This window comes from Pontibaca salina (assembly GCF_016307205.1).
Classification (GTDB): Bacteria; Pseudomonadota; Alphaproteobacteria; order Rhodobacterales; family Rhodobacteraceae; genus Pontibaca; species Pontibaca salina.
Window position 1 is genome coordinate 1 of sequence record NZ_JAEIJD010000006.1, and the last position, 113,757, is coordinate 113,757.

The 113,757-nt window shown below is 57.6% G+C and carries 112 protein-coding genes and 1 riboswitch (1 of these 113 only partly in view); of the genes, 70 read left to right on the forward strand and 42 right to left on the reverse strand.

The window, feature by feature from the left end; all coding sequences use genetic code 11:
• The first annotated feature begins 547 nt into the window (after nt 1-547).
• Nucleotides 548-961, forward strand: a complete 414-nt coding sequence (gene nikR / locus JAO82_RS08585; protein ID WP_198685971.1) for a nickel-responsive transcriptional regulator NikR — start codon at nt 548-550, stop codon at nt 959-961.
• Nucleotides 962-1,092: 131 nt separating this feature from the next.
• On the opposite strand, the gene JAO82_RS08590 is transcribed toward nikR, so the two are convergent.
• From JAO82_RS08590 to JAO82_RS08610, 5 genes are read right to left on the reverse strand one after another with little or no spacing between them, the layout of a single operon-like run.
• Nucleotides 1,093-1,716: an ATP-binding cassette domain-containing protein gene (locus JAO82_RS08590; protein ID WP_332872509.1), complete on the reverse strand. Its 624-nt coding sequence runs from the start codon at nt 1,714-1,716 to the stop codon at nt 1,093-1,095.
• Nucleotides 1,713-2,462: an ATP-binding cassette domain-containing protein gene (locus JAO82_RS08595; protein ID WP_198685972.1), complete on the reverse strand. Its 750-nt coding sequence runs from the start codon at nt 2,460-2,462 to the stop codon at nt 1,713-1,715. The genes JAO82_RS08590 and JAO82_RS08595 overlap by 4 nt, the downstream gene beginning before the upstream one ends.
• Entirely contained in the window at nt 2,459-3,313 is an 855-nt protein-coding gene (locus JAO82_RS08600; RefSeq protein ID WP_198685973.1) for an ABC transporter permease, read from the reverse strand. The genes JAO82_RS08595 and JAO82_RS08600 overlap by 4 nt, the downstream gene beginning before the upstream one ends.
• Nucleotides 3,310-4,299: an ABC transporter permease gene (locus tag JAO82_RS08605; protein ID WP_198685974.1), complete on the reverse strand. Its 990-nt coding sequence runs from the start codon at nt 4,297-4,299 to the stop codon at nt 3,310-3,312. The genes JAO82_RS08600 and JAO82_RS08605 overlap by 4 nt, the downstream gene beginning before the upstream one ends.
• Nucleotides 4,296-5,855 (reverse strand): ABC transporter substrate-binding protein, encoded by a 1,560-nt coding sequence (locus JAO82_RS08610; protein ID WP_198685975.1) that lies wholly within the window; start codon nt 5,853-5,855, stop codon nt 4,296-4,298. Before JAO82_RS08610 ends, JAO82_RS08605 begins: the two co-directional genes overlap by 4 nt.
• A gap of 358 nt (nt 5,856-6,213) precedes the next feature.
• On the opposite strand from JAO82_RS08610, the gene JAO82_RS08615 reads away from it, so the two are divergent.
• The 15 genes from JAO82_RS08615 to JAO82_RS08685 all read left to right on the forward strand — a co-directional run bounded on the left by JAO82_RS08615 (nt 6,214) and on the right by JAO82_RS08685 (nt 19,254).
• Entirely contained in the window at nt 6,214-7,500 is a 1,287-nt protein-coding gene (locus JAO82_RS08615; RefSeq protein ID WP_198685976.1) for a transporter substrate-binding protein, read from the forward strand.
• Nucleotides 7,501-7,595: 95 nt separating this feature from the next.
• Nucleotides 7,596-8,489, forward strand: coding sequence for an urea ABC transporter permease subunit UrtB (gene urtB, locus JAO82_RS08620; protein ID WP_198685977.1), 894 nt, complete (start codon nt 7,596-7,598; stop codon nt 8,487-8,489).
• Nucleotides 8,489-9,643 (forward strand): urea ABC transporter permease subunit UrtC, encoded by a 1,155-nt coding sequence (urtC, locus tag JAO82_RS08625; protein WP_198685978.1) that lies wholly within the window; start codon nt 8,489-8,491, stop codon nt 9,641-9,643. Before urtB ends, urtC begins: the two co-directional genes overlap by 1 nt.
• A gap of 17 nt (nt 9,644-9,660) precedes the next feature.
• Nucleotides 9,661-10,422 carry an urea ABC transporter ATP-binding protein UrtD gene (gene urtD, locus JAO82_RS08630; protein ID WP_198685979.1) on the forward strand — a complete coding sequence of 254 codons (762 nt, stop codon included), beginning with the start codon at nt 9,661-9,663 and terminating at the stop codon, nt 10,420-10,422.
• Nucleotides 10,415-11,110, forward strand: coding sequence for an urea ABC transporter ATP-binding subunit UrtE (gene urtE / locus JAO82_RS08635; protein WP_198685980.1), 696 nt, complete (start codon nt 10,415-10,417; stop codon nt 11,108-11,110). The genes urtD and urtE overlap by 8 nt, the downstream gene beginning before the upstream one ends.
• A gap of 11 nt (nt 11,111-11,121) precedes the next feature.
• Entirely contained in the window at nt 11,122-11,574 is a 453-nt protein-coding gene (ureE, locus tag JAO82_RS08640) for an urease accessory protein UreE (protein ID WP_198685981.1), read from the forward strand.
• Nucleotides 11,567-12,250 (forward strand): urease accessory protein UreF, encoded by a 684-nt coding sequence (locus JAO82_RS08645; RefSeq protein WP_198685982.1) that lies wholly within the window; start codon nt 11,567-11,569, stop codon nt 12,248-12,250. Before ureE ends, JAO82_RS08645 begins: the two co-directional genes overlap by 8 nt.
• A gap of 20 nt (nt 12,251-12,270) precedes the next feature.
• Nucleotides 12,271-12,963 carry an urease subunit beta gene (gene ureB, locus JAO82_RS08650; RefSeq protein ID WP_198685983.1) on the forward strand — a complete coding sequence of 231 codons (693 nt, stop codon included), beginning with the start codon at nt 12,271-12,273 and terminating at the stop codon, nt 12,961-12,963.
• Nucleotides 12,964-12,968: 5 nt separating this feature from the next.
• Entirely contained in the window at nt 12,969-14,681 is a 1,713-nt protein-coding gene (ureC, locus tag JAO82_RS08655) for an urease subunit alpha (RefSeq protein WP_198685984.1), read from the forward strand.
• 9 nt (nt 14,682-14,690) lie between these two features.
• Nucleotides 14,691-15,347: an urease accessory protein UreG gene (ureG, locus tag JAO82_RS08660; protein WP_232897307.1), complete on the forward strand. Its 657-nt coding sequence runs from the start codon at nt 14,691-14,693 to the stop codon at nt 15,345-15,347.
• 148 nt (nt 15,348-15,495) lie between these two features.
• Nucleotides 15,496-16,218 (forward strand): urease accessory protein UreD, encoded by a 723-nt coding sequence (locus JAO82_RS08665; protein ID WP_198685985.1) that lies wholly within the window; start codon nt 15,496-15,498, stop codon nt 16,216-16,218.
• Nucleotides 16,219-16,313: 95 nt separating this feature from the next.
• Entirely contained in the window at nt 16,314-16,721 is a 408-nt protein-coding gene (locus JAO82_RS08670) for a nuclear transport factor 2 family protein (protein WP_198685986.1), read from the forward strand.
• 139 nt (nt 16,722-16,860) lie between these two features.
• Nucleotides 16,861-17,229: a BRO-N domain-containing protein gene (locus JAO82_RS14460; RefSeq protein ID WP_198685987.1), complete on the forward strand. Its 369-nt coding sequence runs from the start codon at nt 16,861-16,863 to the stop codon at nt 17,227-17,229.
• A gap of 190 nt (nt 17,230-17,419) precedes the next feature.
• On the forward strand, nt 17,420-18,604 hold the full coding sequence (locus JAO82_RS08680; RefSeq protein ID WP_198685988.1) for a transporter substrate-binding domain-containing protein: 1,185 nt from the start codon (nt 17,420-17,422) through the stop codon (nt 18,602-18,604).
• 5 nt (nt 18,605-18,609) lie between these two features.
• Entirely contained in the window at nt 18,610-19,254 is a 645-nt protein-coding gene (locus JAO82_RS08685; protein WP_332872510.1) for an ANTAR domain-containing response regulator, read from the forward strand.
• A gap of 125 nt (nt 19,255-19,379) precedes the next feature.
• Here the strand turns inward: JAO82_RS08685 and phaZ are convergent, their stop codons facing one another.
• Nucleotides 19,380-20,666 (reverse strand): polyhydroxyalkanoate depolymerase, encoded by a 1,287-nt coding sequence (gene phaZ / locus JAO82_RS08690; protein ID WP_198685990.1) that lies wholly within the window; start codon nt 20,664-20,666, stop codon nt 19,380-19,382.
• Nucleotides 20,667-20,775: 109 nt separating this feature from the next.
• On the opposite strand from phaZ, the gene phaC reads away from it, so the two are divergent.
• The 3 genes from phaC (at nt 20,776) to phaR (ending at nt 23,859) form a co-directional block, all read left to right on the forward strand.
• A complete protein-coding gene (gene phaC, locus JAO82_RS08695; protein ID WP_198685991.1) occupies nt 20,776-22,581 on the forward strand; it encodes a class I poly(R)-hydroxyalkanoic acid synthase in 1,806 nt (601 codons plus the stop codon).
• 135 nt (nt 22,582-22,716) lie between these two features.
• Complete coding sequence (locus JAO82_RS08700; protein WP_198685992.1) at nt 22,717-23,163, forward strand: phasin, PhaP; 447 nt, start codon at nt 22,717-22,719, stop codon at nt 23,161-23,163.
• Between the two features lie 135 nt (nt 23,164-23,298).
• Nucleotides 23,299-23,859 (forward strand): polyhydroxyalkanoate synthesis repressor PhaR, encoded by a 561-nt coding sequence (gene phaR, locus JAO82_RS08705; protein WP_198685993.1) that lies wholly within the window; start codon nt 23,299-23,301, stop codon nt 23,857-23,859.
• 20 nt (nt 23,860-23,879) lie between these two features.
• Here the strand turns inward: phaR and JAO82_RS08710 are convergent, their stop codons facing one another.
• The 10 genes from JAO82_RS08710 to secG form a co-directional block, all read right to left on the reverse strand.
• A complete protein-coding gene (locus tag JAO82_RS08710) occupies nt 23,880-25,094 on the reverse strand; it encodes a DegT/DnrJ/EryC1/StrS family aminotransferase (RefSeq protein ID WP_198685994.1) in 1,215 nt (404 codons plus the stop codon).
• A 218-nt stretch (nt 25,095-25,312) separates the two neighbouring features.
• Complete coding sequence (locus JAO82_RS08715; protein ID WP_198685995.1) at nt 25,313-25,984, reverse strand: type 1 glutamine amidotransferase; 672 nt, start codon at nt 25,982-25,984, stop codon at nt 25,313-25,315.
• A 44-nt stretch (nt 25,985-26,028) separates the two neighbouring features.
• Nucleotides 26,029-26,838 (reverse strand): ABC transporter permease, encoded by an 810-nt coding sequence (locus tag JAO82_RS08720; RefSeq protein ID WP_198685996.1) that lies wholly within the window; start codon nt 26,836-26,838, stop codon nt 26,029-26,031.
• Nucleotides 26,835-27,722, reverse strand: coding sequence for an ABC transporter permease (locus JAO82_RS08725; protein WP_198685997.1), 888 nt, complete (start codon nt 27,720-27,722; stop codon nt 26,835-26,837). Before JAO82_RS08725 ends, JAO82_RS08720 begins: the two co-directional genes overlap by 4 nt.
• Nucleotides 27,723-27,811: 89 nt before the next feature.
• Nucleotides 27,812-28,540, reverse strand: a complete 729-nt coding sequence (locus tag JAO82_RS08730; RefSeq protein WP_198685998.1) for a transporter substrate-binding domain-containing protein — start codon at nt 28,538-28,540, stop codon at nt 27,812-27,814.
• 26 nt (nt 28,541-28,566) lie between these two features.
• Nucleotides 28,567-29,343 (reverse strand): ABC transporter ATP-binding protein, encoded by a 777-nt coding sequence (locus tag JAO82_RS08735; protein ID WP_198685999.1) that lies wholly within the window; start codon nt 29,341-29,343, stop codon nt 28,567-28,569.
• 102 nt (nt 29,344-29,445) lie between these two features.
• Complete coding sequence (locus tag JAO82_RS08740) at nt 29,446-29,883, reverse strand: tellurite resistance TerB family protein (protein WP_198686000.1); 438 nt, start codon at nt 29,881-29,883, stop codon at nt 29,446-29,448.
• A gap of 40 nt (nt 29,884-29,923) precedes the next feature.
• On the reverse strand, nt 29,924-30,367 hold the full coding sequence (locus JAO82_RS08745; protein ID WP_198686001.1) for a tellurite resistance TerB family protein: 444 nt from the start codon (nt 30,365-30,367) through the stop codon (nt 29,924-29,926).
• 68 nt (nt 30,368-30,435) lie between these two features.
• Entirely contained in the window at nt 30,436-32,079 is a 1,644-nt protein-coding gene (locus JAO82_RS08750) for a CTP synthase (RefSeq protein ID WP_198686002.1), read from the reverse strand.
• 160 nt (nt 32,080-32,239) lie between these two features.
• Entirely contained in the window at nt 32,240-32,623 is a 384-nt protein-coding gene (secG, locus tag JAO82_RS08755) for a preprotein translocase subunit SecG (RefSeq protein ID WP_198686003.1), read from the reverse strand.
• A gap of 154 nt (nt 32,624-32,777) precedes the next feature.
• On the opposite strand from secG, the gene JAO82_RS08760 reads away from it, so the two are divergent.
• From JAO82_RS08760 to JAO82_RS08770, 3 genes are all read left to right on the forward strand, one after another.
• A complete protein-coding gene (locus JAO82_RS08760; protein WP_198686004.1) occupies nt 32,778-34,073 on the forward strand; it encodes an adenylosuccinate synthase in 1,296 nt (431 codons plus the stop codon).
• On the forward strand, nt 34,073-34,309 hold the full coding sequence (locus tag JAO82_RS08765; RefSeq protein WP_198686005.1) for a DUF2842 domain-containing protein: 237 nt from the start codon (nt 34,073-34,075) through the stop codon (nt 34,307-34,309). The genes JAO82_RS08760 and JAO82_RS08765 overlap by 1 nt, the downstream gene beginning before the upstream one ends.
• 300 nt (nt 34,310-34,609) lie before the next feature.
• Nucleotides 34,610-35,215, forward strand: coding sequence for a thiamine diphosphokinase (locus tag JAO82_RS08770; protein ID WP_232897309.1), 606 nt, complete (start codon nt 34,610-34,612; stop codon nt 35,213-35,215).
• 3 nt (nt 35,216-35,218) lie between these two features.
• On the opposite strand, the gene JAO82_RS08775 is transcribed toward JAO82_RS08770, so the two are convergent.
• Nucleotides 35,219-36,604, reverse strand: a complete 1,386-nt coding sequence (locus JAO82_RS08775) for a dipeptidase (protein ID WP_198686007.1) — start codon at nt 36,602-36,604, stop codon at nt 35,219-35,221.
• Nucleotides 36,605-36,885: 281 nt separating this feature from the next.
• Between JAO82_RS08775 and hemA the strand changes: the two genes are divergently transcribed.
• From hemA to ispG, 3 genes are all read left to right on the forward strand, one after another.
• Nucleotides 36,886-38,109: a 5-aminolevulinate synthase gene (hemA, locus tag JAO82_RS08780; protein ID WP_198686008.1), complete on the forward strand. Its 1,224-nt coding sequence runs from the start codon at nt 36,886-36,888 to the stop codon at nt 38,107-38,109.
• Nucleotides 38,110-38,235: 126 nt separating this feature from the next.
• On the forward strand, nt 38,236-39,441 hold the full coding sequence (locus JAO82_RS08785; protein ID WP_198686009.1) for a helix-turn-helix domain-containing protein: 1,206 nt from the start codon (nt 38,236-38,238) through the stop codon (nt 39,439-39,441).
• Between the two features lie 76 nt (nt 39,442-39,517).
• On the forward strand, nt 39,518-40,639 hold the full coding sequence (gene ispG / locus JAO82_RS08790) for a flavodoxin-dependent (E)-4-hydroxy-3-methylbut-2-enyl-diphosphate synthase (RefSeq protein WP_198686010.1): 1,122 nt from the start codon (nt 39,518-39,520) through the stop codon (nt 40,637-40,639).
• Nucleotides 40,640-40,676: 37 nt separating this feature from the next.
• Here ispG and JAO82_RS08795 read toward each other — a convergent pair whose 3' ends face one another.
• Nucleotides 40,677-41,426 carry a DsbA family protein gene (locus tag JAO82_RS08795; protein ID WP_198686011.1) on the reverse strand — a complete coding sequence of 250 codons (750 nt, stop codon included), beginning with the start codon at nt 41,424-41,426 and terminating at the stop codon, nt 40,677-40,679.
• Nucleotides 41,427-41,582: 156 nt separating this feature from the next.
• On the opposite strand from JAO82_RS08795, the gene JAO82_RS08800 reads away from it, so the two are divergent.
• The 6 genes from JAO82_RS08800 (at nt 41,583) to JAO82_RS08825 (ending at nt 49,330) form a co-directional block, all read left to right on the forward strand.
• Nucleotides 41,583-42,728, forward strand: coding sequence for a pyridoxal phosphate-dependent aminotransferase (locus tag JAO82_RS08800; RefSeq protein WP_198686012.1), 1,146 nt, complete (start codon nt 41,583-41,585; stop codon nt 42,726-42,728).
• On the forward strand, nt 42,725-43,945 hold the full coding sequence (locus JAO82_RS08805; protein ID WP_198686013.1) for an N-acetylmuramoyl-L-alanine amidase: 1,221 nt from the start codon (nt 42,725-42,727) through the stop codon (nt 43,943-43,945). Before JAO82_RS08800 ends, JAO82_RS08805 begins: the two co-directional genes overlap by 4 nt.
• A gap of 91 nt (nt 43,946-44,036) precedes the next feature.
• Nucleotides 44,037-46,577, forward strand: a complete 2,541-nt coding sequence (locus tag JAO82_RS08810) for a penicillin-binding protein 1A (RefSeq protein WP_198686014.1) — start codon at nt 44,037-44,039, stop codon at nt 46,575-46,577.
• 110 nt (nt 46,578-46,687) lie between these two features.
• Complete coding sequence (gene prfB / locus JAO82_RS08815) at nt 46,688-47,812, forward strand: peptide chain release factor 2 (protein ID WP_198686015.1); 1,125 nt, start codon at nt 46,688-46,690, stop codon at nt 47,810-47,812.
• 119 nt (nt 47,813-47,931) lie between these two features.
• Nucleotides 47,932-48,735, forward strand: coding sequence for a DUF2189 domain-containing protein (locus JAO82_RS08820; protein WP_198686016.1), 804 nt, complete (start codon nt 47,932-47,934; stop codon nt 48,733-48,735).
• A 271-nt stretch (nt 48,736-49,006) separates the two neighbouring features.
• Nucleotides 49,007-49,330, forward strand: a complete 324-nt coding sequence (locus JAO82_RS08825) for a hypothetical protein (RefSeq protein WP_198686017.1) — start codon at nt 49,007-49,009, stop codon at nt 49,328-49,330.
• Nucleotides 49,331-49,352: 22 nt separating this feature from the next.
• Here JAO82_RS08825 and ilvN read toward each other — a convergent pair whose 3' ends face one another.
• From ilvN to JAO82_RS08850, 5 genes are all read right to left on the reverse strand, one after another.
• A complete protein-coding gene (ilvN, locus tag JAO82_RS08830) occupies nt 49,353-49,913 on the reverse strand; it encodes an acetolactate synthase small subunit (RefSeq protein ID WP_198686018.1) in 561 nt (186 codons plus the stop codon).
• Nucleotides 49,914-49,968: 55 nt separating this feature from the next.
• Nucleotides 49,969-51,720 (reverse strand): acetolactate synthase 3 large subunit, encoded by a 1,752-nt coding sequence (locus tag JAO82_RS08835; protein ID WP_198686019.1) that lies wholly within the window; start codon nt 51,718-51,720, stop codon nt 49,969-49,971.
• A 305-nt stretch (nt 51,721-52,025) separates the two neighbouring features.
• Nucleotides 52,026-52,847, reverse strand: a complete 822-nt coding sequence (locus tag JAO82_RS08840) for an arginyltransferase (RefSeq protein ID WP_198686020.1) — start codon at nt 52,845-52,847, stop codon at nt 52,026-52,028.
• Nucleotides 52,848-52,926: 79 nt separating this feature from the next.
• Nucleotides 52,927-53,370, reverse strand: coding sequence for an RDD family protein (locus JAO82_RS08845; protein WP_198686021.1), 444 nt, complete (start codon nt 53,368-53,370; stop codon nt 52,927-52,929).
• A gap of 63 nt (nt 53,371-53,433) precedes the next feature.
• Nucleotides 53,434-53,853: a DUF2852 domain-containing protein gene (locus JAO82_RS08850; RefSeq protein ID WP_198686022.1), complete on the reverse strand. Its 420-nt coding sequence runs from the start codon at nt 53,851-53,853 to the stop codon at nt 53,434-53,436.
• A gap of 718 nt (nt 53,854-54,571) precedes the next feature.
• Between JAO82_RS08850 and JAO82_RS08855 the strand changes: the two genes are divergently transcribed.
• Together JAO82_RS08855 and JAO82_RS08860 are read left to right on the forward strand one after the other, a co-directional pair.
• The gene (locus tag JAO82_RS08855; protein WP_198686023.1) at nt 54,572-54,931 is read left to right on the forward strand and encodes a MaoC family dehydratase; all 360 of its coding nucleotides are present in this window, start codon (nt 54,572-54,574) and stop codon (nt 54,929-54,931) included.
• Nucleotides 54,925-55,287 (forward strand): hotdog family protein, encoded by a 363-nt coding sequence (locus JAO82_RS08860; protein WP_198686024.1) that lies wholly within the window; start codon nt 54,925-54,927, stop codon nt 55,285-55,287. The genes JAO82_RS08855 and JAO82_RS08860 overlap by 7 nt, the downstream gene beginning before the upstream one ends.
• Nucleotides 55,288-55,318: 31 nt before the next feature.
• Here the strand turns inward: JAO82_RS08860 and metG are convergent, their stop codons facing one another.
• Nucleotides 55,319-57,037 (reverse strand): methionine--tRNA ligase, encoded by a 1,719-nt coding sequence (metG, locus tag JAO82_RS08865; RefSeq protein ID WP_198686025.1) that lies wholly within the window; start codon nt 57,035-57,037, stop codon nt 55,319-55,321.
• Nucleotides 57,038-57,106: 69 nt separating this feature from the next.
• Entirely contained in the window at nt 57,107-58,333 is a 1,227-nt protein-coding gene (locus JAO82_RS08870) for an MFS transporter (RefSeq protein ID WP_198686026.1), read from the reverse strand.
• A gap of 192 nt (nt 58,334-58,525) precedes the next feature.
• Between JAO82_RS08870 and JAO82_RS08875 the strand changes: the two genes are divergently transcribed.
• Together JAO82_RS08875 and JAO82_RS08880 are read left to right on the forward strand one after the other, a co-directional pair.
• Entirely contained in the window at nt 58,526-59,443 is a 918-nt protein-coding gene (locus JAO82_RS08875) for a BKACE family enzyme (RefSeq protein WP_198686027.1), read from the forward strand.
• 156 nt (nt 59,444-59,599) lie between these two features.
• The gene (locus JAO82_RS08880) at nt 59,600-61,069 is read left to right on the forward strand and encodes a carnitine 3-dehydrogenase (protein ID WP_198686028.1); all 1,470 of its coding nucleotides are present in this window, start codon (nt 59,600-59,602) and stop codon (nt 61,067-61,069) included.
• Between the two features lie 52 nt (nt 61,070-61,121).
• Here the strand turns inward: JAO82_RS08880 and JAO82_RS08885 are convergent, their stop codons facing one another.
• Together JAO82_RS08885 and JAO82_RS08890 are read right to left on the reverse strand one after the other, a co-directional pair.
• Complete coding sequence (locus tag JAO82_RS08885; RefSeq protein WP_198686029.1) at nt 61,122-61,823, reverse strand: NUDIX hydrolase; 702 nt, start codon at nt 61,821-61,823, stop codon at nt 61,122-61,124.
• A 27-nt stretch (nt 61,824-61,850) separates the two neighbouring features.
• Nucleotides 61,851-62,258: a DUF983 domain-containing protein gene (locus JAO82_RS08890; RefSeq protein ID WP_198686030.1), complete on the reverse strand. Its 408-nt coding sequence runs from the start codon at nt 62,256-62,258 to the stop codon at nt 61,851-61,853.
• Nucleotides 62,259-62,453: 195 nt separating this feature from the next.
• On the opposite strand from JAO82_RS08890, the gene JAO82_RS08895 reads away from it, so the two are divergent.
• Entirely contained in the window at nt 62,454-62,954 is a 501-nt protein-coding gene (locus JAO82_RS08895; protein WP_198686031.1) for an EF-hand domain-containing protein, read from the forward strand.
• Between the two features lie 460 nt (nt 62,955-63,414).
• On the opposite strand, the gene JAO82_RS08900 is transcribed toward JAO82_RS08895, so the two are convergent.
• On the reverse strand, nt 63,415-64,848 hold the full coding sequence (locus JAO82_RS08900) for a diguanylate cyclase domain-containing protein (RefSeq protein WP_232897311.1): 1,434 nt from the start codon (nt 64,846-64,848) through the stop codon (nt 63,415-63,417).
• Nucleotides 64,849-64,917: 69 nt separating this feature from the next.
• Here JAO82_RS08900 and JAO82_RS08905 point away from each other — a divergent pair, with 69 nt between their 5' ends.
• The 4 genes from JAO82_RS08905 to JAO82_RS08920 all read left to right on the forward strand — a co-directional run bounded on the left by JAO82_RS08905 (nt 64,918) and on the right by JAO82_RS08920 (nt 69,470).
• Complete coding sequence (locus JAO82_RS08905) at nt 64,918-65,202, forward strand: DUF3572 domain-containing protein (RefSeq protein WP_198686032.1); 285 nt, start codon at nt 64,918-64,920, stop codon at nt 65,200-65,202.
• 15 nt (nt 65,203-65,217) lie between these two features.
• Nucleotides 65,218-65,901: an HAD family hydrolase gene (locus tag JAO82_RS08910; protein WP_198686033.1), complete on the forward strand. Its 684-nt coding sequence runs from the start codon at nt 65,218-65,220 to the stop codon at nt 65,899-65,901.
• Between the two features lie 117 nt (nt 65,902-66,018).
• The gene (locus JAO82_RS08915; RefSeq protein ID WP_198686034.1) at nt 66,019-67,806 is read left to right on the forward strand and encodes a DUF4153 domain-containing protein; all 1,788 of its coding nucleotides are present in this window, start codon (nt 66,019-66,021) and stop codon (nt 67,804-67,806) included.
• 350 nt (nt 67,807-68,156) lie between these two features.
• Entirely contained in the window at nt 68,157-69,470 is a 1,314-nt protein-coding gene (locus JAO82_RS08920; RefSeq protein WP_198686035.1) for a peptidoglycan-binding domain-containing protein, read from the forward strand.
• 106 nt (nt 69,471-69,576) lie between these two features.
• On the opposite strand, the gene JAO82_RS08925 is transcribed toward JAO82_RS08920, so the two are convergent.
• A complete protein-coding gene (locus JAO82_RS08925; RefSeq protein WP_198686036.1) occupies nt 69,577-70,005 on the reverse strand; it encodes a VOC family protein in 429 nt (142 codons plus the stop codon).
• Nucleotides 70,006-70,420: 415 nt separating this feature from the next.
• Here JAO82_RS08925 and JAO82_RS08930 point away from each other — a divergent pair, with 415 nt between their 5' ends.
• Nucleotides 70,421-70,696, forward strand: a complete 276-nt coding sequence (locus JAO82_RS08930; RefSeq protein WP_198686037.1) for a hypothetical protein — start codon at nt 70,421-70,423, stop codon at nt 70,694-70,696.
• A 255-nt stretch (nt 70,697-70,951) separates the two neighbouring features.
• Here the strand turns inward: JAO82_RS08930 and JAO82_RS08935 are convergent, their stop codons facing one another.
• The 5 genes from JAO82_RS08935 to thiC all read right to left on the reverse strand — a co-directional run bounded on the left by JAO82_RS08935 (nt 70,952) and on the right by thiC (nt 76,687).
• On the reverse strand, nt 70,952-71,458 hold the full coding sequence (locus JAO82_RS08935; RefSeq protein ID WP_198686038.1) for a RidA family protein: 507 nt from the start codon (nt 71,456-71,458) through the stop codon (nt 70,952-70,954).
• A complete protein-coding gene (locus tag JAO82_RS08940; protein ID WP_198686039.1) occupies nt 71,455-71,943 on the reverse strand; it encodes a c-type cytochrome in 489 nt (162 codons plus the stop codon). The genes JAO82_RS08935 and JAO82_RS08940 overlap by 4 nt, the downstream gene beginning before the upstream one ends.
• A 4-nt stretch (nt 71,944-71,947) precedes the next feature.
• The gene (locus tag JAO82_RS08945) at nt 71,948-73,519 is read right to left on the reverse strand and encodes an NAD(P)/FAD-dependent oxidoreductase (protein ID WP_232897312.1); all 1,572 of its coding nucleotides are present in this window, start codon (nt 73,517-73,519) and stop codon (nt 71,948-71,950) included.
• 739 nt (nt 73,520-74,258) lie between these two features.
• Complete coding sequence (locus tag JAO82_RS08950; RefSeq protein ID WP_232897313.1) at nt 74,259-74,873, reverse strand: thiamine phosphate synthase; 615 nt, start codon at nt 74,871-74,873, stop codon at nt 74,259-74,261.
• Between the two features lie 26 nt (nt 74,874-74,899).
• Nucleotides 74,900-76,687, reverse strand: a complete 1,788-nt coding sequence (gene thiC, locus JAO82_RS08955) for a phosphomethylpyrimidine synthase ThiC (protein WP_198686040.1) — start codon at nt 76,685-76,687, stop codon at nt 74,900-74,902.
• A 132-nt stretch (nt 76,688-76,819) separates the two neighbouring features.
• Nucleotides 76,820-76,949: riboswitch (TPP riboswitch) on the reverse strand.
• Nucleotides 76,950-77,523: 574 nt separating this feature from the next.
• Between thiC and JAO82_RS08960 the strand changes: the two genes are divergently transcribed.
• From JAO82_RS08960 to JAO82_RS08970, 3 genes are read left to right on the forward strand one after another with little or no spacing between them, the layout of a single operon-like run.
• Complete coding sequence (locus JAO82_RS08960) at nt 77,524-78,210, forward strand: phosphatidylserine decarboxylase (RefSeq protein ID WP_198686041.1); 687 nt, start codon at nt 77,524-77,526, stop codon at nt 78,208-78,210.
• Nucleotides 78,207-78,968: a CDP-diacylglycerol--serine O-phosphatidyltransferase gene (pssA, locus tag JAO82_RS08965; RefSeq protein ID WP_198686042.1), complete on the forward strand. Its 762-nt coding sequence runs from the start codon at nt 78,207-78,209 to the stop codon at nt 78,966-78,968. The genes JAO82_RS08960 and pssA overlap by 4 nt, the downstream gene beginning before the upstream one ends.
• Nucleotide 78,969: 1 nt before the next feature.
• Nucleotides 78,970-79,599, forward strand: coding sequence for a class I SAM-dependent methyltransferase (locus tag JAO82_RS08970; protein ID WP_198686043.1), 630 nt, complete (start codon nt 78,970-78,972; stop codon nt 79,597-79,599).
• 520 nt (nt 79,600-80,119) lie between these two features.
• On the opposite strand, the gene JAO82_RS08975 is transcribed toward JAO82_RS08970, so the two are convergent.
• Both JAO82_RS08975 and JAO82_RS08980 read right to left on the reverse strand, forming a co-directional pair.
• Nucleotides 80,120-80,638 (reverse strand): DsrE family protein, encoded by a 519-nt coding sequence (locus JAO82_RS08975; RefSeq protein WP_198686044.1) that lies wholly within the window; start codon nt 80,636-80,638, stop codon nt 80,120-80,122.
• A 43-nt stretch (nt 80,639-80,681) separates the two neighbouring features.
• A complete protein-coding gene (locus JAO82_RS08980) occupies nt 80,682-81,059 on the reverse strand; it encodes a hypothetical protein (protein WP_198686045.1) in 378 nt (125 codons plus the stop codon).
• Between the two features lie 184 nt (nt 81,060-81,243).
• On the opposite strand from JAO82_RS08980, the gene JAO82_RS08985 reads away from it, so the two are divergent.
• From JAO82_RS08985 to JAO82_RS09015, 7 genes are all read left to right on the forward strand, one after another.
• Nucleotides 81,244-82,116, forward strand: a complete 873-nt coding sequence (locus JAO82_RS08985) for a DUF2059 domain-containing protein (protein ID WP_198686046.1) — start codon at nt 81,244-81,246, stop codon at nt 82,114-82,116.
• A gap of 199 nt (nt 82,117-82,315) precedes the next feature.
• The gene (locus JAO82_RS08990) at nt 82,316-82,948 is read left to right on the forward strand and encodes a 50S ribosomal protein L21 (RefSeq protein ID WP_198686047.1); all 633 of its coding nucleotides are present in this window, start codon (nt 82,316-82,318) and stop codon (nt 82,946-82,948) included.
• A gap of 11 nt (nt 82,949-82,959) precedes the next feature.
• Nucleotides 82,960-83,229, forward strand: a complete 270-nt coding sequence (rpmA, locus tag JAO82_RS08995; RefSeq protein ID WP_198686048.1) for a 50S ribosomal protein L27 — start codon at nt 82,960-82,962, stop codon at nt 83,227-83,229.
• Between the two features lie 175 nt (nt 83,230-83,404).
• Nucleotides 83,405-83,941, forward strand: a complete 537-nt coding sequence (locus tag JAO82_RS09000; RefSeq protein WP_198686049.1) for a GNAT family N-acetyltransferase — start codon at nt 83,405-83,407, stop codon at nt 83,939-83,941.
• Between the two features lie 34 nt (nt 83,942-83,975).
• Nucleotides 83,976-85,010, forward strand: a complete 1,035-nt coding sequence (gene obgE, locus JAO82_RS09005) for a GTPase ObgE (RefSeq protein ID WP_198686050.1) — start codon at nt 83,976-83,978, stop codon at nt 85,008-85,010.
• Nucleotides 84,998-86,104 (forward strand): glutamate 5-kinase, encoded by a 1,107-nt coding sequence (gene proB / locus JAO82_RS09010; protein WP_198686051.1) that lies wholly within the window; start codon nt 84,998-85,000, stop codon nt 86,102-86,104. The genes obgE and proB overlap by 13 nt, the downstream gene beginning before the upstream one ends.
• A gap of 81 nt (nt 86,105-86,185) precedes the next feature.
• Nucleotides 86,186-87,451 (forward strand): glutamate-5-semialdehyde dehydrogenase, encoded by a 1,266-nt coding sequence (locus JAO82_RS09015; RefSeq protein WP_198686052.1) that lies wholly within the window; start codon nt 86,186-86,188, stop codon nt 87,449-87,451.
• 9 nt (nt 87,452-87,460) lie between these two features.
• On the opposite strand, the gene JAO82_RS09020 is transcribed toward JAO82_RS09015, so the two are convergent.
• The gene (locus JAO82_RS09020; protein WP_198686053.1) at nt 87,461-88,051 is read right to left on the reverse strand and encodes a histidine phosphotransferase family protein; all 591 of its coding nucleotides are present in this window, start codon (nt 88,049-88,051) and stop codon (nt 87,461-87,463) included.
• Between the two features lie 281 nt (nt 88,052-88,332).
• On the opposite strand from JAO82_RS09020, the gene JAO82_RS09025 reads away from it, so the two are divergent.
• The 4 genes from JAO82_RS09025 to tsf all read left to right on the forward strand — a co-directional run bounded on the left by JAO82_RS09025 (nt 88,333) and on the right by tsf (nt 91,925).
• A complete protein-coding gene (locus tag JAO82_RS09025) occupies nt 88,333-89,097 on the forward strand; it encodes a GNAT family N-acetyltransferase (RefSeq protein WP_408635526.1) in 765 nt (254 codons plus the stop codon).
• The gene (locus JAO82_RS09030; RefSeq protein WP_198686055.1) at nt 89,094-89,924 is read left to right on the forward strand and encodes a lysophospholipid acyltransferase family protein; all 831 of its coding nucleotides are present in this window, start codon (nt 89,094-89,096) and stop codon (nt 89,922-89,924) included. The genes JAO82_RS09025 and JAO82_RS09030 overlap by 4 nt, the downstream gene beginning before the upstream one ends.
• 165 nt (nt 89,925-90,089) lie before the next feature.
• Entirely contained in the window at nt 90,090-90,971 is an 882-nt protein-coding gene (gene rpsB / locus JAO82_RS09035; RefSeq protein ID WP_198686056.1) for a 30S ribosomal protein S2, read from the forward strand.
• A gap of 78 nt (nt 90,972-91,049) precedes the next feature.
• Nucleotides 91,050-91,925 carry a translation elongation factor Ts gene (gene tsf / locus JAO82_RS09040; RefSeq protein ID WP_198686057.1) on the forward strand — a complete coding sequence of 292 codons (876 nt, stop codon included), beginning with the start codon at nt 91,050-91,052 and terminating at the stop codon, nt 91,923-91,925.
• A gap of 387 nt (nt 91,926-92,312) precedes the next feature.
• Here the strand turns inward: tsf and JAO82_RS09045 are convergent, their stop codons facing one another.
• Complete coding sequence (locus JAO82_RS09045) at nt 92,313-93,317, reverse strand: GlxA family transcriptional regulator (protein WP_198686058.1); 1,005 nt, start codon at nt 93,315-93,317, stop codon at nt 92,313-92,315.
• Between the two features lie 173 nt (nt 93,318-93,490).
• On the opposite strand from JAO82_RS09045, the gene JAO82_RS09050 reads away from it, so the two are divergent.
• The 11 genes from JAO82_RS09050 to JAO82_RS09100 all read left to right on the forward strand — a co-directional run bounded on the left by JAO82_RS09050 (nt 93,491) and on the right by JAO82_RS09100 (nt 105,218).
• On the forward strand, nt 93,491-94,861 hold the full coding sequence (locus tag JAO82_RS09050) for a class II 3-deoxy-7-phosphoheptulonate synthase (protein ID WP_198686059.1): 1,371 nt from the start codon (nt 93,491-93,493) through the stop codon (nt 94,859-94,861).
• Nucleotides 94,862-95,043: 182 nt separating this feature from the next.
• Entirely contained in the window at nt 95,044-95,940 is an 897-nt protein-coding gene (locus tag JAO82_RS09055; protein ID WP_198686060.1) for a YicC/YloC family endoribonuclease, read from the forward strand.
• 12 nt (nt 95,941-95,952) lie between these two features.
• Complete coding sequence (gene gmk / locus JAO82_RS09060; RefSeq protein WP_198686061.1) at nt 95,953-96,597, forward strand: guanylate kinase; 645 nt, start codon at nt 95,953-95,955, stop codon at nt 96,595-96,597.
• Complete coding sequence (locus JAO82_RS09065) at nt 96,594-97,118, forward strand: gamma carbonic anhydrase family protein (RefSeq protein ID WP_198686062.1); 525 nt, start codon at nt 96,594-96,596, stop codon at nt 97,116-97,118. Before gmk ends, JAO82_RS09065 begins: the two co-directional genes overlap by 4 nt.
• 29 nt (nt 97,119-97,147) lie before the next feature.
• Nucleotides 97,148-98,377, forward strand: coding sequence for an acyl-CoA dehydrogenase (locus JAO82_RS09070; protein ID WP_198686063.1), 1,230 nt, complete (start codon nt 97,148-97,150; stop codon nt 98,375-98,377).
• 161 nt (nt 98,378-98,538) lie between these two features.
• Nucleotides 98,539-100,128 carry an ABC transporter substrate-binding protein gene (locus tag JAO82_RS09075; protein ID WP_198686064.1) on the forward strand — a complete coding sequence of 530 codons (1,590 nt, stop codon included), beginning with the start codon at nt 98,539-98,541 and terminating at the stop codon, nt 100,126-100,128.
• Between the two features lie 20 nt (nt 100,129-100,148).
• A complete protein-coding gene (locus JAO82_RS09080) occupies nt 100,149-101,306 on the forward strand; it encodes a M24 family metallopeptidase (RefSeq protein WP_198686065.1) in 1,158 nt (385 codons plus the stop codon).
• Complete coding sequence (locus JAO82_RS09085; RefSeq protein ID WP_198686066.1) at nt 101,300-102,307, forward strand: ABC transporter permease subunit; 1,008 nt, start codon at nt 101,300-101,302, stop codon at nt 102,305-102,307. Before JAO82_RS09080 ends, JAO82_RS09085 begins: the two co-directional genes overlap by 7 nt.
• A gap of 1 nt (nt 102,308) precedes the next feature.
• Nucleotides 102,309-103,214 carry an ABC transporter permease subunit gene (locus tag JAO82_RS09090; RefSeq protein WP_198686067.1) on the forward strand — a complete coding sequence of 302 codons (906 nt, stop codon included), beginning with the start codon at nt 102,309-102,311 and terminating at the stop codon, nt 103,212-103,214.
• A 1-nt stretch (nt 103,215) separates the two neighbouring features.
• Nucleotides 103,216-104,193, forward strand: a complete 978-nt coding sequence (locus tag JAO82_RS09095) for an ABC transporter ATP-binding protein (protein WP_198686068.1) — start codon at nt 103,216-103,218, stop codon at nt 104,191-104,193.
• On the forward strand, nt 104,190-105,218 hold the full coding sequence (locus tag JAO82_RS09100) for an ABC transporter ATP-binding protein (protein WP_198686069.1): 1,029 nt from the start codon (nt 104,190-104,192) through the stop codon (nt 105,216-105,218). Before JAO82_RS09095 ends, JAO82_RS09100 begins: the two co-directional genes overlap by 4 nt.
• Before the next feature lie 42 nt (nt 105,219-105,260).
• Here JAO82_RS09100 and aroQ read toward each other — a convergent pair whose 3' ends face one another.
• Nucleotides 105,261-105,707, reverse strand: coding sequence for a type II 3-dehydroquinate dehydratase (gene aroQ / locus JAO82_RS09105; RefSeq protein WP_198686070.1), 447 nt, complete (start codon nt 105,705-105,707; stop codon nt 105,261-105,263).
• A 206-nt stretch (nt 105,708-105,913) separates the two neighbouring features.
• On the opposite strand from aroQ, the gene JAO82_RS09110 reads away from it, so the two are divergent.
• From JAO82_RS09110 to JAO82_RS09125, 4 genes are all read left to right on the forward strand, one after another.
• Nucleotides 105,914-106,900 carry an NAD(P)H-dependent flavin oxidoreductase gene (locus tag JAO82_RS09110; RefSeq protein WP_198686071.1) on the forward strand — a complete coding sequence of 329 codons (987 nt, stop codon included), beginning with the start codon at nt 105,914-105,916 and terminating at the stop codon, nt 106,898-106,900.
• A gap of 135 nt (nt 106,901-107,035) precedes the next feature.
• Entirely contained in the window at nt 107,036-108,274 is a 1,239-nt protein-coding gene (locus JAO82_RS09115; RefSeq protein ID WP_232897314.1) for a serine hydrolase domain-containing protein, read from the forward strand.
• Nucleotides 108,271-110,259, forward strand: coding sequence for an acetoacetate--CoA ligase (locus JAO82_RS09120; RefSeq protein ID WP_198686072.1), 1,989 nt, complete (start codon nt 108,271-108,273; stop codon nt 110,257-110,259). Before JAO82_RS09115 ends, JAO82_RS09120 begins: the two co-directional genes overlap by 4 nt.
• On the forward strand, nt 110,252-111,136 hold the full coding sequence (locus JAO82_RS09125; RefSeq protein ID WP_198686073.1) for an acyl-CoA thioesterase: 885 nt from the start codon (nt 110,252-110,254) through the stop codon (nt 111,134-111,136). Before JAO82_RS09120 ends, JAO82_RS09125 begins: the two co-directional genes overlap by 8 nt.
• A 139-nt stretch (nt 111,137-111,275) precedes the next feature.
• Here JAO82_RS09125 and JAO82_RS09130 read toward each other — a convergent pair whose 3' ends face one another.
• The 3 genes from JAO82_RS09130 to JAO82_RS09140 form a co-directional block, all read right to left on the reverse strand.
• Nucleotides 111,276-112,034: a class I SAM-dependent methyltransferase gene (locus JAO82_RS09130; RefSeq protein ID WP_198686074.1), complete on the reverse strand. Its 759-nt coding sequence runs from the start codon at nt 112,032-112,034 to the stop codon at nt 111,276-111,278.
• Between the two features lie 229 nt (nt 112,035-112,263).
• A complete protein-coding gene (locus JAO82_RS09135) occupies nt 112,264-113,079 on the reverse strand; it encodes an ion transporter (protein ID WP_198686075.1) in 816 nt (271 codons plus the stop codon).
• 128 nt (nt 113,080-113,207) lie between these two features.
• Nucleotides 113,208-113,757, reverse strand: the 3' portion of a protein-coding gene (locus tag JAO82_RS09140) for a glycosyltransferase family protein (protein ID WP_198686076.1). The gene runs 317 nt beyond the window's last position; only the last 550 of its 867 coding nucleotides appear in the window; the start codon falls outside the window, past its right edge; it ends in the stop codon at nt 113,208-113,210.

Sequence of the window (113,757 nt, forward strand, 5' to 3'; positions counted from 1 at the left end):
CCCACACAGCGGCCTGAAATGGAAATCGCCTCGCGAGTTCATAAGGGCCGAAACTGAAACCGCTTAGGTGTCCGGTGAAACGGGGGCTGGACCACCGGTCGAAACGGGGGCCAGTTCACAATCAAGCATAGAGTAGGCCACCACATGATGACCGCCCGAACACCAGATTTGACGATAGCTCTGTCATGCCACTGTAGCGCGGATGCGCGTTTGGCATATTGTACGTTCCGTTAGTTCTGTGCCCGTTTATACTCCCGTATTTAAAAGTTACGCATTACTGCGGTATCCCTGCGTAATAATGGAAAGCTAATCATTGGATAGTATTTGCTGCATAACAGTCAAATCGTGATGACCGTCACGCTGCCGGGGTTTTCAAGAATGATCAGAGGAACGGTGATTTCTTGAGATAGGGGAGGTCTTAAGCCAGTCCAAATGTCGGGGTCGTGCTGTGCTGTTATTGGATTAAGCTTTAATAATAACATGCTGCCCTGTCTTGCCCGAGCGCCAAAGTTTGGTAATCTCGAGCGAAACATGAAAGGTATCCACGATGCAGCGCATCACAATTAGCCTTGAAGAGGATCTACTGAATGCAGTGGATGCCATGTGTGAGGACGAAGGCTATACTAGCCGCTCTGAAGCGATGCGCGATATCCTACGTGCCGCGATCCAAGCAACCACGGCACCCAAAAGAAAGGTCCCGCAAGATGGTCAGACCTGCTTTGCTGCGCTTAGCTATGTTTATGATCATCAAACCCGAGATTTGGCGCGAAAGCTAACTGATAATCAACATAATCACCACACGCTAACGGTCGCGACTATGCATATTCACGTCGATCTAGAAAGCTGTCTGGAAGTTGCCATCCTTAAGGGGATGCAGGCGGAGGTGGAGCATTTCGCGCAGGGAATTATGACACAACGAGGTGTGCGGCACGGACAATTGAATATAATTCCGCAGTCCTGAACGATTGTCACCATTTCTTAGGCTCAGGTTGACCGGACATGAGTTTTAAGTTTTCGAAGCTATTATCGCATCAAGTCTTTGCAAAACATAGTTATTTCAGATTGGGCGAGCAACCTAATTACACGCTCAAATTATGCTGAATTGTCCAGGCGCCCTCTCGCAAGGGTCAGCGTTTTTTGGGCGAGACGATGACGCAACGTGATGTCGTGGCTGATGACCAGCAGTCCGATCTCGCGAAGACGGCATATTTCCGTCAGTCTGTCCCACAGCTCCTTCTGAGATAACGCATCAAGCTGCGCAGTGATTTCATCACAGATCAGATATTTTGTTTCTGGTCGAAGCAATCGCGCAAGGGAGACGCGCTGCAATTGGCCGCCTGACAGCTCTGCCGGAAGCCGGGGAACCCATGAGGTCTGTACTCCAAGCGCGTCCAAAATCTCTGGTTGCGGCAAACCCCCGTTCGCAAGGATGCGTCCAACGGTCCAACGTGGATCAGTGGAGAGTTCAGGCGACTGCGGCGCATACTGAACTGCCCTGGGTCGCCCTTTGCGCAACACGCTTTGCCGATCAACCTCAACCGTCCCTGCGCTCGGCGCCGTGTGCCCTGATAGAATGCGCGCAAGCGTCGACTTGCCGGCGCCAGACGGTCCGCCAACAGCCAAGATCGAAGCCTTGGGTAGGGTGATGGACACGCCGTCGAGAATTGTTGTTCCTTCCGGTGACGTATACCGGATATCCGCGCCTATCAGACTCACGCCGAGACTGCGACAGGCTGGGCTTGCCAAAGCGCCTGCGTGAAGGGGTGGACCAGGCGTTCGCCTATGCCGCGAAAGTGCTCTGAAGGGCAGACTTCAACCATCCGACCGTCCTTTAGAACCGTAAGGCGTGCGGCAATGCCAAGTAAACGCGGGAGGTCGTGGGAAATCACGAGGACCGCGCGCTCAGGACCAGCCAATCCACCTAAACAGTTCATAATCTGGTCGGCCGTAGCAGGGTCGACACCAAGGGTCGGCTCGTCCGCAATCAGAATCCGTGCCCGGCCGATCAGTGCTGTCGCCAGAAGCACACGTTTCGCCATTCCGCCCGATAGCATGTGCGGATAGAGCGTTAGCACGGGGGCGGGCAGTTGCACTTGCTGCATGATATTCTCAATTCGGCGACGACCCGCATCGGCGGACAGCCCCGCCAGCCGCGCAAACCGCGTAAGCTGTCGCCCCACTGGTGCCATCGGGTCGAGGGCATCAATGCCTTGCGGAGCAAGGGCGACATCTCCCTTCGTTATTGGCGCACCGTCTATCTGGACACTGCCAGTTGCTTCCGCATTGCGAGGCAGAAGACCCATGATCGCCGCAGCGACCAAGCTTTTGCCTGCTCCCGAGCTGCCAACGATGCCCACAACTTCTCCAGCGTCCAGCGTCAGGTTCACGCCGGATAGCGGCTCAAGCCGACGTCCATTGTGTTGCCGGAACGACAGGCCCAGCCCCCGAATCTCCAAGCTCATGCCACCCCCTCCGTTGGATTACTGACCTGTCGCAGGCTCTCGCCCAAAAACTCAAAGCTCAGGGCGACGATCACCAGCCCAAGCCCGGGGAACACTGCCACCCACCATAAGCCTGACATCACCGCGCGCAGACTTTCTGCTAACATCACGCCAATCGACGGGATGTGCGGTTCGATGCCAAGCCCGATGAAGCTCAGGCCCGCTTCGTGCAGGATCGCATGCGGAAAAATCAGCACAAAACCTGCAATGATCTGTGGCACCAGATGTGGTGCGAGATGGTGTTGGGCAATCCAGAGCCTTGACCGGCCCAGTGCCGCCGAGATTGCCACATAATCGGATTGTGCCACCGTTTGTGCCTCAAGGCGCAGAACACGCGACAGCCGGGGCCAGTGCGTGAAAGCGACACCGATAACCACGCCTGTCCAACCGCCACCGAACGCATAGGCAATCATGAGGATCAACACGAAATGCGGCAACCCAAGCGTCAACTCGGTCAGGATTCCGACCAGCCGATCCAGCCAAGGGTTCAAGGTTGCCGCCAGGCTGAGAGCAACCGCTACTGTTGTTGATGCCAGCGCCGCCATGATCCCGATTGAGATACTATTGGAGAGCGCGGTAAGCGTCCGCGCCGCCACGTCCCGACCCAGCAGATCCGTTCCAAACGGATGCAACAGTCCGGGGGCGAGACGCCGGGCAAAGGGATCAACCGACAACCAGGATTCGGGAAGGGCCGCCGCTGCGACCACAATCGACAAAAGTAGACTGAAGGCGAAGGTGGCACGACGCCGTGCAGTTCGGCGTGGATTGGTGCGAGCAGAAGCTGTCTCGAGCAGGAGCGTGGCGTCGGTCATCGGCTCTTATCCCATCTCAGACGTGGATCAACCAAGCGCGCTGCAATATCGGCCAGCATATTGCCGACAAACACGAACAACAGTGTCGCGAGCGCGATTCCCATGAGTAGCGGGGCATCGCCTCCGGTCGCCGCCCGGACTGTCGCTTGGCCGAGGCCGGGCCAGGCGAATACGGTCTCGGCCAGAATAGAGCCTCCGAACAACTCGCCGGCGCCGGCCAGATGCACGGTCAATGCGGGGCCGAGCGCATGGCGTAGACCAGCTCCGAAGGCGATTGCGCGCTGCGATGCTCCGTGGGCAGTCAGGTGCTGCGCGGGCGGGCTTTCCAAAAAGCCGATCATCCGTGCCCGGGTGTGTAACACCAGAGGCGCAATCCCCGTGACCGAAAGCGCGACGACCGGCAGAATAAGATGGCGGCCTTGCGCCCAAAAAGTGGCTTCTGCAGTTGTTGTGCCCGGCGGCAACGCACAGCAACTCGGAAGCATTTTGAGGCCGACAGCAAAAATTGAGATCAAAATTATGGCGACCCAAAATCCCGGGCTGGATGTCAAGACGACCGCATAAGCCCGAATTGCCCGATCCACGCGACTGCCCGGTGTCATCGCTGCGACGATGCCCAATCCTGTACCGATCACAAATGACAACAGCCAAGCCAAGGATACGAGGAGAAGCGAGGCTGGAAAGCGATCCATGATCACGGTCACCACCGGCGCGTTGTACAGAATAGAATCCCCGAAATCACCAGAAGCGACATTCCGAACCCATAAAACAAAGCGTGTGGTTGCCGGCTGATCCAGGCCCCAAGCCGCTGCAATCGCTTCACGTTGTTCAGGACCGATCAGTGCCGTGCGCGCGCCCACATAGGCTTCGATTGGGTCAACAGGCGCATTGGAGACAAGGATGAACAGGCCCACAGCGGCCAAGGGGGCGAGCCAGCAGAGCCGGATCGCTCGTTCAACCAGAAGCGGACCGAGCCAGCCAGTCATTCGCAAGTCCACTTCCAATCAGTGATGCTCGACGTGATCGGGAAGCCATGCCCATGAGGATGCACTTGGACACGGCCAATATCCAAGCAGTCTGCAACGAAATAGTCATGTTCCAGATTGACCATCCAGGCCCAGGCAGCATCTCCCTTAGAACCGAAACCTGTCGTGCCGTCCCATTGTGCGGCCTTCCAATGTGGCAGCGATGCCTCAAACCCGTCGGCCGCCTCTGCTTTGGCGAAGGCGGCGTCAACAGCCGCATTCGCATAGAACCCCGGATTGAAGGTTGCTACTCCGGCCTTATTGCTGCTGTACAGGTTGAACATTTCGGACGGGTCATGGGCGCCCCATCCAAATACGACGACGTTGGAGTGCATCAGCCGCGGGATCTCATCCCAGCTTCTGCCAGATGGCTGCGCGTCTATACCAAGCGCTTTCAGTTGTTTAGAAGCGCCCAATGCTAGCGCTTGACGTACACTATCCGCCGCCGGGTAGACAATTTTAAACTGGGCGGGAATACCGTCTTTTTTGCGGAGGCCGCTGCCGTTGTTGTCCAGCCAACCGGCGCGTTCAAGCGTCTCTATGGCTGCCGCAATGTCATTTCCCGGGATATGGGCGTCTGGGTTGTCCCACGGCAAATCATCGGCAGGCCCAAATGCCGGTTTGCCATGACCATTAAGCGCGAGGGCCACAAGAGCCTCCCGGTCAAGCCCCTGGTTGACCGCAACACGGATCGCGCGATCAGATGTTACATCATTCCCGATCGGCGCACCTTCCTGTGTGGTTTCGCCGGTTGCTGGAACCATCGGAAACATCAGTCCCCGATTATCGACGCTTTCGACCTCAATCAGATACATCCCATCTGGGACATCATCGGCCTGCGAGGGCGGCACCGCGACCAGTTGGGCTTCGCCTGATCGCGCCATCGCTACTGCGGCATCCTCATCGCCGAAGATGAAACTGATGCGGTCAAACCCAACCTCTCCACCAAACCAGTATGGGTTGGGCTCGACAATCAATGTCTCACCCTCCCGCCATTCGACCATTTGGAATGGTCCGGAGCCCACGGGCGCGCGACCATAATCCTTTGCATAGCTGGATTGTGGAACGATGCCTAAAGTTGTGAGGCGTCGAATAAAAGTGATGCGAGGTTCAGTCAGTTCAATTTCAACAGACAAAGGGCCTGTGGCGCGCGCTTCGCGCAGCACTGTCATATCTACAAGCCCGCCCGCATCGCGCGCGGTATTGTAGGTGAAGGCGACGTCCTCTGCCGTGACCGGTGTTCCGTTAGAGAATCTTGCATCCTCCCGGAGCCTGATTACCCATGTTTTCTTATCTTCCGACAGGGTCCATTCGGTCGCCAAGTCGCCAACAATATTAAGGTCTGCATCAAGTTTCAGCAGCGATGATTGAAAAAGCGGGGAGCCATAATCACCCCAACCTTGAACCGGATCAAAACCCGTATCCGGTTCACCCCCGATCGCAACAACAATATCCCTCGCGGAAACGGCTGTCGTTAGGCCGATAATAATCGTTAATACCCAGACACATATAGGCATCGATTGACCTCCCTGAGTTGGAGGGGTGCAAGTTCTCGCCCTCAACCAACAACCTTCGAGCATCGATTAAACCTCATACGAATTCAATGATTTTTCTTAACGCAAAGATTAATTCCCTTAACGGCCAACATCCGCATGAGGATTTGATGCGCTCGCAACTAAAGTGTTGACGCAGCAAACTTGGTATGTAAGCCTGATGAGGCAACCAAAGCGCAACGATGCGCTATAGCAGCAATGCAGCTGCCTGTGGCAACAGGGCGAATTAGCTCTGTAGACCTAATTGCAAATTATCAAAATATAGAAAACCGCCGGGGTGCGTGCCGCTTCGGACGTGTTCAGTCCAATACGGGAGACAAATATGTCTACGAAATTAACGCGTCGAAAGTTTTTGGGCACATCCGCTTTGGCTGGTGTGGCTGCGACCGGATTGCCCCACATCTGGCTAAAAGATGAAAGTCTTTATGCGAATGCCGCAACCGGCAGCGAAATTGATGTTGGCGTACTTTCTTCACTTACAGGTCCACTGGAAGTTCCTGAGCGCTCCCTCTCGGATGCCGTTCGCATGGCGATTCAAGAAATCAACGCGAATGGCGGGGTAGCAGGTAGAATGATAAATGCGATCGTTGAGGACGCCGCCTCCGATCCTAAAACCTTCAATGAGAAAGCAGGTAAGCTGGTAATTCGCGACCGCACCATAACTACGTTCGGCGGTTATACGACCGCTAGTCGTCTAGCGGTTCGGCCGATCTATGAAAAACGCAAAAATCTGTTTTTCTTTCCAACCTTCTATGAAGGATCTGAATGCTCTTCCAATATCGTTTATACCGGAGCAGTGCCAAATCAGCAGCTTTACAACTTGGTGCCGTGGATGGTTAACACACTGGGCAAGAAGAAAATATTTATCGTCGGGTCTAACTATGCATTTCCCAAGGGAATGGCACAGGTAGCCAAAACCCTACTAGAAGAAAACGACGCCGAATGGGTTGCTGATGAGTATCTTGAGCTCGGTGAGACCGAGTGGGGGGCAATGGTCAACAAGATCAAGAATTCAGGTTGCGATGCGGTTTTATCCAATGTGGTCTCTGGGCCATCAATCGCCGCCTTCTATCGAGAGTTCAAGAACCAAGGGATAACCCAAACAGAAATTCCGATCTGCGCCACCGTCGCTACGGAAATTGAAATTTCTTCGATGGGTAATGAATTCGCGGCTGGGAGCTATTCATCCTTGCCCTATTTTCAAGCGATAACCCGACCAGAAAACAAAAAATTCGTGGCTGACTGGAAAGAGTTTAATAATGATGAAAACGCTGTCACCCACGACCCACAACACTCCTCCTATTTTGGAGTCTATCTTTGGAAGCAGGCTTCTGAGAAGGTGTTGAATGCAGGCGAGAAGCTTACGCCAATGGCAATTCACGAAGCTTTGAGGGACATAGAGTTCGATGCGCCTGGTGGATTAGTCAAGACTCACGCTGAGAACATGCATACTTACTTTACACCTAGGATCGCCCAGTGGGGTGCCGATGGACAAGGCATAATCGTCGATGAAGGTGAGACCTTAGCTCCTTTGCCCTATGCAATTTCCGGTGAGGCAGAGGGCAATTTGTACTGTACAGCAAGCGGCTTAGACAGCTCAAAACTCTGATCGCCACTTCGGCGACTTTGTCGTGTCGGATTCTGCCGGCACGGCGGCGTTCGGTATTAATGCTGAAAACGACGTGCAATTGGGAATCCTGAAAAATGATTGAGTCCGTATTTCTAGGATTGAGCGTTGCCTCGATTCTACTTCTGATCGCCCTTGGGCTGGCAATAACCTACGGTGCCATGGGCATCATAAATATGGCGCACGGCGAGTTATTGATGATTGGCGCTTATTGCGCTGTTCTGACGCGTATCCATTTGGGCTTCGATATGTTCATGGCCTTGCCTGTGGCTTTTGTTATGGCCGGAGCTACCGGAGCGCTGATTGAAGTTTTTATAGTGCGACGACTTTATAATAGGTTGCTGGACACATTGCTGGCGACATGGGGTGTCGCCATTGTTTTGCAGCAAGCAATCCGTTTGGAGTTCGGCCTAGTATTCTTTGGAATCCATATTCCGGGTCTCGGCTCCGGCTTGCAAAACACTGGAATACCGCAAGTTCTTCAGGGAAGCTGGCAAGTTGCGGGGACGAACCTTCCAATTTTTCGTACTTTTGTAATTGGTATAGCACTGATCATGTTCGCCGTGACTTGGTGGATATATTATCGCACATCCTTAGGTACTCAACTTCGGGCGATAGCGCGTAATGCGAAGATGGCGGCCGCGTGTGGCGTGAACGTGAAACGCATCAACACTATCGCCTTTTCATACGGCGCTGGACTAGCCGGAATGGCGGGAGTGCTATTGTCGGGCTTTGAATCTGTTAAGCCGGACATGGGTTCCTCTTTCGTGATTAACGGCTTTCTCGTGGTCGTAACCGGTGGCGTCAGTAGCCTGTTTGGCACGCTTTTCGCGTCGGGACTTCTGGGCGAAGCTCGGGCTGTTTTGGCTATCATTTATAACGATGTCCTTGCCCAGGCTGCGGTTTTTGCGGGCGTCATTCTTATCATTTTGGTGCGCCCTAGCGGACTCTTTTCTCCAAAGCAGAGGTGATGACTGATATGCTTAGTCAACAGAACTTCGAACGTTTAGCCTATGTCGCCTTCATCGCCTTTATATTTTCCATGCCGTTGTTTTTGGATGAATTTGGGCTGAATCGTTTCTCCAAGTATCTGGTTTATGGGATGCTAGGCATCGCTATCAGCCTCGCATGGGGTTACGCGGGTATTCTCAACCTAGGGCAGGGGCTGTTCTTTGGTATCGGGGCTTACGCAATGGCGTTTTCGCTAAAGCTTGCGGCGTCAAGCACCGCTGGCGGCAAAACACCGATCCCGGACTTTATGGTCGTGAACGCTGAACCTAATGCGATACCTGAGCTATCCTCAATTACAACTGGATCATGGATATGGGTCCCATTCCAATCACAGTGGTTTGGTGTTGCGATGGCGCTCGCGGTGCCGGCGATTCTGGCAGGACTGATTGCCTATACACTCGGGCGCAGTCGCGTGTCAGGCGTATATGTAGCGATCATTACGCTGGCATTGGTGCTATTAGTTAGGCTTATCGTCATTGATCAACAGCAAGTCACCAGCGGATTCAACGGGCTCACCGATCTGGCATGGTTCAACCTTTTTGGTTTGGAGTTGGATCCATACGCAAAGTCAACCTACCTGATAATAGCGTTCGCATTGACCATCGTATTATTGATTGCGCGCTGGCTGGTATCAACTAGAGCCGGATTAGTTCTGCAAGGCATCCGTGACAATGAAGTACGGGCGCGTTACCTCGGCTACTCAGTGGTTAGCTATCAAATATTCTTCTTCGTCGTATCGGCGATGATTGCCGGTCTAGCTGGCGTACTTTATGTGGTCGCGGCTGAATTTGCATCACCCACCTTCCTTGATATTGCGTTTTCGATCACAATGGTCGTTTGGGCTGCAGTGGGAGGGCGCGCTTCTCTTCTCGGTGCCTGTATCGGCGCGATTGGTTTGAATTTCATTGGCGCTACGCTGAGCGAGACTGAATCTCTTATGAACGCTTGGCAGTTGATTATTGGACTCATCTTTATTGTTGTCGTGTTATGGTTGCCACGTGGTCTGGCTGGATTAGCTTCCGACCTCGCTGATCGATTTGTTACGCGCGCCGACGATTCAAAGTGGAATCGATTTAAATCTGTGAAACATACACAATCACCTGCTAACCGGTAGGAAGCGAGGAACGTAAAATGGACGAGAGACGTATCAGCTTTGCTGTCAAAGATCTGTCGGTGGATTTTAATGGCTTCAAGGCGGTGAATGGAATGAACCTAAGCGTCTATAAAGGGGAGCTTCGCGTTCTGTTAGGGGCAAATGGCGCAGGTAAGACCACTCTAATGGATTTGATAAGCGGGCGCACAAAGTCCACTGGCGGTAAGGTTTTGTTGAACGACAAAGAAATTACAAACTGGGAAGAGCATCTGATTTCTCGTGCGGGAATAGGGCGTAAGTTTCAGATACCTAACGTGTTCAAGGAGCTTACTGTTCGGCAGAATTTTTTGATTGCAGATTGCAAAGAAACCCGTGTTTTGCCGAATATTGTTCGGGGCTCACACAGGGAACTGCCAGATCATATTGCACGTGTCGTAGAGTTGACCGAGTTGTATGATTTTCTCGGTACTGAAGCGGCGACACTATCTCACGGACAGACGCAATGGCTCGAGATCGGCATGTTGTTGGTGCAAAACCCAGATATTATTCTGTTGGATGAACCCACTGCCGGCATGACGGCCCATGAAACCCGAAAAACCGCAGAAATTATCACCCGACTAAAGGGGAGGCACACGATTTTGGTGGTTGAGCACGATATGGCTTTTGTCAGATCAATATGCGAAACGATTACGGTTATGCATCACGGTCAAAACCTAGCCGAAGGTACAGTCACTGAAATAGAGAACAGTGCAGAAGTGCAAGCGGCATACTTGGGTAGTGCAGGTATTGGCCATGCTTGATTTGTCAAATGTCAATACATTTTACGGTAAAAGCCACATTCTTCATAACTTTGAGCTCTCAATCGAGCCGGGCACGATTCATGCGATTTTAGGCCGCAATGGCGTGGGGAAAACCACACTATTAAGCTGCATTCTGGGTCTGACAGATCGATCTGACGGTACTATGAGCTTTAATGGGCGTGATATCATCAGCACGGCCACCCATGAGCGGGCGCGGGCGGGTATCTCGATAGTGCCACAAGGGCGACAGATTTTCCCAGATTTCAGTATCAAGGAAAATATTCTGATGGGTGGTTTCGCGCATCCTGATGGTAAACGTCAAGTTCCAGATATCGTGTCGGAGTTATTTCCCTATTTGATAGATAATATGTCCCGCCCTGGTGGATTGCTGTCGGGAGGTCAGCAGCAGCAGTTGGCGATTGCCAGAGCGCTTGCAGCAGCACCAAAAGTTTTGCTGATGGATGAACCCACAGAAGGCATCCAACCTAACATTGTCGAGCAAATCGAGAATACTATCATTCGCCTAAACAGCGAGTTTGGCTTGACTATACTATTGGTCGAGCAGAATATTAAATTTGCACGTAGGGCGGCTAAAAACTACACCATTATTGAAAAGGGGTGCCCGGTAGATGGTGGGCTATGCAGAGATTTGACGGATAATACCATTCATAAATATTTGTCTGTCTGAGGGTAATTACGTTGGAAGTTCTTGACACTGTTATTGGCTTCGCGTCTGACGCACCTTTCGACGCGGAGATTCATTTGCTGAGCCATGCTGGAAAGGTGGAATACCTAGATATTTCTCCTAATGACGTTTCGCGGCGACGCATCCGTCTAAGTACTGATAAGGGTACTGACTGTGCTATAGCGCTGGCGCGAGAGCAAAGGTTGGCAGATGGCGCTGTTCTGAAACTGGAGTCAGATCGCGCCATCGTGGTGCGTTTGAGTGAGCAGGAATGGCTGGCGGTATCTGCCTGCGATCAGGCTGCCGCGCTAGAGTTGGGGTATTTTGCAGGAAACCTGCATTGGAAGGTGCGGTTTGACGGTACAATTCTTCTTATTGCTCTAGAAGGGCCAATGCAGACATATTTGGACCGTCTTGAGGTAATTCTTGCGCAAGGCAAGGTTAAGGTGGTCGGCCCGAATGACTGATCGCTACCTATCCGACTTGGCTATGCTCCAGCATGGCGATAGCGCATTTCCCAGCGGTGCGGTTAGTTTTTCTTGGGGATTGGAGGCATTGGTTAACCGAAATTCGGTTAATGATGCGCGCGGCGTCGAGGACTTTCTACGTGCCCAACTGGAAGGTCGGTGGGCCAGTATCGACCGGTCGATATTGGTTCATGCTCATGCCGCATGGGATAATTTAAATCGCCTGGTCACGCTTGATGGGTTAATGGATTCACAGTCGCTTGCGACCGAATTACGAATGGGGTCACGCCGTATTGGTCGGGCCTTTCTGAGCGTACATATCCGACTTGGCACCTTGGGAGCGGCAGCCCTTAATGAAAATGTTGCGAATGGTATGTTGTATGGGCATGCCCCGGTCGTGCAGGGTGCAATCTGGCGGGAGATGGGATTCACTGCCGAACAAGCGCAGTTGATGGCAGCACACGGGCTATGTTCAAGCCTATTGGGGGCTGCAGTTCGTCTTTCAGTTATTGGTCATTTTGATGCACAGGTGATTCGCACGGAAATCACCTCTTGCATTGCGGAGATTATAACAACTCCGCCGTGCAAACCAGAAGAGGCACACGGCTTCACCCCGCAAATCGAAATTGCATCCATGCTACACGAGACGGATCAATCGCGTCTATTCGTTAATTAAAAATTTACTTGGAGGATTAAATGCTCCTGACACCGACAGAGATGGAACGACTAATTGTGTTCACCGCGGCTGAAATATCGCGGCGCCGCAGGGGAAAAGGGTTGAAACTAAATCATCCCGAAACCATCGCCTATATCACTGACGAAATCTTGGAAGGTGCTCGTGAAGGCCGGACTGTGGCTGAGCTAATTTCATTCGGTTCGACCTTGCTGAATTCCGATGATGTTATGCCCGGCGTTGCAGAGTTGATCCCGATGATTCAGCTAGAAGCCACCTTTCCGGACGGAACTAAGCTGGTGACGATACATGACCCAATTCGACCCGGTAAGGAAAAGAGCGAGCGCCTTTTCCCCGGCGAACTGGATGTACAGGAAGGCGAGATCGAGATCAACGCAGGTCGCCGAACTGCAACAGTAGAGGTAACCAACACGGGCGACAGACCCGTTCAGATCGGGAGTCATTATCATTTCTTTGAAACTAACAAGGCCCTCGATTTCGACCGCGCGGCTGCCTATGGACTGCGCCTCGACATTCCGGCTGGAACAGCCGTGCGGTTCGAGCCGGGGGAAGCTAAGAACGTCACTTTAACTGAATTCGGTGGCTCGCAAGAGTTGTACGGTTTGAATGGTTTAACCAACGGGTCGGCAACAAGCGAGGCGGATAAGAATCAGGCACTGCGTCGCGCTCGTGAGCGCGGGTTCAAGGGAGCATAAAGAAAATGGCTTGGATGAATCGAAAGCATTATGCACAAATGTATGGCCCTACGACGGGAGATGCCGTTCGCCTCGGCGATACCAATCTATTTGCCGAGATCGAGCATGATTTCACCACCTACGGCGATGAGTGCCTGCATGGAGGGGGGAAGACTCTGCGCGACGGGTTGGGCCTCACCCCAGGTTACGACAGCGCAATGGGTGCGCTTGACATGCTTCTGTGTAACGCGACGGTAATTGATCCGGTTATCGGGATCGTAAAGGGAGATATAGGAATCAAGGATGGCAAAATTGTCGGTATCGGTAAGGCCGGCAATCCAGAAACTATGGCGGGAGTGGATCATAACTTGATCTGTGGTGCGGCCACGACCGTGCGCGATGCCGAAGGATTGATCGCCACTCCTGGCGGTATCGACGTTCATGTCCATTTCGATAGCGCGCAGCTTTGCGATCATGCCATGGCTTCGGGCTTAACCACTTTGATGGGCGGGTCGCTAGGGCCGATAACTGTTGGTATTGACTGCGGGGGTGCTTTCAATGTCGGCAAGATGATTCAGGCCTCCGAAAGCTTTCCACTAAATTTCGGGTTTCTTGGGCGTGGAAATACATCAAAGCCACTTTCGATCTATGATCAGATATTGGGAGGTGTCGTAGGCGTTAAGATCCATGAGGATTGGGGGGCAATGCCAGCGGTAATTGACACCTGCCTCGGAGTCGCTGACGAGTTAGACTTCCAAGTTCAAATTCATACAGACACATTAAACGAAAGCGGATTTCTAGAAGATACCCTAGCCGCTATTAATGGGCGCACAATTCATATGTACCACACCGAAGGTGCAGGTGGTGGGCATGCTCCGGATGTCATACGTGTCGCTGGTGAGATGAACTGCTTGCCATCTTCCACTAACCCGACAAACCCGTATACTATTAACACGTTTGACGAACATCTCGACATGACAATGGTTTGCCACCATTTGAGCCCGTCGATTGCCGAGGATGTAGCCTTCGCGGAAAGTCGTATACGCCCTCAGACTATTGCCGCAGAGGATATCCTGCACGACATTGGTGCGATTTCGATGTTAGGGTCGGACAGTCAAGGGATGGGGCGGATTAATGAGGTTATCGCCCGTACTTGGCAGCTCGCCTCTAAGATGAAAGATCAACGCGGTCGCCTGGCGGAGGAGAGCTCGCGCCGCGGTGATAATGTGCGGATCAAGCGTTATATTGCAAAATATACGATCAATGCCGCCCGTAGCTTCGGCATCGACGCGCATGTCGGCTCGTTAGAGCCAGGCAAGATGGCCGATGTGGTGTTGTGGAAGCCTGGTTTCTTCGGAATTAAGCCCGAAATTATCGTCAAGGGTGGCTTCATTGCCTATGGAGCTATGGGTGACAGCGCGGCCTCTTTGATGACCTGTGAGCCCGTTCTGATGCGCCCTCAATGGGGGGCTTTTGGGCAGGCCAAAAACGCGACATCTGCCTGTTTCGTGCATCCGATGGCCATCGCGGACGGGCTAGCAGATAAACTCGGCATCACAAAGAACCTCTTGCCAGCGCAGGGGACGCGGAAGCTTCAAAAGAGTGACATGCTGCACAATGACGCGTGTCCCGAAATTCGCGTTGACCCGCAAACATTCGATGTCTTTGTCGATGGTGATTTGGCAACCTGCGAACCAGCAGAGAAGCTTCCGTTAACCCAACTCTATATGTTCCGCTGAGGTGAAATCATGCCCAAATCTTCAATAGCCATGGAATTGACTAAGACGCCTAATAAAACAGCCGCGCGGGTTGGTATCGGAGGACCGGTTGGCTCGGGTAAGACAGCGCTCATTGAGCAGCTAATCCCTGCCTTGGCTGAGCGAGGTATTGAGGTGGCCGTCGTGACAAACGATCTGGTGACAAAAGAAGACGCGCTGCGACTGCAACGCAGCGGATTGATTTCACCGGAACGAGTTCTGGCGGTTGAGGCTGGAGCCTGTCCTCACACGATTATCCGGGAAGATCCCTCGTTGAATATCGCGGCGGCCGACACGCTGGCGCAAAACTTTCCCCAAGCCGATGTAATCTTGATCGAAAGCGGTGGCGACAATCTCGCTTCAACGTTCTCGCTTGATTTGGTCGACTACTGGATTTTCGTGATCGATACCGGTGGCGGCGACGACATTCCACGAAAGCGTGGACCCGGAATTATCCGCAGTGATCTGTTGGTCATAAATAAAATTGATATAGGGCCGTATGTCGGAGCCGATGTCGACTCTATGCAGAAAGAGGCAAGTGAAATACGCGAAGGTCGACCTGTCATCTTGACGGATTGTAAGAAGCAAACAGGAATAAAAGAGTTGATTGACTGTCTCGTTCATAATGTTTTGTTTCTCGATGCATGACGGGGGCACCATATCATCGCGGCCAGATCAGATAATTCAGCCTGGTCGGGGACGGCTCGAAATGGAGTTTGCTTGCGATCCATATCAGCGAACGTTCTTACGAAAACAGTTTTCGTCATATCCTTTTCACATTTGTCGACCATTGTATATGGATGATGGTCCATCCCAAGATATGGCGACGGTCTACATTCAATCAAGTTCCGGTGGGCTATATACAGAGGATGAACTTATCACTGAGGTCACAGCTCGGCCAAAAACTCTGGTTCACCTAACCACACAGGCCTCAACGATTGTACATGGAGCGTCGCGCGGACCGTCTTGTCAATCGACTGATCTCAAAGTTGAGGAGGGAGCGTTTCTGGAGTTCACCCCAGAGCCTGTTATCCTGTTCCCAAATGCCCAACTGAAATCGAAATTGCGTTTGGAAATCGCGGAATCTGCGTCAGCGATCATCTTCGACAGTTTTCTTGCGCATGACTACGCGGGGGGCAGCGATGTTTTCGAAATGTATGAGAATGACCTAAGCGCCTTCAGGCCAAACGGAGTGCCAATGATAATCGATCGGGTTAAGTTTAGCGGAAAGGATTTCGCAACCGGATTAACCGGCAAGATGAGTGCCTATGCATGCCATGGAAATTTCTTTGCTATCGCACCTGAGGCAGATATCGAAAAGCTTATCAATGATTGTCGTCGAGGCCTTGAAGACACTAGGGACAGTTTGGTTGGCGTTTCTGTTCTTCCTGATGGCCGAGGAATATCTGCGCGAATACTAAGCCGCAACGCGATTGGGTTGCGAGCCGCTTTGATACGGCTTTGGGAGGTGTCACGATTGGCAATAACCGGTAGTCCACCGAATCCACGCAAAAAGTAAAGTATTTAATAGAAAGGGCTAGCGATATCCAGTGCTGAATTATTCCTACAGTATTTTTTGTATAACATATCCCAAAGTTGATAAGAGGAAAGCACATGACTCAAGATATTCGTAAACTTGTTCAGCGGTTCTATGAAATAGTAAATGGTGCCTCTGGTGATTTTAGCGAAATCTTTGCGAAGGATTTCCACTTGGGGATTATGAAAGGTTTCCCCTATGGTGGCGAGCACATCGGGCTGGCGGCAGTGAATAAATTCTTTGAGGACCTTGGTTCCCATTTCGAGTTTTGGGCTGTTGATACTGATCGATTTATCGAAGTTGATTCGACTACCATGATCGTGACTGGAAAGTACCGCTCGAAGGCTTCCGCAACGGATAAGTCCTTCGAGATGGAAACCATACATTTGTGGACCGCCAAAAGTGGCGTATTGACAACTTATAAACACTATTGTGATACAGCTATCATCTCGGAAGCTATGAATCACAATGTACCCCAATACTAAATCAAAAACAGAAAGACACGGCTAACCGCCGTGCTCACATTATCTGATTGCTAAGGTGCCGTGGGTAGCGGAGAGATCGAGAATCCTTTTGGAAAGATATCTCGGGTCTCACGTGGGCGGAATGTAAGTGAGAAAGTTCATGAGTGCATCATCTGTGCGGTTATTTAGGTATCGCGAAAAAATCCTCCGCGCGATTACGATTGATAATGAGCCGTGGTTCGTGGGTAGGGATGTGTGCGACCTACTGGGACTTACCGCAGGCCAAACCTTCAACAACCTGCGTGGTCTCACTGCAAGTGAAAAGCGATACGTATCCCGCTCCGAGCTTACAGGAAGCATGATTGCTTTTCCAAATCGAGGAGCCTATTGCATCACGATAACGGGACTGCATGAGATGATCAAACGTAACAGGAGGCGTAGCACTGAAAGTATACAGCTTTGGATCATTCAAGAAGTGCTGCCGGGGTTGCGCGCGTCGGTATGTAACTATAAGTACCTAGTTTCTTAAGTGAGATCCAGTTTACCGCTGAGAGCGATGGGGAACTATCATGTTGAGATCAATTGCACCTGGTTGTTTGGGCTGTACCATGGTACTGGCGTGAGCGCTCGCTCAGGTTTCGAGCTGGCTTTCCAGCCCTCACGGCTGTAGTATCTGTAAGTCAATAAATAATAATTTATCTATGGTCTTATAGGGCGCGATGACAAACAGACAGCCGTGGCGCATTGGCGTTCTTTTTTCTCAATCCGGGCCGACGTCTGGTTCTGGAACAGCGTTATTAAATGGCACAAATCTGGCCGTATCCAAGATTAACGCAGCAGGGGGTGTCCATGGGCGAACTATCGAAGTCACGTCACCTGATCCCGGTGGTGTAGAGGATAATTACAGACTCCTTGCGCGGCAGTTGAATGTCGATAATAATATTTCGATATTTTTCGGTGGCCATACATCAATTAGTCGCAAGGCGTTAATACCTACAATCGAGGGGTCAGATAGTCTTCTTTTTTATCCAACGTTTTACGAAGGATTTGAGTACTCCGATCACGTGTTCTATTTTGGCTCTTGTCCGAACCAGTACACAGTGCATTTGGTAGATTACATGTCCCAAAGATTTGGTTCATCCTTCTATCTAGTTGGGGCAAATTACGTCTTCCCACGCGAAAGTAACCGTATTATTAAAGAGCTATTGAAGCAAAGCTCAGGGGAGCTGATCGGGGAAAGGTATCTTGAACTTGATTCTTCCGCTGCCGATGCTCAAGCTGTCGTTCTTGACATAGAAAAGCGAAGGCCTGATGTTATATTTTCCACTCTTGTGGGAAATCAGATTAATGACTTCTATACTTTCTACAACGGGACTGATCTCCGCAAGTCCGGTGTCCCGATCGCCAGTATTGTCACTTCAGAGGTGGAGATAGATAGAATGGGTGCAGACGTGGCGGCCGGACATTACTGTGTGGCGAGTTATTTCTCCTCACTGGATAGTCCAGAGAGCATCGAGTTTGTTCACGATTATAAATCTTTCTTTGGTCAGGCTGCGCGTCCTTCTTCATTGGCCGAGTCGGCTTTTAATCAGGTGATGGTGTTTGCGAAGGCGCTACAGCTTGCGGGGACGATTGAAATTGATGCATTGCGGCAGGCGGTACTCAGCACTTCAATTGAGGCGCCGCAAGGTCCAATTAAGATGAATGCTGAAAACCATCACGCGCATCTATGGTCAAGAATTGGATTGATTAATCCAAATGGGAATCTCGTGCCCGTTAGTACATCTAAGACCAGTATTGCGCCTGACCCTTACCTAATAAATCATAAATTTGAGTCGTGGACAAATGATGCTGAGACGACGTTAAATACGCCTGTGATGGCCAACAGGAATCATTTAGGCTGATCGCTATGCGTAATATTAAGTCGTTACGAGTTCTGATTGTGCAGCCGCGATCACATGACCGGGACACCTTGCATCGACATCTGACTCGGATTGGCTTTCTGACCGAAGTTAACTGGCCACCGTCTCCGAAAATATTCGAAATGTCGGATGTTGTATTTGTCGCGGTCCGTTCTGTAGCCGAGGCCGGCGCAGACCTTAAGTGGAGTATAGATGCGCCACCAGCGGCTATGGTAGCACTTCTGGACTACGAGAACCCAGCCATTATGGAAGAGGCTATACGACTGGGGCCACATGCTGTTTTAGGGTTGCCGATTCGTAATTTTGGGGCTGTAGCTAGTGTTTTTGTTGCGCTCCAAAACTTTAAGAGACAAAAGAAGCTGAACAGCACGATAAAGCGATTGAAGTCTAGGATTGAGGGCGACAAGCTTCTATCGAAAGCTAAGGATGTGTTGTTATGCAACAGTGAAATGACCGAAGAAGACGCATATAAAGCTCTTAGAACGCATGCTATGAACAAACGCGTGAGCATACAGGAAATTGCCAAATCAATCGTAAACGCCGAAGGCATTTTAGCTGAAGTTGGTCTTAGGCCAGGGATAAACAGTCACGCCCCTAATGCTGTTAAGAGTAAAGGTGTTAACGAAGAGTGAACCACCGAAACATAAAGACGTGGATTGATTTGAAGTTTTGGTTCATCGTGTTGCCGCGGGCAGGGCAGGGGGGATCGGAATTGGCACTGACTGCCCGCTAAAGGCGCGTTGCTTTTGCAACTGGCTCACGCCACGATGGGTTTGTCGTTGAGCTTCCCGGCTTTCGGCTGGGCGGGCGGATTGCCGTCACTGTTGGCATCGATGAACTCAAGAACCAGCGGACGGATGTTGTCACGCCAAGAGCGTCCAGCAAAGATGCCGTAATGGCCCGCCTCGGGTTCGACATGGCTGGCCTTCTTGCTGTCAGGCAGGCCGGTGCAAAGATCCAGAGCGGCAATGCACTGACCGGGGGCGGAAATATCGTCCTTGGCGCCTTCGACAGTCTTTACGGCAACATTGGTGATTTTACCGATGTCCACCTTGTGTCCGCCTACCACGAACTCATTATGCGCAACTTCCAGCCCTTTGAAGAGGCGTCTGACGGTCGAAAGGTAGAACTCCGCCGGCAGGTCCATCACCGCCAAATATTCGTCATAGAAGCGGTTATGGGCGTCATAATCCGATGCTTCCTCGCGGGCGACGCGGCCAATTTGGTCCAGAAAGGCCTGATTGTGGCGCTCTGCGTTCATCGAAATGAACGACGCCAGTTGCAGCAGCCCAGGATAGACCATGCGACCGACGCCGGCATGTTTGAAGCCGACCCGCTGTATCATCGATGTTTCAAGTTGCCCCATGGTGACGCGGCGACCGAAATCAGTGACTTCGGTCGGGGCAGCGTCGGGGTTCACCGGCCCGCCGATCAGGGTCAGTGTGCGCGGCTGCGCGGCGGGGTCCTGTTCCGCCAGGTAGGCGGTCGCGGCCAGAGTTAGCGGCGCGGGCTGGCAAACGGCGATCACATGGGTATCCGGCCCCATCTCACGCATGAAGTCGACCACATAGAGCGTGTAATCTTCGATATCGAATTTGCCTTGCGAGACGGGGATGTCACGTGCGTTGTGCCAGTCGGTGATATAGACTTCGCAATCGACCAGAAGTGATTTTACGGTGCTGCGCAGCAGCGTCGCATAGTGTCCCGACATGGGCGCCACCAGCAACACCTTGCGCGAGCGGGCCGTACGGCCTGAAACTTTGAAATGCAGCAAGTTGCCGAATGGTTTTTCAACCACCGTTTCGATCTTGATCAGATGGTCGCGGCCCTGTTCGGTGAATGTGCGAATACCCCAATCAGGTTTGGCGGTCATGCGCTCAAACGCGCGTTCCGTTACGTCGCCCCATGCTGCCATCCAGTTCAGTGCCGGGTTAGGCATCATGCTGAAAATTGGGTACGATGCCAGTGCTTGCGCCGAGGCACCCATCCATTGATTTGTATTGCGGGCTGCCTCCATCATGTCATAGGTTAGCATATAGCGCACTTTCGGGTCTCCTTGTTTTATCCGACGCTGCCGGATGTCACGTCGTTTTGCCTCCCGAAGCTGGCAATGTTATTCTGCATAGCAGAAAAGTTAGGGGGGAACGAGTTAAATGACAACTACCCAAGGCGAGGCGGGCGCTCTTTCTAGCGAGCAAATACGGCAGTTGACCGAAAACCTGCAGCGCGTCGAAGCATTATCCAAGCGTTTGGTCGAGGTGATGGCCACCAAGACCTCGCATCACCATGCGCTGAATGGCCCCGATCAGCAGCTTTTTGCAAGGGCCGCTGCCGCATATTGGACCGAAGCGATCCAAAACCCGGCGAAAATCTGGGAAAAGCAGATCGAATATTGGGGTGAGTCGGTCAGGCATTTCGCCGAGGCCCAGCAGGCGCTGCTTAAGGGGCGGGTGCCGGCGCCCGCGGATCCGGGCCCGCATGACCCCCGTTTCACCAACCCGCTTTGGGATACGCACCCGTATTTCAACTTGGTCAAGAAGCAGTATCTGGCGAACGCCGAAACCATCCGCAAGGCGGTCGAAACTATTGATGATTTGGATGACCGGGATAAACGCCGCTTGAGCTATTTCGCTGACCAGATCGTTGACATGATGGCTCCCACCAACTTTCTAGCGACCAATCCGGATGCGCTGGAGCGCGCGCTGGAAACCGAAGGTGAATCCCTGATTATGGGGCTGGAAAATCTTGTCTCAGATCTAGAGGCTAATGATGGTGAGCTCGTGGTGCGGTTGGCCGATGAAAGCGCGTTCGAACTGGGCGGTAACATCGCTACCACTCCGGGCGACGTGGTTTATCGGAATCGCATGATGGAGTTGATCCAGTATAAATCGGTCACCGACACCGTACATGAGACGCCATTGCTGATCTTTCCGCCATGGATCAACAAATACTACATTCTCGATCTCAAAGCCCAGAACAGTCTGATCAAATGGATTACCGAACAGGGCTATACGCTGTTCGTCGTCAGTTGGGTGAACCCTGATTCGACATACAGCAATACGGGGCTTGAGGATTATATCGAGGACGGTTATCTGGCTGCCCTTCGCGAGGTCAAGGCGATCTGCGACGTCGAGAAGGTTAATGTGATCGGCTATTGTATCGGCGGTACGACGCTGGCGCTGACGCTGTCACTGCTGAAACAACGGGGCGACAAGACGGTTAATTCGGCCACGTTTTTTACCACGCTCACGGACTTCTCAGACCACGGCGAGTTCACTCCGTTTCTAAGTGACGATTTTATCGATGCGATCGACGCCGAAGTCGATGAACGTGGCATTTTACGCTCATATATCATGGCGCGCACCTTCAGTTTCCTGCGTTCGCGCGACCTTATTTATACACCGGCGATCCGCAGCTATATGCTGGGCAAGACGCCCCCGGCCTTTGACCTGCTCTATTGGAATGGTGACGGGACGAACCTGCCGGGGCGGATGGCGCATCAATACCTGCGTGGCCTGTGCCAGCGCAATGAGTTCGCCGAAGCCGGCTATGAGCTGATGGGCCACAGATTGCGTCTGGATGATGTGGACGTACCGCTGTGCGCGATCACCTGCGAAAGCGACCATATCGCAGCGTGGAAGGACAGCTATCACGGCGTGCAGCAGATGCGGTCGAAGGACAAGACCTTTATCGTGTCACAATCCGGTCACATTGCCGGTATTGTAAATCCGCCCAGCAAGAAAAAATACGGCCACTACATCAATGAAGACCTTTCACTGAGCGCCGCCGATTGGTTCTCGGGGGCGAAATTCTTCGAAGGGTCGTGGTGGCTGCGCTGGGAAAGCTGGCTTGCCAAACGCTCCGGCAAGCAGATCGAGGCGCGAGAAACAGGCGATTCAGAGCATCCGCGCCTGTGTCCAGCTCCTGGGACCTATGTCGCGGCTCCAGCAAGCCGCTGAAAACAAAGCCAGATCAACTTCCTTTCTGCATTGCAGCATATTTTTCTTGAAATGCTGCGATGCGGCATTCATATTGTTGGCAGAAGACGAAGCGGGGCCGTCCCGCACTGCAGACAAAAGAAAAGGATCTGACCAATGGCAAAGACCCAAGACTTCACTACCGTCATCAAAGATATGATGGGGTCGTTCCCGGTTGATACCGGTGCGATGGATGATGTGTTCAAATCTACTGTAACACTGAACGAAAAGCTGTCGAACGTGGCCATCGAGGCTGCCGGAAAATCGGCTGAAATCTCGAACAAATGGACCAAAGACACCCTCGCCAAACTGGGCGAGATGTCGAAAGCCAAGGCCGAGCCAGCCGATTATGCCAAAGCGATGACCGATTTTGCATCGGCATCGGCTGAAGTGGCTGCCGAAAACATGGCCGCTTTCGCCGAAGTCGCCAAGAAAGTTCAGATGGACACCGTCGAGCTGATGATGGCTGCTGGCAAGGACTTTGGTGCAGAAGCAAGCGCCGCAATGAAAAAAGCCACCGACGACGTGACCACGGCGGCGAAAAAAACAGCACCCGCGAAGTAAGGAATGCCGAACGGCATCCACTTCCTCCCATGGATTGCCGGGCTGGCAGAAGGGCAGGTCTCGCGACCTGCCCTTTTCTTTTGTTCTGCGCTCGCATAGTGTTTTGTAACGCATCACGTCCTGGGAGGGCATCATATGGCGAAACAGGAAAAGCCGCTGCTGATCAAACGTTATGCAAGCCGGCGGCTTTATAATACTGAAACCAGCGATTACGTGACGCTGGGCGATATCGCCGACTTCATCCGGGCCGGTCGTGAGGTTCAAATCGTCGACCTGAAGTCGGGTGACGATCTGACCCGGCAATATCTTTTGCAGATCATCGCCGAACATGAAAGCCGTGGTGAAAACGTACTGCCGATCAATGTGCTGAATGATCTGGTGCGCAGCTATATGATCCCGGGCGGCGGCATGATGCCGCAATTCTTGCAAACATCGTTCGATATGTTGCGCGAAAACCAAGCCAAGATGGTCGAAAACATGACGGCCCTGAACCCGATGGCCAAGATGCCCGGTTTCGAGGCGATGCATGCCCAGCAAGAGGCATTTTTAAAGGCGATGACCGGAGGGTTGGCAGGCAACTGGACCAAGACGTCGCAGGATCAGGATGACGACGCCTCGTCGGAAAATAGTGAAAACCTGACCGAAATCAAAAGGCAGTTGGCCGAGCTTCAGAAAAAGCTGTCAAAACTGGAATAACCCGAAGTTCTTGACGAGATTCAGGTGCCGAAGGCGCGCAATTCTCCCATCGTCTCGGCAACAGCGTCCAGCAGGATATCAGCAATCAAATCCAGTTCGTCGCGGTTCAATGTGACTGGCAGGCGCACGTCACAGGCCCGCATCAGCATGGCGCGGGTCTGGGGCAGTTCGGGCAAGTTGGGGATGAATTGCCAGTTCCAGAAGGCGCGGGCGTTGTCGGTACTCATCCCGAACACCTGCACCGCGACGCCGCGGGCTTCGGCGGCGGTCGCAAGGGCACGGGTCTGCGCATCGCTCAGCCCCACCAGATTGAACTGGATCGAATCCGGTGCACGGCGCTCGGGTTTCAGCGGTGCGGGGACATGAAAATGCGGCGCTGCATTCAGCCGGGCGGCGACGTGGTCATGGTTGGCCTGCCCGTCGCGCACCCGCCGCGCCAGTTCCGGCAATTGCGGGCGAATTACAGCAGCGGCAAGGTTGCTCATGCGCAGATTGTATAGCGGCAACCGGTTCTGCCAGCGCTCGAACGCCTGTTGCAGCGCGGGCGCATTCTCGCCGCGCGGTCCCTTATGCTTGGCCCAGTTATGCTCGTACGCACCCGACATGATCACCGCGCGCGCCACCAGGTCGGCGTCGTCCGTGATCAGGATGCCGCCTTCGCCGGCATTGATCATCTTGTAGGACTGGAACGAGAAACACCCGATCCGCCCGATTGTGCCGATATTGTGCCCGTTCCACGTGGTGCCTAGTGAATGCGCTGCGTCTTCGATCACTGGAATCCCGCGCGCATCGCACAGGCCCATAATTGCGTCCATATCGCTGGTATGGCCGCGCATATGGCTGATGATCACCGCCTCCACATCGTCCAGTTTCGCCTCGAAATCGGCCAGGTTGATGCGGTAATTGTCGCCCACCTCGCAAAGCACCGGCAGGCAATCCGCATGCAGGACCGAAGACGGCACAGCGGCAAAGGTAAACCCGGGAATCAGCACTCGCGCGTCCCGGGGCAGGTTCAGCGCCTTGAGAGACAGAAACAGCGCCGCCGAACAAGACGAGACCGCCAGCGCGTATCGGCTGCCGATTAACTCGGCGAACTCACTCTCCAGCAGCGTGACCGGTGCGTCTTGTGGCGCGGTGTAGCGAAACAGGTCGCCCGATTGCAGCAGATCGTCGATCGCATCGCGGGCGGCTGGCGGGATAGGCTCGGCATCACGAACATTGGGGGGCTTGCGCATATTTCGGTTTCCTTAACCCAGTCTTTGGGAAACATAAAACACCGCGCCGCCGGTGCCAAGCCATCGCCCTTATGTTCTTGCAGGGAGCGACAAATCGCGCTGCCCTGTGCCTTTTTCTCGCTAAAAATATCCAAGCTCTACCGCTTGCTTCCACCGCGGAAGTTGCGTTGGCCTGTTTCCATCAGTTCAGCGCCGCCATTCCTGTTCCTAAGACCGGATCAGTTCTTGAAGAATGCCGCCATCAGCGCGGCGATGGTGGCGCTGTCGTTATCTTTTCCAAGCTGTGCGGCGGCTGTCTTCAACTGGTTCTCTGGCACGATCCCCGGACCGCGCGTTCGGATCAGACCGTCGATAAAGTGATCGTCGAATTCAGGATGGGCCTGTATCGACATTACAGTGTCGCCGTAGCGCAGCATCGCATAGGGGCTGAAGCAGTTGCTGCCGATCACGGTCGCGCCTTCCGGAAGTCGTGTTATCTGGTCTTGGTGCCAGGCGTTCAACGAGATGGGTTTGCCGTCCATATCGTATTCGGTGCGCCCGATTGCCCAGCCGCCTGAAAATTTTTCGACCTGGCCACCAAGCGCTTGGGCGATGATCTGGTGCCCAAAACAGATTCCGATCAGCGGCTTGCCGCGGTCGCGGATGTCGCGGATCAACGTCTCAAGCGGCGCGATCCACGGGTGGTCCTCATAGGCGGCGAATTTTGATCCGGTTATCAGCCAGCCGTCCGCTTCGCTGGGGCTGCTGGGAAACTCCATATCCAGCACCGGCCAAGTTTCGAACTCAAACCCATGTCCCGCCAGCAGGTGATGAAACAAGACATCATAGTCACCCAGATCGTCGATCAGCTCTTTTGGTGCGCGACCAGTCTGCAATATGCCTATTTTCATTGCTGTGCTCATGTCATTGGTTGGAATGCTCAGGGCATTGAGTGTTATCGGATCAGGTTGAAGCGCAAGCGCATTTTTTGCCGCGCTTCCTGAGGCAGATGCCGATTGAGGCGGCGGTTGATCAGCCCGAACAACGCGATGATACCCAGCGTGCACAGGATGAAAAAACCCGCCAGAATCGGGTAGGGGATGAACGGATTGAAGGTCTTATCGGCAAAATAACTGGCGTAATAAAGCGCGTCGCCCCGTTGCTGCCAGGCGGGAAAACCGCTGAAAAACACCAATGTTGTGGCGTGGAACAGAAAGATCGCTTCGTTCGTATAGGCAGGCCAGGCCAGGCGCAGCATGGTCGGCCAGGTGATTCGGCGAAACCGTGACCAGCCTGACATGCCCAAAGCGTCTGCCGCCTGGATATCGCCCTTGGGGATCGATTGCAGCGCGCCATAGAAAATCTCGGCAGAATAGGCGGCAGTATTGAGGAACAAAACCACCAGTGCGCCGGCCCATGCGGCGGTGAAAGGGGCGAAAAACGGGTGCACGCTTTTCAGGGAAAGGAACAGGAAATAGGCAAAGAAGAATTGAATGAACAGCGGTGAGCCGCGGAACAGGAAGATGAACCATTCGGCCGGTTTGCGCAGCCAGCGGCTGTGGGCGTTCTTGCCCAAAGCCAATGCCGTCGCCAGAAAGAACCCTGCCAGCAGTGCCAGAACCCCGAAATAGATATTCCAGATCATGCCCGAGCCGATCAGTGTGACCTGTTCGCACAGCGTGAAGCCCTCACGGGGCAGCAGGCGTTCGCCGATGCCGAGGCTGCGCAGCCCGTAATCCTGTATGGTGTGCAGACACGACGTCATAACAGCCCCGCCTTGCGTTGAGCTTCGCCCCCTGCGGTTGCCTGCCCACGGGTCAGGCGCTGCATTATGCGCTCAAGAAGAATTTCCGATACACGCGTAAAGCACAGGTAAAACACCAGCAGGACAAGAAAATACCACATTCGCCAGTCGCCATGAGGATAGCTCGTGAAGCGCCCGGATTTGGTGCCACCCAGTTCCCGCGCCCAATAGACGATATCCTCGATCCCCAGCAAGAACAGCAGCGGAGTGGCCTTGATCAGCACCATCCACAAATTGGATAGGCCGGGCAGGGCATAGACCCACATCTGCGGTATCAGGATACGGCGAAAGATCTGATGACGGCTCATGCCATAGGCGGCACCGGTTTCCAGCTGTGTATGCGGTACGGCGCGCATAGCACCGAAAATAACGTTGGCGGCAAAGGCACCAAACACGATCGAGAAGGTAATGATCGCCAAGGCAAAGCCATAGGTTTCGTGCACCCACTGTGCCGCACTGTTCAGCGGCAGCTTGGCTTGTGCGCATACCACGAAATCACTGCCCTGGCGCACCGGCTGGTCCCAGTCAGAGCACAGCACCTTATGGCGGAGCCATTCAACCCCTTGATCCAGCGCGATCACGAAGAACAGGAAAAAGGCGATATCGGGCACGCCGCGCACGATGGTAATATAGGTCTTGCCCAGCAGTGAAACCGGCAGAAAGTGGGCCCGCGCCGCCATTGCGCCAAGGAATCCGAACGCCAACGCCACGGGCGCGGTTATCAGAAGCAATACCACCACTTTTGCAAACGCCACATAGAACGACATATGAACGCCCGTCGTCAGATAGCAGGCGAACCAAGGCAGTCGGTCAAGCGTGGCAGGGTCGGCGCAGAAAGAAAACATGGTCTACCGGGCTGCGATGCCACCTGACTTGAGGCAGCGGTCGCGTTAAGGGGCGGCAGGCGCGGCGTCACGCGCCTGCCGCCGTTGCGTCAATAGGTGGCGGTGTTTTCACCGAACCACTTAATAAGCAATTCGTTCAGCGAGCCGTCTTCTTTCATCGAGGAGATTGCCGCGTCAAAAGTATCGCGCAGATCTGAATCACTTTTACGCACGCCCATTCCGATGCCTTTGCCCAGCGGGACACGGTCGCCGACAAATAATAATTCACCGCTCGAATCTTCGACCACCGGGGCGAGATATTCGAGATCGGCCAGTACTGCGTCGGCCTCGCCACTGCGCAGGGCGGCGATTGTTTCGTCAAAGGTCGCGAACTCGATCAGCGTCGCTGGGGTTTCGGCCACAAAGGCCGCTTGAAGCGTGCCGGTCTGGGCCGCAATGACACCGGTTTCCAGATCAACATCCTCGGACAGTGCAACATAAGGCGATGGGGTCGGTGGCTGGTAATCTTGGGTAAAGTCGATCACCATTTCGCGTTCGTCGGTGACGGTCATACCGGCCATGATCGTATCGTAATTGCCAGACACCAGATTGGGAATGATCGAATCCCAGTCATTCTTGACCCATTCGCAGGTCAGCTCGGCCCGATTGCACAGCTCATCGCCCAACTCACGCTCGAACCCGTCGATTTCACCGGCGTCATTGGTGAAGTTGTAGGGCGCATAGGCGCCTTCGGTGCCCATGCGTACAGTGCGATCCTGAGCAAGCCCCACGCCGGCGCTTAACGCAAGCACCGCAGTGGCGAGGATGGTTTTTTTCATTTTGTAACTCCCTTAACAGACAATATTCACGCCGCGTGAGTAGCCGAGAGGAACCCGCGCAATCGTTCTGATCGTGGCGCACCGAACACCATGTCAGGTGGCCCCTGCTCTTCGATCAAGCCCTGATGCAGGAACACTACGTGATCACTGACATCAAGGGCCATCTTCATATCATGGGTCACAATCATCATCGTGCGCCCTTCGCTGGCCAGATCCTTGATAACCCGGATCACTTCCTGCTCCAGTTCTGGATCCAAAGCGCTGGTTGGTTCGTCGAACAACAGCGCCTCGGGCTCCATCGCTAGGGCGCGGGCGATGGCGGCGCGCTGTTGCTGCCCGCCGGACAACTGCGCAGGCCAGACATCACATTTGTCGCCGATCCCAACCTTGTCGAGATAGGCGCGCGCAGCCTCTTCGACCTCGGCTTTGGGGCGGCCCAGAACGGTAACTGGTGCCTCCACGACGTTTTGCAGGATCGTCATATGCGACCACAGATTAAACTGCTGAAAGACCATCGACAGATTGGTGCGGATGCGCAACACCTGCTTGGCGTCGGCCGGGCGGCGATGCAGACCGCTGCCCTTCCAGTGGACAGGTTCACCCTTGAAGCGGATTTCACCCTGCTCGCTGTTTTCCAGCAGGTTGGCACAGCGCAAAAGCGTCGATTTGCCCGACCCGGACGATCCGATCAGCGACACCACCGAACCCCGCTGGGCAGTGATGTCGACACCTTTCAGCACTTCAAGCTCACCATAGCTCTTGTGCAGGTTTGTGATCTCGATGACGGGCGGGGGGGCGACCATGGCGGCTCCGGTTTTTGGGCGGTTTCAAGGGGATAATGGGCGGATATGAACCGATAATGCAACGTTCAATACGTATCTGTGCGATGTGCACATGGCGTTGGCTCAGCCATCGAATGCACGTTGCCGGGCCACGGCGCTGTCCACGTCACTCACGCCAAGTAGTTTTGCAACCAACCGCAACAGCGCATCCTCATCCTGGGCACGTTTGCCGTCGGCCAGCACCACCTGCCAAAGCGCCTCGATCACAGCAAGGCGCTGCTCATAGGGCACAGCATCCTTGATCGCGCGGGTGAAGCGGACCGTATCCGGGGCCTCCGCCTCAAGTGTTTCGGCCCGTTGGCGCAAATCTGACGCCTCGAACGGCGACAGGCCATAGCGGGTTGCAAGGATCCGGTCGATCCGATCTATTTCGGCGGCCGCATAATCATGGTCGGACCGGGCAACCCGGACGAGAAGCGCCGCCAGCGCCAGCCGTGCATCACTGTCGGGAAGTTCCTCGGGGGTGGGCTTTAGCAGCCGGTTCATGAAATCAGCGAACATGAGGAGCCATATAGGTGCGCGCAGCGCGGTGCGCCAGCATTTAGCGCTTGGCTTCGGCGCGCGCGCGGGCGTTCTGGCTGTCGATATAGCTTAGCCCCATCGCCTTGCGAGCCTGCTCCAGCACGCGCATTTCGTTTTCGCGCTCGTGGCCATCTGCCAGAACCACCTCCCACAGGGCGTCAAGGGCGGCCAACCGATGCTCAAGCCCGGTGGTTTCGCGGATCAGCTTGGCGAATGTGTCGGTTTCGGGGGCCGCGTCATGCAGTTTCTCGCAAGTTGCGCGCAGTTTTGCCGCCTCGACTGGATTGTGCTGGAACAGACGGGTCAAGATGCGATCAATCAGGCTGATTTCTTCGAATTGGTAATCGGCATCCGATTTCGCAACGCGCACCAGCAACGCCCCTAGTGCAAGTTCGGCATCCGGATCGGGTAGGTTGTCGCTGGAGGTGTCAGCGCGGAAGGTTGCGAATAGCTTGGTCAACATGTCTACCATTTTATCCCCAATCTTGCCTTACGCCAAGCCGGAACGACCGGTGACAATCCAGCACCGAATCATACCAGCCGCGAACTTTCTTTGGCGGCGCGCACGAAATCGGCAAACAGCGGATGCGGCGCGAAAGGTTTAGATTTTAACTCGGGGTGGAACTGCACCCCGATAAACCATGGATGATCCGTCCATTCGACGACTTCGGGTAGGCGTCCATCGGGAGACATGCCAGTAAATAGCAGCCCGACCTTTTCCAGTTTTTCGCGGTAGGAAGTATCAACCTCATAGCGGTGGCGATGACGTTCCTCAATCTGCGTGGTTCCGTAAATCTCTGCCACTTTGGACCCTTCGGTCAGCACCGCGTCATAGGCACCAAGCCGCATGGTGCCACCCTTATCGTCATTCAAAGCGCGCTGGACCGTGTAATTGCCCTGCACCCACTCCTTCAAGTGATACACGACGGGTTCAAACCGCTTCTTGCCCGCCTCATGATCGAACTCCTCGGAGCCGGCGGTTTTCAGACCGGCGACATTGCGCGCGGCTTCGATCACCGCCATTTGCATGCCAAGGCAAATGCCCAAATAGGGAATCTTGCGTTCACGGGCAAATTGGGCGGTCTTGATCTTGCCTTCGGTGCCGCGCTCGCCAAAGCCGCCGGGCACAAGGATGGCGTGGAAGCCCGCCAGATGTCGGGCCGGATCCTCGTGGTCGAACAGTTCCGCATCAACCCATTCGATCTGCACCTTGACGCGGTTGGCCATGCCTCCATGGGTCAGCGCCTCGGCGATGGATTTGTAGGCATCTTCAAGTTGCACATATTTGCCGACAATTGCGATATTGACGGTGCCTTCGGGATTGTAGATTCGGTCGGCAACATCTTCCCAGCGTTTGAGCTGCGGGCGCGGGGTGGGGGCAATGCGAAAGGCGTCGAGAATTGCCTGATCCAGCCCTTCGCGGTGATAGGCCAGCGGTGCTTCGTATATTGAGCGAAGATCCTGCGCCGAGATCACCGCATCGGAACGCACATTGCAAAACAACGCAAGTTTCTCGCGCTCTTTCGCAGGGATCGGCCCTTCTGAGCGACAGACCAGAATATCAGGCGCCAGACCGATACTGCGCAGTTCCTTGACACTGTGCTGAGTCGGTTTGGTCTTCAGTTCGCCCGATGCTTTGATGAAGGGCAGCAATGTCAGATGCACAAAAATGCACTGGCCGCGTGGCTTGTCTTGGGAAAACTGACGGATCGCCTCGAAAAACGGCAGCCCTTCGATATCGCCCACCGTGCCGCCGATTTCGCAGAGCATAAAATCGACCTCATCCGAGCCGATATCGATGAAATCCTTGATCTCGTCGGTGACGTGGGGGATCACCTGAATCGTTTTGCCCAGATAATCACCGCGCCGCTCATTCTCGAGCACATTCGAGTAGATCCGCCCGGCTGAAATCGAGTCGGTTTTGCGCGCAGAAACGCCGGTAAAACGTTCGTAATGTCCCAGATCCAGATCGGTTTCCGCACCGTCATCGGTCACGAACACCTCGCCGTGCTCGAACGGGCTCATGGTGCCGGGATCGACGTTCAGATAGGGGTCCAATTTACGCAGGCGGACCGAATAGCCCCGCGCCTGAAGTAAAGCCCCCAACGCTGCCGAGGCAAGGCCCTTGCCCAGTGAGGATACCACGCCGCCGGTAATGAAGATGAAACGCGCCATTGCTGTTGGCTGCCCCCGTGATCGATGATTTCTGTCGCCCAAACCGGTCTGCGAAAAACCGCGGCATCACGGGATTTCACCAGTAAGGGATTCGCACATGCGGCGCAAGGGAACCGCAAGATGATATTGCGTTCTTTTCAACCGCTGAAGTTGTGGATGATTAATCGGCGCGCGGTACCAGTGGTTCATCACTACCCGAAGCCGGGGGCGAAGACGGCGGCAATAAATCGTCGCCCAGAGGCGCCGCCGGTGCGGGCTCAGGCTGGGCTCCTTGGGAAACGCTACCGCCCAAACGATCGATCACCGAGGTGCCGGAGGCCTTTTCTGCCGCCAAGATGGTCAGGGTGAGGGACGTACAGATGAAGGCGATCGCCAAAATCCAAGTCAGCTTTCCCAGCGCGGTCGCTGCCGCGCGGCCCGTCATAGCGCCGCCGCCACCACCGCCGCCCATACCGAGGCCACCGCCTTCGGAGCGCTGCAAAAGAACTACGCCAATCAGGCCGAGAGCCAGAAGCAGGTGGATGATGAGTACGACGTTTTCCATGAAACCCTACGGCGATTGGATGTTGGCGGCTGTTTAGGCAAGAATGGCAACCGGGGCAAGGGAGGATATCGCTCGCGAAATTGCGGTTTCCTCTGCGCGCAGGCAACGCTATACGGGTCCGGGTTTCACCAGAGTTTTGCAATAAGGACCAGATATGGCCAATGTCGTCGTTGTCGGCGCCCAGTGGGGCGACGAGGGAAAAGGCAAAATCGTTGACTGGCTGAGCGAGCGCGCAGACGTCATCGCCCGTTTTCAAGGGGGGCATAATGCCGGTCATACGCTGGTCATTGACGGCGAAGTCTACAAGCTGAACGCGCTCCCATCGGGTGTCGTGCGCGGTGGTAAGCTCAGCGTCATCGGCAATGGCGTGGTGCTGGACCCTTGGCATTTGGTCAATGAGATCAATAATATCCGGGAACAAGGTGTCGAGATCACGCCAGAGACCTTGATGATCGCCGAAAACACACCATTGATCCTGCCGTTTCACGGCGAACTCGACCGCGCCCGCGAAGAGGCCGCCAGCAAGGGTACCAAGATTGGCACCACCGGCCGCGGTATCGGGCCGGCCTATGAGGACAAGGTCGGGCGGCGTTCGGTTCGGGTGGCTGATCTGGCCGATGATGCGACGCTGGAAGCGCGAGTGGATCGCGCCCTTCAGCATCACGGGCCGCTGCGCAAGGGATTGGGCATTGCGGCGGTTGATCGCGAAAAGCTGATTGCCGATCTGCGGGCTATTGCGCCGGAAATCCTGCAATATGCTGCGCCGGTCTGGAAGGTGATGAACGAAAAGCGCAAGGCGGGTAAGCGGATCCTTTTCGAAGGTGCGCAAGGTGCCTTGCTGGATATCGATTTCGGGACCTACCCATTCGTGACCTCCTCCAATGTCATCTCGGGGCAAGCGGCAACTGGTACGGGAATTGGCCCCGGCGCGATTGATTTCGTTCTGGGGATCGTCAAGGCCTATACCACCCGTGTGGGCGAGGGGCCGTTTCCGACCGAACTCGATGACGCCGATGGGCAGCGTTTGGGCGAGCGGGGACGCGAGTTCGGCACCGTCACCGGACGCCAGCGGCGCTGCGGCTGGTTCGATGCGGTGCTGGTGCGCCAAACCTGTGCGACAAGCGGCGTCAACGGGATTGCCTTGACCAAGCTGGACGTTCTGGATGGGTTCGAGACCCTGAAGATCTGCACCGGCTATGAATTGGACGGAGAAAAGTTGGAATATCTGCCGACCGCCGCTGACAAGCAGGCGCGATGCACACCAATCTACGAGGAAATGCCAGGCTGGAGCGAAAGCACCGAGGGCGCGCGCTCGTGGGCTGACCTTCCTGCGAACGCGATAAAATATGTCCGCCGGGTCGAGGAGTTGATCGATTGTCCGGTGGCAATGCTGTCGACATCGCCGGAGCGTGAAGACACGATTCTCGTCACCGATCCGTTCGCCGACTGATGGCATTGGGGTACAAGGCCCGCAGGCGCTGGTCGCTGGTGATCCTGCTGATTGGGCTGCCGCTTTATGTTGTGGCGGCCGTCACGATCGTGGGTCGGTTTGACCGCCCGTCGATGATCGTGGAATTAGCAATCCACGTCGGACTGGGTATTCTGTGGGCCTTACCGTTCCGCTTTATATTTCGCGGGGTCGGGCAGGCCGACCCCGAAGAGCAGGCAGACCGGGATCAGCGGTAACTGGAGTTGTGTTGATTCTGCATCCGTCAGCGACCTGAGAGAATCACTCCTCTCGGCGGTCGGCAGAGCTGGCAGACTGATCCTGATCTGACGTGGCGAGCGTTTGTGGATATTGTTGCTATGAAGTCGCCCGACTTCTCCTTATTGAAAACGCTTGGGCCGTGAGGCAAAAGCCGTCGATAGGAAGGCACTGCGCCGCGGCGATGCTCCGTCGTCAATTCTAACAAACGGTTAATCGCGCTCATGACTGCTCCTATCGTTCAAACTTCGCGGGCGGTTACCTTGGTCGGGGGCGGGCCTATGGGCAGGGGTGACCTTGAATTGGCGCTGTCCCATGCGCCGGTTCTGGTAGCCGCCGACAGTGGCGCAATTACGGCGCTGGACGCCGGGTATATGCCCCAAGCGGTGATTGGTGATCTTGATTCGCTGGACGCGGAAGCGCTTGCCCGGCTACCGGCAGAGCGCGTACATCGCATCACCGAACAAGACAGCACCGATTTTGACAAGGCGTTGCGCAATATCTCGGCGCCCGTCGTTGTCGGTATTGGCTTCACGGGCGGGCGGCTGGATCACCAGTTGGCGGCGCTTAACACGCTGGTCCGCCTTTCGTCCCGGCCTTGTGTTCTTTTGGGCGACAAGGATCTCGTATTTCATGCACCGCGATCTCTGCAACTGGATCTGTTCAGTGGTGAGCGGGTGTCTCTGTTTCCGATGCATGCAATCTCCGGACGCTCAACCGGGTTGAAATGGCCGATCAATGGCTTGGCGCTTGCGCCTGACGGCCTGATCGGCACGTCAAACCAGGCCACCGGAGCGATGACGCTAGAGCTTGATAGCGATGGCATGCTGGTGATGCTGCCTCGCACAAATCTGGCGGAGGTCATGCGGGCAATCACTTTGCCCTAGATCTCAGGTGTCGGCGGTAAGGCTATCTAGAATACGCGCCCAGCTACGGATCCCTTTGTGGAAACTCTCCAGATCGTATTTCTCGTTTGGAGAGTGAATCGCGTCGTCGTCATTGGCAAAGCCGATCAGCATCGCATCCATGTCCAGCACCGTCTTGAAATATCCGGCAATCGGGATCGATCCGCCCATGCCGGTGAACACCGCCTCGCGGTTCCACTCATCCGACAGCGCCTTTTGCGCGGCGGCGAATTCGGGGCGCTTGATATTCATCACCGAAGCGGGAGACCCTTCAAAGTCGTCGTTCCATTCGACCCGCGCGTCGGGCGACAGGTGGGCCTCGACATGGGCGCGGACCTTGTCGCGCACTGTGTTCGGATCCATGTCACCGACGAGCCGGCAGGTCAGCTTGCAGTGCGCACCAGACGGGATCACAGTTTTCGACCCCGCGCCGGTATAACCGCCCCACATGCCGTTGATTTCCAGCGTCGGGCGCGCCCATTGCTGTTCCAGCGTGGAATATCCCTTTTCGCCATGCGGCTGCGTATAGCCGACCGATGAAAGATATTCCTTTTCGTCGAAGCCGCAATCTTGCCACTGGCGCAACTGTTCCTGCGGCACCTCGTGCACACCATCGTAAAAGCCCTCGACGGCGACGCGCCCGGTGTTCTCGTCATGGAAGGATGCGATAATCCGTGCCATCTCACGCAGCGGGTTCAGGCCTGGGCCGCCGTAATAGCCTGAATGAAGATCGATGCGCGGCCCGATAATGGTGAATTCGTCCTTGAGCATGCCGCGCAACTGCGATGCGATCGACGGCACCCCGCGTGACACCATCGATGTGTCGCAGATCAGCGCGATATCGGCTTTCAACTCATCGGCGTTTTCCCGCATGAACGGCACCAGAGATGGAGAACCGGACTCTTCCTCACCCTCAAGAAAAAAGGTAATCTTGCAGGGCAGGGTACCGTTCACCGCGATCCACGCGCGACAGGCCTCGACGAAGGTCATTAATTGGCCCTTATCATCCGATGCGCCGCGGCCCCGGATCACCTTGCCTTTTGGAGTGTCCTGCAGTTGCGGCTCGAAGGGCGGTGTGTCCCACAGGCTGAGAGGATCAACCGGCTGCACATCGTAATGCCCATAGAACAGAAGGTGCGGCCCCTTGCCATCGATATGACCGACAACCATCGGATGCCCCGGAGTCGCGCGTTTTTCTGCTGATATGCCCAAGGCTTGCAGGTCACTTACCAGCCAGTCTGCCGCGCGCTCGCAATCGACCTTAAAGGCGGGATCGGTTGAAATTGACGGGATACGCAGCAATTCCAGCAACCGATCAATGGCGTTGGGCACGTCGGAATCAATGTGGTGCAGAACGGCGTCCAGGGACATATTCATGGCTCCTTGCTGGTGGGTCGTGGTAAGGTAACAGTGAAGCGGCAACTGTCCAGAGGGCCAGTTCATCAATGTACCGCGCCCGTGTGGCCAAGGTGCCGCCTTCCGTTTCAAAGGCGTTTTCTGGGCGAGGTCGGTCCAGAGCAAGACTGCGACATGTCGTCAAGGCCTACTAGGTTGATCATAAGGTGCGTGATCTGTATGCATTCAATGAAGCGAATGCGGCCCCACGCCGCATAGGGCCGGGTGATAACGGCATGAGATAATGGAGGCGCCCGGTGGACTATACCGCAAAACTCGACACGGCGATCGACCGATTGCACGAAGAAGGTCGCTATCGCACCTTCATCGACATTGAGCGCCGCAAAGGCCAGTATCCTCATGCAGTCTGGACCCGTTCGGATGGAACCGAACGTGATATCACCGTTTGGTGTGGCAATGATTATCTGGGGATGGGGCAGCATCCGGTGGTTCTGTCCGCGATGCATGATGCGCTGGATTCGACCGGCGCAGGGTCAGGCGGTACGCGCAATATTTCGGGTACGACGATCTATCACAAACGGCTCGAATCCGAGCTGGCCGATCTTCATGGTAAAGAATCTGCCCTCGTGTTCACTAGCGCCTATATCGCCAATGATGCCACGCTGTCGACGCTGCCGCGCCTGTTTCCCGGTCTGATCATCTATTCCGACGCTCTGAACCACGCCAGCATGATCGAAGGTATCCGCCGCAATGGCGGCGCACGGCGTATTTTCCGACATAACGATCTGGAGCATTTGCGCGAACTTCTGGCCGCAGACGATCCTGATGTGCCCAAACTGATCGCATTTGAGTCAATCTATTCGATGGACGGCGATTTTGCCCCGATCGAAGCGATCTGCGATCTCGCCGACGAGTTCAACGCGCTGACCTATATCGACGAAGTCCATGCCGTGGGCATGTACGGCCAGCGCGGTGGCGGCGTTGCCGAACGCGACCGTCTGATGCACCGGCTGGACATCATCAACGGTACCTTGGCCAAAGCCTATGGTGTGATGGGCGGCTATATCGCTGCCAGTGCGAAAATGTGCGATGCTGTAAGGTCTTATGCACCGGGCTTCATCTTCACTACATCGCTTCCGCCAGCGGTGGCTGCAGGCGCGGCTGCCTCGGTATCCTGGCTCAAATCCGCTTCTGATCTGCGTGAAGAGCACCAGACGCAGGCGAAGATCCTCAAGACCCGGCTCAAGGCTATGGGCTTGCCGATCATCGATCATGGCAGTCACATCGTGCCGGTGATCGTGGGCGATCCGGTCCACACCAAAAAGTTGAGTGATATGTTGCTGGAAGATTTCGGCATCTACGTTCAGCCAATCAACTTTCCCACTGTGCCGCGCGGGACAGAACGCTTGCGCTTTACGCCGTCGCCGGTTCATGGGCCCGATCAAATGGACAAGCTGATTCGTGCAATGGACTCGCTTTGGTCGCATTGTGCGCTGAATCGCGCCGAAATGGCGGGCTGAAGCCCCCTAACCTGTGTGCAAAACTTATCGTGACGTGTTAACTTCGTGTCAACGAAAGCCATGCACGAATCGAGAGAAATTGCGGCGTGGCCAAAGCTGGGCAGCAGGTAACACGGGAACGTAAAGATGATCAGGCGCAAGTCATCGCGCATGACTGGAGACAACGAAGACGACAACCCTGAGGGTAGCGGACCCAAGGGGTTTGACGACTTTGATTTGCGTCTTGGTGACATCATGCGTGGTGAACGGGCCACCATGGGAAAATCATTACTTGATGTGCAGCGCGAACTGCGGATCAAAGCCTCTTATATTGCTGCTATCGAAAACGCAGACCCTTCGGCATTTGATACGCCGGGTTTCATTGCGGGTTACGTCCGGTCTTATGCACGGTATCTGGGTCTGGACCCGGATGAGACATTTTCCGAGTTCTGCAACGAAAGCGGGTTCACCGTGGCTCATGGCATGTCGGTCGACGCCTCCGTGATTAGAGACTCGACCTTGGGCCAAAAACCGCATCGCAACCAGCGCGATCCCCTTTTGGCCCCCCACACGCCCTTTATGCCAGAGTCGGGTGGTCTGTTCAGTCACCTCGAACCACGCGCCATTGGCTCTTTGGTCATTCTTGTCGGGTTGATTGCCGGAATTGGGCTTGGTGGCTGGACGGTGTTGAAACAGGTGCAGCAGGTAAAGTTTGCCCCAGTTGATCAGACGCCAATGGTGCTTAGCGATCTTGATCCGCTGAGCCGGGCCGGAGAAGAAGGCGACCCATCTGTGCCGACAGCCGAAGCGCTCGACCGGCTGTACCGCCCGCCGGCGCTGGATGTGCCGGTGCTGGTGGCGCGTGATGCGCCGATTTCCACGCTGGACCCGCGCGAAGTGGGAACCTTTCAGGTGCCAAATATTCGCTCGGCGGCGCCATCGCAGATTTTTGCTGATCAGATCGAAGCCGCCGTCGCTGCGGCGATGCCGCAGGTGGTCGCACCCGAGGCTCCGGCGCTGCGCATGGTCGCGGTGCGGCCTTCATGGGTGCGGGTCAGAGCCGCAGATGGCACTGTCATCTACGAAGGGATTATGGAAAGCGGTCAGACCTATGAAGTGCCCGCAATGGAAGAGCCGCCGACTTTGCGTGCAGGCGAATCCGGGGCAATTTATTTCGCCATGGATGGTGCACATTACGGCCCCATCGGAAAGCGGGGCATGGTGACCTCAAATCTGGCGCTTTCGGCCGAAGAGATCAGCGCACAGTTTCAGGTGGCCGATCTGGAGCAGGATCAAGATTTGGCCCGCATGGTCGCCGAAGCCCAGACTGATTCAGCAGTCAACAGTCAGTGACGTTCCGCGACGTTGCGGCAGGCGCAAATGCGGATTATCTAACTCGACAGACCCTTATGAAGACGGAGCCGCTGCCATGTCGCTGAATCCCGTTCGCCCTTGGCGCAATATCTACCGCCGCAAATCGCGGCAGATCATGGTGGGAAATGTTGCCGTCGGCGGCGATGCCCCGATTTCGGTGCAGACGATGACGAACACGATGACAACCGACGTCGCGGCAACCGTGGCGCAGATTCAAGCCGCCGCCGAGGCGGGTGCTGATATCGTGCGTGTCTCGGTTCCCGACGAGGCGTCGAGCCGCGCGCTGCGGGAGATTGTGCGCGAAAGCCCGGTGCCGATCGTGGCCGACATCCATTTCCACTACAAAAGGGGTATCGAAGCGGCCGAAGCAGGGGCGGCCTGCTTGCGGATCAATCCAGGCAATATTGGCGATAAAAAGCGCGTGCGTGAGGTGATTTCGGCGGCGCGAGATCACAATTGCTCGATCCGGATCGGCGTGAATGCAGGCTCGCTCGAGCGCCATCTGCTGGAAAAATACGGCGAACCGTGCCCCGATGCGATGGTCGAATCCGGCCTGGAGCATATCCGAATTCTGCAAGACAATGACTTTCACGAGTTCAAGATCAGCGTGAAAGCATCGGATGTCTTCATGTCCGCTGCCGCCTATCAGCAATTGGCCGAGGCCACCGATGCACCGATCCATCTGGGCATTACCGAAGCCGGCGGGCTGGTCAGCGGCACGATCAAATCCGCCATCGGCCTTGGCAATCTGCTGTGGATGGGTATCGGCGACACGGTCCGCGTCAGCCTCTCTGCCGATCCGATCGAGGAGATCAAGGTCGGGTTCGAAATCCTGAAATCATTGGGGCTGCGTCATCGCGGTGTGAATATCATCTCCTGTCCCTCTTGCGCCCGACAGGGCTTTGACGTGATCAAGACGGTTGAAGAACTGGAAAAGCGTCTGGAACATATCAAGACACCGATGAGTCTGAGCATCATCGGCTGCGTCGTGAATGGCCCGGGCGAGGCGCTGATGACTGATGTCGGGTATACCGGCGGCGGTGCGGGCAGCGGCATGGTTTATCTGGCGGGCAAGCAAAGCCATAAACTGGGCAATGACGCGATGATCGACCATATCGTCGAGCAGGTCGAAAAACGGGCCGAGGAATTGGAAGCCACGACCCAAGCCGCCGAATAGGGCGGGGCTCACCCCGCCCGCGCCGTATCTTTGGCGGTTAGTCCTGCGCGCGCTTTTCCGCAATCATTGCTGCCATCTGCTCGCCGGGCAGGTAACCGCGCAGCATTTCGTCTTGCAACACAAAGGTCGGCGTGCCGGTAATTTGCAGGCGCTGTGCCAGTTCGCGCGTTTTGGCGATTTCCGCGTTCACCGCGTCGCTGTCCATGAGTGACATGACCGCCTTGCCGTCCAGCCCAAGCCCTTCGGCCAGACGTATCAGCGCAACCTCGTCCGGATCCCCCGAGAACTCCATCAAGGCATTGTGCACTGCTTCATAGGCCTCTGCGCCCGCGAGATGTTTGGTCGCGATGGCAAAGCGGGACGAGATAAGTGAGGCTTCACCCAAGATCGGAAACTCTTTTACGATCAGGCGGATATTGCCGTCTTCTTCCAGCAGTTTTGCCACTTCGGGGGTGGCCCTGCGGCAATAGCCACACCGATAATCCATGAATTCCACGAGTGTAATATCGCCCTCTGGGTTGCCTCCCACCCACGAAAACCCATCGTTGAATATGGCCTCGTGGTTGGTCTGAACCAGTGTGAAATCGGCGTGAGTTTGCGCGTCTGCCTGACGCTCTTCCATCACGGCGACGGCCTCGAAGATCACCTCGGGGTTTTCCAGCAGATAGGCACGCACTTCGGCGCGAAACGCATCGCGCTCTCCGTCGCTCATAGCTGATAGGTCCAGCGCCTGAACCGGAGCGGCGAGGGCCAGTGCCGTCAAGGCGGGGGCGGCAAAACGCAACATTTTAGTTTCCTTTTGTCAGGTTGTCATGAGCATTGAGCATATTCGCGTCGCCCTGCCAAGGGCCGGTCCGTAGGCGGAGCAAACTTAACCCTACCATTGACGGCGCGCGCGATACGCGGTCAAACCCTATCTGATCCAGAAGTATCGGAGAATGCGATGCGAAACTCAATGCGCTCACAGGTTGATCCCTTCATTGTGATGGATGTGATGGAGGCCGCCCGCCGCGCCGAGGCGGCAGGTCGCAGCATCATCCATATGGAGGTAGGCCAGCCCGGAACGGGTGCGCCCAAAGGTGCGATGCAAGCGCTGGCCACACGCATGATGGAAGAGCCGCTGGGCTATACCGTTTCGCTGGGGCTGCCGGAATTGCGCGCCCGCATCGCGCGGCTTTACGGGGAATGGTATGGTGTCGATCTTGATCCCGGGCGCGTGATCGTCACTTCGGGCTCATCCGCTGGATTCCTGCTCGCCTTCACGGCGTTGTTTGATTCCGGCGACCGTGTCGGCGTGGGTGCCCCGGGCTATCCCAGCTATCGTCAGATTCTGCGCGCGCTGGGGCTGACGGCGGTCGATCTGCCCACTGCGCCGGAAAACCGTTATCAGCCTGTGCCGCAGGATTTCGTCGGTCTTGATCTCGCGGGGCTGATGGTTGCCTCGCCCGGCAACCCGACAGGCACGATGCTTGACCGCGCGGCGATGGGGGCGCTGATCGAAGCGGCGGCAGGGCAGGGCACCAGCTTTATCAGTGACGAGATCTATCACGGGCTGGATTATGATACCCGCGCGATCAGTGCGCTGGAACTCAGCAACGATGTTTATGTAATCAATTCGTTTTCCAAATACTTCTCGATGACCGGCTGGCGTGTCGGCTGGATGGTGGTGCCTGAGGATCAGGTCCGCGTGGTTGAACGCATCGCCCAGAATATGTTCATCTGCGCCCCCCACGCCAGTCAGCTCGTGGCGCTCGCGGCAATGGATTGCACCGATGAACTGGACGAAAATCTGGCTGTCTATCGGTGCAACCATGCCCTGATGCTGGAGGGATTGCCGAAGGCTGGCTTTACCGAGATCGCGCCGCCCGACGGGGCGTTTTATGTCTATGCCGATGTTTCCGCCCTGACCAATGACAGCCGCGCCTTTGCCGCTGAAATACTGGACAAAGCCGGTGTGGCGGTGACGCCGGGGCTGGATTTTGACCCGGTGCGGGGGCACCAGACATTGCGGTTTTCCTATGCCCGCGCCACCAGCGATATCATCGAGGGGCTGGAGCGGCTAAAACGTTTCATGGACGCGCGGGGATGATCCGGGTCTGGGTCGCATTGGTTGTTTTTGCCCTGTCTTGCAGCGACCTCAGTGCGCATGAGTTTACTGCGCTGGCCCGCATTATCCCTGAAAGCAGCCGGATCAGCGACCAGGCCCGCGGCACCGTCGGCATCAATCTGGCGCTATCGCAGGGGGTGCCTTACCGTCTGTTTACCCTGAACGACCCGCCCCGGCTGGTGGTCGATTTTAAGGAGGTCGATTGGAGCGGGCTGGACCGGGAGACCTTGCTTGATAGTAATCGCATCGCGCAGGTGCAGTTCGGCGGATACCTTCCCGGTTTGTCGCGGCTGGTGGCCGAACTGGTGCAGCCGATGGCAGTCAGGCAGGCGGCAATGCGGATCGATGACGATAGCGGGGCCGGGCATCTGGTGCTGACGCTGGCTCCGGTCTCGGCTGATAGGTTCGCTGCAAAGGCAGGCGCTCCGACAGATCCGCGTTGGGACCTGCCGGCCCCTACGCTGACTCCGCTTCGCCCGACTCGTGGCGAAAATGCGCCCCTAGTGGTGGTGCTGGACCCCGGCCACGGTGGTATTGATCCGGGCGCCGAGGCCGGAGACGTTGCGGAAAAACATCTGATGCTGACCTTTGCCCGCGAATTGCGCGAGGTGCTGCTGCGCAGCGGCGGCTTTCAGGTGATGCTGACCCGCGAGAGTGACCATTTTGTGTCGCTGGAGCGCCGTATCGCGCTGGCCCATCAGGCTCGGGCGGATGTGTTCATTTCGCTGCACGCCGACGCTTTGACCGAAGGGCTGGCCCATGGCGCGACGGTGCACTTGCTGTCAGCAGAGGCTTCGGACAAGGCCAGCGCCAAGTTGGCCGAGCGCCACGACCGCGGCGACCTTCTTTCCGGCATAGACCTGAGCGCAATGGATGATCGGGTGACTGATATTCTGCTGGATCTGGCGCGTCGCGAAACCCAGCCCAGCACGGAATTGCTGGCGCGTGCGGTTGTAGATGGCATTTCCCAGACCGGCAGCCCGATAAATCGCCGCCCGCTACGTCGCGCGGCGTTCTCGGTGCTGAAGGCCGCCGACATCCCGTCAATCCTGATCGAAGTCGGGTTCATGTCCAGTCCCCGCGACCTAAGGAACCTGCAAGATGCGGCTTGGCGCGAAAATATGGCTCTGGGCATCCGCAACGGTCTGGTCAACTGGCGCAAGGCCGATGCGGTGCAGCGCGCCCTTCGGCGAAAATAGATCCATTTACGGCGAAGTTCCGCGGGGTCTCCTTTGACGCTTGCCGATAGCGCGCGTATATAAGCATGAGCGCGCAAAAATAGGCTGCATCGTGATCCGTTTCATACTCTCGTTCTTCGGAGCGATTTTTTCGCTTTTGACGCTGGGCATTGTCGTTCTGGCGATCAGCCTTGGTGCGGTGTTCTGGATCTATGGCCACGATCTGCCCAGCCACGAATCACTGAAGCAATACAAGCCGCCGACAATCAGCCGGATCTATTCCGCGGAAGGTCAGATGATTGACGAATTTGCCCGTGAACGCCGCCTGTTCACATCGGCGGCGGAAATTCCCGCGCTGGTCAAGCAGGCGTTCATCTCGGCCGAAGATAAGAACTTTTATACCCACAAAGGCTATGACACGCGTGGCATCGCGGTCGCGGTGTTTGAGGCGGTGAAGTCGCGTGGTCAGAATGTGCGCGGAGCCTCGACCATCACGCAGCAGGTGATGAAGAACTTTCTTCTGTCGGGCGACCGCCAGCTCGAGCGCAAGATCAAGGAAATCATCCTTGCCTCCCGCCTTGAGGAAACGCTGGACAAGGAGCAGATCCTCGAGTTGTACCTGAACGAGATTTTCCTGGGACAGAACTCCTATGGCGTCACCGCCGCTGCGCAGAGTTATTTCAACAAGACGCTGGCGGAACTGGCCCCGCACGAGGCAGCATTTCTAGCCTCGCTGCCCAAAGCACCAAGCGACTATCACCCGGTGCGCCAAAAGGAGCGGTTGCTGGCGCGGCGCAATTTCGTGCTCAAGGAAATGCGCGAGAACGGCTATCTCAGTTCGCAGGAATACGAAACCGAAGTGGCGCAACCCCTGCGTTCGGTCCAGAATGGCGATTTTGAGAGCTTCCGCACCGCCCTGCCGTCGCGTGACTATTTTACCGACGAGATCCGCCGCCAGTTGAGCGAGGATTTCGGCGAAGGCGAGTTTTTCACCGGTGGCTTCACTGTACGTGCCACCATTGATGAAGAAATGCAGCGTGAGGCGGCGCGCGCCTTGCAGAAAGCGCTGGAGCAATATGACCGCGGAATCGGCATCTGGCGCGGCACTGGCAAGACGATTGCCGCCGAGCAGTTGGGCACCGAAGAGCGCTGGCGCGCTGCACTGGCTGATACGCGCGTGCCCCGTGATGTCAATTTGAACGGCGAGTGGCACCCTGCCGTGGTGCTGGAAGTCGGTGCACAGAATGCCCGGATCGGGATCGAGGGCGTGGACGAGGTTGCAGGCGGTCACTGGATCGAGGCCAAGGATGTTCAGTGGGCGCGCAAGAAGGGCCAGCGCGGCAAGGCACAGGTCGCAGGCGATCTTTTGACGGTCGGGGACGTGGTGCTGGTACGCGCCATGACCAGCGACAGCGACGGCTCGTTCATCCGCTGGACGCTGCGCCAGACGACCGAGGTGCAGGGCGGCTTCATGGCGATGGACGTCAATACCGGGCGCGTGCTGGCGATGCAGGGCGGATTCTCCTATCAGGATTCGGTATTCAACCGCGCCACGCAAGCGCAGCGCCAGCCCGGATCGTCATTCAAGCCGTTCGTTTTTGCCGCCGCGCTTGACAGTGGGTACAGCCCTGCGACCATCGTTGTGGACGCTCCGATCGAGATCAACACGCCACAGGGCATCTGGCGGCCCCGCAACTCCACCAACCAGTTCTATGGCCCCACGCCATTGCGCACCGGGATTGAACAGTCGCGCAACCTGATGACCGTCCGTCTGGCGCAAGAGGTGGGGATGCCGGTCGTTGCGGGCTATGCCGAACGCTTTGGCGTCTATGACAACATGGGTACTTATCTCGCCAACGCGCTCGGCTCCGAGGAAACCACGCTTTACAAGATGGTCGCCGCCTATGCGATGTTCGCCAATGGTGGCGAGCGCGTGGAGCCGACGTTGGTCGACCGCATTCAGGATCGTTACGGCAAGACCATCTACCGCCACGACCAGCGTGATTGTCTCGATTGCAGCGTCGACAACCTGCCGCAAGGTGTTGCCCCGCGCATCGAGTCCAACCGCAGTCGGGTCATGGACCCAATAACGGCGTATCAGCTGACCTCGATGATGAAGGGAGTGGTGGACCGTGGTACCGCGTCGGGCGTGATCAACCTGCCGGTGCCCACGGCGGGCAAGACCGGAACCACCAACGACGCCCGCGATGTGTGGTTTGTCGGCTTTACCAGCAATATCGTCGCAGGGTGTTATATCGGTTATGACCGGCCACGATCGCTGGGGCGGCGGGCCTATGGGTCGTCCATGTGCGGGCCGGTGTTCCAGTCCTTCATGACCGAAGCGACCAAGAAATACGGCGGTGGCCCGTTCAAGGTGCCGCCGGGCGGGCATTTTATAAAAATCGACCGCTTTACTGGCGCGCGCCTTTCGGATGATGCCAGTGGCCAGAACGTCGTGGCGGAATATTTCCGCGATGGAGAAGAGCCGATCTTTGGCCTTGCCTATGATGGCGGTTTTGCGATGGGCTCGAACCTGCCGCTGGTCGAAGAGGTGCGCGAAAGCTCACGACAGGTGGAAACCTCGTCCGGAGGCAAGGCGACCGTTGGACCGAAAGCCAATTTCGGCACCATCAGTTCGGGCGGATTGTATTGATTTCATGACGACATTATATGGAACTTTACCGACGCCTGATTTTTGCGGGCGCTTGCCCGTAACCGGGTGTTGCCTTATCACCCGATAAAATTCAGATTGTAGGACCATCTATGCGCTCCGAGACGCAGAACCACATTGCCGAAATCGAAAAAACGCTGGACCTTCTGTCACAACGGATGGACCGTGAAACAGCCACGCACCGGCTCGAGGAATTCAACGCGCGCGTTGAAGACCCTGATTTGTGGAACGATCCCGAAGCGGCGCAAAAGCTCATGCGGGACCGCCAGATGCTGGTGGATGCGATCGAGACTTACGACAGCATCAGTCGGGATTTGTCCGATAATATAGAGCTGATCGAGTTGGGCGAGATGGAGGGCGACGACGAAGTTGTCGCTGATGCCCAGACCGCGCTGAAGGAACTCGCGGAAACCGCCGCGCAAAAATCGCTTGAGGCGTTGCTCGACGGTGAGGCAGATGCCAACGACACGTTCATCGAAATCCACGCTGGGGCCGGCGGGACCGAAAGCTGCGACTGGGCGTCGATGCTGGCGCGGATGTATGTCCGCTGGGCCGAACAGCGCGGTTACAAGGTCGAATTGCAATCCGAGAACGGCGGGGACGAAGCCGGGATCAAATCGGCCACCTACAAGATCAGCGGCCACAATGCCTATGGCTGGCTGAAATCTGAAAGCGGGGTGCATCGTTTGGTACGCATCAGCCCCTATGACAGTGCCGCCAAGCGCCATACATCGTTCAGCAGTGTCTGGGTCTATCCGGTGGTGGACGACAATATCGATATCGAAATCAACCCTGCAGATATTCGCATCGATACTTATCGCAGTTCGGGCGCCGGCGGGCAGCATGTCAACACCACTGATTCGGCGGTGCGTATCACCCACAACCCGACCGGAATTGTGGTTACCAGCTCCGAAAAATCCCAGCACCAGAACCGTGATATAGCGATGAAAGCATTGAAATCGCGCCTCTATCAGCTGGAGCTTGACAGGCGTCACGCCGCAATCAACGAGGCGCATGAGAACAAGGGCGCTGCGGGCTGGGGAAATCAGATCCGCTCGTATGTGTTGCAGCCTTATCAGATGGTCAAGGATCTGCGCACCAATCACGAAACTTCGGATACCAAGGGTGTGCTGGACGGCGATCTAGACGGCTTCATGGCGGCCACGCTGGCTCAAAACCTGTCGGGCAAAACCCGCGCCGAAGCACAGGGCTCCTGACCCCTACGGGAATTCCCTGATTTACAGATTTCCTTTTCCGGCTTTAATGGGGTGGAGAATCGTCTGCGCCCGGCGGAAACGCTGTGTGCCGACGGCGCACCGGGAGGGGGGAAAGCCGGATGGACCTAGTAAGACCGCACGGAGTACCGGAACTTCGGGCCATTGATGCTGCCGTTTTACGGCGCGCCCTTTTACTAGGGTGGCAGGATTTTCTAATAGCACCGTTTTACGGCCTGACGCTGGCCGGTATCTATGTTCTGGCTGGCTGGGTGATGATCTGGGTCACCATGGCAACTGGCGAGGTCTACTGGCTGGTTTTGGCTGGGATCGGGTTCCCGTTGATCGGGCCGTTCGCAGCTGCGGGCCTGTACGAAGTCTCGCGCCGGATTGCGACGCAAGAATCACTTAATCGCCGCGCAGTCTTTGCGATCGTGCGTCTTCAGGGGCGGGGGCAACTGCCGTCGATTTGCGCCATCATGGTCGTGGTGTTCCTGTGGTGGCTCTTTATTGGCCACATGATATTCGCGCTGTTCATGGGGCTGTCCACCATGACCAATATCTCAACCTCTTACGAGGTCTTCCTGACGCCAAACGGGTTGACCATGCTTGCGGTCGGAACTGCGGTTGGCGCGCTGTTTGCGCTGTTGCTCTATATGATCACAGTGCTGGCCCTGCCACTTATTCTCGACCGCGAAGTCGATTTCGTGACAGCTATGATCACGTCGTTTCAATACGTGCAGGCGCATCCGGTTCCGATGCTGGGCTGGGCCGCGTTTATCGCTGTGGCGACGTTTGTTGCAATACTGCCATGGTTTATCGGGCTTTTTCTGGTGCTGCCGCTCTTGGGCCATGCCAGTTGGCATGTCTATGACGAGATCGCCCATTCCGGCACCGCCGAACCCGTTGCAGCCCGCCTTGCCTGAAAACTTGATCTTTCAGCCATCGATTCGCTGTGATCGTTTCAGCCGCGTGCGAAATGCGCGCATAGCCGTTGGGGTCTCGACTGCCGGCCTTATCCGGCGCCACAGCCGACGAATAAGCCGGGTTTGTCGGTACCGATCTGCCGCAGGCGTTAAGTAATATATCCGGAGCCAATACCTCAAAAGCAGGGACGAAAATGCAGCCAGTGACGCTGCCTCACGCAGAGGAAACAGCTTCAGGTTACGAAGAACGGGACGCAATATGAATGGAATTGTGCTTTGGAGCGATACAAAAGACAGCAAGGCACTAATCTGGTGCGAAGATCATGGCGACCTTGCCTTTTATCGCCGCCCCAAAGGGGGCACAGGGCCGACGCTTGATGCTGGCGATTGGGTGCAATTTGAACTGTCGATGGAACAAGATCTTCGCCGTGCGCGTAACCCGCGTATGATGGTGGAGGGGGCTTTCAGCGATCTCGCCGACAGATTGCTTGCCGATGCGTCAGAATCTGCCAGGCAGTCGGACCCAGGCTCTTTTGCAAAGGCCGAGATCATTTCTTTTCATGACAGATGCCAAAAGATCGGCCGCGCCGGATAAGGCTCCGCGCGGCCGGCCGGATTCACGCGCCCCGCAACAACGCGGCTACGCCAGTGCGAGCAATTTCGACAAGCCCCAAGGGACGCATCAAATCTGCAAAGGCGTCGATTTTTTCTGGCGTTCCGGTGATTTCAAAGACAAAACTGCCAAGGGTGCTGTCCACCACATTGGCGCGGAAGATGTCTGCCAGCCGCAGCGCTTCGACCCGTTTTTCGCCCTCCCCGATGACTTTCAGGATGGCCAGTTCGCGTTCGACCGGCGTGCCTTCTACCGTCAGATCATGAACATCGTGGACCGGCACGATGCGGCCCAATTGTGTCTTGATCTGTTCGATCACCTGCGGCGTCCCTGTGGTGACGATGGTAATCCGCGACAGGTGGCCGGTATGGTCCACCTCTGCCACTGTCAGGCTTTCGATGTTGTAGCCACGACCGGCAAATAGCCCGATCACCCGGGCCAAAGCACCGGGTTCGTTTTCGACCAGCACCGCCAATGTGTGGCGCTCATCCACATCCGAAAACGTGGGGCGAAGATTATAGGCCGAATGTTTGGACGAGCCGCGTTTGATATGCAGGGCTGACATGATATGCCTTTCGTTGTTCCAGATCGAAACAGGATGATGCCTGTTTGGAAAATGCTCAGACCAACACCGAGCCCTGAGCGTCAATCACGCCCTGAGTATCAGCATCGCCCAGCAACATTTCATTATGAGCCTTGCCGCTTGGGATCATTGGGAAACAGTTTTCATGCTTTTCCACCAAGCAGTCAAAAATCACTGGTCCGTCATGGTTGATCATCTCCATGATCGCGTCATCCAGATCTGCAGGGTCGGTGCACAATATACCCTTGGCGCCGAAGGCTTCGGCAAGTTTGACGAAATCGGGCAGCGCCTCGGACCAGCTTTGTGAATAGCGCTCGCCATGCAGCAACTCCTGCCACTGCCGTACCATGCCAAGGCGTTCGTTGTTCAGGATGAATTGCTTGACTGGCAGGTGATACTGGACCGCCGTACCCATTTCCTGCATGTTCATTAGCCACGACGCTTCTCCGGCGACGTTGATTACCAATGCGTCAGGATGGGCCATCTGCACGCCGATCGAAGCCGGGAAACCATAGCCCATGGTGCCCAAACCGCCGCTGGTCATCCAGCGGTTTGGGTCTTCGAAGCCAAGATATTGTGCCGCCCACATCTGGTGCTGGCCGACCTCGGTGGTGACATAGCGATCGTGGTCCTTGGTCAGTGCCTCAAGCCGTTGCAACGCGTGCTGTGGTTTGATCGTTTTCGGGCTTTCGGTGAACGCCAGACAGTCCACCTTGCGCCATTCGTTGATCTTCATGTGCCATTTGGCGACGGCGTCGACATTGGTCTTGCTCCCGCGCGCTTTCCAGACATCCAGAACATCCTGAAGCACGTTGGCGACATCGCCAAGGATTGGAATGTCGGTCTTGATGACCTTGTTGATCGAGCTTGGGTCAATGTCGATATGCGCCTTGACCGATTTGGGGCTGAACGCGTCGATACGCCCGGTAATTCGGTCGTCGAAGCGCGCCCCGATATTGATCATCAGATCGCAATCATGCATCGCCAGATTGGCCTCGTAAAGGCCATGCATTCCCAGCATTCCCAACCAGTTCTTACCGGAGGCAGGATAGGCCCCCAGCCCCATCAAAGTGCTAGTGACGGGAAACCCAGTTGCCTCGACCAGTTCACGCAGCAATTGGCTGGCGGCAGGGCCAGAATTGATGACGCCGCCGCCGGTATAGAAAAGGGGGCGTTTGGCGGTTTCCATGGCCGCGACCAGTTCGGTGATCGAACTGATGTCGCCTTTGACGCGGGGCTGGTAGTGGCTCTTCGAGGCGTCGGGCGCGCTGTAGCTGCCAGTCGCGAATTGCACGTCCTTGGGAATATCGACCAGCACCGGACCGGGCCGACCCGACAGCGCGACATGAAATGCTTCGTGGATGATCTCCGGCAGATGCTCGGTATCTTTGACCAGCCAGTTGTGTTTGGTGCAGGGCCGGGTAATGCCGACGGTGTCGGCCTCCTGAAAAGCGTCGGAGCCAATCATGAAGGTTGGCACCTGACCGGTAAGGACCACAATCGGAATGCTGTCCATCAGAGCATCGGTCAGCCCGGTCACCGCGTTGGTGGCACCGGGACCGGAGGTCACCAAAACGACGCCGGGCTTGCCAGTCGAGCGCGCGTAGCCTTCGGCGGCATGCACAGCGCCTTGTTCGTGGCGTACAAGGATATGGCGGATATCATTTTGCAGGAAGATTTCGTCATAGATTGGCAGCACCGCGCCGCCGGGATAGCCGAATATCGTGTCCACGCCCTGATCCTTCAGCGCCTGAACCACCATCTTTGCTCCGGTCATCTCACGTGTCATCTGCTTTGCTCCATCCGCGACATCGCTGCATTACGCACAAAAAAGCCCCCGAAAACTCTCGGAGGCGCATGGGGTCTGGTTATGGTAATACCGTTACCGGCCCATGCGCTTGGTTCCTACAATTACCACTAGGGTGGCCATAACAGGGGTCTCCTTGATACTGCGCGGACACTATGTGCCTCGGCAGTAAGGGTCAACAGCCAATCGCTTGGCAAAGGTGCTCTCAAGGACACATTTCGTTTATTTATTGCTTTGAAGCTTCGATGCGCGATATTTTGATGCGACGGGCGGTCGTCAAGCCATCTTTAGCCGCCACTGGCGCGACGATCGGGAAGATGAAGATTGGCAACCTGTTCGGCGATCGGGTCCGCCGAGAGCGGATGCATCTCGTCCTCATAAGCCTCGGGATCCGTCATTGGTGACCATTCGCCGTTCCGATAGACTTCAAGCCCCGAAAACCGCGCCTTGTAGCCCATCTTTGGGCTGCCCGGCACCCAGTAACCCAGATAGACATAGGGCAGTCCGGCCTCGCGCGCGATGTCGATGTGATCGAGGATCATGTAGGTGCCCAGAGATGCCTGAGGACGATCGGGCGTGTAGAACGAATAGACCATGCTCAGCCCGTCTTCGAGAACATCGGTCAGACTGACACCGATTAAAGCCTCTTGCCCGGGGTCTGAATATTCGATTACCCGGCTGCGGATCGGGGTTTCCTCGATCATTGCCGCGAATTCGAACACGTCCATATCGGCCATGCCGCCATCGGCATGACGTGCCTCCAGATATTCGCGAAATAGAGCGTATTGCGCTTCGGTTGCCCAAGGCGAGGTGGCCCGGCGCAGCAAGTCGCGATTGCGCCGTGAGGTGCGCTTGTGGTTTTTGCTCGGCTGGAACTGCGACACGTCGATGCGGGCCGACAGGCAGGCCGCGCAATCGGCGCAGGAGGGGCGGTAAAGCACATTCTGTGAGCGTCGAAAGCCTTGTTGCGACAGGCTGTCGTTCAGTCGTGCCGCGTCGTCGCCTTGCAGGGCAGTGAACAGCTTGCGTTCCATCCGGCCCTCAAGGTAGGGGCAGGGCTGTGGTGCAGTCACATAGAATTGTGGCGCGATTGGCAGAGTGTGGCGCATTTGGGTCCCCGTTTGGATCGGCGCGGTTGCGACAACGATCGATGATAACAACGGTTACGCCACGCGCCAACCCGGTTTCTCAGACATGCAGCACTGCCCGGCGGTTCAACGCCACGGTTCCCAGCACGAGGTCGGTCAGGCCCTGTTTACGCGCGCCGGTCAGCATCAGGATGATCGAGACGATCTGAACGATCGGTAACGCCATTGAGATCATATAGCCCAGCGTATGCAACGCCGCCTGCAGCAGGTCGAGTTCGGCACCGTCGGCGGCGCGAATTTCGACACCCGCAAAGCGCATGCCCCATGTCGCCGACCCACTGGCCAGCGTCAGGGTGCGGTACACAAAGCTGATTGAGACCACGAGGATGGGCCAAACGAAGGCGCCGACAAAGGCAGTCAAAATGACCGTGATCACGCAAAAAAGCAGGATCAGGATGGTGTCGATGATCCATGCCAGCAGGCGCTTGCCGGGAACGCCATCATAGAATTGCGGTTGAAAATCAGGATCGGGCAGATTGGTCATCGCGGGCTCTGTTCGGTTGCGACCACGCCCCGCCGGGGGCGGAGGCGCGGGGCGGGAAGGCGCTCAGGTGCTGGCGTCGCCGGTGTCTTGCGCGGCGGTGCGGGCGCGTTCGTCCATGAACTGATCGAACTCGGCCTTGTCCTTGGCTTCGCGCAGTCGCTCCAAGAAGGCCTCAAAGCTGTGCTGTTCTTCTTCCAGACGGCGCAGGGTTTCCTCGCGATAGGCGTCAAAGGCGCTGTTGCCGGTGCTTTGCGTCAATGGCGCACCGTGGCGGCGCGAATGGCGGCGGTTGCAGGACGAGTTGAACATGCGTTTACTCCAGATCAAATAGGCCAGAATCGCCAGCCCGAGGGGCCAGAACAGGATAAAGCCGAGGATCATCGCCGCGATCCAGGCGCCTTTGCCCTTGCTATCCATCCAGCGTTCAGCCCGAGAAAACCAGCCGGGCAGCCAGTTGGGGGCGTTTTGCGTCAGGGATGTCATTATCGGTGTCTCCGGTTTGCGTGTGCTGATGTGAATGTCGTTCACATACTCCAGATTGGAATTGTCCCCTTGGATTGCAATAAAAAATGTGAACGGGCTTTACATTTTCTTTGAATGTCTGGCGTTAACAGGGCTTTACTATGTGGCGGCAGATGGAAAACATCTGCGGTTATAATCTGAGAGCCGGTGACCTCATCGACAAGGTCTGTCATAACTTCCCGGATTCGCGCCGATAAATTGGGGGCGATGCCTGGGCCATGGTAAGGAAACGGCCCGGCCAATGCCATTGGCACGACTGCGCTGACCGATACCGACTGGCAGGTGCAAACCGCGATGGGATCGCGGGTAGAGGTGCAACGGTTGGGTGATCTGGCGCAAGCGGCTGATCGGCGGCACGCCGCTGTTTTGCACCTATGATACCGGTGATGGAGTGGCGGCGCAGGAGCGGCTGGCACTGGCTCAAATTTGGACCCGAATGCTTCCCTATTCCACCGGCGGCTGCGGCTGGGCCGGACGAAAGTTCGGTGCGCTGGGTCCGTTTTGTAAAGGCGCTGTCGCCGCACTGTTTACAAGAGTTCGCAAGAGGCCGCGTGTAATCTCCGGCCTTCGCGCCGGTTTTTTGTGTTAGAATGACAGCTAGGAAACAGCCTTGATAGAGTCATGACCGAACCAGCCCGACACAGGATACGGTTCGGAGACCACTGCCGGAGTTGCTGCCATGAAACTGGACCTGAGGGCGCGATGGATCCCGGTTCAGGCCGAATTTGATCGCTTCGCGGAGTTGTCAGGCGACAATAACCCAATTCATGTCGATCCGCTGTTCTCGGCGCAAGGCGGGTTCGGGCTTACGGCGGCGCATGGCATGCTAATTTATGCCAGGCTTTGGGCGATGTTGCAGGGGAAAAAACCAACCTTGCGGCATCTGCACCAGTCGATCATCTTTCCCAACCCTGCTTTTGCAGGAGAGCCGCTGGACCTGCGCGTCGCTGGCGATGTGCCGGGTGAGACCACCTTGGGCGCGGTACGGGTCGCCGACGGGGTGGCGGTGTTTCTGGGCGTCGCGGAGGTCATATGCTGAGCTTGGGTCAAAGCGCCGAAATCCGCCGTGTCTTTGATGTCGCGGACATGCGTGATTTTGAACGCCTCAGCGGCGCGCAGGCAGGTGTGCATGTACCCGAACCGCTGATAGCGGCGCTGTTTTCCCAGCTTCTGGGTATGCAATTGCCGGGGCCGGGGACGCAGTATCTCAAGCAGGGTCTGGATTTTATCGCGCCGGCACGTCCCGGTGAAACGCTCACGGCCCGCGTCGCGATCACCCGCCTACGCAGCGACAAGCGGCTGGTCGATCTGCAGGCGGTCTGCTTGGGTGGGGACGGGCGGCTGATCTGTCAGGGCCGCGCTCTGGTCAAGGCCCCGACGGCGAAGTTTTCGTAGTCCCTTGCGGCTGCGATAGCAAAACGCTGGATCAGGTGCGCTGACCGGAAAACCGTTCCTGCCAGTCTTCGCGCTGGGCATCCGTGATCTTGGCGAACAGGACCTCAGGAACCTCGAAATCGTGCCCGGGTTGCAGGGTCTCCAGCGCGTCGGCCACATCATCAGGCCAACCGGCATCCTTGGTTTGCATCGCCGCCAGCATGCGCGCGCTGGCATCGGGGATGAAGGGTGCGCTTAGCACAGCATAAAGCCGGATCAGGTTCAGCCCCAGCCGCACTTGCATTGCCGCCTTTTCCGGCTCGTCCTTGAACGCGGCCCAAGGCGCAGCGGATTGCAGATATTCGTTGCCCGCCACCCAGATTGCGCGGAGTTCGGCTGCGGATTTGCGCACTTCCATATCCTGCATATGCTGTTCATAGGCGCGGATACGGCTGGTAAGACTTTCAATCAGCGTGGTTTCTGCGTCGCCAAAAGCGCTGCCCTCAGGCACCGCCTCGCCGAATTTGCTGCGGCAGAACTTGGTGACACGGGAAACGAAATTGCCCAGCACATCGGCTAGATCCTTGTTCACCGAGAGCTGAAAATTTTCCCATGTGAATTCGGAATCATTGCTTTCGGGGGCATGGCTGAGCAGCCACCAGCGCCAGTAATCGGCAGGCAGGATTTCCAGCGCCTGATCTTGGAATACGCCGCGCCCCTGACTGGTCGAGAACTGGCCACCCTCGAAATTCAGGTAGTTGAAGGATTTCAGGTGATCGACCATCTTCCACGGCTCGCCCGAGCCCAGCAGCGTGGCCGGAAAGCTGAGCGTGTGAAACGGCACGTTGTCCTTGCCCATGAACTGGACGTAACGCACCTCATCGGCGCCCTTGTCGGTGCGCCACCAGCGTTCCCATGCGCTATCGTCTAGGCCCTGCGCTTCGGCCCATTCGGCGGCGCAGGCGATATATTCGATGGGGGCGTCGAACCAGACATAGAATACTTTGCCTTCCATGCCGGGCCAGTCTTCGGCGCCGCGCTTGACCTTAATGCCCCAATCCAGATCGCGGGTGATGCCGCGATCCTGCAAACCGTCGCCGTCATGCAACCATTTCTTGGCGATCGAGGTGGTCAGGATCGGCCAGTCAGCCTTGGAATCGATCCATTTATCAAGCTCGTCCTTCAGCGCAGATTGGCGCAGGAACAGATGTTTGGTTTCGCGTACTTCAAGGTCGGTGCTGCCCGAAATCGCGCTGTGCGGGTCGATCAGATCGACCGGGTCCAATTGCTTGGTGCAGTTCTCGCACTGGTCGCCACGCGCCTTGTCATAGCCGCAATTAGGGCAGGTGCCCTCAATATAGCGGTCGGGCAGAAAACGACCATCAGCGTTGGAATAAACCTGTTCCTCGCTCACTTCGCGGATCAAGCCGTTCTCGGCCAGTTTGCCGGCAAGGTGTTGGGTCAGGCGGTGGTTCTGGGGGCTGGAAGAGCGGCCGAAATGGTCAAAGGACAGGTGGAAGCGGCGCGCAATATCTTCCTGTACCTTGTGCATATCGGCGCAGTATTCCGCGACCGGCTGCCCGGCTTTGGCGGCGGCCAGCTCGGCCGGGGTACCATGTTCGTCCGTGGCGCAGAGAAACAGCACTTCGTGGCCGCGTCCGCGCATGTATCGGGCGAATAAATCGGCGGGCAACTGGCTGCCGACCAGATTGCCCAGATGTTTGATCCCATTGATATAGGGAAGTGCCGATGTGATCAGAATACGTGCCATGCGCCTGCCGCCCTTGTCCTTAGTCTCTCTGGCGTCCTTAGCGCAGGTGTCACAGGGCGTCACCCCCCGTTATCGGTTGTCGTCGCGGTGGCGGCGTAGCAGGCGGCCAATAAGGAATGAGGTGCGCGGTACATAAAGATAGGGTGTGCGCTCTTCCAGGGTTGGCCGGACCCGCATGCGGATCAGGCCAAAGATGATCAGTCCCAGATGCACCAGCGCAATCATCGCAAACATTGCGCCCGGCCCGCGCTGCGCAATCAACACCGAGGCAAGCCAAGGCGCGACCATTGCGCCCATCGCATAAAAGAACATCAAGGCCGCCGACAGTTCGACGCGCTGGCTGTCATCGGCGAAATCATGGGCGTGGGCGGCTGAGACCGAATAGATCGGGAAGGTCGTCGCGCCAAAGATCAGCGCGCTCCACATTACGGCGGAGGCGCCCATCGTATTGGTGCTGGCGGTCAGAATTGAGGCAGCGATGGCAGATAGCGACAGCCAGGTCAGGACCCAGCGACGGTCGAACCGGTCGGCAAGCCGACCCACCGGATATTGCGCCAATGCGCCGCCCAGCACGAAGGCCGAAAGAAACCAGGCGATCTGATCGGTGCTCAGACCCACCTCCTGCCCATAGACGGGCCCGATCATGCGAAACGCTGCTGATGAGACCGCAGCAGCGACCACCCCGACAGCCGCGAGGGGCGACAATCTGAATGCCAATATTGGGCGCAGCCGGGGTGACGGCGGCGTATCGGGTTGTTGATGTGTGGTCAGAGTCAGCGGCAATAGCGCTGCGCAGCATAGGATCGCCAGTATATTGTACGAGACGTAACTGGCGGGTTCCAAGATCGCGATCATCGCCTGCGCCAAAAGCGATCCGGTCATATCCACAAGGCGATAGCCCCCCATGGCGCGGCCCCGGACGTTGTTGGTTAGCCGGGCGTGGAGCCATGCTTCGATCACGGTATAGCAGCCAGCAACGCACAGCCCGGTCATCACCCGCATGATTGCCCACGCATAGGCGTCGATCAGCAGCATATGCGCCAGCAACCCCACCGTGCCGGCAACGGTAAAGGCGGCAAAGGCGCGGATATGGCCGATATTGCCCATCAGGCGCGGTGCCCACCAGCTGCCGAAAAAGAAGCCGACGAAATGCGCCGAACCCAACAGCCCGATCTGACCGGTGGTAAAGTCCAGCGCCAGTCCTGACAGCGCATCCAGCGGTCCAACCCCGCCGGTGGACAACTGCAACAGGGTAACCGCTAGAAACAGGGGGATAAAAGTCAACAGAAGGTGCATGATATGCCACCATGCTGATGGATTGTACTGGATCAAGTGAATTCATCTGCAATCGGTTTGGAACGGCTGCGCCTCGGCGCTGGGATGCTCGGATTCCGAGCCGGTGATTGCGAAAAATTCTTGCACAAGGCGTATAGTTTTTCGTTTCAAGCCGGGCCATGCTGAGAGTTGAACTTCAAGGAGGGCCGGAACATGCCGCTGAACATGAACAAAGAGGTTTTCATCACCTGTGCCGTCACCGGTTCGGGTGCCACGCAAGACCGCAGCCCAAATGTCCCGCGCAGCCCCGAACAAATCGCCGAGAGCGCAATCGCCGCTGCCAAGGCGGGTGCGGCGGTGGTGCATTGCCATGTGCGCGACCCCGATACCGGAGCGCCGAGCCGCGATCCTGATCTCTATCGCGAGGTGACCGAGCGCATTCGCGAGTCCGATACCGACGTCGTGCTCAACCTGACCGCCGGTATGGGGGGGGACATGGTATTTGGCCCGACCGAGCAGCCCTTGCCGCTGAATGACGGGGATACCGATATGATCGGCGCCAGTGAACGGGTGGCCCATGTTGCCGACTGCCGGCCCGAGATCTGCACGCTCGATTGCGGTACGATGAACTTTGCCGAAGCTGATTACGTCATGACAAATACCCCCGGCATGTTGCAGGCGATGGGGCAGATGATGACCGAAATGGGCGTCAAGCCCGAAATCGAAGCTTTTGATACCGGGCATTTGTGGTACGCTAAACAGCTCGTCGCCGACGGCGTTCTGGAGGAACCCGCGCTGGTGCAATTATGCATGGGGGTGCCATGGGGCGCACCCGATGATCTCAACACCTTCATGGCGATGGTTAACAATGTGCCCAGCGGCTGGACATTTTCGGCCTTCGCAATCGGGCGCAACCAAATGGCCTATGTCGCCGCGGCAGTGCTGGCCGGGGGCAATGTACGGGTCGGGCTGGAAGATAACCTTTGGCTGGAAAAGGGCGTTCTAGCCGAGAACTGGCAACTGGTCGAACGCGCCGGCACAATCATCGAGAACATGGGGGCGCGCGTGATTGGCCCGGATGAAGTGCGCAGCCGGTTGAATTTGACCAAACGCGCCCCGGCAATTCAGTGAGGCGTTCACACCGGCCTAAGCACAGTGATCGCGGTGGTCTGACGGGGCTAGGCCGGACGAGCGAGAAAATAATTCCGGCAAGCCAAATGCCAGAATGCTATGGAAAGTCCTGCGCAGACCGGGCGGGATAAAATAACCGGAACAGGAGAGCGCGCAATGAAAGCAGCAATCATCGGCGGCGGTGTGATCGGCGGCGGTTGGGCCGCGCGGTTTCTGCTGAATGGCTGGGATGTGCGGATCTTTGATCCGGACCCACAAGCGCAGCGCAAGATTGGCGAGGTTCTGGATAATGCCCGCCGCTCGCTGCCGGGTCTGAGCGATGTGCCGTTACCCGAAGAGGGACGACTGAGCTATCACGACACGATCAAGGAGGCCGTGCAGGGGGCGGACTGGATTCAGGAAAGCGTGCCCGAACGTCTGGACGTGAAGCATAAGGTGTTTGCCGCGTTGCAGGCCGCCTGCGATCCCCGTGCGGTCATCGGCTCCTCGACCTCGGGGTTCAAACCCAGCGAATTGCAACAGGGCGCGGTGCGCCCCGAGCAAATCCTCGTCACCCACCCGTTCAACCCGGTATACCTTTTGCCGCTGGTGGAATTGGTCGGCAGCGCGGCGACCTCGCTGGATGTGATCGCGCGAGCCTGTCAGATTCTCCGTGAATTGGGCATGTTCCCGTTACATGTTAAACGCGAGATAGAGGCCCATATCGCCGACCGCCTGCTGGAGGTGGTCTGGCGCGAGGCGCTATGGCTGGTCAAGGACGGCATCGCCACCACCGAAGAGATCGACAACGCGATCCGCTATGGTTTTGGTATCCGTTGGGCGCAGATGGGGCTGTTCGAAACCTACCGCATCGCCGGCGGCGAGGCCGGGATGAAGCATTTCATGGCGCAGTTTGGCCCAACCCTGCAACTGCCCTGGTGCAAGCTGACCGACGTGCCCGAATTTACCGAAGATCTGGTTGATCTGATCGCGGGGCAATCCGACGCGCAATCCGGCGCCCATTCGATCCGCGAACTGGAGCGCATTCGCGATGCGAACTTGGTCGGGATGATGCGCGCCTTGAAACAGCAGAATTGGGGGGCTGGGGCTTTGCTGCACGCCCATGATGCGCAGCTGCGCGCCGGCACGGTCCTAGAGAAACGCGTGGCAGATCTGCCCGACCCCGGCCAGCCGATCCTCACCTTGTCGCGTGCGGTGCCGTTGGATTGGACCGATTATAACGGGCACATGACCGAAAGCCGCTATTTGGACGCGTTCACCAGCGCCACCGACCGGTTTATGGAGCTGCTCGGCTGCGACGCAGATTATATTGCCGCCGGGGGCAGTTATTTCACCGTTGAAACGCATATTTGCCATCTGGACGAAGCCAAGGCGGGCGCGCACATTACCGTGCGTACCCAATTGCTGCTGGGCGAGGGCAAGAAACTGCATCTGTTTCACTCGATGTATGAGGGCGACCGCCTTCTGGCCACGGGCGAGCATTTTCTGCTGCACGTGGATCTGGAAACCCGCCGTCCCAGCGCGCCGGGGCTGCAGGTGGCCATGGCATTGGACCGGATCGCGCGTGCACAAGCCGCTCTGCCGCGACCCAAGGGTGCCGGGCGGGCCATTGGTGATCCACGTTGATCTTCTTGCTGGCAAATATTCCGGGGTCCGGGGCAGCGCCCCGGTCCAGCGCTCAGCGGCCCGCGGGCTTCGGTCGCCCATAAAGGCGCAGGAACAGGCTGTCTTCGTCATCGTTCCGAAAAAACGGCACGCTTGGGGGAGGTGCGGGGTCGGTGACACGTGCCGCAACCTCGGCCAGCACCACCTCGGTGATGAACGGCAGGTCGAAATCACGGACACGGTCAAGTTCGATCCATTGCAGATGGGACAGCTCGTCACTCGCATGGCTGAAATCATCCAGATCGCTGCTTAGATGCGCCGCATCGACCAGAAAGAACCGCGCATCGAACCGGCGGGGCCGTCCCGGCGGGGTCAATGCGCGGAACACGAATTGCAATCCGTCAGCGGTCGGAACGTGACCGGTTTCTGCGAAACTGCGCCAATCGGGCGGCACATCACCTTGCCAAGTGCCGGGCCTGCCGAGCACGAGTCCGGTTTCCTCCCACAGCTCGCGGATTGCGGCGGCGGCGAGGGCGTGCTGCAGATTGGTGTCGCATTGCGCGCCCAGCCGGTCCCGACAAAGCTCGGAAAGTGAGGTCGCAAGGGGCACTTCGGTGTCCTCCTGGTCGACCGCTCCACCGGGGAAGACGAACTTGTTGGGCATGAAGGCCGCTTTTGCGCCGCGCTGTCCCATCAGGATCGCCGGGTTGCTGTCGCGATCACGTAGCGCGATCACCGTCGCGGCATTGCGCACGGCGGTTTTGTCGATGTTCATCTCAGCCCCTTTGCTGCTTGGCCAGGCTCAGGGCTGGTCTGCGAACCCGTGCATGTGGCGCGCCCACTGGAACCCGACAATTGCCCCTTTCAGCCTTGGCAGAAGGTAAAGTGACAGCGCGGTGGCGCCAACCGCAAAGATTGTGAACAGGGTCAGCGGGTCGGGTCGCCAAGTGGTGAAGACAATGAACAGACCGGGCGTCAGAATATGCGCAACGATCAGGATGGTCAGATAGGCCGGCCCGTCATCGGCACGGTGATGGTGCAATTCTTCGCGGCAGACTGTGCAGGTCGGAATCACGCGCAGATATCCGCTGAGCAGCGGACCGTTGCCGCATTGAGGGCATTTACGTCGCCATCCTTTGGCAAGCGCAGGCCATAGCAGGCGTTCGGGGGTCGGATCTGGCGGCGTGGAGCTTCGGAGCGTTTGGGTCATATTTCGCGTTTCCTTTGCACATATGATGGCGATTAAATATGCATGCGAAAAGGGGTTTTTTCGCCTTGCGGCTGGATGTCGCAAAAACCGGATAAATAATTCCAGTTTTGGCGACGGAAATACCGGATCGGTGCGTTTCACTATCAGGATCATCGATAAGACACTGGCGATGCTCATGACAAAGGATGAGACAGAATGAAACGCATGACATCACTGACGGGACTGGTTGTGGTTGCAGCCGCTTATGGCGCGGGCGGGGTCTGGGCGCAGGATAAAGCACCAAACGGCAAAGGAATGAAATTCGAGCATCTCGACATTGATGGCGATCTCCAGATCTCCAGGGAAGAGATCGCGCAGCGTCGCAACGAGAGGTTCAGCAATATGGACAGCGATGGCGATGGCAAGCTGACACTCGAAGAAGTCGAATCTGTTGCTATGGCTCAGGCAAAAGCGCGCGCTGCGGCCATAGTAGAACGCTTCGACAAGGATGGCGATGGCGCCCTTAGCGCTGATGAACTGCCATGGTCGCGTGATGGTGGAGGGCGCATGTTTGACCGGCTGGACCGTGACGGTGATGGTGTGATCACAAGAGAAGAGTTCGACGCAGCCCAACTTAGGAAAGGCCACAGCGACAGGAACGGCAAGATGGATCAGATCAAAAAGCAGCATAAGGCAGACCAGTCAGGCCAGAACTGATTGTGCTGGGCGGGCGTTTTCTTGAGGCGGGCTGCTGCTTGTGAAGGAAAGGTTGGATGGCGATGCGTTGTTGCAACGTCCGTTCGCGCCGGGCGACGTGCGCAGCCCTGCGTCATGGCAACGCGGATGAGGTGTGGGGCGCGCGTCATTCAGGAGGTGCCGCGCTTTACCGGGCCTTGCCACCCGATGAGCGTCGCGCCTTTTGAAAAGAGCTGAAGACCCGTTATCCGGATCTGCGGAATCCGGGGCGGAGCAATCAGGATGCGGTCATTGCGGCGCTACGGACAAAACCCCTCGATATCGAAGCGCTTTCGGAGGCGCTGTCTGCCGAGGCGGCACGCCGAAACGTTTGGCAACGTGCGGTGTGCCAACTCTGGCTGGAGCAGGTCACGGCGATGGATGACGCGGCACGGATGCCAAGCTGCGCGCAGACTGAAAGCCGCAATCGTTTCACATGCATTCAGGCCGCCGGCTTGAACAGTGATATCCGGTTTCTTCCGGCATTCTTGGCGACATAAAGGGCGCGGTCGGCCTGTTCGATCAGGTCGCCGGTATCATCGCGGCTGCAATTTTGTGTCCTGCCATCGGGACCGCAGATTACCGCGCCAATGCTTATGGTCATTGCAATCGGGAAATCGATTCCTGGCGCAGCATAGGTGCGGCCTTTGATTTCCTCGCATAGCGCAGCGGCTGTCTGGTTGACTGTGATCGGACTCGTGTCGGGTAGAATAATCAGAAACTCTTCACCGCCGATACGGGCAACCAGATCGTCCGTATGCAGGCAGCTTTTCAGGCGCTGAGCGGCGTCGATCAGGACCGCATCGCCTGCCGGATGCCCGAAGCGATCGTTGATAGTTTTGAAATGATCGAGATCCGCCAGCATCAATGCAAAAGTTGTGCGGTTGGTCGCTGCTTCGCGTGCGATGGCGCCAAGACGGGGCAGGGCATAACGGCGGTTGTATAAACCGGTCAGCGGATCGCGCACCGCAGCGCGCAACCCGTTGCGCACCGATTCCCGCAACCGTTTGGCACTGGCCTTGTGGTGCAGCTGCGCGGTCAGGCGCAGTGCCAGTTCCTCGGCGCAAAATCCCATTAGCATCACGTCATGGGCGCCCCGGTCGAGCGCGTCAGCAGCAAGCTGCGCATCGTTGTCTCCAATCACTGCGATGATTGAAATGTGACAGGTCGCTGCGCGCGCCCGCAGATCGGTGAGCAGGCGCAGGCCGCTTTCCTTATTCGCACCGGTCAGCTCGATAATAATGGCATCGGGGGCAGGCGAGCTCATCATCGCATGAACGTCGCCCATCCGTTGTATGGTCAGGGGATGGTGCAATAAAGGTCGCAATCGTACACGCCAAGACGTGGCGGTGGTGTCGCTCCGCGTTACAAGCGCGATTGCCGCTTCTGGGGCAGGCGGGAGGAACGGCGCCGGTGCGTCGCCAAAACCCGGCCTGTTGCCCAAGGCCATTCCATCATTGACGCGCAATTCCGCGGCGCTTTTACGGGCGCGAACCAGGCTGCGTATGCGCGCCTGCAACAGCAGGTCGTCAAGCGGGTGGCTAAGCACGTCATCGAGTCCTGCTTCGAGCGCCTTTAGCCTGGCAGAACGGTCATTTTGCCCGGTTAGAGCGATGACCGGAACGTCTGCGAGCAGAGGATCGCTGGCCAGTAACCGCTTCACGGTGCAGGCATTGCCGTCGGGCAAGGACATGGCGGTGACGATCAGATCAGGACGGGTGCGTCGCGCCAGTGTTAGGGCACCATCCAGCCGGTCGGCTTGCACGACATGGTAGTAGGCTGACGAAAGCTGGACTTTCAGCATGATCCGGTTCGTCACTGCCCCGTCGATAATCAGGATGGTCCCCTGCACAGCCCGACCTTTCATCACTTGCATTAACCTTGTGCAAAGTCTTTATGAGACAGGTTAACAAAGCCTTTCCAATTTTGGACCCGTGACCCCGATATGCAATTTTCTGCTGATGCCGCTGAAACCTTTGCCTTACAGGTGCTTGCTTGGCTGGTCGCTGACGAGGATCTTCTGGGCGTATTTCTGAACTCATCGGGGGCGGACGAGGACGATCTACGCACCCGCGCGCAAGATCCTGAGTTTCTCGGATCGGTCCTGGATTTCCTAATGCTGGACGATGCCTGGGTCATGCGGTTTTGCGACACTCAGAGAATTTCGTACGAGCGGGTTATGCAGGCGCGTGCCGCGCTTCCGGGCGGTGCCCAAATCAACTGGACCTGAATGAAAGGAGCACTGATGCCCGTCGCTGCAATTCTGTTCGACAAAGACGGTACGCTATTCGAATTCGGGGCCACGTGGGAATCTTGGGCGCGTGCCTTTCTGCTACGTGTCACTGGCAACGACCCCGCCCGTGCGTCGCGGATCGGGCTCCGTATCGGGTTCGACATGACAACCGCGACATTTCGCCCCGACAGTGTCGTCATCGCAGGAACGCCGGCTGAGATTGTTGCCGCACTGGCCCCAAACCTGCCCGAAATCGCGCCAAGTGATCTTTTGGACCGGATAAACGAAGAGGCGGAATTGGCCCCGCAAAAGCAGGCGGTGCCGCTGGCGGGTCTCTTGGATGACCTTCGTGCGCGCGGCTTGGGTTTGGGCGTGGCGACCAATGATGCCGAGGCCCCGGCGCGGGCGCATCTGGCCGGTGCCGGCGTGTTAGAGCGGTTCGATTTCGTCGCCGGGTTCGACAGTGGTTATGGGGCTAAGCCGCAACCGGGGCAGTTGTTGGCTTTCGCGCGCCTGCTTGATCTGGCACCCGAGCGGGTGGTGATGGTTGGGGACAGCACTCATGACCTTCTGGCTGGCCGAGCGGCGGGGATGAAAACCGTCGGTGTGCTGACCGGTTTGGCCCGCGAGCCTGATCTGGCACCTCATGCCGACGTAGTGTTGCCTGATATCGGCTACCTTCCGGATTGGTTGTAATCCCACTGGTTCGAAACATGTGGTTGATGATTGGCGCGGGTGCGTGCTGTCCTGCGCGTGTGGCAGGCGCACCTGTGCAGAGTGTAAAGCACTTGGAGGCAAGGCAATGGGCGCGGAATGATCGACGGTGAAGTTGAAACCTGGCTGGGGGTTGTGGCGCGGCGTCTTACCCTCGCGGTACTGGGGGCAGTGGCGGCGCTAGCGTTATGGGCGCTGGGCGACAATTGGCGCTATTCTTCGGGCGCCCCAATGCTTTATCTGGCACTTTTCACCTTCACTGCGGTACAGTCTTTGGTCGCGCTGGCGCTGGCGGGGCCGTTATCGGTCACCCGTGCACTGGCCGGGGCTTTGCTGCTTTCGGTGCCGCTGACCGGACTTGTTGGTCTGGCGGGGCTGCGCTACGGAAATCCGCTGGAAATTCTTGACGATTCCGTGATGCTGGCAGTCGTCGGTGTGCTGCTGCTGTTTGCCACGCCGTTTCTTGCCGTTGCGTTGCAGGACCGTAAGCGCTGGGCGAAATACGCGCTCTTGTTCGATACCGCTTGGACCATGGTGCTGCGCTATGGATTGGCGCTGGTCTTCGTCGGGGTGTTCTGGCTGATCGTGTTTCTGTCGACGTCGCTGCTCCGGCTTGTTGACATCACTTTGGTCGAGCGCTGGACCAGCAGCGTTGCGGTGCGGTTCGCTGTCTCGGGGTGGGTGCTTGGCCTTGGGCTGGCGGTTATGCATGAACTACGCGCGATTGTTTCGCCGCATCTTGGCCTGCGGCTCTTGCGGCTGCTGGTGCCGATCATGCTGGTGGTGGTCGCGCTGTTTCTCACTGCCTTGCCGCTGCGCGGATTGTCCTACCTCTTTGGCGAGTTCTCATCTGCCGGAACACTGATAGCCACTGCGATACTGGCGATAACTCTGGTCAGCGCAGCGCTGGAGCGCGACGACGCGGCGGCGGTCCAGCATCGCGGGCTGCGCGCCGCGACGCGGGCGTTGGCGTTGCTGGTGCCTCTACTGGCGGCTTTGGCAGTCTGGGCCGTACTATTGCGGGTGCGTCAATATGGCTGGACGCCCCACCGCGCGCTGGCCGTATGTGTGGCATGGTTCCTGCTGGCCTATGGCGTCGGATATGGCGCAGCGGTTATAGGACGCTGGGGGTGGGCGGGTCGTATCCGGTCGGTCAATGTGATCATGGCCTTGGCGGTAGTTGCGATTGCGGCGCTGTGGATGACGCCTGTGCTGGATGTTTACCGACTTTCGACAAACAGTCAGGTCGCCCGTTTCCAGCAGGGGGATGCCCATCTGGACCAACTCTCACTTTGGCAACTAGAGCATGACTGGGGGCGCGCGGGGCAGGCGGGGCTGCGCCGTCTGGAGGCGTTTGACGCCCATCCTGAGCACGATGAACTGATCGCGAGGATCAAAACCCTGCGCCGGCAGGCCACCCCCTTCCAGTTCGAGCAGGCGATCCTAAACCGCGCGGCACCCGAGAGCGCAGCCAAGCTCGCGCGTCTGCTGGCGGTGCGCCCCGGCAAGGACCGGCTGGACCCGGATCTTCTTTTGGATCTTTCGCCTTGGCGGATGGCGCAATGGCTGGAAGGCTGCGCCCGCAAATTGCCAGACGGGCAGGCGGCCTGCGTAATGGTGCGCGGCGCATTCCTTCCGTCACAACCCGAAGACGGGCAGGGGATCGTACTGTATCTGGACGCTGCTGGAGCTGTTCAGGCCGATTTTGTCGTTCTGAGCGAGGCGGAAACCGCAACATTTCGTGTGTTGCACGATTTGCATCGGGAGGCATGGCCTATACTGGATCATTCTGCGCTGACCGCAGCTCTTTCGGGCGATTTCACGATCCGCCCCACCGGTGGAAATGCACTATTTCTGGACGGAGCCGTACTGGCGCCGGGGTACTGAATGCCAACACGGAGCTGGGCTGTGAGCTGAGTGGCCCCGTTCCGCGCATGGCCTGCCTCATCATCGCGATGATGCGCCAATAGCATCAGGCATTTTGAACTTATACGATTTCGCTTATCGCGGGTATTCACAGTCAGTGCAAAGGTTTAATTAAACCAATCGTCCCGACTTGAAGTAGGCGCGATTCAAAGCGTCAAGACGATAATCTTGACAAAACGGCATTATTTTGATTTTATACGTCGTTAAACCACTGATTTTTCAGACATGCGCTTTCTGGCCGGACAGGTCGGAAAGAACCTAATCGTTGTTTGTTGGTATGTATGATTGTTTGTTGGGCGGGAGGGTGTGAAATGTGCGTGAAAAAACTGGGGCTGGCGCTGATATCAGCAAGCCTGATTTTCATTCCGGTTGAGCGTGTGCAGGCGGGCGATGCTGGTGCCGCGCTTGGCGGTATGCTGCTTGGCGGGATCATCGTGAACGAGGTTCACAAGAACAAGCAGCGCCAGCGCGCGGCAAGTTCGGCGCGGGCGGCTCAGCGTTCGCGAACACGCTCATATGTGTCTTCGGCCCAGCGTGCCCAGAACCGTCAAGTTCAGACAGCGCTGAATTATTTCGGATATAACGTAGGAGCGGTGGATGGGGCTATCGGGCGCAACACGCGGGCCGGCGTGGCGCGGTATCAGGGCGATATGGGCTATCATACCGATGGCTATCTAGATGATTACGAACGGGACTTTCTGATCAACAGTTATCAGCGTGCGCTGGCGAGCGCTCATGTTGCCCCATATAACGCGATCTTGGCCAGCCAGGGCCAGCGCGGGTTGCTGCGGACCTATCGCAACGAGCAACTTGGCATCGCCACGACACCCCCACCGACATCCGGCCCGCTTATGGCCGTTGCACCTGCGGCGGTTCCCTCGCAGGTTCCCGATGTCGAGGTTGAGGCGGCACAGGTTCCCGAAGCGGCGGTGACCGAAGCCGGGCTGCCACAGTTTAACTTTTCGCAAACGGCGCGCTCGGTAAGCGACCACTGTAATGAGGTCAACGTCCTAACGGCGTCCAATGGCGGTATCACCTTGGCGGCGTCGGTGTCGGATGCCGAGTTTGCACTGGGCGAACAATTCTGCCTTGCGCGCGCCCATGCGATTGTCGAAAGCAAGCAGATCACGGCGACAATCCCTGACTTGACAGACACGCAGATCAAAAGCCAATGCGATGGTCTTACCGAGTCGATGAATTCCCATGTCTGGGGGTTGGAAAACAAATCGCCGGACGCGGTCATAAGCGAGACATCTGAATTCCTGCGCGACTCGGGGCAACCGGCAGATCAGTTGATCGCGACCGGCAAGGTGTGTCTGGGTGTCGGCTATCGCAATGATGATGCAAAAATGGCGCTTGCCTCGGCGGTGCTGCTGTCGTCGGTCGGGCAGTTGGGCTATGCCGAAGCCGTCAGCCATCATCTGCGGGGCGGATTTGGGACCGCGAAAGCATCGGAGCGACAGGCCACCAGCTGGATGACACAGGCGCTCAAGGCGCTGAACGAAGGCGGCGTCATGGCGATGGGGCAATCGTCTGAGCGTATTGCGGTGTTGGCAGCGGCAACTGGTAATGACACCGCCGGCGATGGGGCCACCGCGCTGCCGGTGTTCATGACCACAAAGTAAAAACGGCCCTCTGGGTGCCGCCCGGAAACTGTCAGGCTCCGGGCGGCACTCCGTTAATGGTTGGCGAAAGCGGCGCGCAAGGCAATCTGCGTAAAAGTCGCTGCGCTCACCAGTGCCCGGTGTTCTCCATGCTGGCCCAGGGTTCTGCAGGTTCCAGCGGGTCGCCGTTCTGTAACAGTTCTACCGAGATATTATCCGGGCTGCGCACAAAAGCCATATGTCCATCGCGCGGCGGGCGGTTGATGGTCACACCTTTATCCATGAGATGCTGGCAGAGCGCATAGATGTCGTCGACTCCATAGGCCAGATGGCCGAAATGCCGGCTGTCGCTGGGTAGGCCGTCATCTCCATCCCAGTTATAGGTCAGTTCAACCGGGCACTCTTCCTGCCCCGGCGGGGCCATAAAAATCAGGGAAAACCGGCCTTCCTCGTTATCCATCCGGCGGGTTTCCTTCAGTCCCAACAGTTCGTAAAACCGCATGGAAGCGTCCAGATCCTTGACCCGAACCATGGTGTGAAGATATCTCAGACTCATAGGAAATCCTCCTTTTCTGGCGTTGATCCTAGCGCGGGAGCCTGCCCCGGCCAGCGAATGTGCTTTGATGGTGACTTTCTCAATATAGCAGCTATGACGGCAAATGCTCTCATGCAACCCTGAGGCCCGCACCGATTTCCCCGATCAGCAGCCGGCTAAGGCAGATCAGCCTCCGGTATCCCCGCAACGGTTCGCTTTGGCCGCAGCTGGCTCTGCTGGGGGTTGAAATTCTTGCAACTGCACTCATATTAGTTGTGCGGCCATACCGCACGGCAGGTCGGAGGTTAATGCTTCCGAGGTCCGGTACGGTCACAAAACAACCCTCTCACTCAGCCTGAAAAATGTAGGCACAGCTAGACTCACCGGTAGTCAAATTGATTGTCGTAAGTCTTTTGAAAGTTTTGCAGGAGTAAACATGAATAACGTAAAAGGATTGAGAAATATAAAACAGAAAACCGAAGAAATGTCGAAGTTCGTTGGAGCAATGAATTTTGAGCTGGCGAAATTAGATTTCGATGCGACCGATCCAGCAAGCATTAAACGTGCTCTGAAAAAAGTTAATAAAATCGCTGACGAAAAAACCAGTTCCTATAAGCGTAACGATTGGATTCAGAACTTTTCACGTAAACTGAAAGGCCATGTGCGCAAGAGCTTAACCAAAAGAGCTGCCGAGACCCATATTGGTGGTTAACTGGTGCACATTACGGGTTCAATCCGGGGTTCTATGGAAACGGATTGCAAACGACTGCCGGGCAGTGAGTGGGGTAACGCTTGAAACATTGCGGTATTGCGGCGCTGACAGCCGCACGGCCCCTCCTGGCCATATAGGCTTGCCCTCTCCGTCAACGGGATCGTGGCGCAATCACCAAACCGTGGGTTCAGACACGTAAGCCCCCCGGATCACCAGAGGGCTTTCATGCAGTACCTTTGATGTTTCAGGGCCGTGTCACGAAGCCGAGCGGACTGCGACAACTTCGATCTCGACCAACCAGGCCGGATTGGCAAGACCGGCCACCGCAAAGACCGAGCGGGTCGGCAATTCGGGCTGTTCCTCAGTGCCAAAATACTGGGTATATCCCTCCATGAAACCCTTGAAGTCCATCCCTGCGCTGCCCTCGGGCGCGACCAGATAGACTTGCATCTTGATCACGTCGCCCATCGTCAGATCGAGGGCCGCCAGCTTCTGCTCGATCGATGCAAGCACGCTGGCGGTTTGGGTGGCGGTGTCGCCGAAGCGCTCGGGCGAGCCTTCGGAAGCAGTCTCGTCAGCCACTTCCGGCACGGTGCCGCTGAGATAAACCAGCGTCGCATCCGCCGGAACCTCGACCGCCTGCAGGATTGGAAAATCCGAATCGGGCAGCGGATGGCGCACCACCTCCGAACCCTGCGCGAGAGCGCCGCTGGCGGAAAGGGTCAGCGCAGTAACAAATGGCGCGAGTGATTTTCGGATCATTCGTGTTCCTCCGCATTCTGGTCTGCCGGATCGTCTGGCCTGACATCGGCCACCGCCTCGACCGTACCGTCGGGTTCATAATCATTGCCAAGATTGGTCTGGATGTAATCGGTGATCGCGACCACCTGCTCGTCATCGAGGAAATGTCCGAGGCTGGGCATCCCGGCCTGGCCGTTGACGATGACATGGGTCGCGTAGCCCGAAAACTCGAGATTCGGGTTCCCGCTCAGCGCCGGATAGTGACCGCCCCCCTCGGCACCCGACCCGTCCGACATATGGCACCCAGCACAGAGCGTCTGGTAGAGTTCCTCGCCATCGGTGCTGGTATATTCATCGTTCCAGTCTGCCCCCTCGTCAGCCATTTCAGTGATCATGGCCTCTTCTGGTTTGATTTCTTTCTCGGCACCCTGATCCGTGCTTTGCGCCTGTAAGGGCAGGGCGGCGAAGGCGCCGAGGATGAGGGTTGTGATAAACGTGTTTTTCATGGCTTCACCCGTTGATGATTTTGTCATGGAGACGCGAGATCGCGTCGAGCGAGGAGAGGATGGCACCTTCCTGCCAGGCCGGCAGATAGGAGAGATGCTCTCCGGCGCAGACCACGCGGTTGTCGATCTTGATGGCATCCTCGTAATTGTCGCGATTCTCCCAGATCCCTGAACAGCCGAGCACCCAAGGCACCTTGTGCCAGACCACACTGACGCCGGTCTTGAACTCCTCGCGGTATTGCGGGTGGATCTTCTCGCCCATTTTAAGTGCCCACTCCAGCCGCTCTTCTGGCTGCATGGCGTTAAACTTGTAGGAATTCGGCCCGCGCCAAGTATAGCCGCCGAGCAGAACGCCGGGACCATCAGAGAAATAGCCGGTCGAGGGGTAGCTGATCTGGCCGATGGCCAGATCGGTATAGCTGATGCCGCCAAAGATCTGATCGTCCTGCTCCCAGAAACGGCGCTTGAACTCCAGACCCCATTTGGTCGACCCGTTATAGGGCATCGAGCTGATGGCATTTGCGAGACCGCCCGAAAGGTTATGGTCGATCTGGCTGAGGATCGAGAAGGGGATGGTACAGACGCAGTAATCCGCAGTGCTTGTCTGCTGTCCGCCACCCGCAGTATCCTCCCAGGTGACGGTAACGCCGTTCTCATCCTGTTTCAGTGCCACCACCTTGGCGTTATAGGTGATCAGATCCCCGACCTCGCGCTCGAACCCGACGGCAATTTGGTCCATGCCACCGACCGGCTGGAACATCGGTGCCTGGTGGTCGATGGTTTCGTGGGTGGCCATATAGGCCCAGAGCCGCGACTGCAGAACCTCTTGCGGGTCAAGCAGATCGGAAGCCACGGGCGCGGCCCCTACGCCACCGCCAGGCTGCTTCTCAAAGCCGCGATATTCGCTGGTCTCAAGGCTTTTGACATATTCGTTCTGGTTGTTGAGCACGCCGAAACTGCGCAGGCTCTCGATGAGAACCTCTCGGTCTTCGGCTGTCACCGCTTCGTCAAGCTTGCCCTGATCGACGGCCTTCGCCAGCAACTCGGAAATATGCCCGCGATAGTCGGTCTTGATGTCGCGCAGACGTTGCGGCTTGCCGCCAAAGGCGTCGGTACGGTGCAGATAGCTGTTGTAGTTGATCTGGACGAACGGCTCCATCGGCACTTTGAGGCGACGGCAATAATCAAGCAGCGCATGATGGTTGAACGGAATGCGCCAAGGGCCGGGATTGATGTAATTGCCTTCGGCGAAATCAACGTTCTGGGTTGCTCCGCCGAGCTCGGTGTAACTGTCGCCCGAGCGCAGGGTCCAGCAACGCCCCCCGGCCTTTTCGCGGTATTCCAGTACCTCGACATTGTAACCCGCGGCGCGCATCTCATAGGCAGCGGTTAGACCTGCCAAACCAGCGCCGAGGATCAGCACTTTGGCACCCTTGGGATCGCCATCAAGCTTGATAGGCCCGCTGTAATCCGAAGGCGCGGCGTAACCCATTGATGTCATTGCGTGGTACATGGCAGTGCTGCCGGCGACAGTCCCGATCATGCCCAACAGATTGCGACGTGTGATTTCAGTCATTAGGAGGCTCCCGATCTGCGAAAATACTTAGGTACGGCACCGATCTCGACGAAGCCGCAATTGCGCCAGAGCCGGAACCGAGCACCGCCTTAGTATAAACACAAAATGATCTTGTCACGATTTTGTTCCGGTATTTTTTTGCAATCTTTGCTATGAAGGAGAGAGGAATAGGGGGCGAGATACAGCAAGTGTTTCGCCGTGATAGTGTATGGATCATTACCACGTGGCGCGGTGCGCCTGCAGCGTGCGTTTGATCTGGATATTAGGCTGTAAACGCTTAATAAATTGGTTCAAAATCATCAGGACGATGATCTAAAATCGGGTCCGCATGCGGGTGTTGCTAAGGAGAGTGAGCGCCTTCGCAAAGAACTCCGCCTCCGGCGCGCAGCGAAGATTAAGCACCCCGCGCAATCGCGTCGTGCGAAATCTACCGGCTCAAGCCGACAGGCGCGTAAGTAAATCCACTTAAACGCAATTCCCTCTAATTTATACTCAGCGTCAGTGAATTCATTTTCGAGTTTGTCGACCCGGTCACGTTGGCAGCGGGTGAGTTCACTCCAAACCAATGGGGTCTCCGTTCAAGTTTGCAACCGACCTGATCTTACTCATCGTCTTAGGTTTGTTGCGGCAACGAAGGTCCAGGACCTGACAAATATAATGCATACACATCGCTGCAATCAGACCCGAGCGTATCGGCCTCTCGGGCCTTGTTGTCGAATGAGCTAAGCGCAGCCTCGCTTCACCCATAGTCTCGGGTGGCGGCAATCCACTCGGCACAACGCGCTTCCGGATCCTCGGCTTGCTGGATGTCCGTTCCGATTGCGGCGCTATTGACCCCTGCCGCAAAGAGCCCGGGAAGGCGCTCGGGCGTCACGCCACCGAACGCTACGAGCGGCACATTGCTGGCCGCGGTCTTCCAGCGGCGCACCCGACCGAGCCCTTGCGGCCCCGATCCGATCCCTGTCAGATGCATGGAGTATACAGGCCCAAGCGCGACATAGGCTGGATTATGCCGCAGCGCCTGCGCCAGTTCGGCTTCGTTACTGGCCGACAGTCCGAACCGCATCCCGGCACGCCGCAAGGCGGCGAAATCGGTGGTGGGCACGTCTTTCTGCTGCAAATTGACAAAGGAACAATTGAGATCGAGCGCAATTTCCCAATGCTCATGGACCACCAATTGTGCCCTATGCACGGCGCAGATGTCGCGCGCGCGTGCGATCTGGCGTCTTATTTCGGACTCTGGTTGATCCGTGATCCGCAACTGTACAAGTTTCACGCCATGCGGGACGAGCAATTCAAGCCGCCCCACATGGTCGACGACGAGATAGAACGGATCGAGCATTGCTCGATCCATTCCACCTATAGGCAAGCGTTCGGAGATCACCTATCTGCCTCCGCTGCCGGCACATAAAGTTCTCCGCCCTTGCGGAATTTCGCCGCCATGCGCTCCATGCCGTCCCGTTTCGCGGCCTCTGCACGGATGTCGTGCGAAATCCGCATCGAGCAGAATTTCGGCCCGCACATGGAACAGAAATGCGCCACCTTATGGGCCTCTTTCGGCATCGTCTCATCGTGCATGGCGCGCGCCGTATCCGGATCGAGGCCAAGGTTGAACTGGTCTTCCCAGCGGAATTCGAACCGGGCCCGTGACAGGGCGTCGTCGCGCAATTGCGCGCCGGGGTGGCCTTTGGCCAGATCGGCGGCATGGGCGGCGAGTTTGTAGGTAATCACGCCGGTCTTGACGTCATCGCGGTCGGGCAGGCCCAGATGTTCCTTTGGCGTGACATAACACAGCATCGCCGTGCCAAACCATCCGATCATCGCCGCACCGATCGCCGAAGTGATGTGATCATAGCCCGGCGCGATATCGGTGGTCAGCGGTCCAAGCGTGTAAAACGGCGCCTCGTGGCAATGTTTTAGCTGCTCGTCCATATTGGCCTTGATCTTGTGCATCGGCACATGGCCCGGCCCCTCGATCATCACCTGACAATCCTTGGCCCAAGCGATTTTCGTCAACTCGCCCAACGTGTGCAGCTCGGCGAATTGCGCCTCGTCATTGGCATCCGCGATCGAACCGGGGCGCAGACCATCTCCGAGCGAGAACGACACATCGTAGCGTCGGCAGATATCGCAGATTTCCTCAAAATGTTCGTAGAGGAAGCTCTCGCGGTGATGATGCAGGCACCATTTCGCCATGATCGAGCCGCCCCGTGACACGATGCCGGTAACCCGCTCGACCGTCATCGGGATCATGTGCAGCCGCACCCCGGCATGGACGGTGAAATAATCCACGCCCTGCTCAGCCTGTTCGATCAAGGTGTCGCGGAAAATCTCCCAGCTCAGATCCTCGGCGATGCCGCCGACCTTTTCCAGCGCCTGATAAAGCGGCACCGTGCCAATCGGCACCGGCGCGTTGCGCAAGATCCAGTCGCGGATGTTATGGATGTTGCGCCCGGTCGAGAGGTCCATCACCGTATCCGCGCCCCAGCGGATCGCCCAGACCATCTTGTCCACCTCTTCCTCCATTGAAGAGGTCACGGCGGAATTGCCGATATTGGCGTTGATCTTTACCTTGAAGTTGCGCCCGATGATCATCGGCTCCAATTCGCGGTGGTTGATATTGGCCGGGATGATGGCGCGGCCGGCGGCGATCTCCTGCCGGACGAACTCGGGCGTGACAAGATCGGGCAATTCGGCGCCAAAGGCCTCACCGTCGCGGCGATAAGCCTTGGTGCGGCCCTCGTTCTCGCGGATCGCCACGAATTCCATTTCGGGCGTCACGATCCCAGCCTTGGCATAGGCAAGCTGGGTCACCGCGCGATCACCTACGGCGCGCAATGGTTGGCGCTGCGCGGGGAAGGCCGGCGTCAGTCGGGCGCCGGTGGCAAAGCCGTTATCCGCATCTGTGACGGCGCGCCCGGTATACTCCTCAATGTCGCCGCGCGCCTGAAGCCATCCACCACGCACTTCTGGCAAACCCTTGGCAATATCGATCTCGACAGCGGGATCCGTATAAGGCCCGGACGGGTCATAGACGGTGAGCGGTGCCTCATCCGATACCGTGATTTCGCGCATGGGGACGCGGATCTCGTGGGTGGCACCGGCCACATATACTTTGCGCGACGCGGGCAGTGCACCGGTGGTGATGGTGGGAATCGTATCTTTCATTTCGGTCTCCTTTGCCGATGAGACCCAAGTGAAACATTTGGCAGAAAGGGGCCGTTTCGACCCGGCAACGCGGCGCGCGCAATGGGCCAAAAGCGGCCCGAAAGGACCGCCCGCGCATTGCTGCCGGTTACGGTAAAAGCCTCTCGGTCTTCCTACGCCAGTATCAACTGGGTCAGGTTCAAAGGGTCGCTTCACCGGTCGTGCCATTGGCACTTCCTGTCGGCATCTCAGTCCCCTAGGCGGGACTCCCCTGACGTGATGCCACTATGGGATGAGAGGCAGAAGAGGTCAAGCGCCTGCAGGAAATCGTTAATTGGTGTTTTGTTACAACGACTTGGCGTTGATTGCGTGACTGTGGTTTTGCGCGGCCCGTGGAAGACCTGCAGCGTCTGTAAGCGTCCGGATGGTCCATATCTCCAGCCCATTATCGCCAACTCGCGCTTGCGACTCGCCCACAAAGGCACGAATTTTAGTTTGAGAGCGCCGCAGTCCCACTCCTTCTTGGGCAGGCAGTCTGGTGCTGTCGTTAATTAAGCATCGGTTGCATCGAATTGAGAATATAGCTCCTGTTGCTCGCGCATAAACTCCCCCGGTTTTCGCTGACCGGCCGTTAGGGGCATACCGTCGTTAGGTTAGCGAAAGATTTGTGGCCTTGCCGGACCCAGCTTGTCTTGCCCCAGCCGTGGGGTTCTCGTATTCCGGCCCGGTGGAGTGATGAGGAGTGCTATCGTGAAGATTGAGCCACAGGTCCCTTTCGGGCCGAGAGGGGGAGGCGGTGATGCTGCGCCATACCGGACTGCGCCCCAGGCCTGTCACCGCCCATCGGTTGCGCTGCAATGAATATGCTCCGTACCTTCGTCAAGCCGATGCACCGGGAAGGGATCCGGTTTGTCGCGATATTCGCTGTGATCACCGTTTTCCTTTTTTTGCTGTCGCCGGTGACCGGCTGGATCGGCGTCGGCCTGACGATCTGGTGCTATTATTTCTTCCGCGATCCCGAGCGGGTACCCCCCACCGGCGAAGGGCTGGTTATCAGCCCAGCGGATGGTGTCGTGTCGCTGATCGAGCCGGCAGTGCCGCCGGCCGAGCTAGGGATGCCTGACGCCGCGCTGACCCGGGTGAGCATTTTCATGAACGTGTTCAATTGTCACGTGAATCGCGCACCCACCGGCGGCACGATCACCCATATCGCCTATCGGCCGGGCAAATTCTTCAATGCCTCGCTGGACAAGGCCAGTGCCGATAACGAACGCAACAGCTTGCGCATCCGCTCGCATGCCGGGCCGGATCTAGCGGTGGTGCAGATTGCCGGTCTCGTTGCGCGCCGGATCGTATGCTTTGCGGACCCTGGCGATGCAATCTCGGCCGGAGAACGGTTCGGCCTGATCCGGTTCGGCTCCCGGCTGGATGTCTACCTTCCCGACGGCGTAGAGCCGAAGGTGGCCGTTGGCCAGACGATGGTCGCGGGCGAGACCGTGATCGCCGAATTTGACCTGCCCGCGCAAAGCGGAACGGTTACATGAGCGGACAGCCGCCCCGAGACCGGATCGTCTCCGAGGTGCCGCTGTTGCAGCTCTTGCCCAACATGATCACGATCACCGCGATCTGTGCCGGCTTGTCGGCGATCCGGTTCGGCATAGAAGGGGATTATTCCCTTGCTGCGCGGCTGATCCTTGCGGCCTGCATACTGGATGCGCTTGACGGTCGGCTGGCACGGGCGCTGTCATGCGACAGCAAACTGGGGGCCGAGCTGGATTCCCTTGCCGACTTTCTCAATTTCGGCGCGGCGCCACCGCTGCTGATCTATTTCTGGGCACTGCAGGATCTCAAGAGCGGCGGATGGATCTGCGTTCTGGTCTTTGCGGTATGCTGCGCATTGCGATTGGCCCGCTTCAACGTCAGCACCAAATCCGAGACCACCAACGCCGACAGTGCCTATTTCGTAGGGGTGCCCGCCCCGGCGGGGGCCATGCTGGTGCTGTTTCCGATGTTCCTGTCTTTCGCCTTTGTCGGCGCGCCGATCCTCAATCCGGTCGCGATCTGCCTCTACATGGTGGTTATTGGCCTGCTGCTGATTAGCCGGATTCCGACCTGGTCGTTCAAGACAACAACGGTCTCGCGCCACAACGTGAAGGCATTTCTGGTCGGCTTCGCATTCATCGGCGCTGCGGTGCTCACCTTTGCCTGGGTCACGTTGGTCATCCTGTGTCTGGGGTACATTCTGGCAGTGGTCTGGGCGCTGGTCGCAAAATCGAAACTCTCAACCGACAAGGAGACGTGAAGTGGAAAGCAAGGCGGTCGAGACCTCTTATGCCCGCTGGGCGCCCATATACGACAGGACGTTCGGAGCAATCACCGATGGCGCGCGGCGGAACGCGGTGGCCCATATCAACCAGCGTTCGGGCACCGTGCTGGAGGTTGGGGTCGGCACCGGCCTTTCGCTGCGGCATTACCGGCCCGAATTGCAGGTTACCGGCATCGATTTCAGCCGCGACATGCTGGACAAGGCACAAGACAAGGTCGCGGAACTGGGGCTGGATCACGTGACGGCGCTCAGGCAGATGGATGCGCGGAGCCTCGACTTTCCGGATGACCATTTCGACACTATTGCGGCGATGCATGTCCTGTCGGTCGTGCCGGAGCCCGAGAAGGTGATGGCCGAGATCGCCCGCGTCTGCAAGCCAGGCGGCGAGGTCGTGATCGTCAACCATTTCAAGCGCACGAAAGGTGCTCTTGCGATCCTTGAGCGCAGCTTTGCGCCCTTTGCCAATGTCTTGGGCTGGCATTCGGACTTTGAAGAGGCCACAGTGTTACAGGAAAAATGCCTTGCCTGCACAGAGCGCCGGATCTTGCCCCCGCTCGGAATGATGACTTTTCTCGCCTTGAAAAAATCCAGCGCAGCATCGGCTTAAACTTTGCGCCACGTGCGCGGTGCAGCATCAACAGAGCACCCGATCGATCCTATTCATCCCCATAAACCGGGGATGGTTCTGTGGATAAGGGCTCGGAACCCCTTGCCTGATTGGGCCGAGCTGGGGGTGCCTAAAATTTAAGCAATGGCTTGGCCCCGATGATAACGCAGGGCGCAATCATGGCATCGCTAAGTAACTCGGGGATGAGGGGCTGAGTGCCACATGAGTTAAATCGGGAGGCTGTGAACAGGCAGTTCCAGCAAGATGCGCAGCTACGTAATCTGGTCGGTTTTTTTTGGGGGGGGTACGTTCACTGCCCAATGGTGCAAAGCGCAGCATTATCACGAGAATTCCTAACGCGGGCGCCAAAATATCCTGGCGTGATCCATCTTCTCATACCGGAAGAATAAAAAAGCATCGCGTAGGAAATCGCGTTTTAATTTTCGGACGGGGTGTCGTCCTGGCGTTCGCCTTTTTTACACCCCGCCCATTCAAAATACGGCTAATTGAGCCGGTTTGATCAGTTAGCTTCCTCAAGTTCGCGAAGGCCACCAACCGGCAGCGGAATTGGGTTAATGTATTCATACCCTTCGGACTGCAGCAGGACAACTTCGGCGAAGCCGGCCGGAACGACGGTAACAAAGCCATGCATGTCTTCGGGTTTATAGCCGGCGGCTCGAACCGCATTCGAGCACATGCGGAATTCCACGCCTTGGTCGGCAAGCTCGGCCATCATGTCCATAAGGCCATAATATTTATCGTAATTCTGCTTGGCGAAGGCACGCAGTTCCGGGCCGTGGCTGACAACTACTGTTTTTCCGGGAACGACCTTCCGAGTGTTCTTAACAAATGCAGCGAGAGTGACCAGCCCATTCGGGTCCTCGTAGTTGACATCGAACACCTGGTTGATCTCCGGGTATTCATGCATGTCCACCTTGGCTGTGCCGTATGGTGTCATTCCTTCGTCGGCAAAGCTAGCGAGAGATTGCGCGACTAGAAAAGCGGCGGCTAAAGCGGGAAGGCGGGCAGAAAACTTCATCGAGGTTACCTCTTTTGTTGGACTTCGAGCATGCTAAGTAAGATCAATCAGTAAAGTCAACGGAATTAATCGGCGGGTCGGCTTCTGGCCCCATTTTGAGGCCACCGGCCCGAATTTTCGCCAATTCGGCATGAGTGGCTGTAGGTAATTGCCGAAAAACTTGGCTCTTTGTTCTGTGAAAGCGTAGAAAAAGAGGAAAAATTCTTAAAAACGCACCGCGTTTTTTATTTTTCAGCAAAAAAGGGTGAAAGCAAAAAATACTGCTGCCGACTCGCCCCGATGGCCTGAAACCCCCGAGTGTTTTCTTGCAGTGAAACAGGTAGTTCACGCTGGGCTGACGATGTGGGTTTTCAGCGTTGTGGAGTAAGCGCCGCTTGGGAATAGGTTTCCTATCAATGGCTTCCTGCGATTTCACCAGCATGGCCAGTATATCGGTCTCCGGTAGGCCGCGCGACCAGAGCCAGTGCTTCAGGTGACCGAGCAGCAGGGCCGAGCCCTCCTGTCGCCATCATGCGAGCGAGAGCATAGACCCCGGAGGCGGTAAAGGCGATTTTCCCGCACGCTTTTCGGTTGCCTGTTTGAGCTGTAGTATTACCATTCACCCCATGCAGCATTCAAAGCATCTGCCAGCGTATACGCGGCTCTCAGTCCGATTCATCGGTGTCGTGGCATTGGCTTGGCTTTTTGTCCTCGCCGCTGCGGTGTCACCCTTGCGCGCAGCGGAGCGAAGCAGGGTCGAGGCATTTCTGAACATTACTGGTTTCGACGTGGCGCTTGATTCCATCGCCTTGTCAGCAGGCAGTGCGCCAGGGATGCTTGGCTTGGATGATAGTGCCTTTGGCGCTGACTGGAGCCGCATCGCAGGTCAAGTTTTCGACACCGATGTAATGCATGAAATGGCGCTGGATATTTTAGAGGTTGCGCTTGAAGAAGGGCCCCTGAACCACGCCGCAGCGTTTTACGCGACCGATCTCGGGCAGCGCTTGGTTGCGGCCGAGAATATTGCCCATATGGCCGAAGACAGCGTCGCCAACGAGGCCGAGGGGCGGCGCATCATTTCGGATCTGGTGCGCAAAGGGGCGGCGCGGCTGGGGATCCTCAGACGGATGAATCTCGCCGTCGGCAGTTCGGACAGCAGCCTGCGGGCCTTGCAGGAGATCCAGCTGAGGTTTCTTCTCGCGGCGAGTGCGGCCGGGATTATCGACATGCCGCTAAGCGCCGCAGAACTGCGGGACCTGCTCAGGGGCCAAGAGCGCGAAATGCGCCGCGCGTTGCAACGATCAGCGCTGGCCGGGGCCGCGTGGACCTATCGGCAATTCAGTGACGGGGAGCTGAGGACCTACGCCGAGGCGTTGGAACAGCCCGATATGCAAATGGTCTACGAGTTGCTAAACGCTGTTCAGTTTGAGATCATGGCGAACCGCTTTGAGGAACTGGCAATGCGCATGGCGGGTCTGCAGGAAGAGCACGATATCTGAGTTAGCAGAGGCCGTGCAAAGCGGTTGACTCTGGTGCAGGTCACAGCCATAAGCGCGACATTCCGGCCCGTGTCAGCGTGTCGGCTATCGTTATAATATTGCCCTATAGCCAAACGGGCGCGCTGTTCGAGGTAGGTCGTTGGCCGTAAACACCCGTTAATACGGGGACCACAGGACGCGATGGAAAAGGAATACACGCATGTTCGCGGTTCTCAAGACCGGCGGCAAGCAGTACAAGGTTCAGTCGGGCGATGTGCTCCGAGTGGAAAAATTGGCTGCCGATGCTGGCGAAACAGTTCAATTCAACGAAATTCTGATGCTGGGCGGTGACAACGCCGTGGTCGGCGCGCCGACAGTTGCGGATGCAGCCGTGCAGGCCGAAGTGATCGATCAGATCAAGGGCGAAAAGCTGATCCATTTCGTCAAGCGCCGCCGCAAACACGGTAGCAAGCGCACCAAGGGGCACCGCCAAAGCCTGACACTTGTCAAGGTCACGGACATTCTCGCTTCGGGTGCGGGCAAGTCCGGTGTCAAGGCCGCCATTGGGGCGGGCTCGGTTGCTGCCGCGGCAACATCGGATGCGGCACCCGCAAAAGCGGCCAAAGCTGCGCCAAAGAAGGCCGATGACGCCGGTGGCGATGATCTCAAGAAGCTGTCTGGCGTTGGCCCCGTCCTAGAGCAAAAACTGCATGATGCTGGCGTGACAAGTTTCGCGCAGATCGCCGGATGGACAGACGCGGACGTCGCCGCGATGAACGAAAAACTGTCGTTCAAGGGCCGGATCGAGCGTGAAGGCTGGGTCGAGCAGGCCAAAGAGCTGGCGAAAGGTTAAGGAGAAGAACCATGGCAACGAAAAAAGGCGGCGGTTCCACCCGCAACGGTCGCGATTCTGCTGGTCGTCGGCTCGGTGTGAAACTCTATGGCGGTGAATCCGTCATTCCGGGCAATATCATCGTGCGGCAGCGCGGGACCAAGTTCTGGCCCGGGCAGGGTGTCGGCATTGGCCGTGACCACACAATCTTTGCGACCCGTGAGGGCGCGGTATCCTTTCACAAGGGTCTGAAGGGTCGTACCTTCATTTCGGTATTGCCCGCGGCAGAAGCCGCCGAGTAAGCCGTTCCCGTTTAAGTGACGTTGAGAGGGACCGGCGATTCCGCCGGTCTTTTTCATTTTGGCTGCCCGGCACGTAAGCCCCTGATCGCGCCCTCGGGGTGCTGGGCCGCATTGCAGACCGGCGCAGGCAAACATATCTGATGTTCTGTATGAGTTCGCGGGAGGAAATTGTAACATGAAATTGGATTCAATCGGCACCCAGCCAATTGTTGAAACCGAGCGCTTTGATCTGCGTCCTCTGCGCCGCGCCGATATGGGGCTCATCGAACATTACACAAGCGACGAACGCCTTGCGCGGATGACCACGTCGATCCCGCATCCGTTGCCGCCTGGCACGACCGAGGCTTTTGTTACCCGCGCGATGTCAGCAAACCGCAGCAGCGATATCTGGGCGATGGACGGCACCAAGTCCGGTGGTGGCGAAGTGATGGGAGTCATTTCGCTGGCGAAGCTGGATCGAAACCAGTCCGAGGTCGGCTTTTGGGTGGCGCCAATTTATTGGAACACCGGGCTTGCCACAGATGCTGTCGAGGCGCTGGTCAATGCCAATCCGCTGGGCAGTGCGACGATGTTTGCTTCCGTTTTTCAGGACAACCCGGCCTCGGCCCGGGTGCTGATCCATTGCGGGTTCGAGTACCTGGGTGACGCCGAGAGCTATTGTCTGGCGCGCGACACCACCGTACCTACTTGGACATACAGTCGAAAGCTATGATCCGGGCCCGCGGTACCAAATCTAGGAAAAAACGATGAAATTTCTCGATCTCGCAAAGGTCCACATCCGCTCGGGGAGCGGGGGCAGCGGCGCTGTCAGCTTCAGGCGCGAGAAGTATATCGAGTTCGGTGGCCCTGACGGCGGGGATGGCGGCACCGGCGGCGCTGTCTGGGCCGAGACGGTCGAAGGGTTGAACACGCTGATCGATTTTCGCTATCAGCAGCATTTCTTTGCCAAGAATGGCCAGCCCGGCATGGGCCGCCAGCGCACCGGTAGAGATGGCGATGACATCGTGCTGCGCGTGCCGGTGGGCACCGAGATATTGGACGAAGACGAAGAAACCGTTATCGCAGACATGACCGAGGTGGGCCAACGGGTGATGTTGGCCAGAGGCGGCAATGGCGGCTTCGGGAACCTGCACTTCAAATCCTCGACCAACCAGGCGCCGCGGCGCGCCAATCCGGGGCAGGACGGGGTCGAGCGGACGCTTTGGTTGCGTCTGAAACTGATCGCGGATGTCGGGCTGCTGGGTCTTCCCAATGCGGGCAAATCAACCTTTCTGGCGGCCACGTCCAATGCCCGCCCTAAGATTGCTGATTACCCGTTTACCACGCTGCACCCCAATCTGGGCGTGGTCGGCGTGGATAACGCTGAATTCGTCGTCGCCGATATACCCGGCCTGATCGAGGGTGCCCATGAGGGGCGCGGCATTGGCGTGCGCTTCTTGGGCCATGTGGAGCGCTGTGCGGTGTTGCTGCATCTGGTTGATGGAACTTCGGAAACCATAGCTGATGATTACCGCACCATCATCAACGAGCTGACCGCCTATGGCGGCGCGTTGGCCGACAAACCGCGCATCACCGTGCTCAACAAGATCGACGCGCTGGATGAGGACGAACATGAAGCCGCGCGGGCAGAACTGGAACAGGCCAGCAATGGCCCCGTGTTGTCCATGTCTGGCGTCAGCCGCAATGGTGTAACCGACGTGTTGCGCAGTTTGCGTGGGCACATTGAAGAGGAGCGCTTGCGCCATGCACCTGTTCAGGAGACAGATCCGTGGCGGCCCTGACCGATGCACGCCGCGTGGTCGTCAAGATCGGCTCAGCCCTGCTGGTGGACCGTGACACCGGCGAGTTGCGCGTGCGCTGGCTGCATTCCCTCGCCCAAGACGTCGCCTGGTTGAAGTCTCAGGGCAAGGATGTGGTCCTGGTGTCTTCGGGGTCGATCGCGCTGGGAAGGCGGGTGCTGGACCTGATGGGGAGCGACTTGCCGTTGGAACAATCTCAGGCGGCGGCTGCGGTGGGCCAGATCCGCCTTGCGCGCGCCTATGAGGAGGTGCTGGCCCCCCACGGTATCACCACCGCACAGATCCTCGTCACACTTGAAGACAGCAGTAACCGGCGGCGCTATCTCAATAGCCGTGCCACGATGGAGACACTTCTGTCACTGGGCGCTGTGCCTATCGTGAATGAAAACGACACCGTTGCCACCGATGAAATCCGCTATGGTGACAATGACCGTTTAGCCGCGCAGGTGGCGGTAACTGTCGGGGCCGATCAATTGATTTTGCTGTCGGATGTCGATGGCTTATATTCCGCCAATCCGCATCGCGACGCCGATGCCCAGCATTTTGACGTGATCAGCGAAATCACCCCCGAGATCGAGGCCATGGCCGGGGATGCCGGCTCGGGCCTGTCAAAGGGCGGAATGAAGACCAAGCTGATGGCCGCGCGCATGGCGATCGCGGCGGGCTGCGCCATGGCGATCACCGAAGGGTCACCCGACAACCCATTGCGAAGGCTGGCAGAAAATGCACGGGCAACATGGTTCCTTGCGCAGGTAGACCCGCAAACCGCCCGCAAACGCTGGATCTCTGCGATGAAAACGCGCGGGGAAATTACCATCGATTCCGGTGCGGGGGTGGCGCTTGCCAATGGCAAGAGCCTGCTGCCTGCAGGTATCACCGCGGTGCAGGGCCGGTTCGGGCGTGGCGATCCGGTTGCGATTCTCGATTTCGCGGGCCACAAGCTGGGGCAGGGGCTGGCACGCTATACCGCTGCCGAGGCGGAAACGATCAAAGGGTGCAAAAGCGATGAAATCGAATCCATCTTGGGCTATCCTGGCCGGGCGGTGTTGATCCATCGCGATGACATGGCGCTGTGAGCCCATGTTTCTTCTTGCCGAAAATATCCTCGCCGGAGGCGTGAAAATCTCTGCCGCAACTGTAACAAGGGGCGAAAGCACATGAAAGATACCGACAACATTCCCGCCCTCATGGCCGACATTGGAGCGCGCGCGCGCGATGCGTCCCGGACGCTTGCCTTTGCCAGCGCCGAGTCCAAGCAAATTGCGCTGACCGCTGCCGCCGATGCGGTATGGGACAGCCGTGCCGATATCATCGCGGCCAATGCGCTCGACTTGGAATATGCGCACGACAAGGGTCTGAGCGGGGCAATGATCGACCGGCTGATGCTGGACGAAGACCGCCTGCAAGGGGTCGTGGACAGTCTGCGCAGCGTGGCCGCCCAGCCTGATCTGGTGGGTGCGGTGATCGCCGAATGGGATATGCCCTCGGGTCTGAACATCCAGCGGGTCCGCACGCCTCTTGGGGTCATCGGCGTGATCTATGAAAGCCGTCCCAATGTAACGGCTGATGCCGGGGCGCTGTGCCTGAAAGCCGGCAATGCTGTGATCTTGCGCGGCGGGTCCGAGAGCCTGCATTCGGCCCGCGCGATCCATGCCTGCCTGCTGCAAGGTTTGCGTGCGGCCGATCTGCCCGAAGATGCGATTCAACTGGTGCCGACGCGCGACCGTGCCGCCGTGTCCGAAATGCTGGGCATGACTGAACATATCGATGTGATCGTGCCGCGCGGTGGCAAAGGGTTGGTCGGTCTGGTGCAACGCGAGGCGCGAGTACCGGTCTTTGCCCATCTCGAAGGCATCGTGCATATATATCTGGATAAGTCTGCCGATCCCGTTAAGGCGTTGGATGTGGTGATGAACGCGAAGACCCGGCGCACCGGCATTTGCGGTGCGGCCGAGTGTTTGCTAGTGCACCGCGATATTGCCGCAAGCATTGGGGCCGATGTGATTTCCGCGCTGATTGCAGCCGGGGTTGAACTGCGTGTGACGCCGCCACTTGATGCGATTGCCGGAACGGTCGCTGCGGGTGATGACGATTGGGGGCGCGAGTATCTTGACAGTATTCTTGCGGCACGCCCTGTCGACGATATTGACGAGGCTATCGCCCATATCCGGCGCTATGGCTCAGGGCACACCGATTGTATCGTGACCGAAGACGCCAGTGCAGCCGCGCATTTCTTTGAACGGCTCGACAGCGCAATTCTGATGCATAACGCTTCGACCCAGTTTGCCGATGGCGGCGAATTCGGGATGGGGGCCGAGATCGGGATCGCCACCGGAAAACTACATGCGCGCGGTCCGGTTGGCACCGAGCAACTGACCAGTTTTAAATATCTGGTGCGGGGCAATGGGAGTGTGCGGGGGTGATACCTTCGCTTAGAAGTGCAGCGAAACCCCGTTCTCCCGCGTTTCCACGCTGAGGGCGCGGTTCATGTCGGTGGCATGCAGCGGCAAAAGGGCGAATTGCACCTGCGCCGCTGTCACCGCGGCCTGACCGCCCTTCAGATGGCCCCAAAGGGTGGGGTCAAGATTCATTTTCTCTGCCGTACCGCTGATGCTCCAGTGGCCGTTCTCCGCCTCGATACGCACCGACCCGCCCAAAGGCATGGCAGTTTCGCAACATTGCATGGCCAGAAACGCCAGCCGCACGAAAGATCGCGGTTGGGGTTCAATCGGGACATAGTGCACCGCAAGCCGGGTGCCTTTCGTGATGTCGTCCAGCACTGAAACAATTTCATTGCGTCCGATTTTTTGATGATCTGCTGGGCCAAACGCAATGCGAAAAAACCGCAGGCGTGCGCTGGCATTGGAAGTACTATCGGCAATCAAGTCCATTTCGGGACCGTTCGAAGCGCCTGTCAATTCCAGCAATTCCAGCCCGTTGCTGATCGCCCCGATCGGGCTGATCAGATCGTGACAGATACGCGAGCCGATCAATTCAGCAAGTTTGCCGGGGGCGTCAAACATGTCATGTCTCCGGTTGGATCCGCGCGATGGGCGCCGTCAACGCATTCTTTCACCCAGAATCCCGATCTGCCAGTCCGGAATTCCCAAACCGGTAGGCGTCATGGCTCCAAACAGGACTGTTCCAGATCACATACGGTCATTGCTGGGCATCTCGGCCTTGGCCCCAGATCTTGATCTGAAACAGGTTGATGAAGGGTTAATAGGGCAGGACTCCGTTGCCTCGGCTTGATGCTTTGCGGTATCAGCCGCAAAACACGGAGATTTCGATGTCTCGACACGCCATCACTGATGCACGTCCCGCCTTTAGCACCAAGTTTGCCGAAACCGAGGCAGATCTGCGCGCCGCACAGGCATTGCGCTATGACGTTTTCGTGCGCGAACTTGGCGGGGGGGGCGCGTTGGTGGATCACGAAGCCGGGCTGGAACGGGACCGGTTCGATCCGTTTTTCGAGCATCTTTTGCTCAGCGATACCGACACCGGACAGGTGGTTGGGGTTTATCGATTGATGCGCGAGGATCAGGCGCGTGCGGCGGGTCAATTTTATTCTGAGGATGAATATGATCTCAGCATGTTGAAAGCCAGCGGGCGGCGCATGCTTGAATTGGGCCGATCGTGCCTGCATCGTGATTACCGGGGTGGCGCGGCGATGTATCATCTCTGGGCTGCCTTGGCCGAATATATCGCTCAGCACCGTATTGAAATTCTATTCGGTGTCGCCAGCTTTCATGGCACCGATGTCGACAAATTGGCACAGCCCCTGTCGGCTTTGCATCACAATCATCTGGCACCGCCGGATCTGCGCGTGCGGGCCCGCGCGGATCACTTTGCCGCAATGGACCGCCTGCCAGTCGAAGCGCTGGACCGGCGCGCGGCGATGCTGGCGATGCCCGCCTTGATCAAAGCCTATCTCCGCCTGGGTGGGGTCGTCGGGCAGGGGGCCTGGATCGATCGGGCGTTTAATACGACCGACATCTGTCTGATTCTGGACACCACCCGGCTCAACCCGCGCCGGTCGCGGATTTATTCGGACGCGAAAAGCCGGTGAGCAATGCTTGGAATGAACATGCGCCCGATCAGGTTCGGATCGCGGCAGGAGGCTGGCTGCTGATCGCATTGCGCGGCGCCCTTCTGGCGGCGCTCGTCTTTGGCGGGTTGGTGGCATTGCTGCTGCTGCGGCTGCTCGAACGGCCTCTATTTGGGCTGTACCGTCCGATAACACCGTTCATCACGCAGGCCGTCTGCCGCAACGCGTTTCGAATTCTCGGTATAAGGTTCGCGACGCAAGGAAAGTTGATGAACCACCACGGGGCGGTGGTTGCCAATCACTCGTCATGGCTGGATATCTTTGCGCTGAACGCAACCGGGCGCATTTACTTTGTTTCAAAATCCGAGGTGGCGCGCTGGCCGCTGATCGGCTGGCTTGCCCGCGCCACCGGCACGGTTTTTATCGACCGCAATCCGCGACAGGCGCGCCAACAAACCGCCTTGTTCGAGGCACGCCTTGCCGCCGGGCATAAGCTGCTGTTTTTTCCCGAGGGGACGTCAACTGACGGGTTACAGGTTTTACCATTTAAAACAACGCTTTTTCAGGCGTTTTTCGCCCAACCCAGCGACGCGAAAATTCATATCCAGCCGGTTAGCGTAATCTACCATTCCCCACAGGGAGAAACGTCCCGGTTCTACGGGTGGTGGGGCGATATGGGGTTCGCACCGCATTTGCTGAAAATCATGGCTACGGGGCGACAGGGGCGGGTTGAGGTGATTTATCACCCCGCCTTGGCCGTTGCGGATTTTTCGGGTCGCAAGGCGCTTGCCGCTCGCGCCGAGACTGTTGTGCGAGCGGGGCACCGCGCCGCATTAGAGGCGCAGTAAATCGGGCGCTGCCCCTTGCGTCTGTTACTGTCGTGGCATATGTGCGCGGGAGTAAACCCGCAGGTGGGGTTGGGCCAATGGGACAGACATCCCCAAAGGTCCGCCGGTTGGCGCATCCGCGTCGAGACCCCCGCCGAGGATAAAACCGGAAAGGATAAAACACCCATGGCTCTTCCCGAGTTCACCATGCGTCAGCTGCTTGAGGCCGGCGTTCACTTTGGCCACCAGACCCAGCGCTGGAACCCACGTATGGCACCATATATCTATGGTGCGCGCAATGGCATCCACATCATGGATCTGACGCAGACCGTTCCAATGCTGGATCAGGCGCTGCAGGTCATTCGCGATACAGTTGCCAAGAACGGACGCATCCTGTTTGTCGGCACCAAGCGCCAAGCCAGCCAGCCGATTGCTGACGCCGCCGAGCGATCTGCGCAGTACTATATGAACCACCGCTGGTTGGGCGGAACGCTGACCAACTGGCAGACCGTGTCGCGGTCGATCCAGCGTCTCAAGCAAATCGATGAGCAGGCAGAACAGGGCTTCGAGGGGCTGACCAAGAAAGAGAGCCTTGGCATGGAGCGCGACCAGAGCAAGCTTGAAGCTAGCTTGGGCGGTATCCGTGATATGGGTGGCATTCCCGATCTTCTGTTCGTGATTGACGTTCGCAAAGAGGCGCTGGCAATCTCCGAGGCCAACAAGCTGGGTATTCCGGTTGTGGCTATTGTCGACACCAACTGTTCGCCCGACGGCATTGATTACATCATCCCCGGCAACGACGATGCGGCACGTGCGATCGCGCTTTACTGTGACCTGGTGTCGCGCGCGGCTCTCGCCGGAATGAGCGCCCAACTGGGTGCCGCCGGCGTCGATATCGGGGCCATGGAAGAGGCGCCGGTGGAAGAGGAGCTGGAGACACCGGAAAGCACAGGTGTCGAAGTCGGCGCTGCCTCGGATGAGACAGTGAGCGATGACGCTGTGGCGAAAGACGCGCCACTGGATATCGAGTCCACCGCCAAGACGCTCGAGCGCGCTGCCAAAAGCTGACGGTTGCCGCGTCTTTCGTTGGATAGAGAGGGGCAGGTACCGCCTGTCCCGTTTATTTTCTGTTAGGAGAACCAAGAGATGGCAATCACTGCATCCATGGTGAAAGAGCTACGCAACACCACCGGCGCCGGCATGATGGACGCCAAAAAGGCGCTGACGGAATCTGATGGCGACATGCAGGCTGCTGTAGATTGGCTGCGCACCAAGGGTCTGGCCACCGCGGCCAAGAAATCCGGTCGCACCGCTGCCGAGGGGCTGGTCGCTGTTGTCGTCGACGGCGGCAAGGGCGTCGTGGTCGAGGTTAATGCAGAGACCGATTTCGTCGGCAAAAACGCCGAGTTTCAGAAGATGGTTGGCGATATCGCTCAGGCGGCACTTGGGGTTTCGGATATCGATGCGCTCAAAGCGGCCGATCTGGGCGGCAAGTCGGTTGAGGATACCGTGACTGCAAGTATCGCGACCATTGGCGAGAACATGGCGCTGCGCCGTATGGCTTCGATTGAAGGCGAAACCGTGATTTCCTATGTTCACAATGCAGTTGTGCCTAACATGGGGAAAATCGGCGTTCTGGTTGCCGTCAGTGGCGCAGACGAGGCCTTCGCTCGGCAGGTGGCGATGCATGTCGCCGCAGTGAATCCCGCCGCGCTGAGCGAAGCGGACATGGATCAGTCGGTGATCGAAAAAGAAAAGCAGGTCCAGTTGGAGATTGCCCGCGAAAGCGGCAAGCCCGAGGCGGTGGTGGAAAAGATGATTCAGGGCCGGATGAAGAAATTCGTTTCGGAAGCCACCTTGCTGAACCAGCAATTCGTTATCAACCCGGATCTGACCGTGGGCGCGGCTGCAAAAGAGGCGGGCGCCACCATTACAGGCTTTGTCCGGATGGAAGTCGGCGAAGGTATCGAAAAAGAGGAAGAGGATTTCGCTGCTGAAGTGGCCAAGGCCGCACAGGGCTGAACCGCTCTCGATTTATGCGAAAGGGGGCGCGGGCTGCAGGTCTGCGCCCCCTTTTTCATGACGAAACCGATAATCCGAACGAATGCGGGACCGCTCGGATCTGGCACAGTTCCCTAAAGTACGAGAGCTCCGTTGAATTAGGGGCGGGTGGGGTGCGCCAAAACCTCCGGCACGAACGCAGATGAATAAGCGTCCGGGCCGGACGGATCAGAGAGCCTTGAAATCGCAAGGGTCCTTTTCCGGAGTTCCATGGCCAAGCCACGTTTATGGAACAATTCAACTATGCGCGATTAAAAGTTATAGAAACAGTCTTGTATTCATTGCCAGAGGGAAGCAACCGGAGCGCCGAATCGGATTGGCGAACGCTTCGGAAACTGCGGGATTGGTTCAGCTTGGATGCTTGGCTGCCTGACTGCCGCGTTCGCGATAGGGGGTGGTATCATATTGTGCACGGTAGCATTTCGAGAAGTGGCTGGGCGAGGAAAAACCACAGGCCAAGGCCACGTTGATAACGCTCATGTCGGTCTGCATCAACAGATTGCGCGACCGCGCGAGCCGCAAATCCATATAATAGCGTTTTGGCGAGCGGTTCAGATAGCGGCGGAACAGCCGCTCCAACTGACGGGTGGACATGCCCACCTTCTGCGCCAGGACCGAGGGGCTGATTGGCTCTTCGATGTTGGCTTCCATCATATGGATGACTTGGTTCAGCTTGGGGTGGCGCACGCCGATGCGGGTCGGCACCGACAGGCGCTGGGTATCCTGATCGGTCCGGATGCTCGAGTAGATCATTTGGTCCGCAACCGCATTGGCCAGATCAGCGCCGTGATCATCCGCAATCAACTTTAGCATCAAATCTAGTGAGCTGGTACCACCCGCAGTGGTCATGCGATTGCCATCAATCACGAAGATAGACTTGGTCAGGGAGACATTATGGAACTCCTCGGCGAAGCTATCGGCGTTTTCCCAGTGGATCGTGGCGCGCCTTCCATCCAGCAACCCCGCTTCGGCCAATAAGTACGCAGCCGTGCACAGCCCGCCGATTATCGGCCCCTTGCGGGCCTCGCGGCGAACCCATGACAACAGGCGTTTCGTGGTCGCCGCCTGTATATTGATGCCGCCACACAGCAGGATCGTATCATCATGGCCGAACTCGCCAAGATCGTCGTCCAGTCTGAACTGTGTGCCGGCCGAGCAAGTCACCGCATCACCGCCCTCGCCAATGATCCGCCACTTGTAAAGTTGCTGGCCCGACATACGGTTCGCGATGCGCAGACTTTCCAGGGCCGAGGCAAACGAAAGCAGCGTGAATCGGTCCAGAAGAACAAAGATAAAACGGCGTGATTTCGTGACCACCGCTTCCTTCTGGACAACCAGGTCTTCCTGATGCATGTACGATCCTTCCCCTTAGACGCCGACCGCTTTCCTCCTTGCGCTTCCAGCAAGTCCTTATTGTTACAATGACCAGCAAAGAAACGACGTCAAGGGTCGCAAATCGTATATGGTAAGGTGGGCGCGGGTTTTGTATAACTACGCTCTGACGCCTTCAGCGGAGGACGAGATCAATGAGTGAATGGCAAAAAACCAACTGGCGCACCAAACCACGGGTGCAGATGCCGGATTATACTGACGCCGCTGCATTGCAGGCGGTCGAGGCGCAACTATCGAAATATCCCCCGTTGGTTTTTGCTGGTGAAGCCCGCCGTCTGCAACAGCATCTGGGTGCGGCAAGCCGTGGCGAGGCGTTTGTGCTTCAGGGTGGCGACTGCGCCGAGAGTTTCGAGCAGTTCAGCGCCGATGGTATCCGCGACACATTCAAGGTGATGTTGCAGATGGCGATGGTGCTGACCTATGGGGCCAAAGTACCGGTGATTAAGGTTGGGCGCATGGCCGGCCAGTTTGCCAAACCGCGCAGCGCCCCGACCGAGGTGGTGGACGGTGTCGAACTGCCCAGCTATCGCGGCGATATTATCAACGAATTGGCGTTTACCGAAGCAGCGCGCATCCCCGATCCGCGCAAGATGTTGCAGGCCTATACGCAGGCCGCGGCGACGCTGAACCTTATCCGCGCGTTTTCGACGGGCGGCTATGCCGATGTGCATCAGGTTCACGCGTGGACGCTGGGCTTTACCGAGAGCAAGAAGGCCGAGAAATATCGCGAGCTGGCGAACCGGATCACCGACACACTGGATTTCATGTCCGCCGCCGGGGTCACCTTGGACGCCGCGCACACGTTGCAAACGGTCGAATTCTATACCAGCCATGAAAGCCTTCTTCTGGAATACGAAGAAGCGTTGACGCGGCTGGATTCTACATCCGGCAAATGGCTGGCCGGCTCCGGGCATATGATCTGGATCGGGGACCGCACCCGTCAGCCCGACGGGGCACATGTGGAATATGCCCGCGGCGTCCTGAACCCGATCGGGTTGAAATGTGGCCCCACGATGACCGAAGAAGATCTCAAGATCCTGTTGGCGCGTCTGAACCCCGAGAACGAGGCCGGTCGTCTGACGCTGATCGCGCGCTTCGGGGCGGGCAAGGTGGGCGAACATTTGCCGCGCTTGATCCGCACCGTGCAGAAAGAGGGCGCGAATGTTGTGTGGGTCTGTGATCCGATGCACGGCAACACGGTCAAATCCTCGACCGGCTATAAGACGCGACCATTTGATGCGGTCCTGCGCGAGGTGCGCGAGTTCTTTGCTGTTCACGGGACCGAGGGTACGGTGCCCGGAGGTGTGCATTTCGAGATGACCGGACAGGACGTCACCGAATGCACCGGCGGCGTGCATGCGGTCAGCGATCACGACCTGTCGCATCGCTATCATACCGCCTGTGATCCGCGCCTGAACGCAAGCCAATCGCTGGAACTGGCCTTTCTGGTGGCCGAAGAGCTGAGCAAGCTGCGTCAACACCGCGAAAATCGCGCGGCGGTCTGACTGGCTTTAGTCCCGGCGGCGGCCGTTCTTGGCCATCGCCTGGCGCTACGAGCCGAAAATCTCGCGTCTAGGCACCCGCGTGCCCTCGGTAAAGTTTCCACTGCGGAGCCGAAACTTGCCCCTTGGTGCCCAGGTGCTTTAGGTGCTTGGCAAAGAGAAACGATCGACTGCAAAGGGCGATGATGACACCAATCAGATCAATGACGGGTTTCGCGTCGGGCCGGGGTGAGCAAGCCCATTGGTTCTGGAGCTGGGAACTGCGGAGCGTCAATGCGCGCGGACTGGACTTGCGCCTGCGTGTACCCGACTGGCTCGAGGGCCTGGAGCAAGCGTTGCGCGGCGATCTGGGGCAGGTGGTAACGCGTGGCAATGTCAGCCTGACGCTGCGGGTCACCCGCAATGATACTGCCGGAACGCTCAGCCTTGACCGGGCGGCGCTGGGGGGCGCGCTTGACGCGCTTGCAACTGTCGAAGCCGAAGCGATGGACCGGGGTATCACACTCGGGCCATCTCGGGCGGTTGATCTGCTGGCTTTGCCGGGCGTGCTGAATGCCAGCGCGCTGCAAGACGATACCGCGCCTCTTGTTGCCGCATTGCGCAAACAGTTCGCGCCGCTTGTGGCAGATTTTGTGCAGATGCGCGAAAGCGAAGGCACCGCCTTGGCCGTCGTCATGCACGAGCAATTGAATGAAATCGGCGAATTGACCGACCGCGCCGCGAAACTGTCCGAGGCCCGCAAGGACGCGATGGCCGAAGCCCTGCGCAGCAATCTGGCTCGCGTTCTGAACAATTCCGACGGTGCCGATCCGGATCGGGTGGCACAGGAACTGGCGATGTTAGCCGTGAAATCCGATGTCACCGAAGAAATCGACCGGCTACACACTCATGTTGCAGCTACGCGCGATTTGCTGACAACCGGCGGTGCGATCGGGCGCAAGCTGGATTTTCTGATGCAGGAGTTCAACCGCGAGGCAAATACACTTTGCTCCAAGGCCCAGTCTGGCGATCTGACGGCAGTGGGACTTGAGCTCAAGGCGGTAATCGACCGGATGCGCGAACAAGTGCAAAATATCGAATAAAGGGGTTCGACCATGGCGCAACGGCGCGGCCTTTTGATTATCTTGTCTTCGCCCTCGGGTGCGGGGAAATCCACGTTGGCGCGGCGCTTGCGCGACTGGGATTCTTGTATCCTGTTTTCAGTCAGCGCCACGACGCGCCCGCCACGCCCCGGTGAGCAGGATGGCGTGGACTATGCCTTTACCGACGAACAGGCGTTCAAGGGACAGGTTGCAGATGGCGAAATGCTGGAACATGCGCATGTGTTCGGCAACTGGTATGGGTCGCCCCGAGCTCCGGTACAGGCGGCCATCGAGGAGGGGCAGGATGTGCTGTTCGACATCGATTGGCAGGGCGCGCAGCAGATCCGCAATTCGGCCTTGGGGCAGCACACGCTGTCGATCTTCCTTCTGCCGCCCTCGATATCCGAATTGCGCCGCCGTCTGGAAAGCCGTGGACAGGATACGAGCAAAACCATTGCCCGGCGGATGCAGAAAAGCTGGGACGAGATCAGCCATTGGGATGGTTATGATTTCGTTCTGGTAAACGACGATCTGGATCATACTGAGGAACGCCTAAAAACCATCATCACCGCGACCCGCCTGCGGCGCAGCCAGCAACCGGACCTGATCGGCCATGTGCGCCGGCTCCAGGCCGAATTCGAGGAGCAACAGTCATGACCATCTATGCCCTTGGCACCCGTAAACCGCAGATCCACCCAGATACTTGGATCGCGCCGGATGCCAATGTGGTCGGGGGCGTGATAATCGAGGAAGCCAGCAGCATCTGGTTCGGCTGCACCTTGCGCGGCGATAATGAAGATATCCGCATCGGTGCGGGCAGCAACGTACAGGAAAACTGCGTGCTACATACCGACATGGGCTTTCCACTAGTGATCGGGGCCGGCTGCACCATCGGGCACAAGGTTATACTGCATGGCTGCACCATCGGCGAGAACAGCCTGATCGGCATGGGGGCCACGATCCTGAACGGCGCGCGCATCGGGCGCAACTGCCTGATCGGGGCCGGGGCGCTGATCACTGAGAACAAGGAGATCCCCGACGGATCGCTGGTCATGGGCGCGCCGGGCAAGGTGGTGCGCGAAATCGACGACAAGATGATTGACCGGCTGCGCTGGACGGCGACACATTATCAAGAAAGAATGCGGTTGTTCCGCGATCAGCTGAAAGCGATCCGCTGATATCCTGAGCCCCGAACAGGAGGCATGCCATGACAAACCAGAGCCGAGCACCGCAGCTGTCTGCCCGTAATAAGCCGGATCTGGGGCAGTTTCACTGGGACGATCCGTTACTTCTGGATGATCAGCTGACCGAAGCCGAGCGGATGATTCGCGACAGCGCCCGTGCTTACGCGCAGGAAAAGTTGCATAGCCGCGTGACAGCTGCATTCGCGAATGAGGAAACCGATCCGGCGATCTTTCGCGAGATGGGCGAGATGGGGCTGCTGGGCATGACCATTCCCGAAGAATATGGTGGCCTTGGGGCGGGCTATGTCAGCTATGGACTTGTCGCGCGCGAGGTTGAGCGGGTGGACAGCGGCTATCGTTCGATGATGTCGGTGCAAAGTTCGCTGGTGATGTATCCGATCCATGCCTATGGCACCGATGAGCAGCGCCGGAAATACTTACCCAAACTGGCCAGCGGCGAATGGATCGGTTGTTTCGGGCTGACCGAAGCTGATGCCGGTAGCGACCCGGCGGGGATGAAGACCCGTGCCGAGAAAATCGACGGCGGCTATCGGTTGACCGGCTCAAAAATGTGGATCACCAACAGCCCAATCGCCGACGTGTTCGTCGTCTGGGCCAAATCCGATGCACATGACGGCAAGATCCGCGGCTTTGTACTGGACAAGGGGCTGAAGGGACTGAGCGCACCGAAGATCGCGAACAAGCTGTCTCTGCGCGCCAGCGTCACCGGCGAGATCGTTATGCATGGTGTCGAGATCGGTGACGATGCGCTTTTGCCGGGTACCGAGGGGCTGAAAGGGCCGTTCGGATGTCTGAACCGGGCGCGTTATGGCATCGGCTGGGGCGTTTTGGGCGCGGCTGAGTTTTGCTGGCACGCGGCGCGGCAATATGGGCTGGACCGGCACCAATTCAACCGACCGTTGGCACAAACCCAGTTGTTCCAGAAAAAGCTGGCCGACATGCAGACCGAAATCGTGCTGGGGCAGCAGGCGGCGCTGCGGGTCGGCCGCCTGATGGACGAGGCCCGCGCCGCGCCCGAGATGATCAGCCTGATCAAGCGTAACAATTGCGGTAAGGCGCTCGATATCGCGCGTTTGGCGCGGGACATGCATGGCGGCAATGGTATCAGTCTGGAATTTCATGTGGTCCGCCACCTGATCAATCTGGAAACCGTGAATACCTATGAAGGCACCCATGACGTCCATGCGCTGATCTTGGGCCGCGCCCAGACTGGTTTGCAGGCGTTCTTCTGAGTACCTGCTTGCCGTCGCGACAGCGTGCCATCGCTAACGCAGCCTCTTTCCACAGGCGCATTTCGGTGGCAGGGTATCTATACGGCTGCGCGTGTGTGGAGCACCGTGCGGCAATCCATGTGCCTGCGGGTGCTTAACACACAAGAAACCGGGAGAAACGCATGAAACTCAGATCGTATCTTGCAACAGCGGCGATGCTCGCGCTTGGGGCGGGGGCGGCTTCGGCGCAATCGCTGGTCTATTGCTCGGAAGGGTCTCCCGAAGGGTTCGACCCGGCACTTTATACCTCCGGGACCACCTTTGACGCTTCCAGCCAGCCGATCTTCAATCGTCTGGCGCAGTTCATTCCCGGTACCACCGAGGTTGAGCCGGGCTTGGCGGAAAGCTGGGAGATTTCCGAAGACGGCAAGACGATCACCTTCAAGCTGCGCGAGGGGGTGAAGTTTCACAGCAACGACCAATTCACCCCGACCCGCGACTTCAACGCCGATGATGTGATCTTTACTTTCGACCGGCAGGGCAACCCGGAGAATCCGTATAACAAGGTGTCTGGTGGCTCGTGGGAATACTACGCCGGCATGTCGATGCCTGAACTTTTGGAAAGCATCGAAAAGGTCGATGATTATACGGTCAAGTTCCACCTGACCCGACCTGACGCGCCTTTTATCGCCAACATGGCGATGGATTTCGCATCGATCCACTCCAAGGAATACGCTGATGCGATGATGGAGGCTGGCACTCCGGAAGCGCTGAATCAGAAGCCAATCGGTACCGGACCGTTCGTGTTTCAGGCCTATCAGAAGGATGCGATCATCCGCTATGTGCGCAACCCAGATTATTGGGGGCCGCCAGCGCGGGTCGAGGCACTGATCTTCGCAATCACGCCCGATGCCTCGGTGCGCTATCAGAAGGTCAAGGCGGGCGAATGTCATGTGATGGCCTATCCCAACCCTGCGGATGTGCAGGAAATGAAGGATAACCAGGACATCGTGGTGATGGAGCAGGAGGGTCTCAACGTGGGCTACATGGCCTACAACACGCAGGTTCCGCCCTTTGATAACCCCAAGGTGCGCAAGGCGCTGAACATGGCGATCGACAAGCAGGCGATCATCGATGTGGTGTTTCAAGGCTCGGGTCAGATTGCCAAGAACCCGATACCGCCAACCATGTGGAGCTATCAAGATACGGTCGAGGATGACCCCTATGATCCCGACGCCGCCAAGGCCATGCTGGCCGAAGAGGGCGTATCCGACCTCTCCATGAAGATCTGGGCGATGCCGGTCCAGCGGCCCTATAACCCAAATGCGCGGCGCATGGCCGAACTGATGCAAGAAGATTTCTCCCAGATCGGCGTTAATGTGGAAATCGTCTCATACGAATGGGGCGAATATCTGGAACGGTCCTCGGATGTGGATCGCGACGGCGCGGTGTTGCTGGGCTGGACTGGGGATAACGGCGATCCGGACAACTTCCTTGCGGTGCTGCTCGGCTGCGATGGCGTCGGCGCGTCGAACCGTGCGCAATGGTGCCATGAACCATTCGATGAGTTGATCAACAAGGCCAAGGTGCTAACTGATCAGGACGAGCGCACCAAACTCTATGAGGAGGCACAGATCGTCTTCAAGGAGCAAGCCCCTTGGGCTACAATCGCACATTCGGTGGTCTACATGCCGATGCGACCCGAGGTCGATAATTATGTGGTCCACCCCTTGGGCACCCACATCTTCAACGAAGTCGGCTTCTCTGATTGACCAATGCGGGGCGGTGAATTATGCGCCGCCCCGATCACCTGCATAAAGACCGGAGCGTTCATATCTCCCTATCCCGACCCCTTGCAGACCGTCTGAGCGAATACGCTGCCGTTGCTGCCGATCTGGGAGTTGACGCGGTGGCGCTGGTGCCGGGGCCGAATTTCACCCGTGCAATTGGGCAGTCTTTCATGAGCCATGAACGCCCGTTTCTGGTGGTAATTCCGTCACAGGGACAACCCGCCGCGTTGGTGCCCAATCTGGAACTGGGCAGTTGGGCGCAGGTCGGATTTGACGGCGCGGTGTTCGACTGGCGCGATCAGGATGGGTACGATACGGCCTTTGCCGCGCTGCTGGCGCATCTGAATATCACTTCGCTGGCAGCCGAGGGGCAGGTGATGCGGGTTTTCGTGCATCATGCCTTGAAACGCGCCCAGCCAGACCTGCGTATCACCGACGGTGAAGCGGCGATTTCCGGGCTGCGCATGATCAAGACGCCTGAGGATATTGCGGCGCTTCAGGCCGCGATCGACATTTCCGAACGCGCGCTGGCTCGCACACTGGATAGCGTGCGGCTGGGTCAAAGTGAAAAGGACGTGGAGCAGGCGCTGATTCAGGCGCTGTTCGCCGAGGGTGCGGATGATCTGGCGTTTCCGCCGATCGTCGCCGCCGCAGACAATGCCGCGCGTCCGCACGCGCATGCCCGCGCCGATTACGGGCTGAAAGCGGGGGATGCACTACTGATCGATTTTGGTGCCCGCAAACACGGTTTTGCCGCCGACATCACCCGTACCGTTTTTCTGGATCACGCCAGCGATGAGGCGCAGGCGATCTATGACACGGTGCTGCGTGCCAATCTGCGCGGCCATGAAATCGCCCGCGCGGGCGTTACGGCGCACGCGATCGACGATGCAGTAACCGCCGTGCTTGAGGAGTCGCCCTTTTCCGAATTCATCCGCACTAAGACCGGTCACGGACTGGGCCGCGAAGTGCATGAGGTGCCTTATATCATGCGCGGCAACCATCAGGAGCTGCCCGCCGGCACCGTGTTCACCAATGAGCCGGGGCTGTATATCTCGGGCCAGCTCGGCGTCAGGATCGAAGACGATATCCTGATCACCGATGCGGGATGCACTTCGCTTACTCGCTTTGCCAAGGAACTGACGGTGTTGAAATGCTGAAATATCTCGCCGCGCGGCTGCTGACCTTTGTCCCCACCTTCATTGGTGTCACGCTGATTTCCTTTGCTTTCATCCGCCTGTTGCCGGGTGATCCCATCATCGTCATGGCGGGCGAGCGCGGCATGACCGAGGAGCGCTATGCCGAATTGTCCGCGCAGCTTGGGTTCGATCGGCCCATATATGTGCAGTTCTGGGAATACCTGACCGGGGTGTTGCAGGGCGATCTGGGGCAGTCCTTTGTCACCCGACGCCCGGTCTGGGACGAGTTCTTTTCGCTGTTTCCCGCGACGCTCGAACTGTCAATCTTCGCGATGATCTTTGCGCTGGCACTGGGCCTGCCGGCGGGGGTGATCGCCGCCGTCAACCGGGGCAAGTTCTTCGACCGCGCCCTGATGTCGACGGCGCTGGTGGGCTATTCCATGCCGATCTTCTGGTGGGCGCTGCTGCTGATCATTATCTTCTCTGGGCAATTGGGCTGGACCCCGGTCTCGGGACGGATCGACCTGATTTATTACTTCTCGAACCCGACCGGCTTCATGGTGATTGATGCGATCAAGTCGGGGCAGGAGGGCGCACTGGCCTCGGCGTTGCGCCATCTTGTGTTGCCCGCCATCGTGCTGGGCACCATTCCATTGGCGGTAATCGCGCGGCAGACCCGCAGTGCCATGCTGGAAGTTTTGGGCGAAGATTATATTCGCACCGCGCGCGCCAAAGGGCTGCCACCGCTACGGATCAACGGCATCCACGCGCTGCGCAACGCGCTCATTCCGGTGATCACGGTTATCGGCCTCTCCGTCGGCACATTGCTGGCGGGGGCGATCCTGACCGAGACGATTTTCAGCTGGCCCGGCATCGGCAAATGGATGGTCGATTCGATCTTTCGGCGCGACTATCCGGTGGTGCAGGGCGGTTTGCTCCTGATCGCGGTGATGGTCATGCTGGTGAACCTGACGGTCGATCTGCTTTACGGCGTTATCAACCCCAAGATCAGAAAGCGCTGAGATGTCTGATACTTTGTCTGCCGAAGTAAAAATGATCCAAAACCGTCCCGGTCGCCTGCGTGAGTTCTGGTTCTATTTCCGCGAAAATCGCGGCGCGGTCTTCGGGTTGTGGATCTTTGTCGGTTTCGTGCTCCTGGCGGCATTTGCCCCGTTGATTGCGCCGCATGACCCCTCGGCACAGTTTCGTGCTTTCGCTCTGCGCCCGCCGGTCTGGCAGGATGGCGGCACCTGGCGCTTTCCGCTGGGCACCGACCCGCTGGGGCGGGACATGCTGTCGCGGCTGATCGTTGGCGCGCGCTATTCGTTCTTTGTCGGCATTGTCGTGGTGGCCGTGGCCGCCTCGGGCGGGATCATCATCGGGTTGGTCGCGGGGTTCGCGCCGCGTTGGCTGGATGCGATCATCATGCGGATCATGGATATCATCCTGGCTTTTCCCTCGTTGCTGCTGGCGCTGGTGCTGGTGGCGGTGCTGGGCCCCTCGCTGACCAATGCGATGATCGCCATCGCCATCGTGTTGCAACCCCATTACGTGCGCCTGACGCGCGCCAGCGTGTTGAGCGAAAAGCAGAAAGATTACGTGACATCGGCCCGCGTCGCCGGCTCAGGTCTGATCCGGCTGATGTTTGTCACCGTGCTGCCGAATTGTCTTGCACCGATCATCGTGCAGGGGGCGCTGTCGTTTTCGACTGCAATCCTGGATGCGGCGGCACTTGGGTTTCTCGGCATGGGGGCACAGCCGCCGACCCCGGAATGGGGCACCATGCTGGCCGAGGCGCGGGAATTCATCTTGCGCGCTTGGTGGGTGGTAACTTTTCCGGGCGTGGCGATTCTGGTCACGGTGCTGGCAATCAATCTGATGGGTGATGGGCTGCGCGATGCGCTTGACCCCAAACTGAAGCGGAGCTGACATGAGCCTTTTGAGCGTCCGCAACCTCAGCGTCTCCTTCGCCACTTCGGCGGGTGTCTTCAAGGCAGTGGATTCGGTCGATATCAAAGTCGATAAGGGCGAAATCCTGTCGATTGTTGGCGAAAGCGGCTCGGGCAAGTCGGTTTCGATGCTGGCGGTGATGGGTCTGCTGCCCTGGACTGCCACGGTCACCGCAGATGAGATGATCTTCGATGGCCACGATCTGTCAATGCTGAGCGCGCGCCAGCGCCGGCACATCGTCGGCAAGGATCTGGCGATGATCTTTCAGGAGCCGATGTCTTCGCTCAATCCCTGCTTTACTGTGGGCTGGCAAATCAAGGAAGCGCTGCGCTTGCACCTAGGGCTGGATCGTCGGGCCCGACACGCCCGCGCCGTCGAACTTTTTGAACTGGTCGGTATCCCGGCCCCGGAAAAACGTCTGTCGGCGTTCCCGCACCAGTTGTCAGGGGGCATGAACCAGCGGGTGATGATCGCCATGGCGATTTCCTGCAACCCCAAGCTGCTGATCGCAGATGAGCCGACCACGGCGCTGGATGTGACCATTCAAGCGCAAATTCTCGACCTGCTAACCGGATTGCGCGAGGAAACCGGCATGGGTCTGGTCCTGATCACCCATGACATGGGCGTGGTTGCGGAAACTGCCGAGCGGGTCAGCGTGCAATATGCTGGCCAAAAGATTGAAGAACAGCCGGTGGCGTCGCTGTTTCGTGCGCCACATCATCCCTATACTGCGGCGCTGCTCGATGCGTTGCCCGAACGCGCTACGGACAAGCGCCTGCCGACGATTCCGGGGGTCGTTCCGGGCCAGTTCGACCGCCCGGCGGGCTGCCTGTTCTCGCCACGCTGCAAATATGCCGACGACAAGTGCCGCGCCAAGCCGCCGCCGCCGCTGGGGGGCGATCTGGGCTATGCCCGCTGTTTCTATCCGTTGAATACTGATGAAAGGGCTGCCTCATGACCGCGCCCGTAATGACCGCGACCGCGCTTGCCCGCCATTACGAGGTGGGCGGGGGCATGTTTGCCAAGCCGCAAACCCTGCGCGCGGTGGCGCGGGTCGATTTCGATCTTTACGCTGGCAAGACTTTGGCCGTGGTCGGGGAATCCGGCTGTGGCAAGTCCACCTTGGCGCGCATGATCACGATGATCGAAGAGCCGACCGCAGGGTCGCTGACGCTGGATGGCCAGCCGGTTGTGCGCGCGCGCTGGCCCAAATTGCGCCAAGACGTGCAGATCGTCTTTCAGGATCCTTATGGTTCGCTCAATCCTCGCCAACGCGTCGGCACGATCTTGATGGAGCCGCTGGCGATCAACCGTCGCGACATGAAGAAAGCCGCGCGCGAGGAAAAGGCGCGCGAGATGCTGGGGCTGGTTGGGCTGCGCCCCGAACATTTCGACCGCTATCCGCATATGTTTTCCGGTGGCCAGCGGCAGCGCATCGCCATCGCGCGAGCACTGATGCTGGACCCAAAGGTACTGGTACTGGACGAACCGGTTTCGGCGCTTGACGTGTCGATCCAAAGCGCAATTCTGAACCTGCTGGTTGATCTGCAGGAACGTATGGGGTTGGCCTATCTGTTCATCAGCCATGATCTGAGCGTGGTGCGCCACGTCGCCGACGAGATCATCGTGATGTATCTGGGCAAGGCGGTGGAGCGCGGCCCCAAAGCGGACGTGTTCGCCGCGCCGCGCCATCCCTATACCAAGGCACTGTTATCCGCGACGCCGCAAGCTGACCCAGCAGCCCGCAAGGAACGGATCAAGCTGGTGGGCGAACTTCCCTCGCCGCTGGACGTGCCGCCGGGCTGCCCATTCGCGCCGCGCTGCTGGAAGGTGCAGGATATCTGCCGCGAGACGCGCCCGGAACTGGACCTGCCTGCCCATGCGGCGGCCTGCTTTTTTCCGCTGAAACCCGGCGAAAACGCCACCGATGCGGTCTTGTCGGAAGAGGACTTCAACACCGAGTCCTTGCCGCAGACCGATTGAACTGCCTGCGGCTACGAAATGCAGGTCATCCCGACGGTGTCGTCATGTAGTAATGCCTTTCAGTCGGGCATTCAGAGCTTGCAGCGCCAGAATATAGCCATAGGCGCCAAAGCCGCAAATCTGGCCCAGTGCGACCGGGGCGATATGGGACACCTGCCGGAACGTTTCACGGGCATGTATATTGGAAAGATGGACCTCGACCAGCGGCAGCTCGACCGAGGCAATGGCATCGCGCAGCGCGACTGACGTATGCGTATAGGCACCAGCGTTCAAAACGATACCGTCTTTTTGGTCGCGCGCATCATGAATTGCGTCAATCAGAGCGCCTTCATGGTTGGACTGCAAACAGGTGACCTTGAACCCGAGTTCGTTAGCGGTGCGCCGGCAGCTTTCCTCGATCATGGCAAGGGTGGTCGTGCCATAGACTTCGGGTTGTCGCGTGCCCAACAGGTTCAGATTGGGACCGTTCAGGATCAGAATGGATGTCATTGAAATCTTACCTTTGGTTACCTGTTGATACGCCCGACACTCCGGCACTGTCCAGTTTTTCGGGCGCTGCCGTGAACTCGGGCGTCGGGGCAGATTAGCGTAGTTGTCAATTGGATATGCAGATGTAATTCTCGTGCACAAGGGCTAATGGGGGTGCAATACAGGGCACGAGCCCTCGGCATTCAAGCACAGGTAAGGAGAGCGCAATGCGCGACGTTTCTCATCTGCCGCCTGCGCTGCGTGGGTTGCGCCTGCCGCTGCTGGGGGCGCCGATGTTCATTGTTTCGGGGCCAGAGCTGGTTATCGCCCAATGCAAGGCAGGTATTGTCGGCTCGTTTCCGGCGCTGAACGCGCGCGAGGGCAAGGGCGAACCGGCGCAATTGGACAAATGGCTGACCCGCATTACCGAAGAACTGGACCGCCACAATCAAGCCAACCCCGACCATCCGGCAGCGCCTTTCGCGGTGAATCAAATCGTCCATCGTTCGAACGGACGACTGGAACGTGATCTGGAAATTTGCGCGCGACACAAGGTGCCGATCTGGATCACCAGTCTGGGCGCACGGGCCGAAGTGAACGAGGCGGCCCATGGCTGTGGCGGGATCGTGTTGCATGACGTTATCAACAACACCTTCGCCCGCAAAGCCATCGAGAAGGGGGCCGATGGGCTGATCGCCGTTGCTGCTGGCGCTGGGGGACATGCGGGGAAGCAATCACCCTTTGCGCTGGTTGAGGAAATTCGCGACTGGTTTGACGGGCCTTTAATCTTGTCCGGGGCGATCGCGACGGGCCGTGCATTGTTGGCCGCACGGGTGGCCGGGGCCGATCTGGGTTATACGGGGTCGCCCTTCATCGCCACAGATGAGGCCAATGCACCGGCGCGCTACAAAGAGATGATCGTAACCGGCAGCGCCGAAGATATCGTCACCTCCTCCCTGTTCACGGGCGTTTCGGGAAATTATCTGAGGGAGTCGATCAAGGCTGCCGGACTGGATCCAGACAACTTGTCGACTGGGCAGGCCGCGACGATGAATTTCGGGTCAGGGTCGTCAAAGGCCTGGACAGATATTTGGGGCGCGGGTCAGGGTATCGGGGTTGTGAAAGCAATCAGCAGAGCCGCAGATCTGATCGCGCGGATCGAAGAAGAATACCGGGCTGCCGCGAGGAAAATCGCCTCTGAATTCATAAGGTGATCTAAGGTGAGAGATGAGTGTTGCACTGTAAGGTTTTGATATAACATGCTATAGTCGGATATCATGGGTGGGGCGGCATGGCTTGCCGAATATCGGCTGAATCTGCAGCGCCACTGACTTTCCGAAAGGACGGCAATGAGAAAGACACAGCCAGAGGCAGCGGGGCTGGATCGCAGACGGCTTGAGCGGATCGGCATCTGGATGCAGCGCTATGTGGATGAACGCAAATTTGCCGGGGCATCGGTACTGATCGCACGCGGCGGGCAAGAGGTCTATTTCGACGCCAGAGGTCAGCGTAACATCGCCCGCGATCTGGATTTCACCCGTGACACAGTTGTGCGACTATACTCCATGACCAAGCCGATCACGACGCTCGCCGCCATGTGCCTGATCGAGCGCGGTATGTTCCATCTTGATGCGCCGGCTTCTGAATTTATCCCTGCATTCAGTGACATGCGATCTCTTATTAAAGGGGCAGAGCGTTTGGATCAGGTCGAGCCCTGCGCCGTGCCGACAATCCATCAGTTGATGACACACACATCGGGCCTAAGCTATCCGTTCAATCCCGGCGTGCTGCCCCGCGCCATGGATGAGGGCGATTTGATGTTCCGACCCGCGCAGGGGAACTTGGCCGATATGGCCGAGCGGGTTGCGGCATTGCCGCTGGCCTTTCATCCCGGCAAACGTTGGGAGTATTCGGTCGGCATCGACATTCTGGGTCGCGTAATCGAGGTGGTGTCGGGGCAGTCGCTCGACAAGTTTCTGCGCGAACATATCCTTGGCCCGCTCGGCATGACACAGACTGCATTTCGCGTGCCCAAGGCCACCGGCGAGCGGTTCGCAGCGCTGTACACGCCGCTTGCGGGCGATGCGATGGCGCTTAATACGGCGCGCAAAGGCGACGACAGCCTGCGACTTGCCGATGCGCCGGGATCATCCCCGTTTGAGTGTACCACGCTGTTTTCGGGCGGCGGCGGGCTGGTCGGCACAATCGATGACTATATGCAGTTTGCCGAATATCTGCGCAGTGGCATGACCGGGCAGGGCGCGCGGATCGTGGGGCCGCGGACGCTGGAGTTTATGATGCGAAACCACCTGCCCGGTGACATTGCATCAATGGGACCGCAGAGCTTCGCCGAACAGCCAATGCAGGGCATGGGGTTTGGCCTTGGCGGCGCGGTAGTGATCGATCCGGCGCGTACCCGTGCGCCAAGCAGCGTCGGGGATTTCAGTTGGGGCGGTATGGCGTCCACGTTTTTCTGGGTCGACCGGGCACAGGATCTGAGTGTCGTCTTCTTTACGCAACTGGCACCCTCCAGCGCCTATCCGGCTCGCCCGCAACTCAAGGCACTGGTTCAGGGGACACTGACATGACCGAACTTGGACGCATCTTATGGACGCCTAGCGCCAGCCGCGCCGAGGCCAGTCTGATGGCTGAATTTCTTCGCTGGCTGAGCGCCGAACGCGGCCTGACGTTCAGCGATTACAACGCATTATGGGAATGGAGTATCAGCGACCTGGATGGTTTCTGGTCTGCAATCTGGGCGTTTTTTAAGCTCGAATCTTCGACCCCGTACACAGGGATTCTGTCCGAGGAGCGAATGCCCGGCGCGGTCTGGTTTCCGGGGGCGCGGCTGAATTTTGCGCAGCACATGTTGCGACAGGTCCGCGACACGCCCAAGGGGACCGCGCTGATCGTGCAATCGGAGACCTTTGGGCATAAGAAAATCACGTGGGAAGGGCTGACCAAGCAGGTCGCCAGCGTCGCGGCGCAATTTCGGGCCATGGGGGTGGTTCAGGGCGACCGGGTGGCGGCGATCCTGCCCAATACGGAGACTGCGGTCATTGCCTTTCTGGCAACCGCCAGCATCGGCGCAATCTGGTCACTATGCTCGCCCGATATGGGGCCGATCGCGATTTTGGACCGGTTCCGCCAGATCAAACCGAAACTGCTGATCACACAGGATGGCTATGTGTATGCCGGCAAGATCTTTGACCGGCGCGCGGCAAATGACGACATCGCCGCCGCATTGCCGACGCTGGAGCAGCGCGTCGTGGTGCCTGCGATCGCGGAGCCGCCCGAGGGGGTGATCGTCTGGGGTGACTTGACCCGTGATGACATTGCACCGGATTTCGCGCAGGTGTCGTTCGATCATCCGCTCTGGGTGGTTTATTCATCAGGTACCACCGGCGACCCCAAACCCATCGTACAGGGTCATGGCGGCGTGCTACTTGAAGGCGTGAAACATGCCCTGCACTTGGATCTGAGTGCACGTGACAGGTTCTGCTGGCTGACTTCCTCGGGTTGGATCATGTGGAACATCCAATTCTTTGCGCTGGCACAGGGTGCGGCGCTGGCGCTGTTTGACGGGGCAGCAAACCATCCCAATCTGCTGGAGGTCTGGCGCTTCGCTGCGCGCGAGCGGCTCAGCTATTTCGGTGCTGGGGCGGCCTTTTTCGAGGCCTGTGATAAAGCCGACATCCGCCCGCGCGAGGAGCTGGACCTTGGCGCGCTGCGCTCGGTCGGGTCGACCGGATCGCCACTGTCGCCAGACGGTTATGACTGGGTTTACGAGGCGGTGAATCCCGATATCTGGTTGGCCCCGATTTCCGGCGGCACCGATATTTGCGGTGCCTTTGTCGGCGGAAATCCAATGGCCCCGGTCCGCGCGGGCGAAATGCAGTGCCGGTTTCTGGGTGCTTCCATATATGCGTTCGACGAGGGTGGAAACCCGGTGAGCGGGCAGGTCGGTGAACTGGTATGCACCCGTCCGCTGCCGTCGATGCCGCTGTATTTCTGGGGCGACGACGACGGCACCCGCCTGCATGAAAGCTATTTCGACACCTATCCGGGGGTATGGCGGCATGGCGACTGGATTGAAATCACCAAACATGGCGGCGTTATCATCTATGGGCGCTCGGATGCCACGATCAACCGCAAGGGGCTGCGGCTGGGCAGTGCGGAAATCTATCAGGCAATCGAAATGTTACCCGAGATTCATGATTCCTTGGTGGTTGATCTGGAGTTTTTGGGGCGCGGAAGTTTCATGCCGCTTTTCATAGTGTTGGAAGACGGTTTTAATCTTGATCAGGCGCTATGCGAGCGGATCAATCAGACCATTCGCGACCGGGTATCGCCACGTTTTATTCCCGATGAAATCGTGCGGATCGATGCGGTGCCGCGTACCCTGTCTGGAAAGAAGCTGGAAGTGCCGGTAAAGAAACTGCTGCTGGGCCATGCGCCGGATAAGGTGATTAAACGCGACGCGATGGCGAATCCGGACAGTTTTGATGCGCTCCTCGCCTATGCGGCGCAGCGCAAGGCGCGCAGTGAGAAGGATAATGGACAAAATGGATGACGCAGCGGCGGGATTGCTGAATTTGCTCGACATCGAGCGGCTCGAGGTCGATCTGTTTCGCGGTACTGGCCATGGCGGAGAGACCAGTATGCGGATTTATGGCGGCCAAGTGATCGCGCAGGCGCTGGCGGCCGCCTATCGCACGGTGCCCGAGCGATTATGTCACAGCCTACATGCCTATTTCATCCGGCCCGGCGATCCGTCGATACCGGTGATCTATAGCGTTGATAGATCGCGGGACGGCGGCAGTTTCACGACACGCCGTGTGATCGCGATCCAGAACGGCAAGCAGATCCTGAACATGAGCGCGTCTTTCCATGTGGCCGAAGAGGGCTTTGACCATCAGCACGAGATGCCGCCGGCTGACCCACCGGGAAACCTTCCCAGCCGGGCCGATTTGCGCCAGCAATTTGCGCATCAACTGCCGGAGGACCTGCGACAGGACTTTTTACGGCAACGCCCAATCGACTTTCGCGAACATGCCCCTCGGGATCTATTGCACCCCGAACCGCAATCAGACCGTAATTATCTGTGGTTTCGCATGGAGGATGCCGCAGGGGCCGACGTCCGAATGCAGCATTGCCTGTTGGCCTATGCATCGGACATGAACCTGTTGGGTTCGTCTTTGCGCCCGCATGGCGAGAATTTTTTTACCGGCAATGTGATGACCGCAAGTTTGGATCACGCGATGTGGTTTCACGCCCCGATCCGGTTTCAGGATTGGCATCTATACGTTATGGACGCCCCATTCACCGGCGGCGGGCGCGGGTTCAACCGGGGAACGATCTTTCACATTGACGGAGAGCTGGTTGCCAGTACCGCGCAAGAGGGTCTGATGCGCCCGATGCGCCCGATGCGCCGCAATAAGCAGGTTTAACAGGCTCTATCCGCCTCAGAGGCTATCCGCACTCGCCACAGGTGTAACGAATGCGGGGTGACGCGAAATACGGCGAGTCCTGGGCGATACAGGTCGGGGACCGCGTTTAGTTCACGGTTACCCCGACCACCTGCACTGATCAGGCCTTGGGCGGGGTGGCGGTTTTCACCGAGTGCAGTTCATTATTTTTGAAATGCAGGGTAAAACTATCTTGTGCCGCTGTGCTATTTTCCCGGAGGGTCACTTCCAGACGCGCCCCCTGTAGATCCGCGCTTTCCAAGATCGCTTTTTCGCCATCCAGCCAGGCGGTACCGGTGATTTCCTGAAAATCTTGCTGCAGGTCAATGCGATACAGCCTGCCGTCCAGTCTTTCCCATTCCCAGATGCCTGCGATTTGTGCCGGCACGATCCATTTGTAGATATTTACACCACTCATCTCGCGCCAATCATCAGGCTTCCAGTCCCCCATGCCGAAGGCGTGGGAAATGATACGGGTACCAGGGCGCAATTCACTCAAAAGCCGGGGGCGTAACTCCAGATTGACCATCTCGAGAAGATACAGGGTAACCACTGTCGCCGCGCTGATGTCGACCGTGAAGATGTCATCTTCGATAAAGTCGACAAGGAACTGGACCCCGGCCCATCCGGCCTCTTCCATGGCGTCCGCAATACGTTCAGGGTCAAGGTCGACGCCTATGCCAGTTGTATCCCGATTTCTGGCAGCAGAAATCAAGATACGGCCATCGCCGGAGCCCAAATCATACAGCACGTCATTCGGTCCAACAGCCCCCAAATTCAACATAGCCTCGACGACGTTTTCATCCGTGGGTACGAAGGGAACGTCCAGAAGAGTTTCAGGCGGGGATGTGTAGCTGTCGACACCGATTTCGTCGGTCAAGTCTCTAAACAATAATATACCTGCGAGGTTAAGTCGGGCGAAATGCCCAGCGTTCATTTTTTGTAGTTCCGGTAGAAAAGCTTGGCCCCACGCGAAAACGATCCCGTCTGCGATGGGGTCGTGTGGTTTCGGGACCAGCGTTTATCCGCTTAGCCGGAAGAACAGCGGCAAGCTATGTTCTTGTAGGACGTAGCAGATACAGGAAGCAAGCAACTACACTGACCCTGGCTCAGTCTTTGCGCGCATCGTTCTGGGATCTGATCAGTGACTCGAGCTCCGCCAGACGGGTTAGAACCTCGTCACGATACGTGTCTGTCCTTTCGTTGGATTCTTCTTGATGGGCATCCTGCATAGAATTCACGATCAAGCCGACCAGCAGGTTCACCACGGCAAAGGTTGTCACCACGATGAAGGGAACAAAGAACAACCACGCAAATGTGTAGACTTCCATTACTGGGCGAACAATGCCCATCGACCAACTCTCAAGCGTCATGATCTGGAATAGTGAATAGCCGGATCGTGCCAGCGTGCCGAACCATTCGGGAAAGGCCGCGCCGAAAAGCTTGGTCGCCATGACAGAGCTTATGTAAAAGATCGCGCCCATCAGCAAAAAGACCGAGCCCATGCCCGGCAGCGCATTAACCAGCCCTTCCACCACCCGCCGCAGCGACGGCGCCACCGACACAACACGTAGAAGGCGCAATATTCGCAAGGCGCGCAGCACGCTCAGGCCCTGAACCGCAGGAATCAGGGATATACTTACGATCACAAAGTCAAACACGCTCCACCCGCGGCGGAAGAAATCCAAACCACGTGCGAAGAGTTTGAGCGCGATTTCGACCACGAAAATGAAGAGGCAGATCCGGTCGATGAGCACGATCAGCGGGCCAGCGAGTTCCATCGCTGTCTGCGAGGTTTCGAGCCCGAGAATGACGGCGTTCAACAGGATTACGCCGATTATGAAATTTTGCACGGCGGGCCGATCCACGAAACGGGCAGTCCGTTCGCGGAGAGAAGGCGGGGGGAGATAGCTGTGATCAGTCATTGGCGCACATATCGAACACATCTTCGGGATCGGCAAGATCTCAGTTAGTGCTGTCTGCGCCTTGTTGCGCACCGTCCGCACCCGTCGCGGTCATGCTGATCTAAAGATTTGCGTCTTGTTATCCCACATCAGAACCACTGGCCTGTTTCCATCAGGCCGAGATTGAGTAACTGGCCGGAATGCCATTCGAACGGGATTGAGTTGTGCCAGCGCAGTGTGTTGATGGATAATGTTGAATCCGGATTGCGTTTCAGTGCCTTGGCTGCCCGAAATGAACAGATCACCGCTGTCAGGTTGTTGTGCCAAGGGCATGCGTAGGTGTTGTATTCTTGAGCTACGAACGTGTGATTGGGCAGCAGTTCCGCGCCCGGTGCAGCGCGGAATAGGGCGATCCGGTCGATCTTACGCCGTTCTGTGGGGACATGCTCCTCGAAACGCCAGCGCAATCCGCCGAAGAAATCAAGCTGTCTTTCACGGGCCTGGCCAGTGGTCGGGTCCTTGCGCGCCTGTGCATAATATCCCGAGCGGTCAAGATAGGCTTCATCCAGCGATACCGCGCTCGGGAACTTCGCAAGATCGCCGGCGTAAAGGTCGACCACGTAGGTTAACATTGCGTCCCGTCGCTCTTCGCCGTGGAAGGTCAGCATTTCGTTGACACTGCGGGTTTCGCAGAAGGGA

Coding starts and splice junctions, on each gene's coding strand:
- JAO82_RS08880 (WP_198686028.1), top strand. CDS start 59,600: ATGAAAGCAGCAATCATCGGCGGCGGTGTGATCGGCGGCGGTTGGGCC.
- JAO82_RS08835 (WP_198686019.1), bottom strand. CDS start 51,720: ATGACACGTGAGATGACCGGAGCAAAGATGGTGGTTCAGGCGCTGAAG.
- JAO82_RS08765 (WP_198686005.1), top strand. CDS start 34,073: ATGGCATTGGGGTACAAGGCCCGCAGGCGCTGGTCGCTGGTGATCCTG.
- JAO82_RS08985 (WP_198686046.1), top strand. CDS start 81,244: ATGCAGCATTCAAAGCATCTGCCAGCGTATACGCGGCTCTCAGTCCGA.
- urtD (WP_198685979.1), top strand. CDS start 9,661: ATGGACGAGAGACGTATCAGCTTTGCTGTCAAAGATCTGTCGGTGGAT.
- JAO82_RS08785 (WP_198686009.1), top strand. CDS start 38,236: ATGATCAGGCGCAAGTCATCGCGCATGACTGGAGACAACGAAGACGAC.
- ureB (WP_198685983.1), top strand. CDS start 12,271: ATGCTCCTGACACCGACAGAGATGGAACGACTAATTGTGTTCACCGCG.
- JAO82_RS08770 (WP_232897309.1), top strand. CDS start 34,610: ATGGGCAGGGGTGACCTTGAATTGGCGCTGTCCCATGCGCCGGTTCTG.
- tsf (WP_198686057.1), top strand. CDS start 91,050: ATGGCAATCACTGCATCCATGGTGAAAGAGCTACGCAACACCACCGGC.
- JAO82_RS08945 (WP_232897312.1), bottom strand. CDS start 73,519: ATGACTGAAATCACACGTCGCAATCTGTTGGGCATGATCGGGACTGTC.
- urtB (WP_198685977.1), top strand. CDS start 7,596: ATGATTGAGTCCGTATTTCTAGGATTGAGCGTTGCCTCGATTCTACTT.
- JAO82_RS08990 (WP_198686047.1), top strand. CDS start 82,316: ATGTTCGCGGTTCTCAAGACCGGCGGCAAGCAGTACAAGGTTCAGTCG.
- JAO82_RS08665 (WP_198685985.1), top strand. CDS start 15,496: ATGGATGATGGTCCATCCCAAGATATGGCGACGGTCTACATTCAATCA.
- JAO82_RS09015 (WP_198686052.1), top strand. CDS start 86,186: ATGAAAGATACCGACAACATTCCCGCCCTCATGGCCGACATTGGAGCG.
- JAO82_RS08855 (WP_198686023.1), top strand. CDS start 54,572: ATGAAACTGGACCTGAGGGCGCGATGGATCCCGGTTCAGGCCGAATTT.
- JAO82_RS08870 (WP_198686026.1), bottom strand. CDS start 58,333: ATGCACCTTCTGTTGACTTTTATCCCCCTGTTTCTAGCGGTTACCCTG.
- JAO82_RS08900 (WP_232897311.1), bottom strand. CDS start 64,848: ATGCAAGTGATGAAAGGTCGGGCTGTGCAGGGGACCATCCTGATTATC.
- JAO82_RS08605 (WP_198685974.1), bottom strand. CDS start 4,299: ATGACTGGCTGGCTCGGTCCGCTTCTGGTTGAACGAGCGATCCGGCTC.
- urtE (WP_198685980.1), top strand. CDS start 10,415: ATGCTTGATTTGTCAAATGTCAATACATTTTACGGTAAAAGCCACATT.
- JAO82_RS09045 (WP_198686058.1), bottom strand. CDS start 93,317: ATGCATCAGGAAGACCTGGTTGTCCAGAAGGAAGCGGTGGTCACGAAA.
- JAO82_RS09075 (WP_198686064.1), top strand. CDS start 98,539: ATGAAACTCAGATCGTATCTTGCAACAGCGGCGATGCTCGCGCTTGGG.
- rpsB (WP_198686056.1), top strand. CDS start 90,090: ATGGCTCTTCCCGAGTTCACCATGCGTCAGCTGCTTGAGGCCGGCGTT.
- JAO82_RS09000 (WP_198686049.1), top strand. CDS start 83,405: ATGAAATTGGATTCAATCGGCACCCAGCCAATTGTTGAAACCGAGCGC.
- phaR (WP_198685993.1), top strand. CDS start 23,299: ATGGCGAAACAGGAAAAGCCGCTGCTGATCAAACGTTATGCAAGCCGG.
- JAO82_RS08975 (WP_198686044.1), bottom strand. CDS start 80,638: ATGAAGTTTTCTGCCCGCCTTCCCGCTTTAGCCGCCGCTTTTCTAGTC.
- prfB (WP_198686015.1), top strand. CDS start 46,688: ATGCGCTCCGAGACGCAGAACCACATTGCCGAAATCGAAAAAACGCTG.
- JAO82_RS08700 (WP_198685992.1), top strand. CDS start 22,717: ATGGCAAAGACCCAAGACTTCACTACCGTCATCAAAGATATGATGGGG.
- JAO82_RS08670 (WP_198685986.1), top strand. CDS start 16,314: ATGACTCAAGATATTCGTAAACTTGTTCAGCGGTTCTATGAAATAGTA.
- JAO82_RS08845 (WP_198686021.1), bottom strand. CDS start 53,370: ATGACCAATCTGCCCGATCCTGATTTTCAACCGCAATTCTATGATGGC.
- JAO82_RS08915 (WP_198686034.1), top strand. CDS start 66,019: ATGATCGACGGTGAAGTTGAAACCTGGCTGGGGGTTGTGGCGCGGCGT.
- JAO82_RS08805 (WP_198686013.1), top strand. CDS start 42,725: ATGATCCGGGTCTGGGTCGCATTGGTTGTTTTTGCCCTGTCTTGCAGC.
- JAO82_RS09065 (WP_198686062.1), top strand. CDS start 96,594: ATGACCATCTATGCCCTTGGCACCCGTAAACCGCAGATCCACCCAGAT.
- pssA (WP_198686042.1), top strand. CDS start 78,207: ATGAGCGGACAGCCGCCCCGAGACCGGATCGTCTCCGAGGTGCCGCTG.
- JAO82_RS08610 (WP_198685975.1), bottom strand. CDS start 5,855: ATGCCTATATGTGTCTGGGTATTAACGATTATTATCGGCCTAACGACA.
- urtC (WP_198685978.1), top strand. CDS start 8,489: ATGACTGATATGCTTAGTCAACAGAACTTCGAACGTTTAGCCTATGTC.
- aroQ (WP_198686070.1), bottom strand. CDS start 105,707: ATGACATCCATTCTGATCCTGAACGGTCCCAATCTGAACCTGTTGGGC.
- ispG (WP_198686010.1), top strand. CDS start 39,518: ATGTCGCTGAATCCCGTTCGCCCTTGGCGCAATATCTACCGCCGCAAA.
- JAO82_RS09085 (WP_198686066.1), top strand. CDS start 101,300: ATGCTGAAATATCTCGCCGCGCGGCTGCTGACCTTTGTCCCCACCTTC.
- ureC (WP_198685984.1), top strand. CDS start 12,969: ATGGCTTGGATGAATCGAAAGCATTATGCACAAATGTATGGCCCTACG.
- JAO82_RS08890 (WP_198686030.1), bottom strand. CDS start 62,258: ATGACCCAAACGCTCCGAAGCTCCACGCCGCCAGATCCGACCCCCGAA.
- gmk (WP_198686061.1), top strand. CDS start 95,953: ATGGCGCAACGGCGCGGCCTTTTGATTATCTTGTCTTCGCCCTCGGGT.
- JAO82_RS08685 (WP_332872510.1), top strand. CDS start 18,610: ATGCGTAATATTAAGTCGTTACGAGTTCTGATTGTGCAGCCGCGATCA.
- metG (WP_198686025.1), bottom strand. CDS start 57,037: ATGGCACGTATTCTGATCACATCGGCACTTCCCTATATCAATGGGATC.
- JAO82_RS08720 (WP_198685996.1), bottom strand. CDS start 26,838: ATGACGTCGTGTCTGCACACCATACAGGATTACGGGCTGCGCAGCCTC.
- JAO82_RS09115 (WP_232897314.1), top strand. CDS start 107,036: ATGAGAAAGACACAGCCAGAGGCAGCGGGGCTGGATCGCAGACGGCTT.
- JAO82_RS08760 (WP_198686004.1), top strand. CDS start 32,778: ATGGCCAATGTCGTCGTTGTCGGCGCCCAGTGGGGCGACGAGGGAAAA.
- JAO82_RS09080 (WP_198686065.1), top strand. CDS start 100,149: ATGCGCCGCCCCGATCACCTGCATAAAGACCGGAGCGTTCATATCTCC.
- JAO82_RS08925 (WP_198686036.1), bottom strand. CDS start 70,005: ATGAGTCTGAGATATCTTCACACCATGGTTCGGGTCAAGGATCTGGAC.
- secG (WP_198686003.1), bottom strand. CDS start 32,623: ATGGAAAACGTCGTACTCATCATCCACCTGCTTCTGGCTCTCGGCCTG.
- JAO82_RS08775 (WP_198686007.1), bottom strand. CDS start 36,604: ATGTCCCTGGACGCCGTTCTGCACCACATTGATTCCGACGTGCCCAAC.
- JAO82_RS08795 (WP_198686011.1), bottom strand. CDS start 41,426: ATGTTGCGTTTTGCCGCCCCCGCCTTGACGGCACTGGCCCTCGCCGCT.
- JAO82_RS08735 (WP_198685999.1), bottom strand. CDS start 29,343: ATGGTCGCCCCCCCGCCCGTCATCGAGATCACAAACCTGCACAAGAGC.
- JAO82_RS08980 (WP_198686045.1), bottom strand. CDS start 81,059: ATGCTGGTGAAATCGCAGGAAGCCATTGATAGGAAACCTATTCCCAAG.
- JAO82_RS08875 (WP_198686027.1), top strand. CDS start 58,526: ATGCCGCTGAACATGAACAAAGAGGTTTTCATCACCTGTGCCGTCACC.
- JAO82_RS08595 (WP_198685972.1), bottom strand. CDS start 2,462: ATGAGCTTGGAGATTCGGGGGCTGGGCCTGTCGTTCCGGCAACACAAT.
- thiC (WP_198686040.1), bottom strand. CDS start 76,687: ATGAAAGATACGATTCCCACCATCACCACCGGTGCACTGCCCGCGTCG.
- JAO82_RS09070 (WP_198686063.1), top strand. CDS start 97,148: ATGACAAACCAGAGCCGAGCACCGCAGCTGTCTGCCCGTAATAAGCCG.
- JAO82_RS08895 (WP_198686031.1), top strand. CDS start 62,454: ATGAAACGCATGACATCACTGACGGGACTGGTTGTGGTTGCAGCCGCT.
- JAO82_RS08820 (WP_198686016.1), top strand. CDS start 47,932: ATGGACCTAGTAAGACCGCACGGAGTACCGGAACTTCGGGCCATTGAT.
- JAO82_RS08910 (WP_198686033.1), top strand. CDS start 65,218: ATGCCCGTCGCTGCAATTCTGTTCGACAAAGACGGTACGCTATTCGAA.
- rpmA (WP_198686048.1), top strand. CDS start 82,960: ATGGCAACGAAAAAAGGCGGCGGTTCCACCCGCAACGGTCGCGATTCT.
- JAO82_RS08725 (WP_198685997.1), bottom strand. CDS start 27,722: ATGTTTTCTTTCTGCGCCGACCCTGCCACGCTTGACCGACTGCCTTGG.
- JAO82_RS08905 (WP_198686032.1), top strand. CDS start 64,918: ATGCAATTTTCTGCTGATGCCGCTGAAACCTTTGCCTTACAGGTGCTT.
- phaC (WP_198685991.1), top strand. CDS start 20,776: ATGACAACTACCCAAGGCGAGGCGGGCGCTCTTTCTAGCGAGCAAATA.
- JAO82_RS09020 (WP_198686053.1), bottom strand. CDS start 88,051: ATGTTTGACGCCCCCGGCAAACTTGCTGAATTGATCGGCTCGCGTATC.
- JAO82_RS08860 (WP_198686024.1), top strand. CDS start 54,925: ATGCTGAGCTTGGGTCAAAGCGCCGAAATCCGCCGTGTCTTTGATGTC.
- JAO82_RS08600 (WP_198685973.1), bottom strand. CDS start 3,313: ATGACCGACGCCACGCTCCTGCTCGAGACAGCTTCTGCTCGCACCAAT.
- JAO82_RS08715 (WP_198685995.1), bottom strand. CDS start 25,984: ATGAAAATAGGCATATTGCAGACTGGTCGCGCACCAAAAGAGCTGATC.
- ilvN (WP_198686018.1), bottom strand. CDS start 49,913: ATGTCAGCCCTGCATATCAAACGCGGCTCGTCCAAACATTCGGCCTAT.
- JAO82_RS08680 (WP_198685988.1), top strand. CDS start 17,420: ATGACAAACAGACAGCCGTGGCGCATTGGCGTTCTTTTTTCTCAATCC.
- JAO82_RS08885 (WP_198686029.1), bottom strand. CDS start 61,823: ATGAACATCGACAAAACCGCCGTGCGCAATGCCGCGACGGTGATCGCG.
- JAO82_RS08615 (WP_198685976.1), top strand. CDS start 6,214: ATGTCTACGAAATTAACGCGTCGAAAGTTTTTGGGCACATCCGCTTTG.
- JAO82_RS08940 (WP_198686039.1), bottom strand. CDS start 71,943: ATGAAAAACACGTTTATCACAACCCTCATCCTCGGCGCCTTCGCCGCC.
- JAO82_RS09120 (WP_198686072.1), top strand. CDS start 108,271: ATGACCGAACTTGGACGCATCTTATGGACGCCTAGCGCCAGCCGCGCC.
- JAO82_RS14460 (WP_198685987.1), top strand. CDS start 16,861: ATGAGTGCATCATCTGTGCGGTTATTTAGGTATCGCGAAAAAATCCTC.
- JAO82_RS08920 (WP_198686035.1), top strand. CDS start 68,157: ATGTGCGTGAAAAAACTGGGGCTGGCGCTGATATCAGCAAGCCTGATT.
- JAO82_RS08840 (WP_198686020.1), bottom strand. CDS start 52,847: ATGCGCCACACTCTGCCAATCGCGCCACAATTCTATGTGACTGCACCA.
- ureG (WP_232897307.1), top strand. CDS start 14,691: ATGCCCAAATCTTCAATAGCCATGGAATTGACTAAGACGCCTAATAAA.
- JAO82_RS08730 (WP_198685998.1), bottom strand. CDS start 28,540: ATGAAAAAAACCATCCTCGCCACTGCGGTGCTTGCGTTAAGCGCCGGC.
- JAO82_RS09110 (WP_198686071.1), top strand. CDS start 105,914: ATGCGCGACGTTTCTCATCTGCCGCCTGCGCTGCGTGGGTTGCGCCTG.
- JAO82_RS08800 (WP_198686012.1), top strand. CDS start 41,583: ATGCGAAACTCAATGCGCTCACAGGTTGATCCCTTCATTGTGATGGAT.
- JAO82_RS09055 (WP_198686060.1), top strand. CDS start 95,044: ATGACACCAATCAGATCAATGACGGGTTTCGCGTCGGGCCGGGGTGAG.
- JAO82_RS08740 (WP_198686000.1), bottom strand. CDS start 29,883: ATGTTCGCTGATTTCATGAACCGGCTGCTAAAGCCCACCCCCGAGGAA.
- nikR (WP_198685971.1), top strand. CDS start 548: ATGCAGCGCATCACAATTAGCCTTGAAGAGGATCTACTGAATGCAGTG.
- JAO82_RS08745 (WP_198686001.1), bottom strand. CDS start 30,367: ATGTTGACCAAGCTATTCGCAACCTTCCGCGCTGACACCTCCAGCGAC.
- JAO82_RS08950 (WP_232897313.1), bottom strand. CDS start 74,873: ATGGATCGAGCAATGCTCGATCCGTTCTATCTCGTCGTCGACCATGTG.
- JAO82_RS09095 (WP_198686068.1), top strand. CDS start 103,216: ATGAGCCTTTTGAGCGTCCGCAACCTCAGCGTCTCCTTCGCCACTTCG.
- JAO82_RS08935 (WP_198686038.1), bottom strand. CDS start 71,458: ATGATCCGAAAATCACTCGCGCCATTTGTTACTGCGCTGACCCTTTCC.
- JAO82_RS09090 (WP_198686067.1), top strand. CDS start 102,309: ATGTCTGATACTTTGTCTGCCGAAGTAAAAATGATCCAAAACCGTCCC.
- JAO82_RS08930 (WP_198686037.1), top strand. CDS start 70,421: ATGAATAACGTAAAAGGATTGAGAAATATAAAACAGAAAACCGAAGAA.
- JAO82_RS09135 (WP_198686075.1), bottom strand. CDS start 113,079: ATGACTGATCACAGCTATCTCCCCCCGCCTTCTCTCCGCGAACGGACT.
- JAO82_RS08960 (WP_198686041.1), top strand. CDS start 77,524: ATGAATATGCTCCGTACCTTCGTCAAGCCGATGCACCGGGAAGGGATC.
- JAO82_RS09050 (WP_198686059.1), top strand. CDS start 93,491: ATGAGTGAATGGCAAAAAACCAACTGGCGCACCAAACCACGGGTGCAG.
- obgE (WP_198686050.1), top strand. CDS start 83,976: ATGAAATTTCTCGATCTCGCAAAGGTCCACATCCGCTCGGGGAGCGGG.
- JAO82_RS08645 (WP_198685982.1), top strand. CDS start 11,567: ATGACTGATCGCTACCTATCCGACTTGGCTATGCTCCAGCATGGCGAT.
- JAO82_RS08850 (WP_198686022.1), bottom strand. CDS start 53,853: ATGACATCCCTGACGCAAAACGCCCCCAACTGGCTGCCCGGCTGGTTT.
- JAO82_RS09125 (WP_198686073.1), top strand. CDS start 110,252: ATGGATGACGCAGCGGCGGGATTGCTGAATTTGCTCGACATCGAGCGG.
- JAO82_RS09100 (WP_198686069.1), top strand. CDS start 104,190: ATGACCGCGCCCGTAATGACCGCGACCGCGCTTGCCCGCCATTACGAG.
- JAO82_RS08710 (WP_198685994.1), bottom strand. CDS start 25,094: ATGCGCAAGCCCCCCAATGTTCGTGATGCCGAGCCTATCCCGCCAGCC.
- JAO82_RS08750 (WP_198686002.1), bottom strand. CDS start 32,079: ATGGCGCGTTTCATCTTCATTACCGGCGGCGTGGTATCCTCACTGGGC.